Source organism: Alkalibacterium sp. 20, from assembly GCF_001885615.1.
GTDB lineage: Bacteria > Bacillota > Bacilli > Lactobacillales > Carnobacteriaceae_A > Alkalibacterium.
This window is the reverse complement of sequence record NZ_LSRN01000023.1, coordinates 1-115,343: the sequence shown is the minus strand read 5'-3', so window position 1 is coordinate 115,343 and position 115,343 is coordinate 1. Positions and strand designations below refer to the sequence as shown.

Sequence of the window (115,343 nt, the reverse complement as noted above, 5' to 3'; positions counted from 1 at the left end):
TAAAATTATAATACGAGGAGACATACACATGAAAGTAGTCGTCATAGGTGGCAGTGGACATATCGGGACGTACTTAGTTCCCAAACTAGTAAGAGAAAATCATCAGGTCGTCATGGTCAGTCGGGGGAAGAGTGAGCCTTATATCAAGGACTGGGCTTGGGAAAAGGCGGAACATGTTGCACTGGACCGCAGTAATGACCCGGACTTTACAGCGAAAATTGCAAAGATGAACGCTGATGTTGTGATTGATCTGATCTGTTTTAAACTGGAAGAGGTCAAGCAGATGGTGGGTGCGTTAAAAGAGACTGATCTTTCACATTACCTTTATTGTTCAACGATTTGGACACATGGACGGGCGGAAACAGTTCCTGCAGATCCAAACGGGGTAAAACACCCACTGGATGAGTACGGCAGCCAAAAATATGAAAGTGAAAAATACTTGAAGCATGAGTATCACGTAAATGGCTTTCCGGCAACGATGATCAGCCCGGGACAAATCTGTGGTCCTGGCTGGTCGATCATCAGTCCGCTGGGATACGGGGATGATGGTGTTTTCCAGATAATCGCAGATGGGGAAGAGCTTTGTCTGCCTAACTTTGGCATGGAAACCCTGCATCCAGTACACGCTGAAGATGTGGCGCAGTTGTTTGTGGATGCGATGAACCACCGGACGCAAGCTTTGGGAGAAAACTTTCATGCTGTCTCAGAAGATTCGCTGACACTTTACGGATACGCCATGGCTATGTACCGCTTTTTCAACCAGGAGCCAAAGATCGAATTCTTACCCTGGGATAAGTGGTGCGATTATGTACAGAGTGAACGGCAAACGAGCATTTCAAATCATCACCTCGCTCGCAGCGGGCACTATAGCATCGAGAATGCTAAAAAACTCATTGAATACAAACCGAGGTATTCGGCTACGCAAGTGGTAGAGGCAAGCATTCAAAGTTATATTGATCGCGGAGTGATTACACTTAAATAAGCTATTTACTGTAGTACTCGTTCAATCGGATTGATTCGATTGGGCGAGTTTTTTGTGCAGAAATTTTAAAGTCATCGAAACACTAACTGAACCGTTATTTATTAAGGTGAAAAGAGTTATTGTATAAGGTGAATTGTCCTTTCGTCTGTTTTTAAAGATTTGGTAAACAGCAAGATATTAGCTTTCTGAAAACGACTAATAAAAAATAAGCAGATTCGTGATATAATAGAAATCGGGCATTTTAAATGCATCTGTAAAAAAGGAAAATATTAAGGAGATAAAAAATAAATGACTTACGCACTTGAGATAAAAGATTTGAAAAAAGTATATGCAGGTGGCGTTGAGGCACTCCGTGGCATCGATTTGACGGTTGAAGAAGGAGACTTCTATGCGCTGTTGGGTCCCAATGGTGCCGGTAAATCAACAATCATCGGTATTATCACGTCATTAGTCAACAAGACATCAGGAAACGTAAAAGTGTTTGGCTATGATCTGGATACCGATCTGGTGCGTGCTAAACAGCAGATCGGCCTGGTTCCCCAGGAATTCAACTTCAACCCGTTTGAAAAAGTCCAGCAGATCGTTGTCAATCAGGCTGGATATTACGGCGTTCCACGTAAAGAGGCATTAGAGCGCAGTGAAAAGTACCTGAAACAATCTGATTTATGGGAAAAAAGAGAAGTACGCGCCCGTATGCTTTCAGGTGGAATGAAACGCAGATTGATGATCGCCCGTGCATTGATGCATGAACCCCGTCTACTTATCCTAGATGAACCAACAGCCGGGGTGGATATTGAGCTGAGACGCGAAATGTGGCGTTTCCTGAAAGAGTTGAATGCGAATGGGACAACAATTATTCTAACGACTCATAATCTGGAAGAAGCAGAAATGCTTTGCCGGAATATCGGCATTATTCAAACTGGGGAACTGATCGAAGATACTAGCATGAAAGCCTTACTGGCAAAACTTATGTTTGAGACGTTTATCTTTGATTTAGAGCCTTCTGATATAAAACCAACAATCACAGGTTATCCAAGTCAGCTTGAAGATGAAACGACTCTTTCTGTAGAAGTCGAGCGTAATCAGGGAGTCAACGACGTGTTTGAGCAGCTCAATCAACAGGGGATCAAAGTCCTTTCTATGCGCAATAAATCCAACAGACTGGAAGAATTATTCCTGAAAATCACCGAAAAAACAGACCAAGTGGAGGACTCAAATGTTTAACCTATATTACACAGCTTTAAAAAGTCTGGCAGTCAAAGAAACGAATCGCTATCTGCGTATATGGGTACAAACCCTGGTTCCGCCAGTGATCACGACATCGTTATACTTTGTCATCTTCGGAAATCTGATCGGTGAAAGAATCGGACAGATGGAGGGATTCTCCTATATGGAATTCATCGTACCTGGACTGATCATGATGTCAGTCATCACAAGTTCCTATTCTAATGTCTCTTCATCCTTTTTTTCACAGAAATTTCAGAAAAATATTGAAGAATTGCTGATTGCACCCGTCCCGACACACATCATCATGTGGGGATTTGTCATCGGCGGGATTGGCAGAAGCATTCTCGTGGGGACCCTTGTTACGATTATTTCTCTCTTTTTCGTTCCACTCCAGGCGTATTCATGGTTCATTATCATAGTTACCCTACTTATGACGTCTATTGTGTTCTCATTAGCAGGCTTATTGAACGGTATCTTCGCCCAATCTTTTGATGATGTGTCGATCGTGCCGACCTTTGTCCTGCAGCCGCTGACTTATCTTGGGGGGGTATTTTATGCCATCTCGATGCTGCCTCCATTCTGGCAGGGCGTTTCACGAGTCAATCCAATCGTCTATATGATTTCAGGATTCCGGTATGGTTTCCTTGGTATTATAGATGTGCCGATTTTGCTTTCTATGGGCATACTGATTCTATTTATCGGCGTTCTGTACGCGATCGACTGGTATTTAATTGAAACAGGCCGCGGATTGAGAAGTTAGTGACTGTAAGTTCTCAAAATATAGTATGATTCTGATTTATTTATATCAAAAAAGTTAAACCAGATGTCCTCGACTAATTATGTTGAGGATGTCTGGTTTTTGCTTAATCAGGATGTAATTATAAACCTTATTAGTACCTCTTCTAAGATGGTTAATGTCTACCAGACACCTTAAGGATATTAGTGTTAATGATAAAATCAAATATAAAAAATCATTGTAGATTAACTCACATATGCAAGATGTTATTGATTATACTATATAAATAGTATAATCAATAAGACAAGAGATTTCATTCGAACGATAGAGTGAAAAAGGATAAAATGAAGAGAGGCAATTGTTTCTCAATTACTAAAAATCAGTGTCAAGCGAAAAGAAAAGAGGCTATATAATGTTGAAAAATAACGATTTTTCAGATATAACTTTAGGACGTAGATCCATTCGAGTTTATGATGAAACCGTCAAGATTTCTCGCGAAGAAATGCTTGAAATGATTCAAAAAGCAACAAGAGCCCCGTCATCAGTAAATTTGCAGCCTTGGCGCTTTGTCGCGGTGGATAGCGATGAAGGGAAAGCAAAATTAAGGCCACTGGTTCGATGGAATACAAAACAAAACGATACATCATCAGCAATGCTTCTGATTTTCGGAGATTTGCAGTGTTATGAATACGCAGATGAGATCTACGATAAAGCAGTGGCAGAAGGAAAAATGTCAGAGAAAGAGAAAAATGAGCAGCTGGCTGGTATCATTCCTCTCTATGAAAGCTTCAATAAAGAAAAAATGAAGAAAGCAGTAAGACTCGATTCCGCTTTAGCAGCTATGCAGTTTATGCTTGTTGCACGTAGCCACGGTTATGATACAAATCCTATCGCCGGATTCGAGCATGGCCAATTAGCAGAAGCGGTTGGATTAGACAAAGAACGCTACGTTCCGGTTCTGATTTTATCTGTGGGTAAAGCATTGGAAACAGGCGAAGAAACTGTTCGGCTAGATGCAGTAAAAATCACAACTTTTCTATAATAGGTCATAGTTTGAGCGTATCTTTGTGTGAAAAATGGCTTGATTGTTAATCAACGCAAAATACAAGATGCATATTTTTTAGTAAACGAAAACTTCAAGAGGAGATATACATGGCATTCGACTATGACTTGGATTTTGATAACATTAACTTTCGCGAACAGCCGGAACTTTACAGAGTGGGCAGAGGAGAACAGGGCGTGCTGATGGTAGAGCCCTACAAGAGCGAGATACTCCAGCACGGGCGATTCAAAACGCCTGAGATTGCAAAGGAGTCATCCGAAATGATCTATCAGATGTACCTGGATTATAAAAAGGATGGGGATTTTGTCGGGATGGACATGGCGAGGAAATATCTCCAGATGGGATATACCAGGTCCCGCCGTTATGCGAACTATAAAGGTGGCAGGAAATACGACGAAGACGGTGACGTGAAGGATAGAGATATCGACCCGGAAAAAGCGGAATCAGCCGCTATATTTGAAGAGAAATGGATCATTGTAAGAGAAGACGAAGACTATCTCAAACTAAAAAAAGAACACCAAAAAAAATATGGTTAAGCCAATTAGGAGGAAGCATATGAATTCTAAATTATTGGTTGTGTCTCTATCTTTTATCGTTCTTTTTTCACTAACGGGCTGTTTCGGCACAAGTGAAACGGACGACGAAGGCGATAATAATGGCGAAACTGGGCAAGTCAGCAATGACGACGATACGGAAGATTCTTTTGAAGAAAATTTTCCAGAGCCACCAGGTTTAACTCTTTATGCTGGAGAAGAAACCCTTGATCCTGTTCTTGGTACGTATAGCTGGAGTGTTGGAAATGAGGACGGGACAGTAACTGCAACAGAAGTAGATGCTGCTGCTCCGCCAGAATTAGTCAGGATTATTGATCCGATGGAAGTCACGGCTGACACAACTATCGATCTTGATTTCAAAGAACAACCAAATCGTTACACTGTGAGGATATGGGATGAAGACAACAACGTTCTTAGCGAATCAGATGAAGTTGATCTATCAGGTGAAGGTATAGTTATTTATGAAGTGCTGGCACACTGGGAACAAGGTACAGCAACTTATGCTTTTTATTTAAATATTAAATAGGTTTTTATGTAGTTACTCATTATTTAAAATACACTCCTCTTACTGGACATAACCGTTCGTTAGAAGGCGTGAATTTTTTGCTTTTCATATTGCTTGAGAGACTGATAAGCCACGTAGTATGATACTATATAATTGAAGAAATTATTTTACTATAAATTTATATATAAGGAGCTTACCCATGAAAATTAACTTCACGAAGAAACAGTATCGCTCACTCATAGATTTGATTCATTTAGGAGATATGGTTGTTAACGGTATTCGCACTGATGATACAGTAGAGGAATATGAGGAGCTTCGAGAGTATATCTATTCGTTTGCAAAACAAATGGGACAAGAGGATAACATTAAATATGATAAAGAATACGATATGCACTTTGAAACAAGGGAATATGAGTCAGGAAAAGTTCAGGAGTATATTGAGGATTACGACGATGAAATCTTCTGGACAGAATTAGCCTCACGGTTAGCCACACGAGATACGCAGAAACTGATAATGTTGACTGGAGAGATCTCTGACAAGGATGAAGATTTGAAAAAGTACTGGTCTAGAGAGGATATATACCAGAAGGAATTTGAAGAAAATGGGCTTAGAAACGTAGTAGTGGATTTTAAAAAAGTAAAAAAAAGCTAAGTTGCAGCTGCCTCAGGAACAGAAAAACATCACGAAACCTCCGTCATTTTAAGGGTTCGTGATGTTTTTTCTAGTGTTAAGACAGAAAATTGCTTGCGGTGCTGTTAGATTTCCACGGTATATCAAATCGATCAATGACCATATTATAACTCTACGACAGATAACTTTGCAGGTAAATCTCCAGCTAGTAGTCGATCAGGCGTCCATTATCATTCCACTGACCATAAAGTTTATTGTCTCGAGTATTTGAGATGAACTTATCCAGTCTTCTATTAAACAGATCAGGTTGATTTTCGTTGCCTTGGATATTATCTAAGCGAATTCGTCTGTACAGTTCAGGTAAGGCGAGAAAGTTCTGATACAGCTCTTCATCTGCTTTCAAACGTTCCTCGATCTCAGGGTCTATTTTAAACGAACCAGGGGACATATCTGGCAGGACCTGTCTGCCACTTTCTCTCATCAAGCCCATTTTTTCCAATCGTCGGACCCGTTCTTTATTTAACTCTGTCCAGTTGCTGTTCTTTCGTCTGGGAGAGAATCTCTGAGCGAGCTCTCCGCTAGGTAATTTCTTCTGGATTCCGTCTATCCATCCAAAGCACATGGCCTCTTCAACTGCATCTAAATAGTGAATCCCATCTATTTGTTTAGCCGAACTGATAACTATCCAACAGAAGGTCTCCGTAGCTGCATTCTCTTCAAGCCAGTCACGCAACTCCTGTCTTGTTTTTACTTCGATCAAGTTTGTGATATCCATCTAGCATCAGTCCTTTACAAGTTGCTAATAAATACTTACCAGTAATTTAATGCAAGGCAGTGTTTCAATGATTGTTTATATTTATTATATTCCCTTTACAGACAATTAGTACACTAAATTTCAATACCTATTTCAAGAGTCAGAGTGATCAAGTTGATTAGGGGTTTCCGCTCCGATAGAGCATACTAAAAAGCGGTGTGCGAGGAATAGATAATTCATTCCTCGCACACCGCTTCGTATACTTCATCTATTAAAGAGTCTTTACAAGTAATTAGGCTAAATTATTATTTAGACCAAGGGAAAAGCATTGGTACTCTTTGTGTGTATTCTTCCCATTCATCATATTTCTCCATGTTTTTCTCTAGTAATGGAGTGGATATTTTGATCAATACGGTACTCATTAAAATAGGTGAGATAGCTAACAAGATATAATAAATTGGGTTTACGGAACCAGTAAAGAACAACGTAATACCACTGGCATATAATCCGATCCAAATTAATATCTCTCCAAAATAGTTTGGATGACGTGTGACCGACCATAGTCCTGATTGTAGCAGTTTACCTGTTTTTTTACTGATGTGCTGTCTTAATTGTTCGTCACCAACCACTTCAAAGAGTAGTCCGATCAGCGCAATAAGCAATCCAGCGTAAACGAAATACTGATGAGCTGCATCAAAACTGAATTCGTTGTATTTGATCACTGTATAACTGGCAGATCCAACGATAAAGTTGATAATGCCTTGAACCATAAATACTCTGAAAAAGGCAATGAGGACGACGTTATCTCCCCACTCTTCACGCCACTGTGCGTATCTGAAATCCTCGGGTTTTCCATAATTTCTTTTCAATAAACGTAATGATAACCTGAGACCCCATACAGTGATAAATCCAACAATCACATATGATAAAATGGTGGGATCTTCAGTCACCAATAGCGTAAGCCAACTACCAACAACAAACCCCATTCCCCAACCAATGTCGACAATGGAATTGTTTTTGATCACGGTTGCTATAATAAAGATTATGGTGAAATAAGCAAAGGTGAAAAGTAATGGCACCAGTAGTCCATCCAAACCTATATTAGTAAATCCTTGTGTAGCGATTGCCAGCGTTGCTAAAAACAATATAGGGTAAATAATAAGTCTTTTCTTATCCATAACGCACCTCTTTCAGTTTTATAAATAACAATATACCATAAAAAAAGTATATAAATCTAGTTAGCCCTATAATAAGGTATGCTACTTTTATTATAAATAACTACAGCAGAAACAGACGCAAGTTTTTAATCGGAACTCACCCTACTTGAAAGCGTGAATCCAATAAAGTAAATGGCTACGCCCAATATAGCTGAAATATATATAATTAGATTGTTCAGACTCATGTCACCAAAGAAAAATAACAGAAGAACAGTCGCACTATACAACATTTGACTTGCTAAGAGTCTGGATCTGTTTACTCTCTTACCTCTATCATCTGTGGTTTCAACTTTTGATAAAAACCAAAACAACATAAACGATAGACACAATGTGGCAATTACAAATAGGGTTATAGGATCTAAATAATCTATATTATTGAAGGATAAATAGTTCATGAAAAAACTTTCTACTATAAAAAATGCCAACCCGATCCCACTAGCTATTAATACCACTTTTGCTTTTTCTCTCGTTTTTGTGATAAACGTCATAGCTAAAAGAAATATAAGTAAGTAGACACTGTTTTCATCGTTAAAAGATAGGTAAACAGTGAATCCCAGTACTGAATATATGTCGAAAACGGTTAGTTCTTTTCCCGTGATGCCATTTACCATTCTCATAAGTAGAAGTATCCAGAAAATAATTATGAGCTGAACATTTTCATAATGGAGTAAATTTAAAAGTGAAAAGGCAGCGGCTATAAATGCTGAATACTGATGTTTTGAATCAAGTTCTCTGGAAAGTGCCCAGGTCAAAAAGACGCCAATACCTATATATAGCCCTGCTGAAATTTCTCCTATTAACGCCCACCCGAAAGCGGCGGCTAATGCTGCCAATAGTGCTATTAGCTGATTTGTTTTATAGCTAAAATTCATATTTCTTCCCAATGTAAAGATAAAACCACTCCTTCATGAACAAAGTATGCCCTGATTTTTTTCTGATTAATAAACTGTTCTTCCGTATGTCTTTTCAATTCTTTCTAATTCAATATTCGATAAAGTGCTTCTGCTATAATTTGATAACCTGCACTGTTTGGATGGAATTCATCTAGAGAGAGATAGTCGTTTAAATGATATTGAAACAATTCATACGTTGGTATATAGGCAAAGTTAATATCCGAAGCTACAATTAAACGCGTTTCGTAATTCCATTTTAAAACTAATCTGGTATTTTGTAGTTCTTCTTGGCTATAAGGATTGTATAAACCTATTAAGGCTAATTGTGCATCTGGATTGATGGATCGAATCTCTCTTACTGTAAAGTCTAGATTTTCTTTGTAGGTGTTGAGTGCTTCTTCAAATGCGAGCGTTAAAGTTAAATTATCTTCGTACTCCAGACGATTTAAATCATTTCCCCCAATTGAAATAATTATCAACTGTGCACTTTTGATACTGGAATTATGTTCTCCGCTCTCAATTAAAGCTGCAAGTTGATTGCTGTCATAGCCGGGTACTGAGATGTTTGTAAGGGTCTTTTCGTCTGCATCTTCGTCAGTCATTAAATTTAGGTATCTTTCGCCTATACCTAAATTTTCTTCGTCTCCGAATCCAAATCCTATAGAGTCTCCAAGAATGAGTATATCAGAAGGATCTGCTGGAATCAGGTCTTCTTCGGGCGTAGTTATTGAGTCTTGCATCGGGTCTTCTGTATAAACGTTTTCTTCACTCCTGCTTATAACGATAGAGGCAACGAAACCTGATACAAATAGGATCGATAGGGCTAATGCACCCACAAATAATAGGGGCCATATCACTTTTTTATACATAGTTATCCTCCTTGAACATCGACTTAAACCAAGACATCTTTGCGATTAAATACGATAAAACTTATCAGCAATGACACTACAGCCCAACCACTTAGTATTAGAATAGAAAAGTTCAAACTCATTCCTTCGACAGGTTGATAGGAGCCGGTCAAATAGCGCGTCAGATCTAAATTGGTCACGAAAAAGTATTTGACGAGTTCCCATTCAGATAAGAAAAACTGTAAAAATTGACCGCCGATCAGAGACGCCATCAATATGCCTATAGCTGATGAACTATTATCAACGATAACGGAAATCAACAGCGTTATAGAGGCTACTATGATAGAGACAAACCACAATAGAGAATAAATCAGTAAAGTATATTGAAAGCGGGAGATCAATATAGTTGAATCTGAATCTAATGTACCCTCAAACAAACTAAAACCTGTCACTACGGGTTCACTGAATCCCCATTCTTGGAAGAACAAATAAGCTACCAAAGTCGATATGATACCGATAATAAAAACTAAAACCGTGGTCATGATCAAAAGGGCAATATACTTGCTCAATAATACTTTCCACCGGGGGACAGCGCGTGTGAGCAAGATTTTGATTGTTTTTTTGGAGAATTCATTTGAAACTAAATCCGCAGCTAATATGACAATGAGAAGAGGGATAAACAAGGTGATACCTTGTTCTACAAATGCAACATTAAATTTAGAGGCGGTAGGAGTGATAGGATTGATGTCGTTCTCAATAAAATAAGTCAGCTGCTGAATTTCTCTATCGATAGACGCTCTTACTTCCTCAGGTATGAATTCATCGCTACTGCGTTCTTCAAGATCACTGAGTCTTTGAGCAGTAAGGGATTCCCAATCATAGGCTATCCCACCAGATTCTGCTTCAAATTGTTGTATGTTTCGGTCATAAGAATATTTTTGTCCATACGAGAACAGACCTACAAAAATCAAAAGTAAAACGATGATCAGCAGCATTTTTTTCTTTAATAAAATCTTCATCACTTCATTTTGCGTCAACGAAAGCATAGTATCACACCCTTACTAGATTTTATTTTTCCCTGTGAGTGCTAAAAATAAATCTTCCAATGTTCTTTTCTTATTTTCAACATACTTGATCTCAAAACCTAAATTGAATAATGTTTTATTTATTTCTGCAAGCATTTCTACATCCACTAAGGCGTTTAGATTTTGTGCCTCAATAGATGAAGCTATATTAAATTTATTTTTGAGGATCTCTTGTGCCTTTTTTGGATCATCCAGCGTCCAAATGACTTCTCCAGTTGATAGCAGGTCATCTATTGAGGCATTTCTGATGATGCTGCCATTATTTATAATACTGACGCGATCACACATCAATTGAACTTCACTAATTAGATGCGAAGAAATCAAGACTGAGATGTCTTTATCTCTAGCCAAATTTTTTACGATTTCTCTAAATTCGTGGATGCCTTGAGGATCAAGCCCATTTGTCGGTTCGTCTAAAATCAATAGTTTGGGTTTGTGAATCAGGGCCTGAGCTAAACCGATCCGTTGCTTCATTCCCATGGAATAAACTTCAACTTTATCATGGATACGATTACCCATACCGACTAATTCTACAGCGTCATCTATATCTTTTTTAGTCACACCTTTTGACATGCTACCGAGCATTTCAAGGTTTTTATATCCACTCATATAATCATAAAGATCTGGACCTTCTATGATACAGCCGACATTAGACATTGCTTTTACATACTCTTTTTTAATCGAATACCCACAGATTTTTATATCTCCGGAAGTAGGCTTTGATAAACCTACGAGCATCCGTAAAGTCGTCGTTTTCCCAGAACCATTTGGTCCTAAAAAACCTAATATTTCACCCTGTTTGATATCAAAATTGACCTCTTTTATGATCTGCTTTTTCTTGATCTGCTTTGTTATGTTTGAAACCTTTAACACTGATGTATCCATAATAAGCCTCTTTTCAAGGGTAGTTTGATTTCTGAGTATTCAATACTGGCTGATGGATTTAAATTTCTTTTTTTAGGTAAAAGAACAAGCAAAAGATATGTTAATACTATTGTAGCACTATACACACTTGTAGAATAGTAAAACAATAATAAAGGACCAGCAATAATTTTACTGGTCCTTTATCTGATTTAACTTTTCATCATAGTATGGGTTTGAAGGGCAAAAGACTCGATAGCTCAACTTTTTCTAACTACAACTAACACAGATTCAACCGTTATTTTTTTAGTATCCTAAAGTCCAATTTTTAACTATCTTAAGATGAATTATCCCAGAACAGAAAGTGAAAAAGACTGCCTTTTTAATATCTCTAATTTGATTTTAGGAACGCATGTAAACTATCTCCCCAGTCACAAATGGCTGTTACGACTGGCTCTAGACTCAGTCCGATTTCGGTTAGTTTATAGTCCACTTTGGGAGGGACCACCGGGTAAACGGTTCGCTGGATGATATGATCTTCCTCTAATTCTCTTAGTTGTCGGATCAACATCCGCTGGTTGATATCTGGGAAAATCCTTTGAAGTTCGCTTAGTCGTAAGGGAGATTCTTGGAGTAGTGCCCAGACGATTGCAATTTTCCAACGTCCGCCAATAACAGATAAGGCCAAGTCTTTGTTCGTATGGAATTCTTTTCCTTTATGTAGCATGGACTGATTCAAATCCTTTCTCGAAACATGAGTATACCCTATGGTGACAAATATGTCAGTATTAACTTTCTGATCATTATCCAATACAATGGGTTATTGGGAAGAACGACACTCTGATACTATAAGAGGTCTTTCCTTTAAAGGCAATCAAATGAATGAGGTTTAACAAGTTTAGGATGTATAATGAGTTAATGAAGAGGTACGAAGAAAAGAAAGTAGGAAAAACATGAAAAGCAGAGCCGCAGTAGCATTTGGTCCAAATGAACCCCTTGAAATTGTCGAGATCGATGTTGAAGAACCAAAAGAAAATGAAGTAAGGGTAAAAATATTGTATACGTCTGTTTGTCATACAGATGCCTTTACGTTATCTGGAGAGGACCCAGAAGGCGTTTTTCCGGCAGTTTTAGGACATGAAGGTGGAGGAATCGTTGAATCGGTCGGGAAGGGTGTCACATCCTTCAAACCGGGCGATCACGTCATCCCCCTATATACAGCAGAATGTGGGAAGTGTAAGTTCTGTCTTTCCGGGAAAACAAATTTATGCAGTTCAGTCCGTGAGACTCAAGGTAAAGGGCTGATGAAGGATGGGACGACTCGTTTTTCATATAATGGCGAGCCGATTTATCATTATATGGGGACCAGCACCTTTAGTGAATACACAGTCGTAAATGATGTCAACCTGGTTAAAGTCGACGAAAATGCACCATTAGAAAAGGTTTGCTTACTTGGTTGCGGTGTAACGACGGGCATGGGTGCCGTTAAAAACACGGCGAAAGTTGAAGAAGGCGCAGTCACTGCCGTATTTGGCCTGGGGGCAATCGGCTTGGCTGCCATTCAAGGCTTGAAAAAAGCAAATGCAAAACGGATCATTGCCATTGATATAAACCCGAAAAAATGGGAATTAGCTAAAAAGATGGGTGCGACGGACTTTGTTGATCCAAAAGAACACGACCGTCCGATCCAGGAAGTCATTGTCGAAATGACAGATGGCGGTGTGGATTACAGTTTTGAATGTATCGGGAACGTGGATGTCATGAGATCAGCGCTTGAATGCTGCCACAAAGGTTGGGGCGAAAGCATCATCCTTGGTGTCGCAGGTGCTGGCAAAGAAATCAGTACACGCCCATTCCAACTCGTTACCGGTCGAGTCTGGCGCGGGTCGGCATTTGGTGGCGTAAAAGGAAGAACGGAACTGCCTGGAATGGTTTTGGATTATATGGACGGCGAGATCGATTTGGATTCGTTTATTACGCACAACTTGAAATTTGAAGAGATCAACGAAGCATTTGACCTATTACACAAAGGTGAATCCATCCGTACAGTTTTAGCCTACTAAGCGTTGAATTTAATTTAACTTTAGTTCATCAGAAATTGAGGAGGAAATGATGTGTCAGAAGTAGAACTTTTAGAAGAACATCGTATTTTCGACGGGGTACAATACAAGTATCGTCACAAGTCTGAAATTCTGGACTGTCCGATGACGTTCAGCTTGTTTTTACCGAATAAAGACAGATTTCCTGAGCCGTCTTTGTTATGGTGGCTGTCAGGTTTGACGTGCACCGATGATAATTTCACCCATAAAGCGGGCGCACAACGAGCAGCAGCGCGTTTGGGGATCGCTATGATCATGCCGGACACGAGTCCCAGAGGCGAAGAGATAGCTGACTCGGAAGATTATGACTTAGGACAGGGAGCCGGGTTTTACCTTAATGCGACTGAAGAACCATGGGCAGCGCACTATAAAATGTACGACTATATAATAGAAGAATTAACCAGTCTAGTTCGGGAAGAATTTAGTTTGAATGGGCCAGAATTTATTTCGGGACATTCAATGGGTGGTCACGGAGCATTGGTTTTAGGACTGAAAAATCCAGAACGATTCCAGTCGATCACAGCATTCGCGCCGATCGTTAACCCGAGCCAAGTACCCTGGGGTATGAAAGCCTTTGAGAACTATCTTGGAGAAGATAAAAGTAGGTGGGCTGAGTGGGATGCATTGGCGTTGATGAAGCAACATTCAGGTAAGATAGTACCTATCCTGATCGACCAGGGCGATGCCGATCCTTTTTATAAGAAAGAACTGGAACCGGCTAAGCTAGCCGAAGCTGCAGAAGAGAAGGCTTACCCTTTGACGGTTCGCATGCAAAAAGGGCGTGACCACAGTTTTTATACGATTTCAACATTCATAGAAGAGCATCTCGAGTTTCATATGAATGAATTGAAAAAAGATAGAGGTATTCAGAAGTAGAAGAATACGCTGATTGAACACCGGAATATATCATCGCTGATATTTGAAAAAGTTTGAGTGCTGCGGCAAGATCGTTATTCGACAACTTGGCTCTTGAAAATCAGTTTTGGCGTCGCAATCGGGTCTGAAATGCCTGTGAATAAAACGACAATAGAATTATCCAAGGAATAACTGGTTAGTCAAGCTTCTCTAAAACTGGTTCATTCTGGAGCAGCCTCTAGAACGTGCTGCAAATTCAGTATTCAGTATTGAGAATAGTTCAGTGCAGGTCTATCGGTGAAACGAGTCGCAAAACTATTATAGCAACGGGTTAAATGAAGGATAAGCTTCAGAACTGGTCGCAAACCAATCATTTCAATCATCCGAGTGCTGTTTTTCACTACAACAGACTTCGAAAGACTAAAAAGAGGCAGGGACGTTTGTGAGCTGCTGAAAAAGTTCTAAAAAAGTTGATATCTTACCGTACTTATCGGTAAGATATCAACTTTTTTGGTATAATAATAGAAACAATACCACGGGGAAATGGGCACGCTTAAAACGCATTGTGACTGCCCATACAAGCACGCCCAAACAACTGGGGTCGCACTAACACAGAAATTAACTGGGTTGACTGAGTGGATAGCTAAAGGATAAGACTTTCTGGTACAAACAGAGCGTGACTTAGATGTGACCCTCGATGAATACGAAGACATCCTCACACACATGGTCACTTGCCCAACATGTCACGGGTCGATCGATACGGCGGTCGTCAAGCACGTCGTCGCCAGTCACCGCGTGAACGACCGCAGTCAACTGCCTGTTGCTTAACAGGCGTATGGTCACATATGGATAAGGAGAGAAGACACATGTTTGAATTGGAAGGAAAATACAACAAAGCAAAAGTATTTGCAGATAAGCTCGAAGAGGGGGCGATCGAACAGATCATCACCTTCTGTAACCAACCACACAGCAAAGGGTCGCAGATTCGCATCATGCCTGTCGCGCACCAGGGAGCAGGCTCGACGATCGGCACAACGATGACTGTGATAGACACCGTCGTTCCGAACCTTGTTGGCGTAGATATTGGGTGTGGGTTAAGCGTCGCAATCGTTAAAATCAACCCTGCAGACCTTTCGTTTGATCGAGTGGATGACGTTATCCGCCGTTACATCCCAAGTGGCTTTTCCAGACAATCGCCGAACCGCTTCCACCGCTTCGGTAAATTAGTCAAGTACCGCGATATTAAAGCACCGATCAATTTGAAACGCGCCAAAGCCTCGATCGGGACATTGGATGGCGGGAATCACTTCATCGAGATCAACGCATATAACGAGGAGCACATTGCGGTCGTTGTGCACAGTGGGTCGCGGAACTTAGGGAAGCGGATTGCAGAATTCCACCAAGACCGTGCGTACGATGAGCTGATTGTTCAAAGAGACACACACGCTGCAATAGTGGCGCAAAGGAAGAAAGACGGGAATCAAAAAGACATTCAAAGCACCCTTCAAGCCATACCCAAACAAGCGATTCCTAAAGAACTGGCTTATTTGAAAGGGGAGTCTTTTGCAGATTACCTGAAAGACATGACGATCGCTCAGCACTATGCCGAACTGAACAGACAAGCCATGCTGGAAACGCTCCTCGCCCAGATGAACTGGACAGCCGTGGATGCCTTCTCAACGATTCACAACTACATTGATATGGATAATATGATCTTACGCAAAGGCGCCATCTCTGCTCAAAAAGACGAGCGGGTCATCATCCCACTGAACATGCGTGACGGCAGCATTATCGCCTACGGCAAGGGCAATGAAGACTGGAACTATTCCGCTCCTCTCGGGGCTGGGCGCTTGATGTCACGTACCAAAGCAAAAAACTGGTGGCACTGGCCTACTTCAAAGAGACCATGAAAGAGGTCTGGAGCAGTTCGGTAAAGCTGTCGACCCTGGATGAAAGCCCTATGGCTTATAAACCAATGGACGAGATTATCGAACAGGTCAAAGAGACCGTGACGATAGACCGCATCATCAAACCGCTCTATAATTTCAAAGCAAACTAAGTCGCCTAACGGGAGGCTGCTGAAAAACAAGAGAGATTTTAGCAGATCATATTGCTCACAATGAGATACAGGATAAAAAAATAGGAATACTGACCATTCACGTTGTGAATGAGGCAGTAATTCCTATTTTTTTCATTAATTAATGTCACTATCCTCATTATATTTACCACAAATATTGTTGTGGCAGCTTGAATGTCCCTGCCTCTTTTTAGTCTGTCTTTCATCACTATATATGTCTTGTTTTTCCAACCACCTGAAGGCACGTTTGAGTTCCGCTGTCCCGTTTTTATCATACCAGCGCCCATGTGCGAGGATGATTTTTTCGGGCTGCCAGTTGAGCATATGAGTATAGCACTGCCGATCTTTTTCCTTTTGTCCAATAAAGGTCAGGCGCAAATCGATCGGAGCCTTACCGTTTGGATCTGCGATACCGGCTAGTTTATAGACTGTTTTCCAGAAATAATTCGACGTGCGTGCTGTTTCAAAATTTTCGATCAGGTCAGTTAGAATCAACGTTTTGCTGCGCTTATGGAAAAACACCACTTCCTCCAGTGCGCTACTGCCTTTAAAAATCAGCTGGTTTATGTCATCTGACCAGTCTGCAGGCGCCTCGTTTTCCAAGGGACGATCGAAATCGACCTTTATGTTTTGCGACTGTGCGCGTCCTTCAACGCCAGGGCTCGACTAGGCAGTCGCCTTTGGGTAATGGGTCTTCCATGCTGTTATATAGGCATAATGAATTCTGTTCGGAGAAATTAAGTGCGTCACTTCACCAAGTTTATCGATTTCTTTCAATAGTTTTTCGTCTGGTTTGATCGGTGAATGGACCCATAATGACTGATCTTTTAATTTAACGATCGTCATTCGTGTTGAAAAGGGAACACCAAAGGCCAGAACGTTCATCTTGATTATCCTGCCATCTACGATCCAGATATCTGTATCGATTTTTTTCAAGGTATTGAGAGGTTCATAAAGTGGAATCGTCATAAAATCATCTCCTTTGCGGATAGAAAATCGGATATCACATTTTCACACAAGAGAAAATGCACCTCTTGATTTGACGTGACCCTATTAAGCGGTCGTCACTACTGGTCCGTCACTTGTGATTATGATGGTATGTTCATATTGCGCCACATAACTTTCATCAGTCAGGAAGGTCCAGCCATCATCAGACTGGAAGACTTCTTCCTCAAGTGTGGAGATAAACGGTTCAAAAGCGATGACTAGGCCTTCTTCCAAGATGACATCATCCCATTTTGAGAAGAAGTTGAAAATGTGATCGGGTTTCTCATGGATCGAGCGTCCGATACCGTGTCCAGTAAGGTTTTTGATAACGGATAAACCATTCTTCTTCGCTACGTCGTGAACCGCTTTTCCGAGTGTACTTGTTTTTGCGTCAGGCATTGCTTTCTCAAGTCCAGCTTCGAAGGCTTCTTTAGCCACGTCACAGATCATTTTCAAAGCGGCATTGCCAAGTCCAACAACGAAGGAGAGACCGGTGTCTGCAAAATACCCGTTCTTGGATCCTGAGACATCGATATTGACAAGATCGCCTTCTGCTATGACCCGGTCACTCGGTATGCCGTGTGCGACTTCTTCATTCACACTGATACAGGTAAAACCTGGGAAATCATAGATTTGTTTAGGCGCTGACTGAGCACCCGCTTGTTCAAATAGTTTCCCCGCCAGGTCGTCGAGTTCTTTTGTGGTTATTCCCGGTTGAGTCTTTTGAACCAACTCATCTCGAATGGCGCCACAGATTTTACCGATTTCTTTCAATCCATTAAAATCTTCTTCAGTTTTTGCAATCATTTAATATCCTCACTTTTCAATGCATAGTCTAGTATCCTTACCTCTAAATTCTAGCACAATTTGTATGCTTATCGGGTTTAATTTCAAAAAATGTACAAAGAGTCTGGACGACGAATGATACAAGTTGGAATAAGATTGTTAAGCGTTTGAGATCGGAAATGTTACAATATTAATGAGATCATTAACTTAATGAATGGAGTGATTCTATGAGTAAATATGAGACGCCCGATTATGATGTAGTGCTGAAAGAAGAGGACTTTGAAATAAGAAAATATGTCGATTTTTATATTGTCGAGTACGAAAATTTAAATAATGAAGATAGTAACAGTTCATTTGGTACTTTGTTCAAGTATATATCCAGCGACAATAAAGCGAATGAAAAAATCTCAATGACAGTACCTGTTATTCAAGAAGAAACTGAAGAAAAAAAGAAAATGGCATTTGTTGTTCCAGAAAAGTATAGGGAATAAATACCAGAACCAAATAATCCGAATCTAAAGGTGAAAAAATTCGACGAAGGCTTGTTCGGTGCAATACATTATTCAGGTTTTTCTAACAAGTCAAAAGAATCAAAAATGAAGAAAAAACTGGAAGAGTGGATACAGGAGAAGGGCTATCAAAAGCAATCAAACTATATGTTGCCTTCTTACAACGGACCGTTTACCCCACCTATGTTCAGAAAAAATGAAATTTGGGTTAGAATCATTAAAGCGTAAGCAAAAGAACAATTTTCAATAATCGATCGAGTAAAAGGCTATGACTGCTCGATTTGTTAAGGGATTAGGATTCTAATAGGGAAGTCCATGGCATGAAATGTTGCTGAGATAAAAATTCTTTCAAAAACCACACGCCCCTTAACGATTAAGTTCGTTAAGGGGCGTATATTTTTTTGAAGTTGAATTATCATTATTGAATGCGGGACTGTCCTAACAAATTGGTGTCCCAACTTCGACGGTCCAGGTTATTACTGACTTGCGAGGCTATACTTTTTTAATCACTCGTCAGCAGTTATCGTCGAAGCAAAAACGCAACAAAAGAATCACAAGATACAGGTAGTCAAAACGAAAAAAGTCTGTTATAATCGTAATTGTGTAACCGCTTTATTTGTTGCTATAGCAAGTTCTGGCCTAGTTTTATCAGGGGTGAAAGCCATGATATAACTAGGCATAAAATCGAGTCGATAAATAGAGCTGTTAAAAAAATTATCTAAAAGGGGAATGCAAACATGAGCGACTATAATGTAGTATCAGCAAGAAATACGGAAAATGCGCCAAAAAATATCGGTCCTTATTCACAGACAGTAGCTTACTCTCATTACAATAATCTTTCAGCTCAATTACCTATCGATCCAAAATCTGGCGAATTGGTAGCGGGCGGGGTTAAAGAGCAGGCTGAACAGTGCTTTAGAAACATCAAGGCGATCGTAGACAGCATCGACCATGTCATGAGCGACGTTGTTAAGATCACTGTATTCGTTAAGAATATCAAAGATGTTGACGCTATTGACGAAGTTTATAAAACATTCTTTTCAACCTATGTTCCTACACGGACGGTAGTCGCAGTTTCAGCTTTGCCTATGGATGCTTTGGTGCAGATCGATGCACTGGTTTCACACGGTGAAGGGACGATTCCAAATGCACCACAATCAGGCGACCTCATAAAACTTACAAATAATACGACTAACGCACCCATGAGTGCTCTATCTACGCAAGCTGTCGCTTTTTCTCATTACAACAATCTTTCAGCTCAATTACCTATCGATCCAAAATCGGGCAGACTGGTAGTCGGTGGTGTAAAAGAGCAGACGGGACAATGCTTGAAGAACATCAAGGCGATTTTAGAAAGCGTCGACGTTCCTTTTGACGATATTGTTAAAATCAATGTCTACCTTAAAAACTTCTCGGATGTTGAAGCCGTAAATGAAGTGTACACGACCTTCTTCCCAGACTCAGCTATCGCCAGAGCCGTAGCCTATTTCCCAGCACGGACAACAGTTGCAGTTTCGGCTTTACCGATGGATGCTTTGGTACAAGTTGAAGCAGTGGTGTCACACGGAGACGGTACACCGCCACAAGCTGTTGAAGACAGGCACGGACTTATCCTGGAAGCAAACAATACGGAAAATGCACCGAAAAATGCTCTAGCTACACAAACTGTCGCTTTTTCTCATTACAATCATCTTTCTGCTCAATTACCTCTAGATCCAAAAACGGGTGAAATGGTAGCGGGTGGTGTAAAAGAACAGGCTGGACAGTGCTTGGAAAACATCAAGGCAATTATAGAAAGTGTCGACCACGTTATGGAGGATGTGGTTAAAGTGAATATATTCCTTAAAAACATTGCGGATATCGATGCTGTCGACGAAGTTTATAAAACCTTCTTCCCAGACGGTGTTCCTGCTCGAAGCATAGTTGGCGTATCAGCTTTACCTGAAGGTGCTATGATCCAAATCGATGCCGTTGTATCAAACGCCGAGGGAACACCTCCAATAGCTTAGTAATAAGTATTTTTTTTTGAAGGCAGGAACGGTCAACGTTACTTTTTAATGCCGATTCTTAAAAGCACAGCTGAAAAAGCATCAAGATTTCTGCCGATTATGGCCGAAATCTTGATGCTTTTTTTAGTTTACTATTATCGTTTTACTGAAAGGTACTGTTTTACTTGTTCTTTCGCAGCTTCCACTGACGATTCTTCGATCGATGTGACCAAGTTTTCCGCACAAGCGGTCGAATGATTGTACCTCGGGTCATAATAATGCGTCAAAAGGTTCTCTACTACGACTGGATAATCTTTTTCTGCAAGTGCCTGTGCTATCGCATTCGCCACAGGTGTGTGAATGCGATTTTTGATCACTTGAAAGGCTTCGATAAATTGATCGTGATAGTCATCAGGTGAATAGTCTGCTAAAATATTTTTTACGCGCTCGTTTAAGGGAAGCTCGATAAACAATTGAGGACTCGTTTCTTTATGTTGGTAGAAGCGCTCAGGTATCGTTATCTTGCCGACCCGTGAGCTTTCCCCCTCAATGAGTATGAAGGCTTCGTCTTGATAGCGTAATAAAGCTTCACCTAACAACAGATTGAACGTTCTTTGATTACTCGGTTCCAGTCCGATATGACCGAAGATCGAACCGCGATGACTGGCCATACCTTCCAAATCAATAACGGGATAACCCTCTTTCTTCAGTTGAAGAAGAATGTGCGTTTTTCCGTTTCCGGTATGCCCGTTCAAGACATATAGTGGTGGGATGCGTACTGTGCCGAGCTGTTCTTTATTCCAGCTGTGATAAGCTCTGATCCCTCCAGTTAACCGATTTATTGGGATATTCATTAAACCCACGACCGTCGCGGCAGTTTCACTGCGCATGCCCCCGCGCCAGCAGAATACGGTTACTGGTGTCTTCAGTTCCTTGAATTGCTGGATAAAGACAGGTAATTTCTTTGAGAAAATTTCCAAACCGAGGTCTTTTGCAGCGTCCTGTCCTTTTTGTTTATAGGTTGTTCCGACCTCTGCCCTCTCGTCGTTCGAAAAAAGTGGTATGTTGATCGCGCCTGGAATCGTTGCTTCCGCATATTCTTTTGGTGAACGCACATCGACAATGGTACTTCGCTGTTCTTTTAATCGATAGAGCTCAAGTGGTGTGACATCTTTAAACATAATCGTATCCTTTCTTATTTGACGTAGATATGACCGGCATCGCCGTCTGTTACTTCCCCAATCAGTTTTGCATCGATGCCTTTAAGTTTAAGAGATTCAAGCAATGCTGAAACGTCTTCTTCGCTTACGGCCATCAGTAAGCCGCCGGAGGTGACTGCATCTGCTAAAATCAGCTGATCGATCTCATCGTGATGGTCTTCGAAATGGACAACAGCTTTTACATGTTTCAAATTATTTCGTGATCCACCAGGAATGGCACCTTGTTCTGCAAGGTGACGCACGCGAGGGAGAACAGGGACGTCATCTTTTCGGATGGTCAACGCTTGATGACTTTCTGTGGCCATTTCAGTGAGGTGGCCTAACAGTCCAAAACCAGTGACGTCGGTACAGGCATGGACGTCGTGCTGATTCATGACTGCTGCCGCCGATTTATTTAGTGTTGCCATCACGCGCGTAACGTTTCTAGTTTCTTCTTCTGTCAATAAGTTGTTTTTAATGGCTGTGGTCGAGATCCCCACGCCGATCGGTTTTGTGAGAATAAGTTTGTCGCCTATTTTCGCTCCGGCATTTGTATGAATGTGATCCGGATGAATCGTACCGGTGACTGAAAGGCCAAACTTGGGTTCCTGATCATCGATTGAGTGTCCCCCGACAAGGTTACAGTCTGCTTCTTTTAATTTATCACTTGCCCCGCGTAAGATGTCAGTGAGGATCGCTTTATCTAGGTCGAATATGGGAAAAGCCACGATGTTCAGTGCAGTGATCGGCGTTCCGCCCATCGCATACACATCACTCAGGGCATTAGCCGCTGCAATCTGACCGAAATCATACGGATCATCAACGATGGGAGTGAAGAAATCAAGTGTCTGGACGATGGCCAGGTCATCCGTTAATTTATAGACACCCGCGTCGTCTCCGGTATCTAAGCCGACAAGCAGATTTGGGTCGTTCTTTTGTGCTGGAAGATTAAGAAGTACTTCGCGTAATTCGGTAGGACCGATCTTACAGCCGCAGCCGCCTTTTTTTGTAAGTGTGGTTAATTTAACTTGAGTCATTCTTTCTGCCTTCTTTCATTTGGTGGATATCGATACTTACAGTTTAACATTCATTTCACCGTTCTGTTATAAATGAATGGTTTTTTTTTAAGATTATCAAGAATTATATGATATCTTATATTGATAAACTTCGCAGTATGTTAATATAATACTAAAGAGGCAATTTATTGAAGTTCAATCAAAATACGGTAACTTTCGTTAATCCACTCAAACAGTAGCGGAACGAATTATGCGAACAACTATATGCTGTTTTTGATGTTCGTGTAATATGATGTGATTTAGTATGAAACAGGCTGAAATTAAACGTTTTTATCATTATAAAGGGGTGACTACCAAATGGGCTTTTTTAATAAAATGACAGAACCGATCTTTCTTAAAGAGAATGGGAATGCTGAAGAACAGTTGGAAATGCTGAAAGACTTGGAACCGACCCTGAATGCGGAAGGGTTAAATATCTTGAAGCGAGATATAAAATTCCTGGAGTATGGCATAGCTGGTGAGAAGAATATAAAATTCGAACTAAAAAACAGTCATATACCTATGTATGTCCTGCATGATATTTATCTGGAAGATGGGGACTTAAGTGCACAAATAGACTACTTGGTTTTTACAAAGAAATTATGTTTTATTATTGAATGCAAAAATCTTTATGGAAATATCGACATCAATAATGCGGGCGATTTTATACGCACGACAGAATTTAAAGGGCGTAAGAAGAAGGAAGGAATCTATTCTCCGATCACTCAGAATCAACGTCATATGGACTTAATGAAAAAGATAAGGGTTGAGAGTAGAAGTAATATTTTGACTAAGTCTATTTCTAAAAGATATTTTGATGAGTTAAACAAGCCGGTCGTTGTGCTGGCTAATCCAAAGACGGTACTTAATGCAAGGTATGCAAAAAAAGAAGTGAAAGAAAAAGTAATAAGGGCAGATCAATTGGTGAAATACATAAAAGTAGCATATCAACAGTCAAATAGAGAAGCTCTTTCTGACAAAGATATGTTGGCTTGGGCAAAATCTTATTTGGATGTACACATAGATAGTTTGAAAGATTATACCCAAAAGTATGAACCTTATAAATTGAAAACTGATAAACAGGGTATGGATGAACTGGTCAGTCTGACTTCAGAAGAAAAACCAGCAGTACATAAAGCATTACCAGAAAAGATATCAGACATATTTAAAGAATTGAAGGATTTCCGATTAACTAAGAGTCGGGAAGAAGAAATCAGAGCTTATTACATCTTCAGCGACAAGCAGTTAACAGCCTTGATTGAAGAGATGCCTAAGAGTAAAGAAGACCTTCAGTTAGTCGATGGATTTGGTAAGGCCAAGGTAGAAAAATACGGCGATGACATTTTGAGTATCATACAGAAATACTAGTTTGGTCATAGCCGTGATAGCTAAATGGATTACCCTTTTTGTTTTGCTGTAAAAAATTTCAGCTGGATTAAATTAAGTAGCGTTACAGACTAAAAATAACACTTGATCAGTTTCTCAAGCGAAGTAACTGATTAAGTGTAGATATACCAATATTTCATTATATAATCATAATTATATTATACAGTACAAATAGAAATGAATTTTTGAGCTTAACTTACTTTATAAAAGAGGTGTTATATGAGATGAAAAAACTGGTTGAACGACTCAACGCTGCTTTTAATTTAACGGAAGACCTTGTCAATGGCTTAAGTGTTCAAGAATTAGAATTAACGCTAGGTGACTTGCCGTCGAATACGATAGGCGAACAAATCTGGTGCATCGTCGGTGCAAGAGAAAGCTACCTTCAAGCTGTTATTCATAATGAATGGATCGGTTTTTCATGTTCACTTAAGGATTTAACTTCACATTCGAGTGTAATGGACAGTCTCAAAAGTAGTTCCAAAGCCTGCATAGATCAAATTGATTCTACAGATTTGAATGACACACAGATCGACTATCTTTTTACACTTCTGGAGCATGAAATCCAGCATCACGGACAGCTGATTCGATATATTTACGGAAACAAACTTCACTTTCCCAAGAGCTGGAATGAGCGATATACCGTTTAACTATACCGATACAAGTACCCCATGATTTCATAGTCGATGTCATGGGGCATTTGTATGTTTGAAGTGCTTTTTGACATGGAATGGTATACCGAAAACTTTTCTCGGAAGGGGTTATTTCATAATTTCTCAGTGCTGCTGATTTAGTGTCTTTGCAAAACTGTGGATCACATCTTCTCGAATAGCCGATACATCCTTGTCGATTTTCGCCACCTTTTTTGTGATCATTTTTTCCACAAAATTCATGTCACTGAAGTCAAAGGCTCCTCCAAAACACTCTCTTATTACCGCTTTGTCCTGTAATTCGGTTGTGTAATTGACTTCCAGTTCGTTTCTCAGTGTATGTTCTTCCTGCATGCCACAAATAAACAGACCGATTGTTTTTTGTTCCAGTTCATTTAAATTTGTTTTTGCGAATGTATCCACTTCTTTTAATATCTTCCCGACGTATACTGGACTGCCAAGGACAACCGTATCGTATTTTGAAAAATCAACTTCAGTCTGGTCTCTCAAGTTGACTCTCTCTGTTTCTCCGTCCAGGTGTTCTTCCAGCAATTTCGCACATTTTTCAGTACAGCCATGTTTGCTCGCATAGGCTATCAAGGTCTTCATCTCGTTTCCTCCTTTTAGGGATCCAAAGCATTTTCAATAGCTTTTAAATAGGCGCGGGAGGTGACCGTCGAACCGGTGACCACATCCGTATCAGTCTGTTGATTTTCCAGAACATTTTCAATGATTTCCTGACTGAATGCAGCCGTTCTAAATAGCATATCCTCGATTATAATGATATCGGTAATTTCTCCATTTTCAACAACCACTTCCACTTTGTTGGACCATCTACCTCCTTCATACTCACCTTGGTAACGACCGTCTTCCAGCTCAGCAGCACTTCCACCTTCCAGTGGGATATCTCTATCAAGACCACGTGCCGCATAGATAAAAAACCCAGCAGCAACGATCGGCAGTATGCCAATCAGCACCGCAAAACCTTTCAAAAACTTTTTCATGCCAGCCAACTCCTTTTAACGGTACGACGAAAATCGGAGACGATCACAACAGATAATGGGAATAATGGGAAGATTAACAGTAGAGGATTTACAGGAGTTAATTCAGTCTAATTATAACTCTTTGAGAGTTGATCAGGCAAATAAAAGCCTGTCAATTCAACATATTCTATTCCACTTTAGTTGATTCATAAAGAGGTGTTACGTACTGAAAATGACACTTGATCAGTTTTTCAAAGCTAGCTAACTGTTATCTGCTTTGTGAATCCTTTGCGATTTAGAAAAAGAGGAAGAACGATAAGAGCTAAGGGAACACGATTTATGTGTATAGTCATATTTGGACTTAGGAGCATGCTTAAATACACCTTTCAAGAACAAAGTGACATACGTATGACGCATAAGTAAACGTAGAGAACGATATTCAAATCAGCTGTTTGATGGGGTGGCTGGTCATGTTATAATAAGGAGCTTAGGATATCTACGCTTTAACTTTGAACGGATGCTAAAAAAGCCTCCGCCTATCGAAAAAATATGGAGGTGTAAGAAAATGAATAAACGATGGACCATTGGTAAGATAAAAGAATATGTTGAGAACAATTCGGAAAGCAAGTTGCTGTCGACTGAATACCTCGGTTTTTCTCAGAAGCTACAATTTGAATGTGCGTGTGGAAATACTTTTGAAAAAACATTTACGAAATTTAAAGATAAGAAACAACGCAAGTGTGACGTTTGTCAGCCGCCGAAAGAGGCACGCTGAAGAAATAGCTTATAAATAATGTGCCGATTTCTCTTTAAGAGAAATCGGCATTTTTTTATTCACTATGAATCACTCGCCGAACAAGGTGTCGCGTTGTTCCATCTAATGATTACTAGTTGGAAAATATCAATATCGATAGTCTTTCTTTAAGTAAAAAATCATAAAGTGATATAATTAAAGACTACATACGAAGAAGAACATCAAGCGATGTGAGCATCAACTGATATATTAAAGAGGAGGGATTTTCATGCAGAATAAAGAGCTTTTAAAAGAACTGGACGAGATCTTAAATTATATCAGTGTGGAGATCGGCGAACGGTTAACGGGATCAGAAAACAATAAAAAAGTCGAAGCGTATGCAGAGAATTACTTCAAGGATCAAGGTTTCGAAGTAGAATTACAGCGATTCTCCTGCCTGGATTTCAAAACGGCGGATGCCGAGTTGACTTTTAAAGGTGAAACCATTCCAGTGAAGCCTTCCTATTACACGACCGGGTGCAGCGTCACCGGCGAATATGTAAAAATCGAAACAGTGGCTGAACTGAAAGGAAGCAGTTTGACGGACAAAATCGCGGTCTTACACAGTGAGTTGACAGAAGAACAGATCATGCCAAAGAGTTTTCCTTTTTACAATCCAAAAGGACATCAGGAAATCGTTCGATTACTGGAAGAAAAAAATCCGGTAGCCATCGTTACTGTCGTTGAGAAGGATGAATCCATTTTCGAGGACGGCGACTTCACCATCCCCAGTGTGTATGTGACTAAGAATGAAGGTGAGAAATTACTTGAAAATAACGGAGAAATAAAACTGGTGGTCAACGCAGCGAGAGAAGACTCTCATGGAGCTAACGTTATCGCTAGACTCAATCCTGAAAAGAGACATAAAGTGGTCTTAACGGCTCATATGGATACGAAATCAGGGACTCCGGGAGCTTTGGATAACGCCACCGGCATCGCCATCCTATTGCTGCTGAGTCAGTTGATCAAATCAGAGGACATCGATTTCTGTCTGGAACTGTTATTACTGAACGGGGAAGACTATTATTCTATCCCTGGACAACGAAAGTATATGGACACCTACCTTAAAGCACCCCGAGACATTTTATTAGCCATCAACTGCGATGGTGTCGGCCTTAAAAACAGTCCGACGACAGTCACGTTTATCGAGGGTGAAAGGGAACTGAAAAATCAGCTGAAAGACAGATTACTTGATAATCGCGATCTAGAGTTCATAGATCCCTGGGTTCAAGGCGATCACATGATATTCGCCATGGAAAACATCCCTGTCATTGCCTTTACCTCGAAAGGTATCTTTCAGCTGCTGGAGACAGTTATTCACACCGAAAAAGATACGATAGAACTGATCGATCATGAAAAAATAATAAAAGTTGTTCGAATACTCGAAGAAACTGTAAAAAAATTAACTTAGGGGAGCTTGTCTAGTTTAAATTAATTGATAAAAAAGGAAAAAATTAGGAATGAAGTGAAAGAAAAGCTTGCATCATTATCAGTTAACGTGTAAACTGATAATGCAGAGAGGAATGATACCGGTGAAAAAGAATACATTAGCGTCACTGATCTGGGTCCGTATCACACGGTTCACTCACCAGAGTGCGTTACTGTCTAATGATTTTTTAAAGCAGTACGATATAACTGTTGCCCAATTTGATGTACTTAATCAGATCGGCACGTACCAGCCCCTTTCGCAAAGTGAATTAGCTGATAAAATCACTGTTTCGGCCGGTGGCATTTCTCGGATGTTGAGCAGGCTTGAACGCGAAGGCCATATCAAACGTACTATCGAATGGAAAACAAAATGGATCAGCCTGACTGAAAAAGGCGAAGCGAAATTGGATGAAGTGTTTGAGCATCAGTTAGCGTTTCAAACATCTCTCATAGAAGACTGTTTGACCATATCTGAACAAAAAACGCTGTACACCTTGATGACTAAAGTTCAAAGACACACGGAAAAAGAATTAAATAAATAAAAAAGTACATTCAATTTTTTTTATATCATCACTTGACTAATCAATCAATAAACAAGGAGGAATCTCAATGTCGACTATTTTAGGTCACCATCACATATCGATGTTGGTGAAGAATGCCAAAGGAACGAATCGGTTTTACAAAGATGTTTTGGGATTACGTCGTGTGAAAGTAACCGTCAACCAAGATGACCCGTCGATGTACCATTTGTTTTATGGAGACAAGACGGGCAGCCCCGGAACGGGTTTGACCTTCTTCGAGATGCCCAGTATCGGCAGGACCCATCGTGGGACCAATGCCATCACCCGGATCGGTCTGATGGTCCCGTCTGACGAGAGTCTCAACTACTGGAAAGTACGGTTCGAACAGCTGGACGTATACCACGGCAGTATAACGACGTATGCCAAACGAAAAGCATTGAATTTTGAAGATCCGGATGGACTCCAGTTGGTTTTGCTGGTGGCTGACGGAGAAGAGATGGATACTTGGGAAAGTTACGAGCAATCGGAAGTGCCTGTGGAGCATCAGATACGCGGGATGGGCACAATCGAGATTTCGGTGCGGGACAGTGACCGCTTCACCAAGACATTGACTGACGTCTTGAAGTACAAAGAGGTTTACCGAGACACGACTGAAGTGCTTTTTCAAACGGCGAAGGAAGACAGTTACGGAGAAATCCTGGTGAAACACTTGGATGGACCAGATGAAAAACCCGGACGAGGCAGTATCCATCACTTAGCCATCCGAGTAAGTGAGGAGTCAGAACTGGCACACTGGGACGAAACGGCTCGTCAGAACAGGTTCAGTTCTTCCGTTTTGGTTGACCGCTATTACTTCAAGAGTTTATACTTCCGCGAACCCAGTGGTATCCTGTTCGAAGTTGCGACAGACGGACCCGGATTCACCGTCGATCAAACGAGTGATCATCTAGGTGAAAAGCTCGTCTTGCCGACTTTTTTGGAAGATAGACGAGAAGAAATCGAAAGCAGATTGGAACCTATCGATTAAGTTTGATAGATAAAAAAATGAACAACATACTAAATAACAGAAGAGAAAAGGAGAATTTTATAATGACTAACAAAATGAATATAGGTATTATTTTAGGAAGTACAAGAGATGGACGTGTCAGTCCTCAAGTAGGCGAATGGGTCAAGGAAGTCGCAGACGAACGTGGCGATGCAAATTACGAAGTCGTAGATCTCCTTGAGTATCAGTTGCCGTTCTTGGGAACAACAGATGGTACGGAGCCGGGAATAGCTGCCTGGAACGAAAAAATAGACAGCTTAGATGGCTTTGTCTTTATTGTTCAGGAATACAACCACAGTTACACAGGTGTTTTGAAGAATGCGATCGACCACTTGAGAGATGCATGGCACGACAAAGCAGCTGGCATAGTGAGTTATGGCTCTACAGGCGGCGCACGCGCAGCTGAACATCTTCGCGGTGTTCTAGGCGAACTGAAAATTGCAGACGTCCGTGTCCATCCGACACTGTCATTGTTTACCGACTTTGAAAACTTCACGACATTCAAACCGGCCGAACTGCATTTAACCAATGTGAATGAAATGCTGGACCAAGTGAATGCCTGGAGTAATGCGTTGAAACCATTACGAATTAAAGAAGAAACAGTAGTGGAATTATAATCTAAATAAGATAATAAAAGTTCAATAAATCGGCCAGTAATCTTTACGCTGATTTATTGGACTTTTTTTACATCGTTATTGTTGCAATTACAACAATAGCGATGTAACCTGTTTATATACAATAGATAATTATTAGCAAGACAGAGTAAAAGTTTAGTACTTATTTAAAATAGAGAGGTGAATCATGGTAGACATTCTGAGAGATATTGGCGTGATAGCCCGATCACTTGATTCAATCGCCAATATCGAGTTCAAGGATCTAGATCTTACAAGGGGACAGTATTTGTACGTAGTCCGGATAGATGAAAATCCGGGGATCATACCTGATCGACTGGCTGATATGATAAAAGTGGATAGGACGACCGCATCGCGGGCAATCAACAAGCTAGAAAAACAGAGATTCATTGAAAAGCGGGAAGATCCTGAAAACAAGAAGATCAAGAGATTGTTTGCTACAGAAAAAGGGGCTGAGGCCGCAGAATACATCCGCCGAGAAAATACCCTTTCTAGTGAAGTGGCTCTGGATGGTTTGACACAGGAAGAAGCGAGAAACCTTTCCGTGCTATTGAAAAAAGTAAAAAGAAATGTTGAGTCGGATTGGAATACTGTAAAAAAAGGAAAGAAACGAGCGTATTGAATAGCGAACAACCATGTTTGCCATAGCGTTTAATCGTCTACGCAGTGCGCACACTATCTTTATTGGAGATGACGAACAGAGCGAATTGATCATGACCAAACAATTAATAAAATGAGAGTGGAGGATATTTTTATGAATAAATTTATTGTTGAGGAAGAATTTTGGGATCTGTTCCCTGATACCCAGGTGAATGTCCTGATTATCAAGGGAATCGATAACCATGTGGATGAGTCGAACAGGAACTATTTTGTCGAGTTGCTGGAAAAAGGAAAACAAGAAGCAGAGACATTTTTGACAGGAGAAGTCTTCAGTCAAAATCCAGTTGTTGATGAATGGCGGAGTGCTTTCCAACACTTTAAAACTAAAAAGGGAGCGCGTTCCTCAATAGAGGCGCTGCTAAAACGAGTGAGTCAGGAACGGGATTTCTCTCCCATCAATCCTTTAGTCGATATCTATAACAGTGTTTCCCCTGAAGTATGCCGTTCCTTGTGGTGGAGAAGATATGGATGTGATTGCGGGTGATTTACGTCTTGGCAAAGCTAAAGGAGGCGAACACTTTTTTCCATTGGGAGCAAATAGTGATTCACCTGCATTACCCAGTGAGATCATTTATTATGATGATGAAGGAGCTGTTTGTCGGTGTCTTAACTGGTGGGAAGCAAAGCGGACCATGCTGCAGGAGAAAACCAAGAATGCAGTATTGGTGATTGAGTCAGTTAACGCTGAACAAGCGAAACGGGTAAATGAAGCGGCGGAAGAACTGAAAATTCTCGTGGATGCATATTTCAAAATGGATAGTACAGCAACCATATTAACAAAAGACGATCCTTCGTTGAATGTTGTGTGAATGCGAAGAAGCTGACAGAAAAAAGTTGTGACTGTTTACGTAAGTGGTCGTTATGGCGGCAAGATAATTCAAAAGTTAAAGCAGGTTAGATTTGACGCTATCTGAAAAATTGTGAAATAAGTATCTTGCAAATATAAGAAGCACTCTAAAAGTTTGCTTGATTTTTGATTGAATAGTGAATACTATGACATCTTCTTAAGGGGTTCTTTTTTTGAATTTGCTAATATGAGAAAGGTTCTACGTAGACATATGTCTGTGACAATAGTATTACAATTATTATTATATTGTGTAATAATTCACTTGTGAATGGTATAGTTAACAAATACTAGTGATAGGATGAGTATGATGGATAATACAATAAGTTTTTACACACTCTATTTTTTTTACGGATTGACTTTCTATACATTTGGTTTGAGTGCTATACTTCAGAATAACCAAACTTCTGTCGACTCAATTGATGTTTTTTCAAAAAATATTTACTTAGGTTACTTTGGTTTATTTCATGGAACAACGGAATGGTTTATCATGATACGCTCGCTTGATATTTTTAGCAATTATTCTTTTTATCTTTATACTTTTCAAATAGTAGCCAACGCGGCATCGTTTAGTTTCTTACTTTACTACGGCTTAAACTTTCATTCTTCTAGTTCAAAAACAAGGATAAAAAAAATTATACCCTTAGCTCTGTTTTCGGTTTGGATCACAGGTTTATATATATCCTTTAATGTAAGCGGTTATGCGCAGACGTTTCCTCTTTTTAGTGCATTGAGCAGGTATTTTATTGGACTCCCGGCAACTATATATACGAGCTACAGGTTTTTCAAACTTTCCAGACAATCGAAGAGAAAGCATTTGCTTACTTTGTCTAATCATTTAATCATAATCAGCCTCTGTTTTTTATTTTATGGAATATTTTCAGGGATATTGATCACAGATAAAGGCTTTTTTCCTAATACCATAATAAATAGCTCGTTACTTCAAGAAACTATTGGTGTCTCATCTGAATTTTTAAGGATGATAATGGCTATTATAATTACGGTGTATTATTTAAGAAGTATAAAAGAATATAGGGCTGAGGAAGAAAGGAAACTGTACCACTTAATTGAAACTAAAATGCAGTATAAGGAAAGAAAAAAAATAGCAAGAGAGTTGCACGATAATATTATTCAAGAGTTATTTGCGAGTGGAATGCTAATAGAAAATATTTTAGATTCAGAAAAAGAGCAGACCATTAGGAATGATTTAACTATCGTCAAAAGTAATTTAAATAAATCTATTGATAATATTCGGTCATTAATGGGGGATATCCTTTCTAAAAAATTCAATATAGAGCAGTTCCAAGAGGAAATAGACCAGTTGATTTATAAGCATTCAATGTATTCTAATATTTCCTTTGTCACAAATTTTGAAGACTCTCAAAATCATCTCAGGGATTCATCTGAGAAGAGCTTAACTAATCTATACTATATTATCCAGGAAGCACTCATTAATATAATTAAGCACGCTGAAGCAACGGAAGCATCGATCATCACAGAGGGAACACATGAATGTTTTGAAGTAAGGATAACAGACAATGGGAGAGGCATTGATAAGGCTAATCTAGACCAATCAAGAGAGACTGAACATCTTGGATTAGCTATTATAAAAGAGCGTGCGCAGATTATTGATGCACAATTGACGATAAACAGCACCCTAAAGGGAACAACAATAATCATCAAAGTACCTTGGAGGTCTGAAAATGATGAATAAAATCAAAGTAGTAATTATTGATGATCACAACATTGTAAGAATGGGAATTAAATCATTGATAGAGAAGGATGATCGTTTTTATGTGAGTGGTGAGAGCGATACATTAACTGAAGGCTTATCAATTATACTCAGTCAAAAACCAGATGTCGTCTTACTTGATTTTCGCCTCCCTGACGGCGATGCAGTAATAGGAACTAAAAGAATTAAAACGGCTTGTCCAGATGTTAAGGTACTGATATTGACGGCTTATCAAAGTGAAGAAGTTTTATCTGAAGTCCTTCGGGTAGGTGCGGATGGTTTTTTATTGAAAACCATTGAGAGTGTCAAAATAACTGAGGCATTGTATAAAGTTTACAAAGGAGAAGGTTATCTTGATGAGAGTATATCCGGATTGATTTTCGACAAATTGAAATCTACTTACAAAAAAACTTCACTCAATCCCTTTTCACTTACCTTGAGAGAAAAAAATATATTAGATTTGTTAGTCAATGGGAATTCCAACAAAGAAATTGCGTATGATTTAGAAATAGCAGAAAAGACTGTTAGAAATAATTTGACTAGAATAATGGAAAAGCTAAATGTGACTAATCGGACTGAAGCTGCGTTAGTTTGGAAACGTTATATTAATTAAAGTTAATAACCCAAAAAAAGTAGGGCTTAGAAGAGATCTTTCTAAAGACTGCTTTTTAGTTTTCGCTTGATTGTAATCTCACTTTGTAAAGGTATTGCCTTCATCTGAATTACCTGTATGTTTAAGTGTTCTGATTTGAACTTGCTTCTCTTGAAATTCTGATTGTTGTACCAGAAATGGTATCGTATGAGTTTTGAAAATGAATTAGTTGCTCATGTCAGTACATCCATCTCCAGTGAATACGGGAATGATGCGTTCCGTTGAAGAAGGACTGAACCCGGGCAAGTCAGAAGATGCCAAGACAGCCATCACTGAACAAATTTCGATTGGTCGTTTTGGAGGAGCAGTTGAAATTGCTAAGTTAGTGCTATTCCTCACTCCTGATGAGAGCGAACTTATATCCGGAAGTTAGTACCGAATCGACGGCGGGATGGCAGTCAAATAATTCAAAGATTGAAGAAATATAGATCTGAAGTTGTCAAAATAATGTTGGAATAAGCATTTTGTGAATACAAGAAGCACTGTAAAAATTTCGATCGATTATTATTGAATAATGATTACAAATAAATGAGGACCTCTTATTTTGTGGTTCTTTTTTTGTCCACAAGAATGCGCTCATTGAATTGGGATGATTCGATATAACTGTAGGTACAACGTAACGTAAGGAAAGAGCCTGCGAAGAGAGCGCTGGCGACCGTAGAAATCATGATCTTTATTTGTGATAAAAGATGACCACAGGAGTTGCGTTCATCCTATAAAACAGATCGAATCGGTGCGTATTTTCGCCAAAAAATCAGAGGTGAAAAAACTTAATTTCTTCACATTATATTCAATGAATTTAAAGGAAAAAATGAGAACAAAAAACCCGTACATTAAATTTTTGACCTGAATATGAGCATAAAAATTGTGAAAAACATTTGTAATTCTAACAATAAATAGGGTATAGTATTAATTAGAAATAAATGAGAGATATATTAAGGGGAAAAAATGGAGAATTTTACAGCAATTAATACGACGATCAATGAGTTAGTATGGGGATGGCCGCTTCTGGTTCTTATTTTAGGGTCAGGTATTTACTTGACGATACGGACGGATTTCATATCCTTCACTAAATTTGGCTACGCTATGAAGCAGACACTTTTCAAAATGTTTAAGAAAGATCAAGTGGGTGAAGGGGAAGTCACGGCCTTTCAAGCTGTGTCGACTGCTTTAGCAGCCGCAGTCGGTACGGGGAATATTGCCGGCGTCGGTACGGCTATAGCGATAGGCGGACCAGGTGCAATTTTCTGGATGTGGCTCGCTGCCGTATTTGGAATGGCGACGAAATTCGGCGAGGTCGTCCTGTCTATCGAATACAGAGAAAAGACTGATAAGGGTCACTTTGTCGGTGGACCGATGTACTACCTTGATAAAGGAGCAAACAAGAAGTGGCTCGGCGTACTGTTTGCCATTTTTGGTACAGTAGCCACCTTTGGGATTGGTAACATGGTGCAGTCCAATTCTGTTGCGGCTTCACTTAAAAGCACGTTTGATATCGATCCTATAGTAACCGGGATTGTGTTAATGATCGGTGTTGGCCTAGTCACATTAGGCGGCATTAAAAAAATCGGAAAAGTCACATCGGTATTGGTTCCATTAATGGCAGCCGTTTATATTGTTGGTGGCATGATCATTATTATCCTTAATATCGAACTTGTCCCAGGGGCATTTGGAATTATATTCCGGGATGCCTTCACCGGAACGGCAGCCACTGGTGGTTTTGTCGGTTCCACAATGGCAATGACGATCCGATTCGGTATTGCCAGAGGAGTCTTTACAAATGAAGCCGGACTGGGAAGTGCACCTATTGCCCATGCGGCAGCGACAACAGATCATCCTGTCAGACAGGGACTTTGGGGCATTTTTGAAGTCTTCGTCGACACACTCGTTCTGTGTACCATTACTGCTCTTGTCATTGTCATGACGGGCGTATGGGAAACTGGTCTGGACGGCGCCGCTTTAACAACGGTGGCGTTTGATGAAGGGATGCCGTTTGGCGGACACATCGTGACATTCGGTTTAGTCTTCTTTGCATTTTCAACATTGTTGGGCTGGTCTTACTACGGCGAACGTTGTATGGAGTATTTATTTGGACCCAAATCGATTATCATCTACCGACTTATTTTTCTTCCACTGATCGTGGTTGGATCAGTTGGTGGACTGCGTGTCATCTGGGCTATCGCGGATACACTGAACGGCCTGATGGCATTACCGAACTTGATCGGTTTGTTACTGCTGAGTCCGGTGATCGCACGCTTGACCAAGGAATACTTCGGTAAAGACGGTATTTATGAAAGTGAACAAACAGAAAGTTAAATAAGTATGATCAGTGTAGTGAAATGAAAATTAATAATATGGTATAAAAAAGAACCTCTTTTCGAAGAGGTTCTTTTTTATACCATATTATTTGTCACTGGTTCAAAACTATACTACATCAATAGACTGTCTTTTTGTGAAAAACAGATTAAATGGTATAATGGACGACTAAAAACGAAGGAGAACTTCGAGCAATCTGCTGATTAGCTAACACGTCAAAAAAGGTGGAAGCATAATGCAGAATGAAGAGCTATTTAAGAAACTGGATGACATCTTAAACTATATTAGTATAGAGACGGGTGAACGTTTAAAGCGTTTAGAAAAAAAGTCGAAGCGTATGCAGGAAATCATTTCAATACGGAAAGAGCCTAGTTGGCTTTTAAAGATAAAAACATTCCGGTTAGGCCCTCCTACTATACGAACGGGTGTAACGTCAGCGATGAATATGTAAAAATCAGAACGGTGGATGAACTGAAAAGAAGCGATTTAACGGACGAGAGATCAGTTTTACATGGTGTGTTGACAAAAGAAGAGATCATGCCGAACAGTTTCTTTTTTTATAATCCTGAATGACATCAGAAAATCATTCAGTTACTTGAAGAAAAAAGTCGGTGGCCATCGTCACAGTCGTTGAAAAGGATGAATCAGTTTTTGAAGATGGCGACTTCGTGATACCTAGCGTGTATATGACAAAGAATGAAGGAGAGACCTTACTTGAAAATGACGGGGAAATAAAAGCAGTGATCAATGCTGTGAGAGAAGAATCTTATCTGGATAACGTTATGGCCAGACTGAACCCGGAGATGAGTCAGAAACTGGTCGTTACGGCTCATAGGGATACTAAAACAGGTGCTCCGGGAGCTTTGGATAAGGCAACTGGTATCACCATTCTATTATTGTTGAGTCATTCGATCAAGTAAGAGGATATTGATTTCTGTCTCGAACTGTTATTACTGAACGAGGAAGACTACTATTCGATCCCGGGACATTTGGCATATGTGGAGACGTACCTTCAGAATACAAAGTACATCCTATTAGCGATCAACTGCGATGGGGTGGGGCTGAAAAATAGTCTAATGGCTGTCTCGCTAATTGAATGTGACAGCGAAACAGAAAATCGGTTAAACAAAATAATGCTTAAAAGAACGGGGATAGAATTTATAGATCCCTGGGCTCAAGGCGACCAGATGTTGTTTGTCTTGAAACATATACCGACCGTCATCTTTACCTCTAGTGGTGTCTTTTAGATCTTGGATACTATTATCCACACAGAAAAGAATACATTAGACATAGTTGATGATGAGAAAGTTGTTAGTGTGGTCCGAGTGATCGAAGAAGTTTTTTTGTGCCTTAAAATAAGTTGCACAAATAATTGAATGAATTTGTAAGTTTATTACTTTCTCATTATCTTATATAGTAGGTGTAGGAAAAGATTAACGTCACAACATAAGGAGTGAAAATATGTTAAGTGAATTTTTGAGAGGGAATACAAACTTTATAGATAAAGTATCATCCTGGGAAGAATCTATAGAAATTGCTTCTCAACCATTAATTGAAAAGGCTTACATCGAATCGAAGTATATACAGGCTATGATAGAAAATGTAAGAGTAAATGGATCATATATTGTGATTGTACCTGAAATTGCTATGCCTCATGCAACGACGGATAAAGGTGTTAATAAAACAAGTATGTCGTTTTTAAAGTTGAACGAACCGGTTATTTTCCCTGGGAATCACGAAGTGAAACTTCTTTTTGTATTAGCTACTGAAGATACTACGACCCACTTGGAACTTCTTTCGGACCTCTCATCGATTCTGATTGAGGAAGAAATCAAGGAGATGCTGAAATCTGCTAAAAATGAAGAAGAAGTTATTGAGTTAATTAAGAGGGTGGAAGAATGAAATTAAATGTGAATGGTTTCGATATAGAAGCAAATTATACTGAGCAGGAAATAGAATCAGTTTTTTTACCCCTTTTAAAAGAAATTAATGAAAAACGGGAAAAGAAAGGAAAAAGGTTGATCGTTTTTCTCGCGGCACCGCCGGGAACTGGAAAAACTACACTGAGTCTCTTTTTAAACAAATTCTATGACGACCATTTTTCTGCTTTTACTTTTCAGTCTATTTCCATAGACGGCTTTCATCATAAAAGAAAATATTTATTATCAAATTACATTGTAGCTGATAATCACAAGGTTCTATTGAATGATATAAAAGGTAGTCCAGAGACGTTTGATATTGAATCCCTGAAAACCGCTTTAAGTCAACTGGAAGATGAAACAGTATTATGGCCAGTATATGATCGTAATACACACGATATCAGTGAAGACAAAATCAAGATTGACTCAGATATCATTTTGATCGAAGGAAATTGGCTGCTTCTGAATGAAGAAAAATGGAAAGAGCTGGTAAATTTTTGTGATCTCAGCATATTTATCCAGGCAGAAGAAACGATACTAAGAACGAGATTAATTGAAAGGAAAATGAGAGGGGGGATCAGTTTAAAAGATGCTAGAACTTTTTATGAACAGAGTGATAATAAAAACATAAAAAGAGTGCTTGAGCGGCATCACACTCCGGATATTACATTAACATTAAATAATAAAAAAGAAATTGTGAAAGGATGATAAAAATGATGGATACAGGAACTGAAAACCCAAAGACAAGTAATCGGGCCAGAGTTCAAGCTTTCGGTGGTTTTCTAACCAACATGGTTCTTCCTAACATTGGTGCATTTATCGCTTGGGGGATTTTAACGGCCTTATTTATTCCCACTGGTTGGTTTCCTAATGAAGACCTCGCAGCTATAGTTGGTCCGGCTATAACCTATTTATTACCATTACTTTTGGCCCATACTGGAGGTAGAATGGTCGGTGGACAGCGTGGAGCAGTCATGGGAACTATCGGTGCAATTGGATTAATTGTAGGATCTGACATTCCAATGTTCTTGGGAGCAATGGCTATCGGTCCTTTAGGTGGCTGGCTAATTAAGAAAGTTGATAAAGTAATTGAAGATAAAATACCTGCTGGCTTCGAGATGGTAGTTAATAATTTCTCTATCGGGATATTAGGATTTTTATTAATGCTTTTCTCATTCTTTGTTATTGGCCCTATCATTGTAGTAGCCAATAACTTTGTAACCGCAGCGATTGAAGCATTGGTTTCTACTGGATTTTTACCTCTTCTTTCAATTATAAATGAACCGGCTAAAGTTCTATTTTTGAATAACGTTATTGACCAGGGAATCTATTATCCGTTAGGTATGCAAGAAACACTGGAAGTAGGAAAATCCATTTACTTTACAGTTGCATCCAATCCGGGACCTGGACTAGGCTTGCTATTAGCTTTTACTTTCTTTGGTAAAAAAGTGGCAAGAAGAACTGCTCCGGGAGCAATTATTATTCACTTCTTCGGTGGAATTCATGAATTGTATTTCCCTTATGTTTTAATGAAACCGATAACAATATTGGGTATGATTGCTGGTGGGATGTCAGGTATATTAACCTTCCAAGTCTTTGGTGCAGGTTTAGTTGCTGGTCCAAGTCCTGGTTCCATCTTTGCGTATCTAGCGCTGACACCACGAGGTAACTTTATAGGAGTCATAGCTGGGGTACTAGTTGGGACAATTGTTTCATTTTTAGTTACTTCAGCCATTCTAAAAGCGGATAAAAGTACGGAAGATGAATTTGAAGAATCTCTAGAAAAATCAAAAAGAATGAAGTCTGAAGGGAAAAAATTATATACTTCAGGAACTGCAACAGTTGCTCAACCGGTTAATAAAATTGCGTTTGCCTGTGATGCTGGATTAGGAAGCAGTGCACTAGGCGCTACGACCTTCAAGAAGAGACTGAAAAAAGTGGATTTAGATGAAATCGATGTTAAAAATTATCGCATTGAGGATGTTCCTGAAGAGTCGGATATCATCGTCGTACACAAAAACTTACTTGAAAGAACACGCATGAAACACCCGGATACAAGAATTGTCACTATAGAAAACTATATTGAGGATTCGAATCTACAGGACTTATTAAACGAATTGAAAGAGAGATGATTAGATGAGAACCAAAGCTGTTGCGTTATACGGAAAAAAAGATTTAAGAGTGAGAGAGTTTGACCTTCCTGAAATCGGAGAAGAAGAATTGCTGGTAAAGGTTATTAGTGATACGGCTTGTTTATCAACTTATAAAGCAACCATTCTTGGCGAGGATCATAAACGGGTTCCGGAAAATTTGGAGGAACATCCAATCATCGTAGGCCATGAATTTGGAGGGTTTATTGTAGAAGTCGGAGATAAAATAAGAGAACAATTTAACGAAGGAGACAAATTTGTTCTTCAACCGGCCATGGGGTTAGATAGCGGCTATTCTGCCGGCTACAGCTATGAGTTTTTTGGAGGCGATGCAACATATTGTATTATTCCAAAAGTTGCTATCGACTTAGGCAGTGTTCTTCCTTATAACGGGACCTATTTTGCTAATGGCTCACTTGCAGAACCGATGTCCTGTATCATTGGTGCATTCAACGCGAATTACCACACAACACCTTATGTGTATAAACATGAGATGGGAGTCAAAAAGGGAGGACAACTTGCTTTACTTGGTTGTGGCGGTCCGATGGGGATAGGTGCTCTCGATTATGCAGTAAATGGCGACTTGGGTATAAAGAAAATTGTGGCTACAGAAATAGATGAAAAGAGAATCAATCGTCTGAAGAAACTTATACCGCCAAGCGCTGCGAAAGAAAAAGGAATTGAGCTAGTATACGTGAATGTAGGAGAAGTTGAAAATCAGAAGGATTATTTAATGGAATTGTCGGATAATCAAGGGTTTGATGATGTATTTGTATTTGCCGCGGTGGAGCCTCTGCTGATTTTAGCTGATGGTATTTTGGGGAACGATGGTTGCTTGAATTTCTTTGCAGGTCCGACGGATAAAAATTTCACTGTGCCAATTAATTTATACAATGTTCATTATGCCTCTACTCATATTGTGGGAACTTCCGGAGGATCCACGGATGATATGAAACACTCTTTGAAACTGACTGAAGAAGGAAAAATCAATCCTTCCATGATGATCACACACATAGGAGGCATAGAAGCGACGCCGGAAATGATATTAGGAATGAAAAATGCCAGTGCCGGGAAAAATGCCATCTATCCACATATCTCATTGGAGTTGACCGGTCTGGAAGAGTTCGAAGAAAAAGGAAAGACTGACCCTGTCTTCATGGAAGTTCACAAATTAATAGAAAAACACGACGGGATATGGAATGAAGAAGCAGAAAAATACTTGCTGGAAAATCTCAGTAATTAATGATAATGATGATTTAATGTTTAGTACTATTTTTGTACCAAAACTGTTAAAATAGTATAAACAACAAACTGATGTCGCTGCAGTATCCGAGATGATCATCCCGGATACTGCAGCGACCAGTTTATCAATCGATAACAGCCAGTATTATTGATCTATCGGGAAAGGAGGAAGATATGCTTACTTTCAGAGAAATCAACATCATTAGGGAGTTACTGAAAAACCCGGTCAGGACAATTGATTCTTTGTCTAAACAATTTAATATCAGCAAACGAACGGTAAGATATGATATGGATAATATTGGAGATGTTCTGTATGAGAACGGCCTACTGTCATCTACCTTTGATCTCTTTGATCAGGTAGATAAATCAAATAAAGAAAAAATCAAAGAATTTATAGAAAATCTGAAAATCAATGAACTTATTTTACAACAGAATGAGCGGTATTTGATTTTAAAGTATTCTTATATACTTTTGGGCAAGCTTAATTTAACACACCTAAGCAGAGAACTGCTGGTCAGCAGAGTTACGATAAAGAACGATTACAATCAGTTCTTAAAGGAATTAAAACAGTTAAAGTTAGAGTCGAAATTAAAGCATAAAGATGGATTCATTCTGATTGGTAAGGAGAAAGACATTCGTGATGCCCAGTGGAAAGTATTGAATAGTATTTCTAAAGAGACGATGCATAATAAACTTCTATTCTCCAAACTTCTAGATCAATATATGGGGGATTTGAATTTAAAGGGGATCAATCAGTTCTTGTCTGCAATGCAGAAAAAACTTAGTTGTGTTTTTTCTGATAAAACCTATAAAGATATTCGTAATTACTTGATAGTTGTCTTACAGAGAAATAAAAAGGGTGAGGTGAATAATTTTTTTTACAAATCGGATACACATCTTCGTACTTATGAACTGGAAGTGTTGAAATCAGAGAAAGGGATATTGGAAGAATTTTATGGAGTAAGAGTAAAAGAAATAGATTTAATAGAAATATCTAAAATGTTGATCAATGGTAAGTACATCAAATTAACAGACATTTCTTATAATTACTGGATTGAAATGGACAGTCTAGTGTTTAAGCTGATTCGTATTTTCAGTGAATACCATGGTGTTGATTTGACTAAAGATAAAGAACTGTTTGAAGGACTGTCCAATCATCTGAAACCGATCCTGTTCAATATTAAAAATAATATAGAATCCAATCAGCCTATCTCTTATGATGTAAAGTCGGAGTATCCAGATGTATATGAGTGTACACTGAATTCTTTAAAGGAATCCGGCTTGCTTCCTACCAAAAGAAAGATTGATGAAGAAGTTTCTCTGATAACGATTCACTTTGCAGCCGCGCTTCATAGAGGAGTTTTGCTTGAAAAGAAACCGAAAAACATTTTACTCGTTTGCAGTCAAGGTATTGGTGTATCCAAATTTTTAGAGCAACGTTTGGAAAGGGAGTTTAATGTCAAAGTTGTCGATACCATTCCATTGCATTATTTATCAGATTATCCCCAAAAGCATTTAGTGGATATGATCATTACCGCGGTGGATCTTGAAGAGGTTATGACGAATCTTTCTTTTATAAAAGTTAATACAATACTTACAGAAGAGGATTTATTAAATTTGGAAAAAGTAGGTATAATGAAAACAACCAAGAAAATTGAACTTTCTCAACTGGTGAATACGATTTATTCAAATGTTGAAGTGGGAAATAATAAGGAACTGGTTAAGGCATTAAAAGATAATTTCGGCAGTTTCATATTAGATGATTTGATTTCTGCTGACAACGAAAAAGAAGCAAAGGTACCTAAGTCTCATATACAAATAGTGGAATCGGTAGATTCCTGGAAAGAAGCCATCGTTATAGCGACCAGGCCTTTAGTTGATAATTCATACGTAGCCGAGAGTTATATTGAAAATGTAACTGAATCTTTCGAAAAGTACGGCTATTATATGTTCATAGGAGATGAAGTGGCTATTCCTCATGCGCGCTCCGACAAAGATGTATTTAAAACGGGATTTAGTATTTTGATCCTCAAGAATAAGGTACAGTATTCTGAGGACAGTGCCATAAAAGTATTGATTTGTTTTGCCTCAATGGATAATCTGGAACATCTAGATACATTAGTCAATTTGATAGAGGTAGTAAAATCAGACGAATTTAAGCAAATATTGAATCAGAACATAACCGAGGAAGCAGTTTTCCAGCTGATTTCTTCAAATATTTAAAGGAAAGACAGCGATTTTCCGCCTGTCTTTTCTTTATTTTTATATAGACGCATAAGTATTGTCGGCTTGATCTTTTCGATTAGATAAATCATCAGACTGCATTATTATGCTTTTGTAATTATTTGAAAATCTACTTACATTAATCTGGCAGTAATAGAAATTAGAATATAAGCTGTAAAGATGAAAAAAATGATGTACATTCTCCAAAAAATTGTGTATATTAATATTAAAATATAATGAGTGTTTAATTAAAAGGAGAAAAATATGGATAGATTAATGGAGATAAATGAGTTTGTAAATGATTTGGTTTGGGGATGGCCGTTCTTGGTACTGATTGTGGGGACCGGGGTCTTCCTGACCATATATACACGATTTATATCGTTTGCGAAATTCGGTTATGTTATGAAACAGACGTTCTTTAAAATGTTTAAGAAAGATCAAGTTGGCGAAGGTGAAATCACTGCTTTCCAGGCTGTGTCTACTGCTTTGGCAGCAACGGTCGGGACCGGGAACATTGCCGGTGTCGGGACAGCCATTGCGATCGGTGGTCCAGGTGCCGTCTTTTGGATGTGGGTGGCTGCCTTGTTTGGAATGGCGACGAAATACGGGGAAGTCGTTCTGGCTATCGAGTACAGAGAGAAGACGGAAGACGGCCGGTTTATCGGCGGTCCGATGTACTACCTTTCAAAAGGCGCCAACATGAAGTGGCTGGGTATAATGTTTGCGGTCTTTGGAGCAACAGCGACGTTCGGCATCGGGAACATGGTACAGTCTAATTCTGTGGCAGCTTCTTTAAATACAACGTTTAATATCGATCCCTGGGTGACGGGAATCGTCTTAGCTATTTTGGTTGCATTAGTGACTGTCGGTGGCATCAAAAAAATCGGTAAAGTCACCGAAGTTATCGTGCCGTTTATGGCCGCTATCTATATCTTGGGTGGCCTGATCATTATTGTGGCAAATATTGAACTCGTACCAAGTGCATTAGGGACCATTTTCAGTGATGCCTTCACAGGCACTGCCGCAACAGGCGGTTTTGTCGGATCGACATTAGCCATGTCGATCCGATACGGTGTGGCCAGGGGCGTCTTCACCAATGAAGCGGGACTGGGAAGCGCACCGATCGCACACGCGGCGGCAACGACGGATCATCCTGTCCGTCAAGGCCTATGGGGTATCTTTGAAGTATTTGCGGACACTCTCGTCATTTGTACGATCACAGCGTTAGTCATCGTCATGACTGGGGCAGTGGATACAGGACTGGATGGCGCCGCTTTGACCACCTCGGCTTTTGATGAAGGCATCATGTTTGGTGGTTACATCGTGACGTTTGGTCTGGTCTTCTTTGCCTTTTCGACACTGATCGGCTGGTCTTACTACGGCGAGCGTTGTATCGAATTTCTATTCGGACCAAAAGCCATTATCTTTTACCGCATGGTCTTTATCCCATTGATCGTTGTAGGCGCAGTTGGTGGCCTCCGTGCGATTTGGGCCTTGGCTGACACGTTGAATGGTCTGATGGCACTACCTAACCTGATTGGCCTGTTGATATTGAGCCCGGTCATCATCAAATCGACCAAAGATTATTTTGGTAAAGACGGAATCTATCAGCAGGAAGAAAAAAGCTGATAATTTAATAAAACTATCGCAGGAGAATCTCTTAATAGAGGTTCTCCTGTTTTAGTTACAGGGATCGCGGTTTGGTTGGCCTAGATTATAAGAAAGTTGAAGGCTGTCATTATGATATTCCTGACTCCCGATTGCACAAGTGGCGAGTTTTCTGTAAACATTACTCCAGTGCGCAAAATGAATAAGATCAGGAGAGTCTTTTTATGGCATAAAAAGCATAGGCAAATCGTTTCTGAAATTTTTCGGTTGACTTTCAAAAATAGACTCGCTATAATGAGAAAAAATTAATAAAACTATTAAAAAGAAAGGAGGGTCACTCAATTATGACTAACGATTCATTCATCAAATTGACTGTGCAATATTCTTGGCAAAGCTGGGGCGTCGACAAACGCGCTGGTTATTGGCGTTGCGCAAAAATTGAATGAGCGAATCGTAAATGAGTGATTCTTCGATAAATACATGTGTATATCTGTAGCTAAGTCTAAGTTGCCTGCTTTGTTTGAACAAGGTGCGTGTACCAATTTAGAATCTATGGATAGCTGTATTCTGCTTAGGCAGAAACTCATTTTAAATGGGTTTCTGTCTTTTTTTTTAATAAACAATCAACAAGTAAGAGTAGTATATTCAACTGCCCCATTACAGAGAACTTGCGAGACTGAGAAGCAAGTATGGGAATTGAATGGAATGGACTTACGAGAATCTATCTGAAAGAGAGTAGGATAGGTCGAGTCATCCCCGTTAACGGATGAGAGTGTAGGAGTCAATTTTCCTAAATTGTGGTGGTACCGCGGTAATTTTTATCGTCCCTCAGTAGTGTAATAGCTATCGAGGGCTTTTTTTTATGAAAAAAATGTGGTTTTGGACAAAGAAGAGGGTGTTTTTTAGAGAAAGCGATCAATTTTTACAGCTGATGCGTACCGAATAAACTGAATGATCAGTCAAGATTTACTTACTAAATTCAAAGGGGATAAGACAATGAGTATTCAATACAAAACGAAACAAATCAACGGAGATATGCTGACACCCATTTCGGTGTTTCAACGATTGAACGGCAAGAAGAAATTTATATTAGAGAGTTCAAGTGGGCACGGGGAAAAAGGGCGGTATTCGTTTATCGGAATGGATCCGTATAAGGAGATCGTCGGGAACGAGCAGATCGTCACCGTGAAAGAAGACAGCCAGGAAGAAACGTTCCATGAAAAGCCATTAGAGGTTGTAAAAGCGCATATTCCACAGGTGTCACTGGATTTGCCCTTCCCCTTTTATGGCGGAGCAGTGGGTTACATTGGATACGACGCGATCCGTGAATATGAAAAAATCGGGGAGCGACTGAAGGACGAAATCGACATGCCGGATATTCATTTAATGTTTTATCAGGAACTGGTGGTGTTCGATCATAAGAAACAGGAAGTCACCATCGTAGCGCTGGCAATTGATGGGATCGAGAACTTGGATCAGCGGATCAGAACCATTGAAGAAATGATCCAGCAGCCGGCAGAAGAAAAGATGAACGAGCTGACGCCTCTGGAGTTCTCGACTTCTCATGATAGGGAAAGCTTTATGAAGCTGGTCAAGAAGGCAAAAGAGCATATCGTTGAGGGGGATATCTTCCAGGTCGTGCTGTCCCAACGAATGAAAGCAACGTTTGAAGTGGATCCCTTTACGTTTTACCGGAAATTAAGAGTAGCGAATCCTTCTCCTTATATGTTTTTCGTGGATTTCCAAGAGTATATAGTGCTTGGAGCCTCACCGGAAAGTTTGATCAAGGTCACGGGCGATAAAGTCATCACCAATCCGATTGCCGGAACGAGACCAAGAGGCGAAACGGTCGAAGCAGACGATGCGTATGCAGAAGAATTACTTTCAGATGAAAAAGAGTGTGCCGAACATAAAATGCTCGTGGATCTAAGTCGAAACGATTTGGGGCGCGTTTCACAGATTGGATCGATCTCAATAGATAAGTATATGACGATTGAACGGTTCCAGCATGTGATGCATATTGTCTCGGAAGTGAGTGGCACCTTGGCAGACGGACTGACCGGTTTGGATGCACTGACCACCACCTTGCCAGCAGGAACAGTGTCAGGGGCACCTAAAATTCGAGCGATGCAGATCGTGAATGAGTTGGAAGACAACTTACGCGGTGTTTATTCTGGTTCGATCGGCTACATCAATTTGAATGGAGATTTGGATCTGGCCTTAGCTATCCGAACAATGGTAATAAAAGACAACCTGGCGTATGTTCAGGCAGGAGCAGGGATCGTGTATGATTCTGATCCTGCAACGGAATACCAGGAAACATTAAATAAAGCAAAATCCTTACTGGAGGTCGGACAAAAATGATTTTACTAATCGATAATTATGATTCATTTACGTATAACTTGTACCAATATTTAGGTGAATGTGGAGAAGAAGTAAAAGTCGTGCGAAATGATGCACTGACGATCGCAGAGGTGCGGGCATTAAATCCTAAAGCCATCGTACTTTCTCCTGGACCAGGTACCCCAAGTCAAGCAGGGATTTGTGTCGATCTCGTTAAAGAATTGCATGAGGAAGTGCCTATTTTAGGGATTTGCTTAGGGCATCAGGCCATCGGTGAAGCATTCGGTGGAACTGTCGGTCATGCCGACGAAGTCAAACATGGTAAAACAGCGCGAGTCCTGCATCATCAGGCGGACCTGTTTAAAGGACTGAAAGTGGAAATCGAAGTGATGCGTTACCACTCGTTAGTCATCTTAAAAAACACTTTGCCAGCATGTCTGACAATTACAGCGACGTCGATCACAGACGGCGAAATTATGGCAGTGAAGCATGACGCTTACCCCATTTATGGCTTACAGTTTCATCCGGAATCAATTGGAACGAGTGATGGCAAGCAAATGATAGAAAACTTTTTAGACACGATCAGCAAAGAAGTGGTGAGCGTGAGATGAAGGCATTTATTGAAAAAGTATTGCGGCGTGAGGATCTGACGATTGGAGAGATGGAAACGGCAAGCCACTTGCTGTTTAGTGGAGAAACAGATGAACGACAAAAAGCTGCTTTCTTGACCGCTCTGCGTGCCAAAGGTGAGGCAGTGAGTGAACTGACCGGGCTGGCAAAAGTGATGCGGGAGGTCGCCGTGAAGCTGCCTAAAGAACTGCCCGATGTGATGGATAACTGCGGGACAGGTGGCGATGGTTCTCAAAGTTTCAATATCAGCACCACCAGTGCTTTTGTTTTGGCCGGAGCGGGCGTGACCGTGGCTAAACATGGAAATCGAAGCATCTCAAGTCAAACCGGGAGTGCGGATGTGCTGGAAGAATTAGGCGTGCATTTAAGTGCTACTCCAGAGGAAATGACGGAATTACTAGAGAAAAACAAGATTGCCTTTTTATTCGCACCCAATGTGCACCCAGCTATGAAACATGTGATGCCCGTTCGAAAAGCGTTGGGTATCCCGACTATTTTCAATCTGATCGGTCCACTCACAAACCCGGCAGCCTTGACCACTCAGTTAGTAGGCGTTTACCGCAAAGATGTTCTGATGGATATCGGAAACGTTCTGCACAAATTAGGGAGAAAACGGGCAGTCGTTGTGCACGGAAAAGGTGGGTTGGATGAGGCTTCCTTAGCAGGGATAAATCACTGCATCTTGGTCACTGAGAAAGGACTGACCGCTTTTGATGTCTCTCCGGAAGAAGTTGGTTTGCAAAAAATTGCAAACAGCGCGCTTAAAGGCGGAAATGCCAAAGAAAATGCAGTCATCCTGCGTTCGGTTTTGGAAGGCGTAAAAGGGGCACATCGAGAAGTCGTCCTGTTGAATGCTGGATTAGGCTTGCTCGCGAGTGGCAAAGCTCAGACCCCAAAAGAAGGGGTCACGCTGGCAAAAGAAAGCATTGATTCAGGGGCGGCCTTGAAGAAACTTGACTTTTTAGTCGCCTACGGGAAGGAGAGCGCATGAATGGAAACTATTTTAAAAACGATTTTAAAAGAAAAGCAAAAAGAAGTCTTTAGATTGAAAGAGTCTTTTTCAAAAGAAACACTCAAAAGAACGGTCCCGGTACGCTCTTTTTATAATAGGTGCAAAGAAGCCAAAGACATGCAGGTGATTGCGGAATTTAAACGGTCCTCTCCATCCAAAGGGGAGATCAATCATAGCATTGAACCGGGAAAACAGGCGAAAATCTATGCAGAAGCCGGCGCATCGATGATTTCCGTATTGACAGATAAGCCGTTTTTCCAAGGGGAAATGGCTGATCTGGTAGCCGTTCGAGAAGCAGTAAGCCTGCCGATCTTAAATAAAGATTTTATCATCGACCCCGTTCAAATCGATCGCGCTTATGTTTATGGTGCGGATGTGATTTTGCTGATCGTGGCGGCTTTGTCCGATGAACAGTTAAAAAATTTGAATGAGTATGCAGAGGGTTTAGGACTAGAAGTATTGGTGGAAGTACACAACGAAGAAGAATTGCAGCGCGCGCAAGTCATACAGCCTAAACTCATCGGCATCAATAATCGGAACTTGAAAACCTTTGAAGTGACGTTAGAAACAACGGAGCGATTAGCTGAAAAAGTGGATACAGCCGAGCAGGTGCTTATTAGTGAGAGCGGCATGTCAAGCGTTGAAGAGGTAAAACGAGCGTGGCATGCAGGAGCAAGAGCCATTTTAGTGGGTGAGACGTTGATGAAAGCCAAGAATGTAAAAGAAACGATCCATTCTTTCCAGCAAGGAGCAGACAATGATGCTTGTTAAGATTTGTGGGATTCAAACGCCAGAAACGGCGCAAATGGCAGTAGAAGCAGGGGCTGACCTTATTGGGCTAGTCTTTGCAGCAAGCAAACGGCAAGTAACGATTGACGAGGCAAGAGAAATCAAAAACAGCCTTTCAAATACGAGCGTCAAAGTAGTAGGCGTCTTTCGAAATCAGCCCATACAGGAAGTGAATAGAATCAGTCGCGAACTGGGTCTTGATTATGTGCAGTTACATGGGAAAGAGAGTGTGACAGAGTGCCAGCAAATAAATACCCCACTCATCAAGGCTCTCTCTTTTGAAGAAATCAGCGAAGCCAAGCACTATCAGCAGGTAGCGGATTATATTTTGATCGATAGCCCAAAACCGGGTAGTGGCGAAACCTTTGACTGGACAACGTTAAAAAATAAAAACGAGGACTTTCCACACTTTTTAGCAGGCGGGTTGTCACCTGAAAATATAGCAGAAGCGATTCAACACTTGCAGCCTATTGGAGTGGATGTATCCAGTGGGGTAGAAACGAATGGAAGTAAAGATGCTGAGAAGATTCGAAGGTTTACTCATCAAGTAAAACAGGTAGAGTAAGCGATAAGCGAGAGGAGAAACTATGAAAACTATGGAAACTATCAGAGAGACTTTACCAGATAAAAAAGGGCACTTTGGCCAATTCGGTGGACGATTTGTACCCGAAACATTGATGCCCGCTATTTTAGAACTTGAAGAAGCCTATGAAGAGGCGAAGAAGGACCCGGCATTTACGCAGGAAATTGAGCGTTACTTAAAAGACTATGTTGGACGAGAAACCCCATTGACCTTTGCAAAGCGTCTGACTGAAGAATTTGGGGGTCCACAGATTTATCTGAAGCGAGAAGACTTGAATCATACGGGTGCACATAAGATCAACAATGCTTTAGGACAAGCCCTGCTCACCCAGAGGATGGGTAAGAAAAAGGTGGTTGCTGAAACAGGTGCGGGTCAACATGGCGTAGCGACAGCAACCGTTTGTGCCTTACTTGATTTAGAGTGCATTGTATTTATGGGAAAAGAAGACGTGAGACGTCAGAAGTTAAATGTTTTTCGTATGGAATTATTAGGCGCACAAGTAATCAGTGTCGATCAAGGAAAAGGAACGTTGAAAGATGCAGTTAATGAAGCGCTGCGTTATTGGGTAGCGAACGTGGAAGACACCCATTATATTATCGGATCGGTTGTAGGGCCACATCCCTTCCCGAAAATAGTTCGAGATTTTCAGAGTGTGATTGGAAAGGAAACCAAAGAGCAATTTGAAGCGCTGAAGCACAAATTACCAGATGCTATTGTTGCGTGTGTAGGCGGAGGAAGCAATGCGATGGGTATATTTGCGCCATTTGTGAATGAGGCATCCGTTAAATTATATGGAGCCGAAGCTGCTGGAAAAGGAATCGATACGGGAGAACATGCAGCGACCCTGACTGCTGGAAAAGTGGGCGTGCTGCATGGTATGATGTCATATTTACTCCAGGATGAAGCCGGGCAAATTACTGAACCTTACTCCATTTCAGCAGGTATGGACTATCCAGGGATCGGTCCAGAGCACAGCTACTTGAAAGATATGAAGCGTGTGACCTATGAAGGGATCACGGACCAGGAAGCACTTGAAGGGTTGCAGTTGCTGTCTCGCAAAGAAGGGATCATTCCTGCTCTTGAAACAGCCCATGCGATCGCCTATGCACAAAAAATCGCTAAACGGATGAAGCCAGATGAAAGCTTGATCATTTGTCTTTCTGGAAGAGGAGACAAGGATGTCGAAACAGTGAGAGAAAGAATAGGAGGTCAGGCAGATGAGTAAAACAACATTGGAGCAGGCCTTTCAGAAGACCCTGGACCAGGGAGACAAGATATTCGTCCCTTACATTATGGCGGGCGATGGCGGGCTGGATGTTTTGCCTGAGCGCATTCAGTTTCTGGAAGAAGCGGGTGCTACAGCTTTAGAATTAGGAATTCCGTTTTCTGATCCGGTAGCTGATGGACCGACTATTCAAGAAGCCGGGTTACGAGCGTTGGAAGAAAAAGTCACGTTAAGAAAAGTCCTTCGTAAATTAAAAGAAACCAAGCACGATCGAACGATTCCAATCATCCTGATGACATATATGAATCCGATCTATGCCTATAAAATAGAGGACTTCATCAATGAGAGTGTTGATTCCGGAGTGGATGGATTAATAATCCCAGACTTACCGATGGAAGAGGAAGACCGTATCACAAGATATCTGTCAGATAAAGAAATCGCTCTGATTAGATTAGCTGCGTTAACCAGTCCGATCGAACGTTTAAAGAAGATTGCTGAAAAAACGGAAGGCTTTTTATATGCAGTGACGGTAAAGGGAACAACAGGAGCCCAAGTGGAGTTTGCAGAAACAGTTGGAGAATACATTAAAGAATTAAAAGCGATGAGTTCAAAACCTGTCCTCGCTGGATTCGGGGTGTCAACGCCTGAACAGGTCAGACAACTCAGTCAGTATGGAGATGGCGTAGTGGTAGGAAGCAAAATCGTTTCCAGCTTCTATGAAGAAAAGAGAGGGGAAATTGTAGATCTTATTAACGCCTCTAAAAAGTAGTCAAACGATATGACATGACTTTTTAGGGGAGTCGCTGACCTGTATAATAAAGTGGCTGTGCTGCAGTTATAAGTGATTGAAAGCATATCTTTTTGGTCAATTGAAGGGCTGTTTACCTGGGGGGGAAATGAAAATAGAGATGATTCTCGAATGAGAATCATCTCTGTTTTATGTTAATCACTTTAAATTAATTAGAACGTAGACAGTCCGCTCCATTCCTGGGAATGGTACAGCAAGTTTTCCGATCATATTTCTGAGGGTGAATAGTAATCAAGTCAGGGGGAGGTTTAATGCAGTAAGACAAATCGTTCTTTATAAGAAACTAAAATGTCTACGATATCATTGGGATCAATAGTCTTGTTCAATATCTTTGGACCATGCGTCAACTTCTTCTTTAGTTGAGAGTTTTTTTACAGGGAAGTTTTCCGTTGCTTTAGAAAATTTCAAAGAAACTTTTTTCTTTTCTGTCAGCACTAGTTCAAAGGGTAATCCGGCATCAGCTACAACTCTTTTGTATAAGGCATTTATGACGAATGTCTGATTTAAACCTAATTCTTTGAAAATAAGATTAGCCTCATCTGCAAGTTTTTTATCGATTTGAACTCGTACAAATATTTTTTTCCGTATACTCACAAGAACCCCCCCTTAAAATAATTTTCTTGTATCACAATTTTACACCTATATAATACTGCTAAGCGAGTGCGATTGCAATGCCTTTGAGACTAGTTCATGTGTACAAATTATGACTTATGGCTCTAGTTATTAGCTTTTAAAATACACTTAAAATAGGTGGTGATTTCATGAAACGCCTGGAAAAAATCGGACTGTTTTTGATGCTGATAGCTATCGGTCTCGTAGTAGGCACGGGTGGGGATTCGAAACAAGTCGAGGAACCGGAAAATATTAAAGATTAAGGTATTTCAAAATTTTGTAGAGTATCTGAAAATTGATCGGGTATAAAAAAAGCACGTTGGAATACGAATAAACTTATTCCAATGTGCTTTTAATAGATATTAAAAGTATCTCCCTACGTTATATAAGAAACGTTCATTTTCTTATATAACGTAGATAATCCGCTCCACTCCTAGGAATGGTACAGCAAGTTTTCCAATCAATTCTAGTTGTGCTATACTGTTGTAAAATTAATATATACAAATATATCGTGGTGAGTAGTTCTATTGTCTCAGTGTAAAGGATTTGAATGCATAGAAACAGGAGGAAAAAAGATGAATGAAGAAGTTGACGTAAGCGAAAACGAGAAATTCCCGTGGGGCTGATATTCAGTTATGCACCAGCCAATGCAGCAAGTAAAAAAGAAATTATAGATATTTTGTAAAGTGATTTTTAATAAAGGGTCATGCTGAAAAGTTCAAAGAGTGTAAGTAAATAGTTCAGGGTTTCAATAGTATAAAGTCAAAAGCAGTCTAGAAGGTGGTTGTACAAATGACTCTAAAACGAGTGTTACTGATACTCCAATGTGTGATGCCACTGCTGCTGCTTATTTTTTTCTTATGGCAAATGATCTATTCAAATTACGAGAGCACGAAATTCATTTTCCGCATGCTGTTGTTTTTGAATTTAGTCGGGATATCTGCAACGATAATCACGACTAGAAAAGAAAGAACACAGTCATCTCCTCAAACAATCATTATGATAACCGGTTTAACAGTCATTTTCACCATCGTTGCGATGGTAAGCGTATTGATCAATTCACTGAGAAAGGCACTTTAAGATGCATCAGCTACAGATATGCATTGACTACACAGGAGGGGAAAGTTATCAAACAAAATAATAATGAGGTGCAAATATTTGCGAAAATAGTCACACTTATCTTGTTGTCTTTTCAATTTACATACTAACGAGTGCTGATATCATCAGATATGCAAGCTGGGTCAAAGCGTTAGCCACTATTTCTTTAATTCTTCAGTTCTTGATTATATTAGGAATGATCATAGGCTAGTTGGCGTGGATGTTCAGTTAAACTTTTACTACTATAATGAACATGGGAAGTTATAATCACTATCAGATAACTAAGTTGAGTTAACAGTGAAATATAAGGAGTCGCAGGGAGTGAAATATGAAACTATTATTAGTAGGTGCAGTGTTATTAGTTATAGGAGTGGTTATTTTTCTTGAAATTAAAAAAAGTACTGTGCCGGATAAAAGTCGTTCAAAAACTATTTCTGATAATGGAATGGGAGATCATCTATTTGATGAGCACCTTATTTTAGATGCGAGTATAGATGAATACAGATCTTTATCTGATGTTGAAGAAGAGTCTGAGGCCATTGTTATTGCAGGAAAAGTATCAGAGCATGCTCCTACGCTAATAAAAAATGAACAAGGAAGTATTCAGAAAGCCTATACGCTGTCTGATTTCAAAATCAAAAAAGTAGTGGCTGGTCATCTCCTAAATGCTGGAGAAACATTTACGCTACTGGAAAATGAAGCGTACGATGCGGTAAAAAGATTGAAGTATCATATATTAGGATATGAAAAAATGATCACGGGTAGAGATTACTTGCTCCTTCTACATCGATCTGAAAATAATCCATATCTATCAGTCGTTGGTATAAATTATGGCAAAATTCCTTTAGTGAAAGAAACGAGTGAAGTATCTTTAAGTCTTCATAGTGCCAACACAGATTACGCGGCTGAATTTTTAGATAAATACAATCATATCGATACTATAAGAAAACAGGCCCGCTGTAAATTCGCCGATTATATTTCTGAGTACAAATAGATTTGGCTTAGAAATTAAAAGCACCCTAGAATGGAGAGAATACAAAATACCTATTTAGAAGAGGTTTCAAATTTTGTGTCTCATAGATGTTCTATTGATTGGAACATACGCTTTGTACGTAGTTCTGCCGGAGAAAAATTGATTAGGCTATTATCCAATAGGAATTGTGCAGATTATTCTCTTAACAGGGCTTTGATTTCTTTAACCTTGTATGTTGGACGTGTTACTTAGGGCAGTTTTTATCATCTCTATTATGGTATGCATTTATGCAGTAATCAAAGCTGACGCTACATTTAGCTTCATTTTTTTACAGAAATTTAAACTGAAGGAGTTGAGATAGAAATGCAAATATTTATTAATGTCTTACTGGGGTTATCTATATTTGTCGGCTATGGATTAATGATTGCTGGACAAATATGGGGATTGATATTTATCCTAATAACGCTATTCGGATCATTGTATATTCAGTACAAACGTAGCAAAGAAAAGACAGGGAATTAGAGTTTAGTCAATCGCTGCATGCTTTCATTTTCAATATTGCGCTCGTTGTATATTCTTTATTCTGATTTTAGGATGGTTAAAAATATTTATACTTAATATGTGATAGTGAAGCAAATGGATGGCTTTTTCTGAGTTACATAAGCGCTTTATTGAATGGGTGAGTTTTGCTACAATAGAAGTGATAAACATATACATATATATCCAAATTCAAATCGATTTTATATAAGGGACTGAAGGAACGATGAATAAGATAGGAAACTGGATCAGTCTTGGACTGATAAGTATAGTATTTCTTTATATACCGACGCTATTTCTGCTTATAATTCTTTACCAGATTGTCTTTGGAACGTCAATAAACTTTCACTGGTCTTTTACCTTATTTTATTTGGGTTTATTAGTGCAATGGATGCATGAGAAATTTAAACACCAGTCACTTGAGGAAGAGATAGACGGTCAAAGTCACTTGGAACGAACACTATCAGAGAATGGTTGGGAAATACTTGATCGCAGAAGAGACACGTTGACTGTCAGACCTACATTCGATGTTCCTTTCAACTTAGTGATCAATGACAAAGTAGAGATTCACTATACGGATCAGACAGCTAAAATAGAAGGACCGCTGCACTATGTGATGGCACTGTCTAAAGCTATCAAGGGAGAACCGGTTAAAAAGAAATGGACAGCATTCCGGGCGTTAAAAGCCACAGTCGCCACAGGTTTTATCCTGCTACCTTTTATAACGCAAAGTGGTTTGCTTTGGGAAATTAAAGTGATGCGTCATAATGTCGAAGCTGCTTCGACTGAAACTGATATTAAAGTGGAAAGTGAGGCAGACATTTCTGTCGAAAACATCAACAATAACGGCCTTGGAGTTGAGAACGCTGAACACATTTTCTATAGTCATGGAAACAATACACTCATCAAAACGGATAATGAATTGAATTATGAAAAGTTACTGATGAAAGATGAACCGTATTACAGGTTTGAAAACTTGAACCTTGCGGGTGACTGGCTCTATTACACCAGGGATGAATCACTTTACACAATGAAAACGGACGGAACGAATGAACAGGTCCTTTACGATTTAGGCTATATTGAAGATGTCCACGTGACTGAAAAAGGCATTTATTTTGTTAATACTATGGATAACTCTAACGTTTACCGCATGGATCTGAATGGTGAAAATCTCGAACGGCTACTTGATGTCGAGGCAAGAGACATTGCCATATACGGTGACGAGTTGCTCGTCAGTCACGAAGAGGTCGTGGAACACTTAAGTCTTGATGGTAGTGAGAGAGAAGTCGTACTAAATGAATCAGCGGCGGATATAGTTAAACACGACAGCTATTACTATTACATTGGCTCGGACGATAAACTGTATAAGAGTACAGTAGATGGAACGTCCGGTTCAGTAATTCTCGTCGACCGGCCCGTTGGGACTTACACACTCACAGACGACAAAATCATTTACACGCTTAGATCTGACGATGATTTCCACCCAAGTCACGGCGTTCATCTGACAGATCATACCGGCTCAAAGAATGAACGTGTTTACGCGTCAAACTATGTCGAGAGTTTGATAAAGGTAGGTGATTCGATACTATTCAATGCATCGGGCACTTATAATACACTGGAAATGATGCGATATGATTTAATGGATGGTCAGGTTGGGGAAATCTTTATTGATTGAAATAAATGAATTTTAGACCACAGTGAAAATTTTGATACCGCCAACAGTTCCCTGATTAATAGAAGTGCTTTCTTAACGCTGTCAGGTTTGTTAAAAAAATATTTAAGACAGAGGTTTTTGATGAAGGAGTTGACCTGAAAAGATGCTGAATGAGTCGGACTCAATCGTGTTGAAGAAAATCTTATATCCATTGTTCTTTGGCCTGACTTGGGGGATGCTGATCTATACGCTCGACATATACAATGCAGACTTTTTACTGATATTATATTCGATCATAGCAGTAGGAACATTTCTGTATTCGATATGGAACCTATGGCATATGCTGGAAAAGAAAGTTAAGTTAAAGGTACTAACCTATATATCACTTTTTACAGTTATTTTCCATGGAAGTACCGCGGTTATCAATTTTTACTTTCAAGGTATAATTGCGACAGTTTATGGAATATATCTGCTGGTTCTTTTTTGGAAGATGCTCACAAAAAAGAACTCAAAAGTGTGACTAATCAAGCTTTAAGTGACCATGTAGTGATTGGACTAAAAGGAGGAGTTGCAAGTGTTGAGAAAAAAATGGGTTCTTTGTTTATCCTTATTACTAAGCGCGTATGTTTCAGGTTGTTCCAACAGCAACCTCGATACATATACTGGAGACGTATTAAGAATAAGTGTGATTGGGGATACTCCAGATGTTTCAGAAGAAAATATTTCGTATTCTAATGCAGAGTTTAGTGATTTAGAAGACGAAGACGGTTCTCTGAATGTACAGGGAGATGCACTATTCATAATGCCGGAAAACTTAGTCGAAGCATCTGATGATAAGTATATTGACCATTATAATAAGTTGAAAATCCCTATCTTTTTTATTGGCACTACAAAAACTCATGCTCCCTTTGTGTTTGATAATATTAATTACGAGGATGCCAGGGAGGTTTCTCCGAAGAGTTATGCAGCTGGATACTTGTATCATTCAGAAAATGAATTAGGTGAACACTGGATATTTAGTGGAGAAGACGAAGAAGAACTAACTGAAAATGAAATAAAAAATATCTATAGTGATGTATTTCGTACAATTAATAATATAAATGAAAATTATTAGTACAGTAAAGGAATATCAATCATGACAATGAAACTGAGAATACCTATATTATTTGCAATATTATCAGTCACAACAGCCTTTTATGAAAGCATACCGGCTTTTTTTTTTCCACTGATAATTACTTCTCGTACAGTCTTCAATTCATATTGACGATTATCGTGTTATTTTATTCCTTTGAGAAAATGAATGTTAACGAGAAAGACGTTCATATTGCAATCGGCTTACTTATCGTAGCAGTGACCGCTATGTTCGAGCTTTATACATATATCATCTAGGGGGTAATTTTATGAAACGACTGAAAAAAGTCGGGCTATTTTTGATGCTCTTAGTTATCGGTTTGGCAGGTGGCATGGGTGGGTCTTTGAAACAGGCCGAGGAACAGGAAAGCGTTGACGATTAAAGACAAACTATAGATCTCGCAAGTCATTCAGGAAACTTAAATGAATGCCTTGCGTTGTTTTTTACTCGGCTTATTATTCTTTGTGATAGTAAATAAAAGGCGAAGGAGAAATTAAAATGATGAAGAATTTAGGATTATGGTTTTAGTTGAATGTCATTATAGGCATTGTTCTATTCAACCCGATCTCTGTAATATCTAATACTATTTTTACAAATATAATTTCTGAGTTTGAAATACTACTGAATCTGTTAGGCTTTTCCGCCATAATTTCCACACTAATTGTGTGCACAAAACTAATATTGAATAAGATAGATACTCTTGAAAAATAAACAGACTCAAACGGGCATCTATTTTTAGCTACATACAAACAGTTCTTTAAGGTAATTATGATGAAGAAAAGATACAATAGATTAAAGTATCAAATAATTGAATTCACGACTGAACATAGATAATGAGGGACTGACAAAATGAAACAAGTATTTGTACTATTAAATATTTTTATAACGTTCTTGGGGTTAGGCTTTTTAGGATATGAAGTGGGAATGCTTTCCGCAATCCATGACTGGACCTGGATTCATATTCCCGTTCTTATGAGCTATTTCGTTGTTAGTTTCTTTTTACACATTGTTATACATGAAGCCGGTCATTTAGTAGCAGGACTGTTATCAGGCTATTCGTTTTCTATGTTTAAATTCTTAAGTTTTATTTGGGTAAAAGAGTCAGGAAAAATCACTCTAAAAAAACAGCGTGTTCCCGGTATGCTGGGACAGTGCTTAATGATGCCACCTGAGAAAATCACAACTCCACCATACGCTTTATATCATTTGGGTGGTATCATAGCCAATTTGATTGCAGCGGCAGGGGGTTATCTAATGTGGATGATGGCATACCCCCCTTTGTTGAAAATAGGCTTCCTCACTTTTACCGTTGTTGGAATTATTCTTGCGATGATGAACCTTATCCCTGTGGAGCCAAACGATGGCATGCATTTGTGGAAGGCTTCAAAAAGCATAGAATATCAGATCCAATTCAATCAGTTGCTTCAGATACATGCAGGGATGATCAAAGGTAAAACTGGGCAAGAACTGCAGGAATTACTTTATTTTGTTGGAAAAGAACCGTTAACAGATGGAAATAACGTGACGATGCTATCGCTTAAGGCATTAAAACATACCGAAAAATTTGAATTTGATCAAGCGGAGATGATATTGCGACCGCTATGGGACCAGTTTGATCAATTACTGGATCTACACAAATTTGAAGTTTTAAAAGAATATCTATTTGTATTGCTGTTAAGTCATCCTGATGATGATGCCGTAGCGGAAATTGTAAATAACAAGTGGTATAAAAAACGAGATAAGATTAAGCAGGCAGATACCAAACGTGTATTAGCAACCTATGCTTTTATAAAAGAAAATGATTTTGAAAAAGCGATAAGACTCTTGGATGAGGCAGAAAGTTATATCAAAAAAGCACCCACGTTAACTGATCAAAAAATCGAGAGGGAATTGAATAACTATCTACGGAAGAAAATTAAAGAAGAAAGCTCTGACTCAGTAACTGATTGAATATAAGACTGAGAATATCGAGATTGAAAGCTTACGCTTATCAGATCATTCTAAATGAGACAGGACTCAAGCTTCCCATACATTAGTATAAGGAAGATTGAGTCCTATTTTTGATAAGGAGTATTATTTAAAACAGTCAATGAACAGCGGACTTGAAAGTATAAGTTATAATTATTTTGAAAAGGTTGTAAGATTTCGTCCGTTGGCGCGTCTTATATATAAGGGGGTGAGAAGGTGGTAGAACTTGAAGAGATTTATTCATTGTATTTCAAAGATGTCTATTTGTTCGCGTACAGCTTAACGAGGGACAAACACCTGGCTGAAGATATTACGTCTGAAACATTTTTAAAAGCACTAAAATCCTTGGATAGTTTCAAAGGGGAGAGTGATATTCGCGTCTGGCTTTTTCAAATTGCAAAAAACACCTATTACTCCTATTTAAGAAAGCATAAAAAAGAAATAGCACTCGATTCCATCGGAGAGATAGAAGATGAAACAGATATAGAAAAGATCATCTTTTTAAAAGAAGAATCGATGAATGTACATAAAGTTCTGCATCAGCTTTCTGAACCTTACAAGGAGGTATTTACGTTAAGATTATTTGGAGAACTGAGTTTTAAACAGATAGGTGAACTATTCGGTAAAACAGACAATTGGGCTTGCGTGACCTTCTATAGAGCGAAAAGAAAAATAAGAGAAGAAATGAGGAAAAACGAATGAATGTATCCTGCAATGTCATAAAAGATCTCATCCCCTTATATACGGAAGATATGCTCAGTGATGATTCAGTACACTTGGTAGAAAAGCATCTTGAGCATTGTGACGACTGTCGAAAGTTGCTGAATGAACTGAACCAGCCGTATCATGCGCCTGTAGAAACTGACGTCAGGCCGTTAATGAAGATGAAATCGGCTCTTAGAAAGAAGAAAGCAACATCGATAGCTCTGACGTTTGTTTTTACATTATTGTTTTCTGCACTCCTCTTTGCTTTTGTGACTGCACCAAAGTATCTACCCTATAGTGAAGAGCTTATTCAAGTTAGTGAGCAAGCAGGTGAGTCTATCGTCGTTGAATTCAGTGAACACGTCTCAGGCTATGATATGAAACGCTATTCGTCAGAAGGAGAACCTGACATGGCTTATCATCTCACCACTTGGACAACTATCTGGGAGGAATATATACAGCCAAACGACATCGGGACAGTGGTGTTGAATGCAGAAGATGAAACCGTGTCGTCAGTTTACTACTATCAGACTGACGGAGCACCGGACCGATTGATTTACGGTATTGATGATAATCCAAATGGAGGGATAGTGACCTTGCCGAGACTGAATCTGTCGTATTATCTACTGATAGCTATACTGTTGGGCGGGTTATGTCTGGTTATTGCAGCAGTGTTTCGTCAGAACAAGCAAATTGCAAAATTTTCTATTAAGACACTATTACTCCTGGTTTCTTATATAATTGCTCATTTAATCGTTAGAGGATCAACTTCTGCATCATATAACTCCACAAGGGATCTGCTGGCCATTATTTTGATTGTGATTCCGTTATATGCTCTGATTTTATTGGGAATAAACGTTTATTCTATCAGAAGAGAACGAAAACAAATCGAGAAGTTAAACTGACAAAAGAGTCCCTTGTTTACTGCAATAGTAAACAAGGGACTCTTTATATATATATTTAAGCTTTTATTGATTAGAACAACATTTAATTTCTAACCGGCTACTTCTAGAACGTCGACAGTCCGCTCCACTCCTGGATATGATACAGCCAGTCTTTCCATACTGTTGCTTCCGCATGCTCGGAGTAGTCAACGGTATACGTACCGCCTTCGTTCTCCCAAATGCGGTCAAAGTACTGGAGCATGTCCTCTATTCCCGGTTGACCTTTTGCGCCTGAGATCCTGACGTTTGTTTCCAAGTTGTAGTCCTGCAGATTTCGCCGCGTAAAATTGGTGGATCCGCCGATCATGGTCACCTCTTCTTTTGTTTCATACAGCAGGAACTTCGTATGGAACTGTTCCCCGTGAGACTGATACCATCTTATATCGATCGAACTGTTGCCCTTGATCAATTCATCCGCAACCGGACGATTAGGGATGCCGATTTTTTTAACGCCGAAAGCATCCTCGTTGATGTCCAGAATGAGTTGGATGTTTACCTCTCGACGTTCAGCCTCGAGTAAGGCCGCAATGATGTCGCGATCCGAGATATAAAACATGCCTATTTTGATCATGTCAGTCGACTGTGCCAGATTGATGGACTCAAGGAGAGACGTTTTGATTTTCTGTTCAGTCAATAATTGAACAGTGTACGCTTCATTTGTCTCAGCACTTTTACTCTTTATTTGAAAAGAATCAAACAGAGCCGTATCGAAACCGGACATTTCAGCGACTGCTCTTTCAGAGGCAAGCAAATCGTTCAGAAAAGGTCCTTGCATGACATAGGCGACATTGGAATGATAGGCACTGGCATCATGAGGATTGGCAGATGTAATCAGACCTTCACGTTCAGTCATGATCGTTTTTCGATGGTTGGCTTTAAAGTGCAGCAAATTGAGATAGGAAAGGACATTGACCTTTGGACCTTGAGCACGAAAAGCATTCGGCAGATAGCTGGATTCGGATGTGTCGAACCAGTTCAAATAAGCCCTTGAAAAACCGGAGTAAATAGGATTGGAATCTCTTAACGGCTCTAGATCGGTAATGATGACTTCGATCCCCGCGTCTTTCATCTGATCGATGGTCTCTGGCATATATGTGCCATAGAAGGTATTGATGGGATCGGTGATGAAAACAATATCCACTTCAGGGGATTTCCGTTTCTTTTGGATGAGCAGTTCTGCCAGATCGTTCGCCAGCGTAGGGAAGTCCAAATCGGGATTGGTATGGTCGTAGTCATCGTTGAACAAGAACATATCCGCAACGATGAAGTCTTCTGCCTCGGCGATCATGTGATAGATATAGTCGGAGATTTCCTGTTCATATTCGACTTCACCCTTTGCATTTTCATAGGTCAAGTCATAGAGGAACTGGAAGTCACTCGTCTCGTGCCGTTCGCCTTTTACGGAGATCCCCTGGGGAACCGGTTTCAAATAATGATACAGTGAAACCATCAGTGGAATCAGGATCAAGCTGAAAATAATCACGCTCAGCAGTGTTTTTTTCTCAAGTAAAGACGCAACTTTCTTTTTGGATGAGGCATGTTTTCTTAAAGGCATAATCGACCTGCTTTCTTTATTTGGTATGCGTACGTTTGCGTGATTTGTTTTTCATAAGTCTACCATGAAAACAAAGTGATGTCTCTGTTGATCAGCAACGATAAAATATAATAACAACTATTTTCAAAAATAAAATATAGTTTTTAAAGAAAAGCGCTATCAATAGAGGGCGCTTTTTTGCTAAACTGAAGGTAATAGAATCGTCGATAAAGAAAGGACACAGCTGAGAATAAGGTTTGTTGATCATAGTATGGAGGGAGAAAATGAAAACACTAAAAAATTGGCTCTATATTGCCTTGAGAGGGACCGTGTTTGTCTACTTACCGGTGGCCCTGCTACTTTATGGCAGTTACAGGGCTGTCTTCAACATAAATCCAGGCGTTCAGTGGGTATTTATCGTATTCTATCTCTTGTTCTTTCTCCGGTGGTTGATCGCTAAATACAGACACCAATCCATCGAGGAAGAAGTCCAGAGCTTTGACGGTTTAGACAAGCTGATCGAACAGGGCAGATGGAAAGTCACCGATAAGAGTGAAAACGAAATGACGGTAAGACCGACGTTCGATGTACCGTTCAACCGGGTCGTCAATGACCGGATCGTTCTGCATTATGTAACCGATAAAGTAACGATCGAAGGACCGAAGCATTACATCACGATACTGGATAAAAATATCCGAGGGGAAGAGAGTCTCTGGACCAGAAAAAGCGTCTCGTCTCTCAAATTCATCCTTATTGCAATCATAGGACTTATGCCACTAATGGTGGAATCTAATCTGGTATGGAGCATGAATGTTCTGCGCCACAACACACTCTCAAGTGTCAGTGATGAAGTGGAAATCGACTCGGAAGAATACAGTGGCAATTCGCTGGAAAACACATTGAATTACGGACGTGCAGTCGAAAACGAAGAATACGTATTTTATGTTGAGAATCATTTGAATCTTGTCAAGATAGACAAACAGTTTGAAAACAAAGAGTACCTGATACAACGCGAGGGAGGCACCGGCGTCAGTCAACTGAATGTGGTCGGAGATTGGCTATACTTCACCAGAGGAGAAAGCCTGGAAAGGATGAGGACGGATGGCAGCGCTCATTCAACGCTTTACTCCCTGGGTTATCTTGTGGAATTGCAGATCCAGGGGAACTGGATCTATTTTTTAAGCTGGGAAGATGATTTTAGCGTCTATAAAATGGACCTGAATGGACAAAATCTTGCGCAGCTGATAGACGTTAAAGCCTCCAGTTTCTCCATCTATGACAGTCGACTACTGATCAGCCATGAAAAAGAAGGACGGTCGGTCGTAGAAAGCTATAGCCTCGATGGTAAAGATGGGCAGATTGTGATAAACGATCCCGCACAAAATCTGACGATATGGAACGATGACTACTATTATATAGGTGGTAACCATAAACTCTACCGGAGTAAAGTAGGGGGAGAAAGCGAACCGGAAGTGGTCGTGCACGGGCCTGTTTCTTCTTATTTGCCTACCGAGCAAGGCATCATCTATTCGCTGCATTCCAGTGAGGGGGCATACCCTGGAGCGGGCGTCTACAGGATGACCTTTGATGGCAGCGAGAGTTCCAACCTTTCCGACCTGGACAGAGTGGAAGGTTTTGCGAAAGTCGGTGACTCGGTCCTCTTCACTGCAGGCGTGGGTTTTGAAGAACCCGACGTGAATAGAATCGATTTGGAAAGTGAATCAATCGATGTGCTGGACTGAATGAGGTAGTGCAGCATCAATCGTTTTGAAAAGAATAATCAAGATAGAAGAAAGTGGGGAAATAGATGAAATTTGGCATGCGCAAGCCAAGCATCAAGCGGTCGATAAAAGCACGGACGACTGGGAGAGTTAAACGAGCAGTGAAACGAAGCGTGGTACCTGGTTACGGTAAAAAGGGAATGGGCTGGCTTAAGGATCCGAAAAAAGCCGCATACAATAAAGTATACAAAAAGACATCCTTTTCTTTCTGGGATGTATTCAAATAATATCTAAGTGCTAAAGCTAAGCGTACATATAAGGGGAGGAAAGCAATGATCGATGAGTTAAAGTGCCCATATTGTGGCAATCAAACAGTTGAAGAAAGTGAAAGACAGCAACCAGAAGTGTCGGATAAGTACAAATGTGGGACATGCGGTAAAACGTTTGGACTAGGAGCCAATGAATCGATCCGCCAATGTCACACATTCTGTTTTACTTATGGCGGCTTTCACGGAGGATTCAAGACCATTCTCATCGAAGAACGGGACGGGTATGCAGACATACAAATAACGGCACCATACAGTTTAGGTGATGATATCCTAAAAGTGCGGATCACAGTGGATGAATGGCAGACAATCAAAACGTACCTCTTCCGAGAGTTGTTTGTCCTGTCATGGGATGAAGACTATTATGACTCAAATATCATGGACGGCACCCAGTGGGAACTGAAACTCAAATTTGATAACAGAAAGAAATTCAAAGTAGCCGGTTCGAACCTTTTTCCAGCATTATTTGATGAACTCTTGGAATATCTCGATCCTTATTTTAAGCAGGTTGGAGCGTGAGAGAGTAAGTGTAATGAATATTTACATACTTTTGATAGAGAAATTAGGGAATTATTAAGTAAGGATGATGATTTATGTCGATGTACTTTAAAGACTTACCCGCTAAAAGTACTCAGTTTATAAATACAAAAAATCGAAATATGGAATTTTTTGAAGATTTTAGAGCATACGCAAGGGAGTTAACAATACTGGCTGGGAATTCAAAAAGTGCTAAAAGTGGTAAAGCAGATTCTTATGCACGTTACCTCGTCAGACTAGTTTATAATTATGAAATGATTTTCAATGATTATATAATTGATTTTGAAGTATTTGAGTCCTTTGAAAAGCTAAACAAATTAACTCAAATGAATGATTTTTCCTCCTACAATAAGCATGAAAACCACTATCCGAGTGCTACTTTAAAATGTTATTTGTCCTATTTGACATTCCTTAATGATGAAGTGGAAGAATATAACGATTATGAGATGAATACTAAAATAAATATATCTTCAAATAAAGATTCTATTGAAAGTTTACATGAAAGATCGATTTCAGGAAAACAATATAGAGGGAATAAAACGCAGTTTAATGGGAGATATAGTTACAATCGTAAAATTGTAGAAAGTGAAAAAGCGAAGATAAATAGTGGATGGAAATGCGAATATAATAATAATCATAAGACATTCACTAATATAAGAAATAAAGAGACTTATATTGAAGCTCATCACTTAATACCTATGGCAGCACAAGATTATTTTGTCTACAACATTGATTTTTCAGACAATATAGTATGTTTATGTCCAACCTGTCACAGTAAAATACATCATTCTATATACCCTGAACGGAAGAAAACAATTGAGATATTGTTCAATAAAAGAGAGTTTAAATATGAAAAGTATGGAATAGAAATTGATAGGGAAAAATTACTTACGTTCTATGGTGTTTTATGATTATTATTACTGTTATTAGTCTTTAAGTTCTCATTCAAGATTTACGCAGTACTTTTTATAAAAACTGCCCTATAAGAGATGTACATCAAGCTTTTTTATCGAATTATAAAGTTAACTAGTTGAATCAAATTGTTGTGAAAATCAACAAAAACTAGAAGTTAATATCTATTAATCTATAAAACACGAACATTGATGATGTAAATACTAAATACATGCGACATTTCATTGACCTGAGTTAATGGCTTTGATACCATTGTTCTGTGATTGAATTATAGATAAACTCAATTCCATAAATGGATAAAAGTGAAGGCTCTTAAATGGAGTTCTTTACTAAGGAGGATTTTCAATGTCAACATTTGTAGTATTAGGTGCGCAATGGGGAGACGAAGGAAAAGGTAAAATGACCGATTTCCTGGCCGAGAGTGTCGATTTAGTCGTTAGGTTTCAAGGAGGAAACAATGCCGGTCATACGGTAATCGTTGGTGAGAGTAAGTATATGCTCCACTTGATTCCTTCAGGTATTTTATATGATGATAAACTAAATATCCTGGGCAACGGCACTGTGATCGATCCGGAAGCACTTTTCAAGGAGATGGGTTATTTAGAAGATCTAGGCGTAAAAGTTACCCCTGAAAAATTGCTGATCAGTGATAGAGCACATGTGATCATGCCATACCACAGACTGCTGGATAATTTGAGCGAAAAATCCAGAACGAACAGTATCGGTACGACAGGCAAAGGCATCGGACCTTCATATGCAGACAAAGCCGAAAGATCCGGTATAAGAATGTGTGACTTGATAAAGCCAGCTGTTTTTAAAAAGAAACTGGCAGAAAATATTAAAATCAAGAATGAACTATTGGTCAAAATATACGATGAAGAACCTTTGGATTTTGATGAAATCTACAAGGAATACAGTGCATTCGCTGAGAAACTGATTCCGTTTGTGCAGGATACCTCGGTAAGACTGTATGATGAGATCAAAGCTGGAAAGAAAGTATTGTTTGAAGGGGCGCAGGGGATGCTTTTGGATATCGATTACGGGACCTATCCTTTCGTGACATCTTCCAATACGATTGCCGGAGGAGTCTGTACGGGAACAGGTATCGGACCAACCATGCTCAAAGGAGCTGTGGGTGTTGCCAAAGCCTATACTACACGTGTAGGTGAAGGTCCTTTCCCAACAGAACTGACGGATGCGACAGGCGACTGGATCAGAGTAAAAGGCGGCGAAGTGGGTGTAACGACAGGTAGAGACCGACGTTGTGGCTGGTTGGATCTGGTTATCCTGAAAACTTCTGCACGTGTTTCGGGGCTGACAAATCTGGTCGTGACCAAAATAGATACACTCGCTGGCTTAGACGAGATAAAAGTCTGCGTGGGCTATACATTCAATAACGAAGTGATCGATTACTTCCCAGCCAGTCTCGAAGACCTGGCTAAATGTGAACCCGTCTACGAAACATTCGACGGATGGGGCGAAGAAGCGGCCATCGCCAAAACGTACGAAGAACTGCCGGAAAACGCTCGGATATATTTGGAACGCATCGCAGAATTCACCGGCGTAGAAGTCTCGATCGTTTCTGTTGGACCCAAAAGAGATCAGACCATTGTCGTCAATGAGATTTAAAAAATGACGAATTAATACCCACTCAATGAGTATTTGTCTTGAGTAGTCAGTATGGACGCGCTAAGTGCCATCCCACTGATTAGCAGCAGCAGAGAGAGCAGTACTGGAAGCAGTTAGTGACCACTCATTGCTCAGTTTTTCGCGAGCAAGGATTAATTAGCCTCGTTAATGACCAGTCAGCAGACGAAATATTTGGAGTGGTCACTAGAGGCCCCTTCGAGTGCCTACTGGCTAAAAAAAATTTTCAGTGGTCAGTAAACGTTGGTGCAAGTGACAACTCGGCATCTATTGGATCCTGACTGGTCACTTACAGTCAACCTAAGTGCCAGCTCTGACACCTGACTTTGTCGAGTGGTCACTAACTTTTTCTCAAGGGGTCACTCAAACTGTAAAAGCCAGTCAGTGGTCAGTTTAATTCAAAAATATCTTTCAAAAAGGAAAGCCTTCGACTCCCCGGGTCAAAGGCTTTCCATTTTGTTTGAAAAAGTGGTCTTCATATTAAAAGGCTTACAAGATAAAAATTCCCTCATAGAGGTTAATTTCTCTAAGTTACTTCCGATAATAGATTAGTACGACTCTTTTTATCAAAGTGAAGAGTCACAGTTGGTATTACTATTGGGGGAAGAAAAATTGAAAATCACAATGAAATTACTCGTTTCATACTTGGTCATAGCTTTACTCGTTATTATACTCGGAGTTATGTCGGTTTTTGGACTTCGGACTGTTTATGAGAACTCAGAAGAGTTGTATACAGATCGTCTGCAGCCGACGATCATCTTATCTGAAGTTTCACAGTTGATGGAGAATACGCGTGTGCATATCTTTTCTGGAGTAGTTAATAATACGCCTATAAGAGGAGAAAGTGCGCTCGAAAATCTTGAACAAGTCGATAGTTTACTGGCCGAGTATGGGTCTAGAGCATTACAAGAGGAAGAAGAAGTTATCTATAATGATTTATTAAACAGCTGGGATGACTTTTCTCTGTCGATTAAAGAAACCGCAGAAAGTCTGTCTGAAGGAGACTATCCAGCCACAATGGACGGGGTCCGCAGTGGAGGGGCATACTACGGCGCAGCCAATATGTATCTGACGAACCTTCTGGAATTGACTGATACTTTGTCTAATGAGACACAGAATCAAAGTGTACAAACCTTTACTACTTTGAGAAACGTGATCATAATAATCAGTCTTCTGGCCACTGCACTGGCTGTATTTATCGGAATCATGATGGGACGAATGATCGGGAAACCATTGAAAGAAATCGCCCACAACTTAAATGAAATCGCCAAGGGGAATCTGACGGTGAAGACCCAGCCGACCAAGCGTAAAGATGAAATCGGGACATTAATCAAGGCAAGCAACGCGATGCAGACTGAATTGAGACACATCATCACAGCCGTCTCTCAAGCCACTAACCAGGTATTGAGTTCAAGTGAAGAACTGACTCAGTCAACGCATGAAGTCGGTCAGGGAGCTGAACAGATCGCCATTACGATGCAGGAGCTGGCTTCCGGTTCGGAGTCGCAGGCCAATTATACCAGTGACTTGTCCGAAAACATGAACCATTTTGTCCAGACCATCGAAGCATCCGCGGACCAAAGTGACCGTATTTACAAAACGTCGAATGATGTAAAGGACCTGACTGAAAAAGGTAGGGGACTGATGGATGACTCGGTATCCCAGATGCAGATGATCGATAAGCTCGTCAAACATTCTGTTGAAGGTGTCAAAGAGCTGGACAATAAATCAGCTAAAGTTTCTAAATTGGTTTCTGTGATTGAAGGAATTGCTGAGCAGACAAATCTGCTTGCCCTGAATGCAGCAATCGAAGCCGCACGTGCTGGTGAACAGGGTAAAGGCTTCGCAGTCGTAGCGGAAGAAGTAAGGAAGCTATCTGAACAAGTGTCTCACTCGGTCGTTGATATCACCAATATCGTCAACAGTATCCAGAAAGAGTCGTCCACTGTAGCTATGAACCTTGAAAATGGGTATGAACAGGTTGCCAAAGGAACAACCCAGATTGAAAATACGGGCGAGACCTTCAACAAGATCTCGTCATCCGTTCAGTCGATGGGACTTGCAATCAAAGAAATCTCTGATAAGTTGAAAGTGAACAAAACACAGACGATTGAAATGAATACCAGTGTGGAAGAAATTGCCAGTGTTTCTGAAGAATCTGCAGCCGGAATCGAACAAACATCGGCCTCTGCTCAACAAACAACGAGTACGATGCAGGAAGTTTCAGCCAGCTCAGAAGAACTTGCTAAAATTGCCGAAGAACTGAACCAGCTGGTGGAGCGATTTAAATTGTAAGCCAGCTTCAAAAAGTCATGTATCAAAACGTCACATCCTGCTGTATAAGACAGCCAGTGTGACGTTTTTTTTATGAAAAAAAGACTGTTTGCGACCGGGATAACAACCTTTCAAGCGGGGTGGGAAATATCCCGTCAAATGGGAAAAGTTCCTTTGTATGCGCTTTCTTTCCTGAAAGGTCTCAAAGTATTGTTAGGAGAGGGAATCAATGTTTAAATGAAACTACAAACAAAAAAGAAAGTGGGAAAAACACATGAAGGAAAAATTACAGCGATTCGGTGGCGCGATGTTTACGCCTGTTTTACTCTTTGCTTTTTCAGGAATAATGGTAGCCTTTGCATTGATGTTCAACAACACTGCCATCGTCGGAAGTATTGCGGCGGAAGGCACATTATGGCATGCATTCTGGACGATTATTGAGAACGGAGCATGGACAGTATTTAGACAGATGGAAATATTGTTTGTCATCGGGATAGCTTTAGGACTGGCTAAGAAAGCTAACGCACGGGCTGTGATGGAATCAGTCGTCATTTACCTGACATTCAATTATTTCCTTTCAAGCATATTGGAGTTATTTGGATCTACATTCGGTGTCGATTTTGCTCAGGAAGTAGGCGGCACGAGTGGCCTGAAGATGATTGCAGGTATCAAGACGCTCGATACGGGGATACTCGGTGCAATAGCGATCGCAAGTGTTGTCGTCTTTTTACACAATCGTTATTTTGATAAGAAACTGCCAGAGTGGCTAGGTATTTTTCAAGGGTCATCCTTTGTTGTTATTGTTGGATTCTTTGCGATGATACCGCTCAGTTTGCTGACAGCCAGCGTATGGCCAGCAGTTCAGACTGGCATCGAGTCAACTCAAGTTCTGATGATAAATTCCGGAACATTTGGCGTCTGGCTTTATACGTTTTTAGAACGTATTCTGATCCCGACCGGCCTGCACCATTTTATTTACACACCGTTTTTATTCGGACCGGCCATTGTTGAAGGTGGTATCGTCACTTCCTTTATAGAAAACATACCTCTTCTGGCGAGTACCGAAGCTTCATTGATCGACGTGTTCCCTCAAGGTGGTTTCGCTTTACATGGGAATTCAAAACTCTTTGCGGCACCGGGGATCGCACTGGCATTTTACTTTACAGCTAAAAAGGAAAACCGTAAGAAAGTGGCTGCTTTAGTTATACCTGCAACATTGACAGCTGTTTTAGCCGGGATCACGGAACCACTGGAATTCACCTTCTTATTCGTGGCACCTGTTCTGTTCCTGGTACATGCGTTACTGGCCGCAACAATGTCAACGGTCATGTATTCATTTGGCGTCGTCGGTGACATGGGCGGCGGACTAATTGAAATAGCATCCAAGAACTGGATCCCGTTATTCAGTAATCATGCCGGGACGTATATTACACAAATCATCATAGGGATTATTTTTACAGGGATTTATTTTATAGTGTTCCGCTATCTGATAGTGAAGTTCGACTATATGACACCTGGGCGTTCAGAGGTTGATGGTGCTAAATTATACGGTAAAGCGGACTATCGCGAGAAACAGGCTAACGGCAAGAAAAAAACAGCCACAGACAGGTATGCAGATCAAGCACTCGCCTTCATCGATGCTTTAGGCGGAGCAGATAATATTGATACTGTTAATAATTGCGCTACGCGTCTGCGGGTCAAAGTGATAGATGCGGCCAAAGTAAAAGATGATTCGGCTTTCAATGCCGGAGGCGCGATGGGCATAGTCAGAAGTAAAAATGCCTTCCAAGTCATCGTGGGTCTTTCTGTACCACAAGTGAGAGAAGCTGTAGAAATTCAAATTGGAAAATAAAGTAATTCAATAGAGATTAAGGAGATGGAATTGATGAAAAAACATTCAATCGTTATAGCAGGTGGAGGCAGCACGTTTACACCAGGAATCGTACTGATGCTCCTTGAAAATTTGGATCGGTTACCGATTAGACAAATCAAATTTTACGACAATGACAAAGAAAGACAGGACATTGTCGCAGATGCGTGTGAGATCATCATGAAAGAAAAAGCACCGGAGATCGCATTTGTTAAAACAACGGATCCAGAAGAGGCGTTCACAGATGTCGATTTTGTCATGGCTCACATTCGTGTAGGAAAATACAAGATGCGCGAAATGGATGAGAAAATCCCTTTGAAATATAATGTCGTCGGTCAAGAGACCTGTGGACCGGGGGGGATATCTTACGGCATGAGATCGATAGGAGGGGTGCTGGAAATAGTCGATTATATGGAGAAATATTCTCCGGATGCATGGATGCTGAATTACTCTAATCCAGCTGCCATCGTCGCAGAAGCCACACGTAAACTGCGTCCGACAGCAAAAGTTTTAAATATTTGTGATATGCCTATTTCAATTGAAAATCTGATGGTGAAAATTTTAGGCTTGAAAAGTCGTAAAGAATTAACAGTAAGGTATTATGGTCTGAATCATTTCGGCTGGTGGACATCTATCCTTGATAAGGAAGGCAATGATTTGATGCCTGAACTGAAGGCGCATGTAAAAGAACATGGCTATTCAGTGAATTTCGATGAAGCAGGTCAGCACGTGGACGACAGCTGGCGCGATACGTTCAAAAAGGTGAAAGATGTCTATGCGCTGGATCCGGATACTTTACCTAACACATATTTGAAATATTATTTCTACCCTCAAGACGAAGTGAAAAAGGCTGATCCTGAGTACACCCGTGCAAATGAAGTAATGGACGGCAGGGAAAAGCATGTGTTTGGGGAATGCAAGAAAATAGCTGCCAATCAGTCTACGGAAGGTTCGACGCTTGAGATAGATGAACATGCTTCTTATATCGTTGATTTAGCGAGGGCGATTGCCTATAATACCGGCGAACGTATGCTGCTGATCGTTGAAAATAAAGGAGCAATCGCTAACTTTGATGAAACGGCGATGGTAGAGGTGCCGTGTATTGTTGGCTCTAATGGTCCTGAACCGATCACTCAAGGAGAAATCCCACGTTTCCAAAAAGGTCTGATGGAACAGCAAGTAGCTGTTGAGAAACTTGTGGTTGAAGCTTGGGAAGAAGGTTCACGCCAGAAATTATGGCAGGCACTCACCTTGTCACGCACGGTGCCTAACGGGCGCGTAGCCAAAGAATTGATGGAGGATTTGATTGAAGCGAACAAAACATACTGGCCTGAAATGGAATAAAGCATTAAACTAATAAAAAACTGTCCATTCATTATTGAATGGACAGTTTTTTTCACGTGAGGACGAGCGACTAATATGATAAGATAAATGGAAGAAGAGAGTAGGGATATTGTGCTGCATGAATTGATCAACAAACATGGGGATAAATTATCTGAAAATGATTATTATATTTTGAATTATATACAAAAGCATACAGATGAAGTTACAGATATGACAATTATTGCCCTGAGCAAGGTCTGCAATATGTCCAAGTCGTCTATTCTGCGTCTGACCAAGAAGTTGGGTTTTTCCGGGTATAGTGAATTCAAATACTATCTAAAGGAAGAATCAGGCCAGCAGATCGTGAGTAGTGACGTGTTTGAATTGAGTATGTCCGATATTCAGACAACGATGAATTTGTTCAAGAAAATTGACAAAAAGTCTATTTATGCGCTTATTGATAAAGCAGACACCATTTATGCTTACGGGACAGGTTGGGGACAGCAGAATGCTCTTCAAGAATTGAAAAGATATCTGATATCAATGAACAAACGCGTCTTTCTCATCCCATCCAAAAAAGAACTTCAGGTTTCGATCAGTCATATGCAACCAGCTGATTTAGTAATTTTCACCTCCCTGAGTGGAGATATCGAAGAGATCATAACAGATTTAAAAGCCATTCACTACAATGGGACATCGACCATATCCATAACCAGCTTTAAAAATAATCATTTGGCAAAACTAACGACACAGCAATTATATTTTCAATCTACTGATTTTGGGTATGCATTTAATGTTGAGCAAAAATCATTCATCGGACTGCAGCTCATTGTTGATCACCTGGTCCGAGGCTATCTGACGTATCAAAATGACAAAGAAAAAGTAGGATAAGTATATTACAAGATTAAGCTGTTAGCTATTTTTTTAACTTCAAAAAAATATGGTTTTTCTGATAGGCGAATTATCATGACAGACAGGCATAGAAATCCTGATTTCAATGACTAAGCTCAATGACAGAGACTTTTTGACGCTGATGTGTTAGAAAGTCTTTTTCTTATTGGCGAGTTCCAATTAGCTAATGTATATCGCTTTCATATATAATAGTAGTAACAGAATAGACATAAGCTAAAGGTGGGAGTGAAAAGTGATGATAAAAAGAGGCATTGGTTTTTTAGTTCTTTTCTTTTTAGTGTTAACAGGTTGTTCAAGTGGCGATGACATGTCTGAATCGACCGAATCGGATTCCGGGGCGGGATATATCGAAGAATTCGTGGTTGAAGAAGATTTTGGAGACGGAGAAGTCACCGTGGGTCAGGGGCAACAACTGATCGGTGAAAAAGTGATCCGCCGAGTTCAACTCGAGTATGAGACACTGGATTTCCAGACAACGACTTCGTTTGTTCTGGATACAGTGAGCTCTTATGATGGCTACATTGAATATTCAAATGAGTCGAGTTATTCACAGACGGGCATTTCACCTCAGGATCAGTCTCGTCAGTATCGACGTGTAGACTATCTTTTTAGGATCCCTACGTCTTCACTGGATGATTTTCTCGATGATTTAGACGGCATGGATGTCTATAAATTAAGTGAAAACGTTGGTTCAGAAGATGTCACGCAATCCTACCGGGATACGGAGTCCCGCATCCGGGTACTGGAGAACAAGGAAGCCCGCTTGATTGAATTGCTCGAACAGGCTGACACGATCGAGGCTATCCTGCAGATCGAAAACAGCTTGAGTGATACTATTGCGGAACGCGAATCCCTTCAATCACAACTGGAAACATTCGATGATTTGATCGATTATACGGAAGTGCATTTGAGCGTCACTGAACGTCCACGCATAGCCAACACACGAGGAGAAGGCTTATCTTTCCTTGAACGTATTCGAGAAGCCCTGGTTGATTCCTTCTATGCCTTTTATTATTTCATACAAGACGCATTTATTTGGTTTATCTATGCTGTACCGTTTATCTTGATTATAGGAGCGATCATCGGACTTGTTTTCTATATCAGGAAAAAAACAGTGGAAAAAAGAAAGTAGTGAATAAGCGTGAAAATCGAACACATTGGTTTATGGACCATTGATCTGGAAAGAATGAGAGAGTTTTACGAGACCTATTTTTCTGCCAAGAGCGGTGCGCTTTACCACAACCCGAAGAAAGGCTTTCATTCATACTTTCTGACCTTTGATTCAGGCAGTCGGCTGGAACTTATGCACAGAGAAGATATAAACAAACCGAATATAGAAAGTTACGGTTATGCACACCTGGCTGTGGGTGTTGGGGATAAGGAAGATGTGGATAACCTTGTGGATAAGTTGAAAGAAGACGGGTATGCTTTAATAAACGGACCGCGTAAGACCGGAGACGGTTATTATGAAGCGGTGATCAAAGATCCTGAAGGCAATTTGATTGAACTGACAACGGATTAAGAAAAAATAAATAAAACTAGGAGACAGCTATGGGATTATTAGTAGACGGTAAATGGTATGACCAATGGTATGACACGGAAAAAAATGACGGACGGTTTATCCGAGAAGAATCGCAGTTCAGAAATTGGGTAACCAAGGATGGGAGTGCCGGTCCGACAGGTGAAGGCGGATTTAAAGCTGAACCGGGACGCTATCACCTATATATTTCGAATGCGTGTCCATGGGCTAACCGTACGATGATCATGCGCGAGTTAAAAGGTTTGGCAGACATGATTTCTGTTTCGGTGGTGAATCCTTTGATGGCGCAACACGGGTGGACTTTTGAAAAGGATGAGGGCGTTGTCCCGGATTCGGTGAGCAATGTGGATTACTTGTATGAAGTGTATACACGTGTGGACCCCGCCTACAGCGGCCGTGTCACAGTTCCGGTTTTATATGATTTAAAACAGCATAAAATCGTCAACAATGAATCGTCTGAGATCATGCGCATGTTAAATAGTGCATTCGATGATGTTGGGGCCATAAAAGGTGACTATTATCCGGAAGAATTTAGAGCGGATATCGATGAGATCAACGACTTAGTCTACAATGCCATTAATAATGGCGTCTACAAAGCCGGCTTTGCGACCAAGCAAGCAGTTTACGAAGAAGAAGTGAAAAAACTCTTTGAAGCCCTGGATGAAGTGGAAGAGCGTTTAGGAAAACACCCTTATCTCGTTGGACACACTATTACCGAAGCCGACTGGCGCCTGTTTACAACCTTGATCCGCTTTGACAGCGTCTATCACGGACATTTCAAATGCAATATCAAGCGCATCAGCGATTATCCAAATCTGTGGCGTTACACGAAAGAATTATACAGTTGGCCTGGTGTTTCTGACACCATCAACTTCCGCCACATCAAAGAACATTACTACCGCAGTCACAAAACCATCAACCCGACCGGTATCGTACCTGTGGGACCAAAATTGGATTTCAACATCTAAATAAGATAGCCTTCCAGTATATGGAAGGCTATTTCTGTTGAACTACCTGATAAATACTATTAAGACACTGTCTCATTAGAAAAAAATGTCCGGATAATTGATTTAAATATATTGTGAGAAAAACAACAACTAAATAAATGTCAGTTTGTATATTGAGAGGGATGACGACTGCTGATTAAGAGGTATATTATCCTCTATCCTTAAAGGATTAAGGATTCAAAAGATGACTGCTTTCTGTTTTTGCAATTTCATACAAGGGACAAATGTCCTTTATTGAGGACGAAAGACCCATTCCTTTTTTGTGAAAAATATAATAAACTAAACAAGTATTGAGTTATTATTTCATTTTAAGTTAGATAAGCAACATGAAAAGTACTATGAAAAATCGATGTGAGGGAGAGGAAATAAATAATGAAAAAACGTATAATAATGCTGGCTTTTGCTCAGTTATTAACGATATCTTTGTTAGGCGGTTGTAACGAGACGGACGATTCTCAAAATGATGAGAGTGAAGATGCATTAAGTTCCGAAGAAACTGATACAAATGACGTGAATGACGAAAACGACACAGAACAATCATACACGGGGACTTTTGTTGGACGTTATTGGAGTGGGGAAACAGATGGTGTGCCATATGAAGAAGCAGATCAATATATTGAGACCATTCTGGAACTTGATGAAGATGGAACAATCGTTGATGCGAAAATGAACTTCTTTAAAACTGTTGATGATTTCTGGACGCTGCGTCAAAGCGGTAATGCCTATGTTGATATCAATTACGATATCGATCCAACTAGTGCTGTTCCAGGAGAAGACTACGAAGCGGGAGATTCCATGTTTACTATTTACACTGCGGACATGATGAGTTTTTATGCTGTTGGTGTAAGCGAAGATAACACTGTTGCTCATGCAATCGTCGATCCGATCACCAGATATCAGTTTGAATCCAAGCTGCCGGCTGACTTCGATTACGAAACGCCAATGAGTGAATTGACAGTCAATTCTGAATTTAATAAACCGACTACCCGTACTTCAGGGTCAGGTCCGAACGAATGGGAGAGACTTGAATTAAGAACGATCTTCAACACAGAAGATCCATGGTCTCATGTTGTCAATAGTACGGGCGTGCTGGAAGGTGTAGATAACGATTCAACGGTCAAAGAATATATGGAAGCATTAGGTGTAGAATTTGATGGCGAAACACCTCAACCTATGGGAGCTGTATATAGTTACTTTGGCAAGGGTGGATGGAACGGAAACTACCGTGCGATTGAAGAAAACTTGATCGGGCAAAACGCGACAGAGCTAACGTCTCTTATTGACTGGTCTGATTATGAAGAGTCTGTCAATGATGAAAACCAGTTTGGCGTAGATGTAGAGACTGGAGCAACAACTACAGTCCAAAATTCTGTTGATACAATATCTGGTGCAACGGTCAGGATGTCCAGAGAAGCAACTTCTTATCAAAGAGCCTTAATAGATGCGGGTATTTTAGATGAAGATGACATTATTCTTGGAAGATTTTAATTAAAAGTAAAAAATGTGATTAAATAAAAGAATAGAGCTCCCTGAGTTGGTCGGTCTGGCTAACTCAGGGGCTCTTTTTTTGATTACATGTGTTAAGAGAATGAGAGCCGTTGCTTACTCCCGCAGTATGATTTAACTACCGTCTGGTATAATTATTCTGATTCGGGCATTGGTGAATTAGAAATACTACTCAAAGAAAAAAAGCCTCCCGATTTTTATTTTTCTCAAAATAGTGTAAACTGTAGAGACGTAAAATTTAAAGGATTGATATTTAAAGTGAGTACAGATAGAGAAAAAGTGAAAGTGTTGAACAAACTCGTTGCCCATTACGGGATCCAGAATTGGTGGTCGGATGAGAACCGCATCAAAGATTGGGTATCGATGATCCTGATCCAGCAAACGACACAAGAGAATGTCGAAAAAGTGTTGAAGAACCTTGATCCCTATTTAACAGTGGACCAGTTGCATAAGATGGAAGACGAAAAGCTGCAGTTGCTGATCCGACCGGCGGGATTCTACAAGCAGAAAAGTGCCTATATCAAAGTACTCATGACGTGGTTTGTCAGCCATGGAGAAGAGTTTGAAAAGTTTGAGTCGTATTCTGATGAGACGTTGCGCAAAGAATTGCTGAGTATCAAAGGTGTCGGTCCGGAAACGGCGGATGCGATGCTGCTCTACATTTTTAACCGTAATGTGTTTATTGGGGACCAGTACGCGATCCGGCTGTTCAAGCGTCTTGGCTTTGGTGAGTTCAAAAACTTAGGTCACATGCGCCGAGAGTTCAACCACTTGACTGAACTCGTCCCGGTCGAGTTATGTAAAGAATGGCATGCGGCCATTGATGAACATGGAAAAGTGTTTCGTAAAAATAAAAACGTGGATGAAACCTGGCTACTCCCCTGATTCGCAGGTAAGGATAACTTAATTGAATATAGAATGAAAAACTTCCATGAAATCATGGAAGTTTTTTATCTTTCTATCTATGTAAAGAAAGATGCTCGTCTCGAGACGAGCATCTACTCATGTAGCTTGTTTCAGTCAACCTGGTCGAAATGCAGGGCGCCTTCCTCTCTTTCGATGCCGAAAAGAGTCAGCAATTCCAGCAGGTTACTGATGCTGAAGGTACTCTCAATCGTTTCGGGTTCGACTGGTTTTTCTGAAAAGTTGTACCACACACTGTCGATCCCGGCATTGTTGGCTCCCTGGATATCAGAGGTGAGGCTGTCGCCGACCATAAGGAATTCAGCCTTATTGTCCGTCTTTAAAGTATCGAAAATGTGGGTGAAGAATTGCGGATCGGGTTTTTCTACTCCTATTTCTTCAGAAATAAAGACCTCTTCAAAAAAGTGGGTCAGATCAGCGCCTGCGAGCCTCTGCCATTGTGTCTTTGCCACACCATTTGTTCCGGCGTATATATGATACCCGTTTTTTTTCAAGGCCGTCAACAGTTCATGTGCATGGTCCATCTTTTTGTACCCTTGCCCAAGATTTTGACGGTAAAGCTCTTCGACCGTTTGTCCGTCTACACTTAATCCGAACCCTTCCAGGAAGAGTGCAAAGCGACTGGAAAAAAGTGTTTCCCGGGAAATGATGCCCTGTTCCAACTTTTGCCATAAACCGTGGTTGATTTCCTTATACAGTGCTATTGTTTTTTCAGTATAAGGAAGGTTGTAGGCATCAATGACCTTTTTCAGGGCTTTTTCTTCTGTATCACGGAAGTCCAGTACCGTGTTATCCAAATCGAAAATTATTTTCTTATATCTCATGCTCGATTCCTTCCTCTTTTGCTGAATTGTTTGTTTTCATGTATCTTTCTTTTTTACCCAATAAATCTATTTTATCCATGTACCGGCTTAATTACAAATACTTTCGTCTTTCTTTGAATAGATATCGCTTAAACAAATGCTTGTTTTGTGTGAATTTTCATTTGAAAAGGGATGCTCTTTACCATCGTATTTCTGTCCAATAAACTACTTTTGTCTTATACTGTAAGTGGTTTCAAGTGAAGAGAAGGATGTATGAAAAAAATAAAGCCGTAAGAGAGGAGACGGTCATGCGCTATACGATTACTGGAGCGACGGGACAACTAGGTACTGAAGTGATGCAGGTCGCCATAAAAAAACTACCTATTGAAGAACTGCGAATATCTATTCGCGATATCAAGAAAGCCGTGAAGTATAAAGAGATGGGAGTAGAAGTGAAAAAAGCCGATTACCGAAACAAGGCAGAACTTGTTCAAGCCTGGCAGGATACGGATGTGCTGGTATACATCCCCAGCATCGTCCATCCGAGCTATGAACGGCTGCCGGAGATTGAAAACGTCGTTCTGGCCGCCGAGGAAGCCAAGGTGAAACACCTCATATTTGTGAGTTTCTATGCAGACCAGGAAAATAATCCATTCCAAATGAGTCCTTTTTACGGCTATGCGAGCAGACGCTTGGCCTGTTCGTCTCTTTCTTATACGATCATGAAAAATGCGATGTATGTAGATCCGTTGATCAGTTATCTTCCGGAACTCATTGAAGGTGGCAATGTCGTCTACCCAGTGCCGCATGAGAAGATCAGTTTCATCTCCCGAGCGGATAGTGCCAAAGCAATCTTGGCTGTGGCAGCTGACGCTTCCCTTCAGGATCAGACGTATACACTGACGCAGAAACGTTCTTACACGATGACGGAACTGGCAGACACACTCAGCGACGTTTCTGGCGAAAAAATCGGCTTTTCCCCGATGTCTCTAGAGGCATTTGCTCTGACTTACGATGAACCGAAGGGGTTTGGCGCTCTATTAGCTTCCATGTACGAAGCAGCCAACCGGGGCCTGCTGGCTATCGTTACGGAGGATTTCCGTAAGATCACGGGACGGGAAGCAGAATCACTTTCCAGTTATCTTAAACGTCACTATCCAACGGACTAAAGTAACCATTGGAATCGAACAAACAGGATGGAATGAGAATTCCATCCTGTTTGTTTGTAAATACGATACTTGGATTCTATTGATCACTCAAAAAAAACTTCCCAATTATATCTGAATTGGGAAGTTAAGGAATACGTGTTTATCCTGAGATCGGAACTGAAATGAAGGGCATAAAAAACTGAAATCAATAAAACAAAAAAGAAAGAAGCCCGAGGCTTCTTTCTTTAGCTTTGATTGTGTTAGTCACTATTTCGGTCGCGGATAAGTCCATGTAAATCATCTGAATGGGACGGTGGATTTTTTAAAACTTCTTTGACTTTGCCTAACCTTGGATTGATATTCCAAAGCAAGATACCGACAGGTTTGTCTTCTTTCAGATAATAAACAACTGTTCCATCATCTACATGATCTATGAGGAGTTGGAGTCTTGAATCAAGTGCGCCGTATGCCATCCAGGATATATCAAAAACGTCTGAATAGAAGTAAGGGGTATAGTCATACGGTTTATCGGAACCGGCCATGATTTTCCCGACAGCTGTCCCGGATTTTCGTGCATGGTCAACGTGTTCAATGCGTTTTCGTCCAAAGATCGGATCAGGATATGATGAAATATCTCCAGCGGCATAGATGTCTGGATCGGACGTACGGAAATAGTCATCGACAATAACCCCGTTGTCCACTTCAAGTCCGGCATCTTTGGCAAGCGTAAGTCGCGGTTTGGCACCTAAACCGAGAACCAGTGTATCTCCTTCAACGGTTTCGCCATTTTCCAGCTTGAGAACGAGTTTATCGCCATTTTTACTGTAAGACGCAGCGCGTGAAGTATTCTTTAAAGTGACGCCAGCTTGTCGGTAGCGTTCCTCATACTCTTTAGCCAGCTCAAGCGGGAAGCGATTATCGTTTAAGACCTTTTGCGGATAGATAAGCGTCACCTGGGTGTTGTTCAGTTTCAGATTCGCGGCGAGTTCTGTTCCGATATAACCTCCGCCGACGACGATGACATGCTGGTCTTTTCCGGAGAATTCTCTCAATTTACGGTAGTCTTCGAATGTGCGAAAGGCTATCACGTGATCGTCTTCCGGGCCTTTCAAGGTCCGCGGTTCGCTGCCAGTCGCTAGAAGCAGTTTGCCGTAAGAAAGTGTTGTTCCGTCGTGTGTCGTGACCGTTTTGTTTTGTCTGTCGATCGAAGTCACGACTGTTTCAAGCATGATGTCTGAATCTGTTTCTTCAGCTGTGTTGAAAGGAACGTCTTCAACGGAATAGTCATCATCTGTCCACAGTCTCTTCGATAAGGCCGGACGGGCGTAGGGTCCATCCTGATCCGAAGAAAGAATGCCGATGGAACCTTTGTTGTCTGACTTGCGTATACTTTTTGCAGCATAAGCGGCAGCAATTCCGCCACCGATAAACAAGTAATCATAATATGTTTCATTGGATTTATGCATGAATGAATCTCTCCTTTATCATAATGAATAAGTCGGTTGAAGGGTTGCACCTTTGTCTTTGAAACCTTGATCCATCGAATCTCTCCTTCCGATTAACGTATGGATTTTAACACTCTGCCTTTAAAGTCTTGTTGCTTAAAAGGGTACTATTCTAATAGGAAAAACTCAATTATAAGCTATTGGGCAGGCAGTAGTGTAAATAAAAAAATTAAAGCAGTATGTGAGCGGGAGTGCCGGAAGAATATAAAAGTACCAAAAGATTATTCTGATTGAAATACAGGGAAATTCTCTTTCTGGCATATCCATATGGTCAATAACGGAAGCAACTGTATTCGGATTCACTTCATCTATTTCGGTCTGAATCATTCCTCACGAATCTTTTGAGTTAAGGTTCAGTGGGATAAGTTTCTGAACGAGATATAGCGTATTGTATTATGTTATTCTATAATTAAGAAAATCCTGCAAAAATTAAGGTTTTTGTATTTCAAGTGATGTTGACGATTAATAAAGAAGCTTTTATTTAATAAGTATAAAAAAATAATGAAATATGTGAAGAAGGGGATGTCATGGCTGAAACTAAATGGTTTCATTTAAGCAGTGAAGAGACAGAAAAAGAAACAGAGACAGATACACAAACAGGATTAAATGATCAGGAAGTAAAAAAAAGACAAGAGGAATACGGATTAAATAAATTACCTAAAAAAAAGAAGACGCCTGTGTGGGTGAAATTCTTCAGACAATTTAATGATGTTCTGATTTATATCTTGCTCTTTGCGGCTGTCGTTACTTTTATTTTGGGTCATTATGCCGATACCGTTGTTATCCTGCTTGTTGCCATTATAAATGCCGTTATTGGTTATGTTCAAGAAAGAAAAGCAGAAAAAGCACTTGAAGGTATCAAAAAAATGTTATCTTTAGAGGCAGTCGTTCTCAGAAATGAACAAAAGAGAGAAGTGGATGCAACGGAGCTCGTCCCGGGAGATATCGTGATACTCAATCCTGGAGACAAGGTACCTGCAGACATCCGGTTGTTTGATACGGATAAGCTAAAAGTTGAAGAGTCACCCTTAACAGGGGAATCCACCTCTGTTGAAAAACAGACTCATGTGTTGGAAGAAGATACACCGCTTGGCGACCGAATCAATATGGTGTTTTCAGGAACCTCTGTCTCTTCAGGAACGGCAAAAGGAATCGTCGTTGAAACGGGAGAAACGACAGAAATAGGTGAAATCAACCGTTCCATGGGTGAAGTTGAAGAAATAAAAACACCCTTGCTCCAGCAGACGGATAGATTTGGGAAAACGATCTCAGTCGTTATTCTTGTTTTTGCCGTCATATTATTTGCAGTGGGCTTAATTGTCCATGATTATGAATGGGGCGAACTCCTGCTGTCCGTGATCAGTCTGACTGTTGCCGCTATTCCTGAAGGACTTCCCGCTATCTTGACCATTATTCTGGCTTTAGGTGTGCAGTCCATGGCAGATAAAAATGCAATCATGCGCACACTGCCTTCAGTAGAAACATTGGGAGCCGTAACGGTTATTTGTTCAGATAAGACAGGGACACTTACAAAAAATGAAATGACGGTGCAGTCGGTCATCACCAGAGAGCATAGCTATTCTGTAACGGGATTAGGCTACGCACCGGAAGGCAAGATAGTGAACGAACAGGAAGAAGAAATCGATGTCGATGAAGAGATGGACCTGAGAGAGTTACTGACTGCAGCTAAAACAGTAAATGAGTCGGATATTTATGAGAAAGAAGACGGATGGGTCATCAGAGGAGATCCGACTGAAGGCTGCTTGATTACCCTGGCCGAAAAAGCGAATGTCTCTATCGGTGCCCTTGAAATGAAATCCAAGATCCCTTTTGATTCAGAGTACAAATATATGGCAGGATTAGTCGAAGAAAATAAATTGAAGAAAATTTATATTAAAGGCGCCCCGGACCGTTTGTTTGAAATGGCCGGTTTGGAGTCAGAGGATCTTCTATATTGGGAAAAACAGATGAACAAACGGTCTAAAAAAGGTGAACGTGTGCTCGCGATGGCGATCAAAGAGGTCTCTGAGACCAAAGAACACATCGACCATGAGGATATCCAATCAGGCATAACGATACTTGGACTCACAGGTATTATCGATCCGCCTCGAGAGAATGTCATTGAAGCCATCAAAGTCTGTAAAGAAGCGGGTATCCAGGTTAAAATGATTACCGGAGATCACAAGGAAACAGCTCTGGCGATTGCCAAGCAACTTGGGATCACAGACGGAGATAAAGTCTTCGAAGGGCGCGAGTTGGAAGAGATGTCCGATGCAGAATTGCAGGAGATCGTGGAAGAGGTCGATGTCTTTGCGCGAACGAGCCCTCATAACAAACTGAAACTGGTCGAAGCACTGCAAAGCAACGGCCATATCAGCGCCATGACGGGTGATGGTGTAAATGATGCACCCGCCCTGAAACGAGCAGACGTCGGAGTGGCTATGGGTATCAAAGGAACAGAGGTGGCCAAAGAAGCCTCTGAAATTGTTTTAGCAGATGACGATTTTTCTACCATTGTCAATGCGATAAAAGAAGGTCGACGGGTCTATGATAACTTAAAGAAAACCATCCTCTTCATTTTACCGACCAACGGGGCAGAAGCTTTGCTGATTATGACAGCGTTGATAATAGGAGTAGAAATGCCATTAACACCTGTGCAGATCCTATATGTCAACATGATCACCGCGGTAACTATCGCTTTGGCTTTGGCTTTTGAACCCTTGGAGAAAGGCACGATGTCAAAACCGCCGCGTGATTCTAATCAAAGGCTGTTGAGTCCTTACTATGTCTTTCGTATTATATTTGTTTCCGTGCTTATTAGTGGATCCATCATGTTGATCAACCTGCTTCTGTTGGTGGATTATGACGTTGAAATTATAAATACGGTGACGCTTCATTCCCTCGTCTTTGCTCAATTATTCCATTTGTTCAATGTAAGAAACGAGCGTCATTTTAGTCTGAATCGCCAATTTTTTGATAATAAAGCCGCTTTTATAGTATCCGGTTTATTAATCGTTTTCCAACTTTTGGTCACGTATGTTCCGTTCTTGAATAACGCCTTGGGACTTTATCCAATCGATTTGAACTATTGGATTTACCCTGTTATCATAGGGTTCGGTGTGTTTGTAGTAGTAGAAATCGAAAAGTTCATCACACACAAAATTTTAAAAAGAAATATTAGATAATGGACCACAGGTAAGGAAGTGAGGAGAAAATTAATGATGAATACTAAAATGTCAGATTACGATGTCATTGTCGTTGGGGCAGGTTTGGCAGGATTAACTGCCGCGAAGGCTTTACATGAAGAAGGAAAGAACTACTTAATTTTAGAAGCAACAGACCGAGCTGGTGGAAAAGTATGCTCCAAAGTTTCCGAAGATTCATCACGCTATTTTGAACTGGGTGCGCAGTTTGTTAATAAAGATATGACTGAAATCGTGAAACTCATTGAAGAATCCGGAATGACTCTGGAGGAAACACGCATACCGGAAGACTTGGTGATCATAAGCGAAAAAAGTAGGGAGCCTATTCGTTTTGATTTCAAAGATATCCCAGCACTGTTGAGGGATGTTGCTGAAATAGATTCAACTTCTCAAACACTGGCTAGTTTACTGGATAAGCATGTCGGAAATAAACGAAAACGCCAAATCATTAAGAGCTTTGTAGCCGCCGAAACGACGGTAAACAGTGATTATATCAATGCAGAAGTTTTAGAAGATTTGGTCAGTCGCATCACAACGACGAACAACGAATTGAATTATCAAGCTTCTGGTCCGCTGTCCCGAGTCGTTCGTTATTTGGAGACTATTAATGAAGAGGCGATCCGTTACCTTGAGCCTGTGGTGAAAGTGAAAGCAACCGAAAATGGCTTTATTTTAAAAACTAAAAACAAGACGAAATATCACGCAAAAGCACTGATCATGGCAGTGCCACCAACCACTGCAGCCCGAATCGAGTTCAGTTCATCTTTAGCTGAACATTACGACCGGTACTTGAAGAGTTATATCGATGGTGCAGTGATCAAGATGACCTTCGTATATGATGATCCCTTCTGGCGTGAACAAGCCATTAAAGGAAAGAGAAAGACAGTCTACGGTGTCATCTATGCAGCCAATGAAGGTGTCAATGTAATGGATTCTTCTAAAGCCGGGGGTGAAAACCGACTCACCCTGTTTATCGGTGGAGATAAGGCTAAAGAGCTTGCCAATGTCCCGATAGAAGTGAAAGAATTCTTCGCAAAAGAGCGCTTGATCGAAGTCTTTGGAGATGAAGCAGAAATGTACAAGGATTATGAAATCAGCGAGTGGCAGGGATCACCATACTACGGTGGGGGATATGGCGCAATGGTGCATTATAAAGGTGAACCGAAAGCCCACGAATATTTAAAAGAACCTTTTAATAATCTAATCTTTGCAAGCACAGAGCTTGGTCCGCAGTTCCCTCAATTTATGGAAGGGGCCATCCGCTCCGGACAATACGCTGCCAAACGTTTAATCGAGGAAATGCAGTGAAAATCGGAATAAAAAAAAGAAGGAGCAGAGTATCTGCTCCTTCTTTTTTTTGATAGACTAGTTGATGATGTTAGTTGTTGACTCGGCTGTATGCGTTACCTTCAACAGGGACAGCTTTTTTCAATATATGTTTCTCATAGAATTTATCGATCACAACCGCAATGGCGTTGTCACCAGAAACGTTTGCTGCGGTACCAAAACTGTCTTGAGTAATGTAGAGAGAAACAAGCAGAGTGCCTAATGTTCCAGTTGGATCGATGCCTACCATATAAACAAACGGAAGAGCACTCATGATAGCTCCGCCTGGTGCACCTGGTGCAGCAACTAGCGCGACTCCTAAAGTAGCGATAAAGGCAGCCATCATGCCAAAGCTATGTGGCATATCGAACATCAGCAGCACGGCTGTCACACAAGAAGTGATAGTGACGACACTTCCCATGAGGTGAATAGTCGCACTCAATGGAATAACGAATTCCCTGATTTCTTTTGAAACGCCATTCTTGCGGGCACATTCCATATTTACAGGAATAGTAGCGGCAGAAGATTGTGTTCCTAAAGCAGTGAAGTAACCGGGGACTTGATTTTTCATTAAAGTGACCGGGTTCTTACCTGAATAAAGTCCTGCGAGTATAAATAATATCGTAATAAGCAATAGCTGCAGAGCAATTACGACGACGAACACTCTCCAAAAGACGGAAAGCAGTGAAAAGACTGCGCCGCTGTAACTTAAGTTCAAGAAGTTACCGAAGATGTAAAAAGGCAAGCCTGGAATGATAATTACTGATAAAATTTGAGTAATAATGGCACCGAATTCAGCGAAAAAGTGATACATGACTTCGCCTTTCTCTTCCTTGCGTAACCAGGAAATAAAGACGCCGAACAAAAAGGCAAAGACGATCGCTGACGTGACACCGAATAATGGCTCCAAAGGTAGAGTGAACAGAGGTGCTAGTTCAGTGCCTTCCGTTTGAACAGTTTCTCTAACTGATGCATCGATAAACAAAGGAAAAAGACTTGAGGCCAGCAAATAAGCGATAAAGCCGCCAATCAGAGTGTTGGAATAGGCCATCAGTGCATTCAGCCCAAGTAATTTTCCAGCTCCATCGGTAAGGTCCGAAATACCTTTCACAACAAATCCGACAATCATTAAAGGAATGATAAAGCCTAACAATCGGCTAAACAAGGCCGAAAAAGTGATAGGGATCTGAAGTATGAAGTCTGGTATAAAGGTTAATTGTCCAACCAGGACGCCTAAACCAATGGCAATCAATAATTTCGGTACAAGACCAAGCTTAAATTTCTTTCGATTTTCCATAATATCTCCTCCATTTTCAATCCACTTATCTAGCAATAATTAGATTGTTTAAATTATCTATTAGTATACTACATTAAAATGGAATTATATATAACAAAATGTATTTTAATTTAAAAAGCGACTTTTTTATGAACGGAATTTATGTTAACGCCTCCAATTGTTGGTGTGTTTATAATTAAAAAATTAAAAGTTAATGTGACTATATTATAGATGTGCTTGCGAAACATTTTGAATAAGAGGGAGTTGATATGAGATACTTTCCCATATTGAAAATGAAACGTTGGCTGAGTTCGATGAACATCTTTATAAGTCTATCAGTGTATGACTTGAATCATAAAAAGGTAGTAAATGACTCAACAAGAGTCCTTTATAAATAACGATTTATTTAATAGGATGCCAGGGGATCTGAATGGTATAGTAAGAACGAAACAATGAAAGAAAGGACGAATGAATAATGAGATTAAGTGTACTCGATCAGGCACCCATCACGAGTGGAAATACGGGGCAAGTGGCTCTGGAAAAAGCCGTGGAACTGGCCCAATATACAGAAGGATTAGGGTACTACCGCATGTGGCTGGCAGAACACCACGGCAGTTCAAGCTTTGCCAGTTCTGCTCCAGAAGTAGTGGTGGCGTACATTGCCGCTAAAACAAAACACATCCGGTTGGGGACCGGTGGCACTATGATGATGCATTATTCACCGCTTAAGATGGCGGAAGTGTTCAAGACGTTAAGTGCCTTGGCTCCGGGACGGATCGATTACGGTGTGGGACGCGCACCGGGTGGCGATCAGAATGCCATCTATGCTCTGGCACAAGGGAATGATCCGGACTTTGACCACTTATATGAAAAGTTGGATGTTGCGTTGGCTTTGATAAAGGACGATGTCCCCGATGAAACCCTTTATAGTAAAACACCAGCAACACCGCAGAATGTGACATTGCCGGAAGCTTGGCTGTTAGGGTCAAGTGGGAACAGTGCCATCGAGGCAGGTCAAAGAGGACTGGGATATTCTTTTGCTCAATTTTTCATGCTCAATGCGATGCGCAAAGAGATATTTGATTTGTATAGAGACCGGTTTGTGCCTTCAGCATTCATGGAGAAACCGGAAATAAGTGTGGCTTATCTGGTGACTGTGGCGGAAACGAAAGAGGAAGCCGAATTTCAGGCGAAACCTCAAGACATTGCCCGCATTCGTCTGGGTCAGGGACGTATGTCACCGCTCATGTCGCCTGAAGAGGCACAAAAGCATAAGCTGACCGATGATGAACGTGAAGCGATTCAGACGAACCGACAGATTCATTTGGTCGGGACGGCGAAAGAAGTCGCTGAGCTCTTATATAAAGATCAGAAAACTTACGGTTTCCAGGAAGCCATGATCTGCAGCATCGCGTATTCACAAGAACAGCGCTTGAATACCTATAAATTATTAGCTGAAGAAATGCTTTAACAGAAAGCGATTGAAAGGAAGATGAAGATGAGAGTAGTTTTACTTGAACCGTTAAGAGTACCAGAAGAGATGATTGAAACGCTGGCTCAACCGATAAAAGAGCTGGGACACGACTTCGTTTATTTTGATGAAAAAACAACCGATCCTGATGAACTGTTAAAACGCAGCCAGGATGCGGATATCGTTATGATTGCCAATACCCCTTATCCTAAAGAAGTCGTCGAACAGCTGAACCAGACAAAATTGATCAACGTCGCGTTCACCGGGGTGGACCATGTAGCGCGCGAAACAGCCAAGGAAAAAGAAATGAAAATAGCCAATGCGGCCGGGTATTCCGATCAATCTGTGGCCGAACTCGTTATTGGTTTGACGCTGGATCTATACCGCTCGCTTTCGCAGGGAGATAAAGATATCAGAAGAGAAACATTCCCGGGAGTGATTCAAGGCAGTGAAATCAGAGGGAAAACGGTAGGCATAATTGGGACAGGAAACATTGGCATAAGGACCGCCCAGTTATTCAAAGCGTTCGGTGCGAATTTGACCGGGTACAACCGGACGGAAAAAGATGAAGCGAAAAATTTGGGACTAACGTATTTGCCACTCGAAGAGCTTCTTGAAAAAAGCGATATTGTGTCTGTTCATTTACCTATGAATGATGAAACGAGAAATTTTTTATCCAGAGAGAAGCTGGCTAAAATGAAACCGTCGGCCGTACTGATAAATTGTGCGCGGGGACCGATCATTGATAATCAGGCCTTGGCAGAGTTACTTAACGAAGAGAAACTTGCTGGGGCAGGCATCGACGTCTTTGATATGGAGCCGCCACTTCCAAATGACTATCCGTTACTTCATGCTAAGAATACAGTGTTGACGCCGCATGTCGCTTATCTAACGGACGAAGCCATGGTCAAGCGGGCAGAAATTGCATTCGATAATACCTTGGCATTTTTAAAAGGACAACCACAAAATATCGTTGAATAATAAAGAAGACACCTCTAGAAATCTAGAGGTGTCTTTTACAGTTTCGAAGTATTTTCTGGCAGGAAATTCTTAACGCTTCTCTAATTCACTCTTTAAATATTTCGCCAGTTCCAGCATGGCATACTGCCCGGATACTTTTTCAGCATCGTCATTGTAGTTCGTATTGGTGTTGACGTCGTAAGTGTATACTTCGCCACTTTCATCAATGATAAATTCCAGTGCCGCCACATCGATACGTTGGTTATTCAAGAATGTCTCATAACGTTTAATTTGAGCTTCAGGTAGTCTGTCGATGATCTTGAATTTGTTTTCAGCTGGCAGTTCTTCGCCATCAGGGCCGATCTGGCAGACATCGGCCGGGCACAACTCAAAGCCATCACGCGAATCGACCTTCACTGCATAGAAATACTTTCTGCCTATGAATTCAGAACGGATAATGTGGCCGTCCACAGATTTAATATATTGTTGAACAAGGCTGATGCCGTCGATGGAGTCCTCAAAATCGGGACCATTTACATAATCTTTCAATTCTTCAAGCGAATAGAGTAACCGTACACCCAGCCCTTTGCCTGCGCGGTTATGTTTGATGATAAAAGGAAACTCATTCAGCTTTTCAGCAGCTTTCAAAATGTTTTCCTTACCCACAGTGCCGATAGTTTTAGGCGTTTTTATCCCGGCGGATTGCAAGGCGAGATACTGTTTGAGCTTACTGACTTCAAGGTTGATCGCACCCGTTCCGTTAATGACGCATGCCCCTTTTTCTTCCAGCCACGAGAGTACTTGATCGGTCAGTTCTGGTGCATAGCGATTCCCTCTTGTGTGGGAAGAAGCGCTCATTCGGTTGTAATAGACGCCGTCAGAAGGCAAATCCTGAATATCAAGGAGCCCTTCTGACAAGTCCCAGTCTTCATAAGGGACACCAAGTTCTTCCAGTCGTTTAATCAAATGTTTCGTCCAGTCCATATTTTCATGTATGATATATATTTTTTTCATGTTTAAAAATCTCCTTCAAAGTACATTATGGAAAATTAGCGTTGTGAGCAATTTAGTTGTCTGCAATAGTTCAAGTGTATAATAAATGGATGCTTTTTGAAAGAGGGAAGGGTGGAATATACTTAGTTAATAAAAAAACGCACTGTGCCATCATCTGACACAATACGCTTTGGACTATTGATTCAGTTCGATGGTGATTGGCTCACCATAAGAAGTGAAATCAAGCGTACCCACATCTTCTGGAAACTCGGCAGAATAAAACTGAAGGTGAAGTTCTGCTGATTCCAGCATCTGCTCACTGGTAATGTCAGAATCTTCTTCAGACAAGTTAAGCCGTCCAGTATAATGATTCTCATCTCCAATATACGTGTAGCTGTGTTGAGTAAATATTAGCTCATTACCCCGGTTATCTTCTCCACGTATTTCAATCACTTCAAACGGTATGTCAGTCCAGTTGTCTGAAGTTATTTCAATGAAACTGAAGAGTGGGTGTGTGTTTAAGTTGTTAATGGAATAATCATAGAGATCAGTACTTAACTCCTGATCAATGGAATATCTATTTGTGTGTTTCTGTAGTTCGTCCCTTGCCGTATCGACAGAAAATGTGGCTTTCCCTTCAACGGGTGGCACACGTTCGTCTCTTTTGGTATTGTCTTTCATATCAATAATAAAAAGATCTTCTAAAGTGAGTTCTATAGTGTAATTGTCGGTCATTGAAAAATCTTCATTTAGGTCTATAACTAATATTCGGTTATGAACAGCATCGTCTTCGCTGACTGTTGTTCCGTAACTTGACATCGAATCAGTGACTTTTTTTCCATTTATAGAAAGGATTTTATTCTCTATCCCTCCCAAATGATAGTCTTCTAGAGACTCTCTCAAATCAACGAGTACGTTAATAAGTAATAAATCATCGAAAATAAGCATATCTTCAACTTTTATTTCAGCATCTCCGATCGTCTGAACCTGATTGACGGATATGCTTGTATCGTCGGTTGTTCGTTCTTCTATACCTAACGCTTCAGTGATCGTATACCGAAAGTTCTCTAAGAAAGAGGAGGCAGCAGCTTGAACACGTTGCCCGACGGGTGTCTGCAGACCTAAGAATGTAAGGAAAAGCGTAGCTGCAATTAACAGAACAGGTTTTTTCCAAATTGATGCTTTCGTTGGATTACTAAATTCATTGTTTAATTGACTTTTAACCGACTGAAACAGGACATCTTTTTCCTGGTCAGACAGAGAAGTCTCTTCATAGTCATCTGTATTTATTTTCAACTGATTTAGTAATTTGTAAAGTTTTTTGTCGTTATTCATTCCTTGACTCTCCTTTCTTTTCGAAGTGTCGTCTGATTTTTGATTTTCCTCGTGAGAAACGGCTGTATAAAGCACCTGTGGTCAAATCATGTTTTTCAGCAATGACTTCAGTCGAATCCTTTGACTCAAATATGTCTTTAAACATAATGCGATCTTTCCCATTAAGTGGTGCAAGTAATTCTTCCAACTGAATTTCCCATAATTCTTCTGATAAAGGCTTGTCGTTATGTACATGTTGCGTTTCTAGGTGTTCTTCCCATCCAACAGTATTTAATTCGTTCCTATATTTTTTCAGTGTATTGATAGACCGGTACTTTGCGATGACCGCTACCCAGTTTTTGAAACTCGCTTTTGATGGATCGTACTGGTCAATATTATTCCAGACAGCGAGAAAAACGTCATTCAAACATTCATCCTGATGACCGGGAAGTGCATATAGGTGCTTTTGAATGATGGCTTTTAATAGTCGGCCATATTTACTGATCAATTCCTCAAGTCCCTGCTCGTTTCGGTTTTTAATCGTTTTGATTATCCATTTATCGTCCGCCAAAATGTTACCCTCCTTTGTTCCTTCGCTTATGTATACAAGAAAAAATGATCGAATCTGTCAAGATTGCAAAATAAATGAGTGATCAAGATATTTTATGGTTTCTTTTTAATTAAATTTGAGCATATAGTGTCACTTCGACACTTTGGAATGAGAATGTAGTCAGAACTTACCGAATTGCTCAGACTTCGGTAAGTTCTGCAATCAGATAGGCAGCTAAGTGTCGAAGATACAGCCTATTCGACAGTTTGAAAAAAAAGGTGTCTTTCTAATTACCGAATGAAGCCCGGTTCGGTAATTACAGACAGTCTAGTTTTCTCAAAGTGTCGAACCTAGTCAAAGTTCAACACTTAGGAGGAAATTGTCGTCTTCAAAGTGTCGAACCTGGGAGCATTCGGTAAGTACGCTAAAGAGAAACTTTTCAAATCGCCGAATGCGTAAATTCACCGCTCATTTGGGTGTTTTTTTGACATTAAATCCGGTAATCACTTTTATAAATAACTCGTGATAATTTAATCTATCAAAATCCCTTGTAAATCATCCCTTAGTTAAGATAGCTTGTTGGCAGCAACAAGCTTCCAATATGAAAAAAACTGTAATCAGGTTCGAAAAATCATCCTGTTATACTGCAGTCACTATTCAGTATACCAAATCACAACTAGACAATGATTAACATGAAGGAGAAGTTGGGAGATGTAAGCCCTCTCGCTTGTAACGTAAAAATAGACCTGCTAAATTAAGGGCAGAAGTAAAATACTATATAGGAGTGTGTTAAACGGGTCGTTTAGATAGAAAAGTTGCAGTCATTACCGATGGCGCAGGTGGCGTCGATAATCTAGCCTATATAACATCTAAATTTGCGGAATTTAATATCCGCGTCAATGCTGTTCATCCAGGTACGATCCGTACACCAATGACCGAACATGAGAGCGTCAGAGATTTGGTTAAAGAAATGGAAAAAGATATTCCGATGAAACATATTGCGGAGCCAAAAGAAATATCCAATCTCTTGCTTTATTTGTCATCTGATGAATCCATTTACTCAACCGGTATTGAATTTGTCGTTGATGGTGGCTTGATTCAAGTCATGTATAAGGCAGGCGAAAAATCAATATTTGGATTTGTTCAGAAAAGCTCTCAGACAATTTGTTTGAGAGCTTTTTTGCTACAATGAGGTTACACTTTCTAGACAATAAGAGACTCGACAACATAGAGTGGATAAGTTGGTGAAATTAAAGATAATAGGATACGATATTCATTTATAGTATAATAGTTATAGATGACCAATCGTTTATTCAATTTATTGACTGATGAAATTGGAGGAATGGAAATGGATACGGTTAAGCTATATAATGGAAAGAAAATGCCAGTGATGGGCTTTAAAATCTGTAAAAATTCGGATGAAGAAAAAGCTGTTCAGTCCATTGTTAAAGCTATTGAAGTAGGATTTCGCCATATCGACAGTGCAGCTGGATATGAAAATGAGGAATTAGTGAGTAAGGGACTTAAAAAAAGTGGGTTCCCAAGAGAAGAGTTATTTCTAACCAGTAATTTAATGGTTGATAAACATGTTTATAGCAATGTAAGAGACAAAGTGGAAGGAATATTAGAGAAATTAGGAACGAGCTACCTGGATCTTTATTTGATCCATTGGCCACTTGATGTAGGAACCGGAGAAGATTGGGATAAAGAGAATCTAGAAACTTGGAGAGCGATGGAAGAACTTTACGAAGAAGGTAAACTTAAAGCCATTGGAGTCAGTAATTTCTCAGTCAACCACTTAGAAAATATAGTCGAGCATGCTAAAATCAAACCGATGGTAAATCAGCTGATGATCTATCCGGGTGTTACTCAAAATGATGTGCGTGAATACTGTAAAAAGTATGATATTATCGTTCAAGCGTGTTCACCACTGAATCCACTGAATGTTTTAAGGAAAGAGGATCGTATAAGAGAGATGCTTCAAAAATATAATAAGTCTTTGGCTCAAGTCTTGCTTCGTTTTGGGTTAGATTTAGATGTCCTGCCTCTAACCAGATCAGCACATGCTTACCGTATCGAAGAAAATTTTGATGTTTTTGATTTTAAATTGGATCAAGCAGATTTTGATTACCTGTTTCATTGGCGTCATGCTGATTTTACTGAATCAGATGATCAAAATGGAGAACCACCACAAATCAGTTAGGCGAAGAAAGGAAGAGTTGATTGAAGGTATTAGGTAATATTGTATGGTTTATTTTGGGAGGATTTATTGGATTCTTTACCTGGTTGATATTAGGTGTTCTTTGGTCCATCACTATCATAGGGATTCCTATCGGGATGCAATGTTTCAAATTCTCTACCATGGCCGCAGCACCATTTGGTAAAGATATTGAGTTTGGACACGGGGGAGCATCTTTTATGTTTAATGTGTTATGGCTGGTACTGGGCGGGTTTGCCTTAGTTATTGAATCAGTCACGATGGGGGTCATTTTCTGTTTAACTATTGTAGGGATCCCATTTGGGCTTCAGCATTTTAAACAAGCGAAACTTGCATTGCTGCCATTCGGGGCACGGATCGTTAAGATGGAAATATAATAACAAAGAAAAAATCGCCTATTGATTTAGGCGATTTTTGTTTGCTTTATACCATGTCGCTGCAGCGTCAACTTCTGTTCCGCTGAGCTGATGGCCGTGGTTTTCCCAGTGTAGGGTCACGTCAGCGCCGGCATCGCTGAGTAAATGTTCAAGTTCTTCTGACTCTTCGGAAGCACAGATTGGGTCATTGGTCCCTGCGCCAATAAAAATGGGTGTGTCTGATAAATCTGGAAGCTCCAACCCTCTCAGCGGGACCATCGGGTGATGCAGGATAGCTCCTTTTAGGACATTACTGTAATGAAAGAGCAGACTGCCGGCAATGTTTGCCCCATTTGAATAGCCGATGGCGATGATTTTGTTTCGATCAAAGCCGTATTCTTTGGCAGCATCGTTTAAAAAGTCATTTAATTCGTGTGTTCTGAATTTCAGGTCTGCCTCATCGAAAACACCGGGGCTCAAACGTTTAAAGTAGCGAAACATGCCGTTCTCATTGATGTTTCCTCTGACGCTGAGGACATTCGCTTGGGAATCTACGCGTTCGGCTAAAGGGAGCAAATCCTGTTCCGTGCCGCCTGTGCCGTGAAGTAAGAGTAAAGTGGTGCTTGTTAGATCAGTTCCTTCTTTAAATATATGTTTCAATGTCTATTACTCCTTGTCTGTTTTTATTTTCAACGGTATTCAATATTTTTCAGGAGCTTCGTTTCCATTGACGCAGCTCCCGCTACCGCGATATAGATTTTATTACGAATTCGAGATAGTATGCAACAAGTATACGAGCTTACTTACTTTATGTCAATAAATCAAATCCTTCTTAGAATCATGGAAGCGAGTGATTAGATAAAAATTACTATGAGTAAGACTGGCAACCATCATTCGTTATGACGGCTAATTTACGAAGCCTGCTTCACTTAAGAGAACGGATATTTATAATATTCCATTATTGCATGTTGACAAGCATTAAAGAATCGATTACTATAAGTGTAAGCGATTCACTAAAACGTTTTCGGTAAATGCTAAAACGTTTTAGTGTAAATAGAAAAGGATGATGTTTATGATGAAATATGATTATGGAAATGGAGAAAACGAAAACTGGATCGTAGCAGAGGAGGTATTTTCTACCAAGCACCTAGGTAAAGCTGAATCCATACTATCATTAGGAAACGGTTATATGGGATTGCGTTCGGTGACTGAAGAGTCTTATCTGAATGAACAGAGAAATTTATTAGTTAATGGAACGTTTAATAATTTTAGCGAAGAAGAAGTCCCAGAGCTTCCCAATATAGCCGATATAACAAATATAGATTTTAAAATTGATGGAGAACGTTTTTCACTAGAGTTTGGGGAAACAAAAAAATACATCAGATATTTGAATTTGAAAGAAGCTGAGCTGGTAAGAGAAATTGACTGGGTGTCACCTGACCAGAAACAATTAAGCTTTAAATTCAGACGTTTTGTCTCATTAGAGGATCTACATTTAATCGGGCTGCAAATTGAAGTGACCAACAAAGGAGAGCAAGTGGATATAAGTTTTGAGTCTGGTATCGATGCTCAATTGACGAATACTGGTTCTCAACATTTTCATGAAGGTGAAAAAAGAATATATGACAAAAAATTCCTAGAAAGCATTCAAACGACAACTGAATCAAATATAGATATCGTCGTATTGACTGCTCACGATTTGAAGGTGAATAATGAATCGTTATTCATAGAACCCAAGATGGAAATCGCTAGAAGAAAAATGACTGTTAACTATGACCTGACATTAAATCAGGGAGATTCATTGGTTATCGATAAGACCAGTATGGTTTATACAAGCCGAGATAACGAATGGGAAGGCGAATCGTATTCATTAAGCGAAATGAGAAAATTAGCTTTATCAAATTTAAAGGCTAATAGTGAAAAAGGATACGATGCAAATTTCAATGAGCATAAAAAAGCATGGGAAACTAAAGTGTGGAATGCTTATAATTTCAGGTTGAAAACGGATCAGTCATTTGACTTGCTGGCTTCAAGGTTTGCGATTTATCACTTAACGGTAATGGTTCCGGCGCACAGCGATAAAATGGGTATAGGAGCAAAAGCGTTAAGTGGAGAAGGATATAGAGGGCATTCATTTTGGGATACCGAAATTTTCATCCTGCCATTCTTTACTTTCTTTAACCCTGAAATAGCCAAGTCATTACTTAAATATAGATACCATGGGTTGATCGGTGCCAAGCAAAAAGCCTTAGATAATGATTACCAAGGAGCTATGTATCCTTGGGAAGCAGCTTATCCTTCTGATGGAGAAGTCACACCCGTATGGGGAGCTGTGGACATCGTAACGGGTGAACAGACCAAGATATGGAGCGGATTTATTGAGCAGCACATCACTGCCGATATAGCCTTTGCTGTCTATCAGTACTATTCGGCCACTGGTGATGAAGCCTTCATGAATCAATATGGCTATGAAATCATTTTCGAAACAGCAAAATTCTGGTCCAGCCGATTAGAATGGAATGATGAGAAAAAGCTATATGAAATTAACGGAGTAATAGGGCCGGACGAATACAAAGAGCATATAAATAATAATGCGTTTACCAACTACATGGCCCATTTCAATCTATCGTTAGCAATCGAGTATCATGATTCATTGCAAGCTAATAATGAAGATTTGCTTAGTGAGCTTAACGAACGCACATCTATTACAGCAGCTATGGATGATTTGAAGACAGCAAAAGAGAAGTTATATTTGCCTAAACCAGATAAAGAGTCGCTCGTTATTCCACAGGATGATACGTATCTGTTGAAAAAAGAAATAGATCTATCTAAATATAAAAATGCCGATACTGTAGGCAAACTGTTCGATGACTATAACCTTGACCAGGTGAACCAGATGCAGATAAGCAAACAGGCAGATGTTCTGGTACTACTCTATTTGATGGACCAGACTCATCATGAAATGAGCAAAGAACTTAAACAGGCAAACTTCGATTATTATGAACCACGAACCACTCATGATTCATCCTTGAGCTTATCGACTCATGCTATAATAGCATCTGATATTAAGAATAAAACATTGGCGTATGATTTATATTCAAAAGCGATTCAAATAGATTTGGGTCCTAATATGCTTTCTTCTGATCCGGGTGTTCATGCTGCGTCAATAGGTGGCATATGGCAGATCATATTATTTGGGTTTGCAGGAGTAAGAGTCAAGAATACCAAGCTAACTGTCAATCCAAGCTTACCTGAAGAATGGAATGAACTGGGATTCGTATTCCAATGGAAAAACAAAGCTGTACAGATAGATATTACAAAGAGTGAATTCACAGTTACACCACTAGATAATCAGCAGATCACTTTTGAGTGTGAAGGGAAAACATACACGTCCAATGAAGCTATAACCATTTAAAAATATAACCTAGGAGGGTTACACATGAATAAATTCATTAAATCTTTAGGACTGGTTTCAACTATTGCTTTATTAGCTGCATGCAACAACGACGACGGGGCAACTGACAACGATACGGGTGACAACGAAGAGGGTGTCACAAACGAGAACGGTGGGAACGTTAATTTAGCAGTCTGGGGATCTTCTCCGGCTGAAACAAATGCAATGGAAGAAACGATAAGCAGTTTTGAAGAAGAAACAGGAATTGAAGTTGAACTGGAAATTATTCAAGACAATTTCCAAGATGCTATGACCGCAAGATTTGCTGCAAATAATGCACCCGATGTTTTCTATCTGGAAGCATTTGCTGCTCCAATGTTTATGGAAAGTGGCGTGCTTGAAAATCTTTCAGGTGAAATAGATGATGTGGATGACTTTTTTGATCCTTTAATTGATGTTTTCCGAAGTGGTGAAGATGAACTGTATGCAGTTCCGAAAGATTATTCTACATTAGCATTATATGTTAATGAAGACATATTAGAAGCAGCGGGATATAGTGTCGAAGATATCCCTCGCGACTGGGATGATTTATTGGCTTTTGCGGATGAGTTGCAAGACAATTTAGAAGATGATCAGGCAGCAATGCTTTTCGACCAATCACTTGCGAGACACTATAGTGCATTCATCAATAATGGGCTAGATCCCGCAGGAGAAGAAGGACGCGCTGATTTCACGTCGAATCCTGAAGTCATTGACTATTTCCAGTCGATCATAGACGGTAAAGAAGCTGGATATATGCAAAATCCTCAAATCGATATGGGCATCGACTCAGCTGGTGCGGCCTTTGGTGCAAACAAAGCGGCTATGATGATGGAAGGTAACTGGGTAATCAGTGCGTTGAATCAAGAATACTCAGATTTGAATTATGCTGTTGTTGAGTCTCCAACTATTAATGGAGAAGAACAATCAATGACCTTCAGTGTCGGGTATGCTGTTTCAAAAGATTCAGAGAATAGAGATGAAGCAATTTCGTTCATCAACTACATGACCAATGCTGGTCTCAAGCAATGGAGTGAGTTATCAGGTACTCTACCTCCAAGAGGATCAATTGCTGATGAAATGAATCTGCTTGATAATCCTGTGTTAGCACCTCATGTAGCGGCTGCAGATTATGGAACTGTTTGGAGTTCAGGTGAAAGTCTGCCCATAGTTTCGGCTGCTTTTGACAACTATTTCCAAGCGGCAATCAATGGGGATATGACCGTTGAAGAAGCACTGCAAGCTGCAGAAGATGAAGCAAACGCAGAATTAGATAGAAGATAAAAAAGTCAACTCCAGATGCTGCAATAGTCTGGAGTTGAGTTCTATATATGGGGAGTAATCAAAATGAGAAAAAAAAGAAAAAATAATATCCAAGGGTTGATATTCATGGCTCCGGCTGCGTTAGCCGCTATTGTATTTATTGTCGTACCGATTGCTTACGCCTTTTTCATGATGTTTTTCAATATCAATCTTTTATCTGGAACGCGTACCTTTATAGGGTTTGATAATTTCGGAAAAATCATTAGTGATCCAAGATTTTGGGCAGCGCTAAGAAACACAACCACTTACGTCGTCGTCGTTGTACCAATACAGACAGCGATCGCCTTGATCATGGCAGCCTTATTGAATAGTAAAATTAAATTTAACCGGGTCTTTTTAACCGTTATGTTTATTCCGACGTTGACCTCTTCATCCGCGATGACGCTTATCTTTATGTGGTTGTTCAATAATAACGGATTGATTGTTAATCAGATCGAACAATTGACGGGAATCAGAACGCAGTTTCTCACCAACCCTGATCTAGCGTTGAGTGTTATCATGATAATGAATATCTTCTCAACCGTTCCACATTTCATGGTCGTCTTTTTATCCGGACTGCAAGACATCCCGACCAACTTGTATGAAGCTTCTTCCATCGACGGAGCCTCTAAAATCAGGCAATTCTTCCATGTGACCATTCCTCAGTTAATGCCGATCTTATTTTATGTGGTCACAATGGGTGTTGTAGGAACATTCCAAATCTTTGATCAGGCCTTTATATTATCTGGAGGGACTGGCGGACCACAAAATGCCACACTGACCTTTACACTGTATATTTATCAGCTTGCATTTACAAGCAATGATATGGGAAGAGCCTCGGCGATGTCCTTCATATTAGGAGTGATCATCTTTACCTTTACGGCGATAATCAACAAAGTGATGAAAGCAGATGAGATGAATGGGTGATAGAAAATGAAAAAAGAAAATAAAACACTGAAAATTATCGTTTACACAATATTGATACTGTACAGTTTACTGACCCTTTTCCCTTTTGGCTGGAGTATTTTGACATCTTTCAAGTCTACAGCTGAAATAGCCTCAGGCGGCACATTTTTTCCGGAAAGTTGGAGTATATCTGGATGGACAACGTTGTTTGAATCTCAATATACAACATGGGTTAGAAACTCCCTGGTCGTTGCATTGATTACCACAGTATTAAACGTCATGTTTAATACAATGGCAGGTTATGCATTTGCCAGAATAGACTTTTTTGGACGAAAATTTTTATTCAGCCTAATGCTGCTATTGATCATGATACCCGGTCAAGTTACAATGATTCCATTGTATATAGTGGTATCCAATCTTGGTCTGATCAATACGCACAGTTCCATTGTTTTAACCTCGATGATCAATATCGCTTATATCTTCATGATGAGACAATTTTTCATCAATTTCCCTAGAGAAGTTGAAGAAGCTGCCTCCATGGATGGGTTGAGCACTCTAGGTATATTTTTCAAAATCGTTTTACCTAATGCGAAACCAGCCATTGCCACTCAAGCTATTTTTATATTTATGGGTGTATGGAACGAATTTATGAGACCGTTATTATTCCTTACGAGTCCTGATAAATACATGCTGACACAAGGATTGAATGCGTTATCCAATCAGTACAGAAATATAACCGCCTGGGATATCATTATGGCTGGGGCTATATTCTCTGTGATTCCAATATTCATTATGTTTATCTTCCTGAATAAATACTTTATTTCTACAAATGACAGAAGTGTAGGGAGTAAATAATAGATTGAATAACTGAAATAACTATCAAAATCATTATGCTATAATAAGTATCTGATCAACAACTGGCCTAGAAATATAGAATCTCAAGCAAAGGTGGAAAGGCGCATGACTACCATTAAAGATGTGGCAAAAGCGGCAGGTGTATCAGTCGCAATGGTTTCCAAAGCTTTGAATAATTATCCTGATGTAAGTCCGACAACGAGAGAAAAAGTGAAAATTATGGCAGAGCAGATGGATTATTCCCCTAATGTCGTAGCTAAAAATCTTTCCTCTAAAAATCAAAAAACGATCGCCATGATCTCGTCAGGTTTCCTGGGTTCAGAAAGTTTGGATAATAGTAACTCCTTTGATATTTTTAAAGGTGTTTACGAAGCGACCGAAGAAGCCAGTTACGAATTGGCGATGTATTTTATTGAAACTCAAAAGCAGGAAACAAAAGATTATGCGAAATTCTGCAGAGATCGAAATATTAGAGGCGTCGTTTTATCAGGGATTAGATTAGATGATCCTTATTTTGAATCGCTATTGAAAACTAACATTCCCTGTGTATTAATAGATGTCAAAGTACCTAATGACAATCAATTAATTGGCAGTGTGAGTATTGACAATGTCCGTGCAACGTATGAAATCGGAGATTATTTGATTTCAAATAATCACCATAATATTGCAATTGTGAGTGGGGCAAAAAAAGCAGATGTTAATACGCAAAGAATGAAAGGCATATCTATGGTAGTTGATGAGCAGGGTATCTCGATAAAAGGAAAGATAATCGATGGTGAATTTAAAGAACAGACTGCCTATGAAAATGTTAAACACTATTTGGCTTCCAACAAAGCCGATCTTCCAACAGCGTTAGTTTGTTTTAGTGACATCATGGCACTAGGCGCATTGAAAGCCATTAATGAAATGGGACTAAAGGTACCGGAAGACATCTCTTTGACTGGTTTTGACGGATTGAAAATCATTGATTATACAAACCCGTCAATTACAACAATAAAACAACCGTTTAGAGAAATGGGTTATGAAGCGGCTAAATTAGTCATGCGGATCATGGAAGGTAAGGCAGATACCAATGAAATAATTGTTCCCCATCAAATGATTATGAATAATAGTGTGAAGAAATTAAACTAATATCGAGATGCACCAAAACACATATTTATTTTAGACTTCAAGTTAAAATAGATATGTGTTTTTTGATGCATATAAAGTATGAAGCGGCGAAGATCGATCTACTTGAATTGTAAAATCATGCTTTGAACGGTTATAATATTAAAAGTGAGAGCGCATCATAAAGGGAGCTCTTATAGCATGGAAAAGGTTAGGCTTACTATCGACCGATCCAATGACCTTTGAATTAGCTGTTAATTCTTTTAGTCTCATGGATGTGCTGGAAGGTAAATCGAATGAGGTTCTTGGACACGGAATTGAATAATGAGATAGGGACTATAAAGGATATTGGTCATTAAAAGCTCCAGGAGAAAAGTCAAGAAAGGAAATCGATATGAAAGCATGGACTATTGAAAAGCCCGGTAATAGAGAGGTCTTGAAATTACAAGAATACATAACACCCGTTCCAAATGAGGGCGAACTTCTAGTCGAAGTCAAAGCGGCGGGTATCAACCGAACAGATATATTGACGAGAGGAAATGAATCGCTGGAAACACCGTATCCTATTTTAGGAGTCGAAGTGAGCGGGGTCGTAATTGAAAATCGGTCAACGAATCCGGAGCTGAATGCAGGAACCCGGGTATGTGGTTTGGTCAATCACGGTGGATACAGCGAATATGTCACGATGTCAGCGGACCGTGCCATAATCTTGCCCGATATTTTGTCATTCGAAGAAGGCGCTGCGATCCCAGAAGTATTCCTGACAGCTTATCAAACGGTTTATTGGTTAGGCGAATTGAAAGAAAAAGAAAAAATCCTGATTCACGCTGCGGGGAGCGGGGTCGGAACCGCGGCTATTCAACTCGCAAGTCAACTGAGCCAGGCCGCTATTTTTGCGACTGCTGGACGCAGTGACAAACTAGAAAAAGCCAGAGAGCTGGGGGCTCATGTCTTGGTCAATTATAAAAAGGAAGCTTTTGATAAAAAAGTAAGTGAACTGACAGAAAACTCCGGAGTGGACGTCATACTGGACTTTGTCGGGGCATCTTACTGGGAGATGAATCTGGCGAGTTGTGCAGTGGATGCGCGGTGGATACTGATCGGGACTCTGGGAGGGGCATTTGTTGAAAACGTCTCGTTAAGTGAATTAATGAAAAAGCGTGTCACACTCAGAGGAACGTTGCTCACACCAAGAAGTGATGCCTATAAAGCTCAGCTGACTCAAGAATTTTCTCAGATAGCTATGCCGCTTTTTGAAGAAAAGAAAATCAGTCCGGTCATTTATTCAGTTGTCCCCTTCGATGAGTTACCAGAAGCGCATCGAATGATGGAAGATAATGAAAATATCGGTAAAATTATTTTAAAGGTAAAAAATTGATGATCAATCAGGTGCGGTATCTTGTGAAACGATGACTGTTGGTGGAATCTTTTTGAAAAGATATGTATCATTGATAGTAAGAAGAAAATTTATTTTAAGGATGAAAAGATAAATGAAAAAACGCATGATGGGTAATACAGGTATTGAATTGTCAGAAGTTGGTTTTGGTGCATGGCAGTTAGGTAACGAAACTGATTGGGGAAGAATGGCTGATGAGGATGCGATTGGTTTAGTTCATGAAGCATTGGACGCCGATTGTAATTTCTTTGACACAGCACCTAACTACGGAGTTGGAAAAAGTGAAGAGATCCTTGGCAAAGCATTGAAAGGAAAAAGAAATCAGGTCGTTATCAGTAGTAAATGCGGTCATCACACGGATGACGTACAGAGTTTTGAACCTGAAAAACTGTTGGAATCCGTTGAAGGAAGTCTCAAGCGATTGAATACGGACTACCTTGACAGTCTACTACTCCATAATCCACCATTTTCTGCACTTGATCAAAATTCACCGCAATTCAAAATGCTCGAAAAACTGAAAAAACAGGGGAAAATCAGAGCCTACGGGGCTTCAGTGGATACAGCCAAAGAGATCAATGCACTATTGGATAAAACAGACAGTCAGATCATAGAAGTCATGTTTAATGTCTTTTATCAGGAACCACTGCCTGCAATGAAACGTGCATATGAAGAAGGCGTCGGTCTGATCGTGAAAGTACCTTTAGACTCCGGATGGCTCACAGGTAAATATGATGCTGACAGTACCTTCACGGGTATCAGAAGCAGATGGAGCAAAGAAGATATTAAAAAACGCGCGGAACTAGTGGATAAAGTTCGTGGCATAATAGGTGAAGACCAGTCGATGGTTAGAATTGCCTTGCAGTATATCCTGTCATTTAAAGAAATATCGACTGTCATACCGGGTGCTAGAAACAGTCAGCAATTACAGCAGAATCTTTCTGCCTCGAAAGATCTCTTGTCAGAAGATATGCTGCAGGCACTCAAAGGGTTGTGGATAGAAGAAATAAAAGGTCAACCGCTGCCCTGGTAAGAATTTTAGAAAAGTAAGAGTAACTGAGAATAAGAAACAAGCTGAATAGCCTCATAATTGAGAGTACTCTATGAGAAAATCCCTGAGTAATACCAATGCGGCTTTTGAAAAAAACAGAATCAAATAAAAGAAAAAGTGGTTTTTTATATAACATTCTAAAAAAAATAGCGGGAAAGCTCATTTAATATCGAGCTTTCCCGCTATTTCTATATTATATTCAGTAATACAACTGCGATTCCTGTAACTGTTTTACTAAGGTCACTTTACGGTCCTGCAGTTGCTTTTGAATACGATCGACTTCGATATAGAGGGTATCAAGATCAGCTTTATTCCGTTGGATGGTATCTTTAGTACTCCAGTCTGAAAAGATATTATCGAAGAAGACATCAAATACGCGTCTCATTTGACTAAGATTCTCATAGTCCAGAACATTTTGCAGATCAACATCTTTCAGTTCTTTCTTGTAGCGTTCAATTAACCCTTCCAGATAAAAGAGCTCTTCTTCAGCCTGATCGATTTTATCATACTTGAACATATCGATCAGGAAACTGTCAGTGAACATATCCCAGGTGGCTAAAGAGTCAGCGGAATCCAGCTTTTTTAATGTCAAATTTAAGCCGGTTAAAACACTTTGTCCGGCATTCAAGGCTTCACTGATTTCTTGAATTTCTGATTCCAGTTGGAGTTGCTTTTCTTCTTTCCGGGTAATGTCTTCATGAAAATCCTGATCAGTAATTATTAATTTTTCTTTCAAGTCGTCCAGTTCGATTTTAAGTTGATCGATTTCAGCGACTATGCGTGAGAGCTCTTCACGAGAATCCAAGTACAAAGAAGACGTTTTATCTAAATTCAATTTTGCTTTGATTTGTTCTTGTTTTTCTTCGTAAAGTTTCTTGTCCTGTGTGCCAATAACTGTTCTCAAAAAAGTAGTTAGAGACTGAGATTCCAGTTTTTTAACGTCTTCTTTTTCTTTCTGGAAAACTGCTTTTGCCTCAGTGTATCTAGTTTCATTTAATTGAAACCGTTCTTCAGCTGATTTCTTTTTCTTCAGCAAGCGTTCTAACTTTAATCGTAAGGTCTCATATGTGTGATTCATGATTTTCCTCCTTAAGTCTTTCCATAAGTATAGCATAGCGCTTTCTTAAAAAAAGGGGTATCTGGATGTATTTATGTATAAAAAAAGGCTCAGGAATTGATCCTGAGCCCTTTAAACATTTCGTATTATTATTTAGGTTCCAGTTCTTCGATGGAATCAATGTCCATGTATTCAGGAACAACTAAACCAATGACGGTTCCTTCCATATTTGGTCCCAAGTCATCGATCTGGTCACCATATTCTTCAAGATAAGCACCCTGTGTCGTTGGTAACCATGGTGCAACGGTTGCGTCAACTTCACCCTGAGATAATGCTTGGAAAAGGATAGATGGATCGACGTTTGTTAACGTGACTTCAAAACCGTGTTCTTGCAACACTTGCGTGATGACTGCTGAGGAAGCACGTTCAGAATCCCAAGGGAAAGAACCGATTTCTATTGCCTGTCCATCCACTTCATCCACGCCTTCAGTCCAGGAATCAACGGTCTCCTGATTACCTTCGATCCAGTCCGCGGCTGCTACATCAAAATCTGTTTCCTGCGCATCTAACATGATTCCCTGCATATCATCGACTTCCCATGAGAAATTATCTAAGATAGTATAAGCTTCGGGCATATCTGCTTCCAAGCCCTCCCGCGCCATAGTATGAACAAATTCTGCATCACCAAAAACGTTTTGTGGATCTTCCAGGAATTTCAAGTCATACAATTCAAATTTATAGTGAGGGGTCCAGCCGGTTAATACGATGGGTTCTTCATTACTGATAGCTGATTCTAACTGACCCATCATCCCAGCGGTTGAACTCGTTTCCAGTTCCCAGTCTGATAAGTTTTCATATTCTTCTAAAGCTGCTTCGGCTCTTTCAGTTATACCGGCACCGGGTTCGATTCCTGTAATGGTATATTCGAGTTGCTCGCTGATTCCTGCATCTCCGTTATCCGCTGCATCATCAGTGCCACAGGCTGCAACCAGTAATGACACTGAAGCAAGTGCGACCAGTTTTAAGGGTATTGTCTTTTTCATAATAATTCCTCCTGTATTGATTTAATTTAAATTTATCTAACAGTTATCAATGTATCATAAAACTATCACGAATGATTTCACACACATATCAATCTTAGCATATAAGTAAAAGTCTATAAACTGATATGTGTTTACAAAAGAATAATGACGGTTCAATTTAATGTTTTCCGTAAAAAAATCGGGAAATTTCTTCCCGATTTTAGTTGATTCTTGTATTATTCATTAGCTGGGAGATCTTCGATGGAATCGATATCCATGTAAGCAGGGACTACAAAACCTGAAACAGCACCTGGCAGGTTAGGACCTAAGTCAACCAAGTCGTCTCCGTATTCTTCCATAAAGGCACCATGAGTGGTTGGTAACCATGGTGTAACGGTCGCATCAGCTTCACCTTGTGCCAAGGCCTGAAATAAAATAGATGGATCGACACTAGTCACGTTTACATCAAAACCGTGATTCTCAAGCACCAAGGTCATGACATGAGCGGACGCACGTTCTGTGTCCCACGGCATGGAGATAAGATCGATTGACTGTCCATCACTTTCTGGAACGCCATCGGTCCATTCATTCACTAAGTCCAAGTTTTCGTCGTACCAGTTTTGAGCTGCTTCTTCAAAAGGAAGGTCTTGAGCCTCCAGAACAATTTGCTGCATATCTTCTATTTCCCATGCGAAATTGTCTAAAATGGCGGTAGCATCAGGCATGTCATCCTCGAGCCCAATACGGGTCATTGTATGAATGTTTTCGGCGGCACCAAATGATTGTTGTGGATCTTCAAGTATTTTTAAGTCATATATTTCAAATATATGATGGGGCTGCCATCCTGTGATGATGATCGGTTCTTCTTTTTCGATCGCTTGTTGAAGTTCGACCATCATACCACCTGTTGAGCTTTCTTGAAGCTCCCAACCACTTAAATTATCATATTCATCAAACGCTCTCCGAGCACTTTCTGTAATGCCAGAACCTGGTTCAATACCGGTAATTGTATAATCCATTTCTTCAAACATACTCGTGTCTTCGCTATCCGTTGAACCATCAGTCCCACATGCTGCGATTAATAATGAAACAGAAGCTAACGATAGTAATTTCAATGGTGTTAATTTTTTCATTTTAAATCCTCCATATATTTATTTACTTGATAGTTCAGCAAATAGAACTTATTACTTTCATGAAAATTTCAGAAAGTTTTTATTCTCATGTATAAGCTTACCACATATCTTTTTCACATGCAAAACTGTCCGCTATCCTCAACTGATTTTTGGGATGTGCCTATTTCCAGGCTTCTCCTGACCAGAAACAGGTGACGACACTAAAACATAGCAGTTGCATGTGAAAAAACAAAGTCTGATCAATGGTATTCAAGAGGTTGTTATGAACAAAAAAATGAGAGAGTATTTAATGATATTAGTATTCTTTGAGAAGAACTTTTTTCCTTTTGGATGAAATATAATCGGACTATTACGAAAAAAATATATTGAAATTAGAGACTGCTTTAGTAGTAAACCATTTTTTATTTTAATGAAAGAGGCGGGTGAAATGATTTGACAAAAATGAGAGTATTTAGTCATCAGTTTGATCATTAAGACCGTGACGAGCTTTGCACGCGGGTAGTCAGGATGAACAATAATGTCCTATATAGTATCTGCCGTGGAAGTCCTCTTTTTAAATAGTCTGTCCTTATTATAAATGTGTCAAAATCAGACTGAAATAAGAGCTGAAACTAGCAATATTATCCCTTTCTGGTGTATAGTCAAAGCGATAACATAGTTAAAGGAGAGGACGATATGTACCGTTCAGATATGTTTACACCTGAGTTGGTTTTTTACTCAGGAAGTTCGCTACTCGAAGGGCCGGTTTGGGATGCAGAAAATGAGCTGATATATTGTATATCAATCACGGATGAAATTATCTATCAGGTAAACCCCAACACAACTGAGATCAAAACCTTTAAAACAGACGGACACATAGGCGCGCTTGTTCTTGATCCAGAAGGGATGCTGCTTTCTGCTGAGAAAAATGGTATCTTTCGAATCAATCCAGAATCAGGAGAGCGCACCCTAATCACTCACCCTAACAAAGATGCGCGGCTAAGGTACAATGATGGGAAGATAGATCCCAAAGGACGGTTTTTCGTTGGGACGATGGGACAAGATGAAATCATCGAAAATGCTGCGGAACTATACGTCATTGAAAACGGGGAAGCTGAAGTCGTCTTAAGCAATCTTTCTTTATCAAATGGATTAGGTTGGTCTAATGATGGCGAGACCTTTTATCATGTTGATTCGGCAACCAAAACTGTGAAAAAATATGACTACGATCGTGAAATGAAAAAGGTGTCCAATGGAAAAGTATTGATCGAGATAACAGAAGATGGCACGCCTGATGGTTTGTGTGTCGATATCTGTGACGATATCTGGGTAGCCGAATACGGCGGTGGAAGGATTTGTAAGTGGGATTCAGAAACGGGTGAAAAAATATTTGAAATTCCAATGCCTGCGACAAACGTGACATCCTGCTGTATCGGCGGGAAATATAATGAGTATCTCTACGTTACTACAGCTAAAGATCAGGAAGATGATGAAGATCTGTCAGGCGGATTATTCAGAGTGAGAATCAGATAAACAATAAGAATGCGGTAAAATGCGCAAAAGCCCGACATCCGCTTTTAACTAAGTGAAGGTCGGGCTTTATTTTACAGCCTGTTATAGAATTTTTATCGATTATACTGCAGATTTAACAGCTTTAACTAAGATTTCTTCAACATTAACGGCAGCAGCGTGTAGCGAATCATTTCCAACCATATCAATAAGCACAGTCGGTTTCAAAACACCTGCATAGACGGCATTTTCTTTTTCATAAACAACAACTTTACATGGTAAGAAGTAGCCTGCTTCAATTTGTTCGTCCAGGACTTCTTTAGCTAGTTTAGGATTACAGACCTCTAAAACAGTAAAGTTGTTAGCAAAATCAAAACCTTTGCCCTCAATCTTGTCTTTTAGGTTTACTTCATAGAGTACCCCGAAAGAGTTATCTGTGATGGCCTGTTTTAGTTTTTCTAATGTTTCTGCGTATGAGCGAGAGCTTTTTTCTTCGAATGCATAATTCATTTGATAAATTCCTCCTACTGTTAAATATCTTACATACTTTATTGTCTCTTAAATAATATGAAATAGCAATCCATATGCTTACAAAAAGTAAGAATTATAATCATGGAAATAGGTCTTAAGCCCCTTTTTTTTTAAAGGGGTTCATGGTTAAATTGAAACATATCAAACTTAAAGGAGCAAAATGATGTCAATTAATTTAATGGAATATTTACCGATTATTGTCCCGCTCGTACTTTTACAATTGATCCTGATGGTGACGGCTTTACTTCACCTGATCAAAAACGACCGATTGGACCAGAACAACAAAATCATATGGGCGCTTGTCATTATCTTTGTTAATCTGATCGGACCGATTTTATACCTCATATTCGGAAGGAAAGAAGACTAATGGCAGTTTTGGAGATCAGTCATTTAAAAAAAGCTTTCGGCAAACAACCGGTTTTAGAGGATGTCTCTTTTTCAGTTGAAAAAGGATCTATTTTTGGTTTTATTGGAAAAAATGGGACAGGAAAAACCACCACGATGAATATCGTACTGGGCTTGCTGAAAGCAGAGTCCGGTGAAGTGAAAGTGAATGGTGAAGTCGTTACTTATGGTGATACCAAGACGAATCGTTTTGTCGGTTATCTGCCAGATGTGCCGGAATTTTATCCTTTTTTAACTGCTCGAGAGTTTATGCAGTTAAGTTTAGATGTGAGTGGTTCAAAAATTAAAGACGGCCACCAGAAAATCTCGGAGTTATTAACGATGGTGGGGCTGGAAGACACAAATAAACGTATCAGCAATTACTCACGCGGTATGAAGCAGCGGCTGGGTATTGCCCAAGCCCTAATTAACGATCCGCTATTACTTATTTGTGATGAGCCAACGTCAGCGCTGGACCCGATTGGAAGGAAACAGCTGTTATCAGTGCTTGAAAAAGTAAAAGAGAAAACAACGGTCGTCTTTTCGACGCACATACTCAGTGATGTTGAAGCGGTGTGCGACGAGGTTGCCATTTTGGATCGAGGCGTGATCGTGAAACAAGGTTCCCTCAGCGAGTTGAAGGGCCTGCTGTCTACAGAGAAGTGGAGTATCAGATTGGGAACGCTCGAAGAAGCGGCCAGGGTGAAAGAAGCACTCATTGACGGTGATAAAGTTTTCAACGTTACCCAAACTGATAAAAGCGTTGAAGGTGAAACGACGGATGCTAAACAAGCCATACGTCTGATCATGGAAGTTGTCATGGGGTTAGCCATCGTACCTGAAAAAATTGAAAGAAAAGAACCAACGATGGAAGAAGTTTTTCTGGAGGCGACAAAATGAGAGGGACACTGGCTTTTTTTAAAAAGGAAATCATCGAACACATAAGAAATTATAAGCTGTTTATCTTTTTTATCGTCTTTGCCGTAATCGGGATCCTCAGTCCGCTTAGCGCTAAATTCCTGCCTGAACTGCTGGAGGGTTTGGTGGATGACAACATCACGATTATTTTGCAGGAACCCACCTATGTCGATTCATGGATGCAGTTTTTCTCAAATATCAATCAAATCGGTCTGGTCGTGATGGTGCTCGTTTTCAGCCCGATGATGGCTCGGGAATATGATAAAGGCACGCTGGTCCATATGGTTACCAAAGGTTTACCGCGGCTATCCATTTACAGCGCCAAACTAAGCATCCTTTACTTAAGTTGGACCGTTTTTTACTGGTTCAGTTTCGCGATCACATTAGGCTATACCTATTTTTATTTTCCAGACGGCTCAACAGAAGGTTTGTTTTTATCGACGTTTAGCTTATATGTCTTTGGCTTGATGCTGCTGGCTTTACTCTTGTTTTCTGCTGTTTTGTTTGAGAGCACCTTTGCTCCTTTATTATCCGTAGCAGGCTTTATCGGGTTACTGTTTATAAGCGAATTGATTCCTCTGATTCAGGAATGGAGCCCGTTGCAGCTTGGCGGCCGCAATATGGAGTGGTTGATGGGTGTGGAACTGGATCGGGAAATGATCCAAAGTTTTAGTTCAACAAGTATCCTCATCATCCTATTTATCCTAGGCGGGGGCATTGTCTTCAAGAAAAAAGCAATCAATTAAAAAAAGCACAGGTGTCTACTACATAGTGAATTACTACCTTTAAACTAGACACTTAAAAAAACGATATTATGCAGTCCATAGAAGATGGTCCCGATAAGCTACGGGGGTCATCTTCTTTAATTTTTTTTGATAACGATCATGATTATAAAATAA

At 40.1% G+C, this 115,343-nt stretch carries 107 protein-coding genes, 3 pseudogenes and 1 other annotated feature; of the genes and pseudogenes, 83 read left to right on the top strand and 27 right to left on the bottom strand.

The genetic code is table 11. The features are described 5' to 3' along the window. The first annotated feature begins 28 nt into the window (after nt 1-28). From AX762_RS04525 to AX762_RS04495, 7 genes are all read left to right on the top strand, one after another. Nucleotides 29-982, top strand: a complete 954-nt coding sequence (locus AX762_RS04525; RefSeq protein ID WP_071847963.1) for an NAD(P)-dependent oxidoreductase — start codon at nt 29-31, stop codon at nt 980-982. Nucleotides 983-1,270: 288 nt separating this feature from the next. Continuing rightward, the gene (locus AX762_RS04520; RefSeq protein ID WP_071847962.1) at nt 1,271-2,206 is read left to right on the top strand and encodes an ABC transporter ATP-binding protein; all 936 of its coding nucleotides are present in this window, start codon (nt 1,271-1,273) and stop codon (nt 2,204-2,206) included. Next, a complete protein-coding gene (locus AX762_RS04515; RefSeq protein ID WP_071847961.1) occupies nt 2,199-2,969 on the top strand; it encodes an ABC transporter permease in 771 nt (256 codons plus the stop codon). Before AX762_RS04520 ends, AX762_RS04515 begins: the two co-directional genes overlap by 8 nt. A 388-nt stretch (nt 2,970-3,357) precedes the next feature. Further along, nucleotides 3,358-3,987, top strand: a complete 630-nt coding sequence (locus AX762_RS04510) for a nitroreductase family protein (RefSeq protein ID WP_071847960.1) — start codon at nt 3,358-3,360, stop codon at nt 3,985-3,987. A gap of 110 nt (nt 3,988-4,097) precedes the next feature. Next, nucleotides 4,098-4,544, top strand: a complete 447-nt coding sequence (locus AX762_RS04505) for a DUF4385 domain-containing protein (RefSeq protein ID WP_071847959.1) — start codon at nt 4,098-4,100, stop codon at nt 4,542-4,544. Nucleotides 4,545-4,563: 19 nt separating this feature from the next. Beyond that, nucleotides 4,564-5,088, top strand: coding sequence for a hypothetical protein (locus tag AX762_RS04500; protein WP_083432791.1), 525 nt, complete (start codon nt 4,564-4,566; stop codon nt 5,086-5,088). 178 nt (nt 5,089-5,266) lie between these two features. Further along, nucleotides 5,267-5,719 (top strand): hypothetical protein, encoded by a 453-nt coding sequence (locus AX762_RS04495; RefSeq protein WP_071847958.1) that lies wholly within the window; start codon nt 5,267-5,269, stop codon nt 5,717-5,719. Nucleotides 5,720-5,903: 184 nt separating this feature from the next. On the opposite strand, the gene AX762_RS04490 is transcribed toward AX762_RS04495, so the two are convergent. From AX762_RS04490 to AX762_RS04460, 7 genes are all read right to left on the bottom strand, one after another. Beyond that, nucleotides 5,904-6,473 (bottom strand): YdeI family protein, encoded by a 570-nt coding sequence (locus AX762_RS04490; RefSeq protein WP_071847957.1) that lies wholly within the window; start codon nt 6,471-6,473, stop codon nt 5,904-5,906. A 284-nt stretch (nt 6,474-6,757) separates the two neighbouring features. Then, the gene (locus AX762_RS04485; protein WP_083432790.1) at nt 6,758-7,630 is read right to left on the bottom strand and encodes a DUF1295 domain-containing protein; all 873 of its coding nucleotides are present in this window, start codon (nt 7,628-7,630) and stop codon (nt 6,758-6,760) included. Nucleotides 7,631-7,755: 125 nt separating this feature from the next. Next, on the bottom strand, nt 7,756-8,541 hold the full coding sequence (locus AX762_RS04480) for a hypothetical protein (RefSeq protein WP_071847956.1): 786 nt from the start codon (nt 8,539-8,541) through the stop codon (nt 7,756-7,758). A 104-nt stretch (nt 8,542-8,645) separates the two neighbouring features. After that, entirely contained in the window at nt 8,646-9,431 is a 786-nt protein-coding gene (locus AX762_RS04475) for a GDSL-type esterase/lipase family protein (protein WP_071847955.1), read from the bottom strand. A gap of 23 nt (nt 9,432-9,454) precedes the next feature. Next, the gene (locus AX762_RS04470) at nt 9,455-10,456 is read right to left on the bottom strand and encodes an ABC transporter permease (protein WP_071847954.1); all 1,002 of its coding nucleotides are present in this window, start codon (nt 10,454-10,456) and stop codon (nt 9,455-9,457) included. A 15-nt stretch (nt 10,457-10,471) separates the two neighbouring features. Continuing rightward, nucleotides 10,472-11,380, bottom strand: a complete 909-nt coding sequence (locus AX762_RS04465; protein WP_071847953.1) for an ABC transporter ATP-binding protein — start codon at nt 11,378-11,380, stop codon at nt 10,472-10,474. A gap of 367 nt (nt 11,381-11,747) precedes the next feature. Further along, a complete protein-coding gene (locus tag AX762_RS04460; RefSeq protein WP_071847952.1) occupies nt 11,748-12,083 on the bottom strand; it encodes a helix-turn-helix domain-containing protein in 336 nt (111 codons plus the stop codon). A gap of 226 nt (nt 12,084-12,309) precedes the next feature. Between AX762_RS04460 and AX762_RS04455 the strand changes: the two genes are divergently transcribed. The 3 genes from AX762_RS04455 to AX762_RS04445 all read left to right on the top strand — a co-directional run bounded on the left by AX762_RS04455 (nt 12,310) and on the right by AX762_RS04445 (nt 16,220). Next, a complete protein-coding gene (locus AX762_RS04455) occupies nt 12,310-13,419 on the top strand; it encodes an S-(hydroxymethyl)glutathione dehydrogenase/class III alcohol dehydrogenase (RefSeq protein WP_071847951.1) in 1,110 nt (369 codons plus the stop codon). Between the two features lie 51 nt (nt 13,420-13,470). Continuing rightward, nucleotides 13,471-14,331 (top strand): S-formylglutathione hydrolase, encoded by an 861-nt coding sequence (gene fghA / locus AX762_RS04450; protein ID WP_071847950.1) that lies wholly within the window; start codon nt 13,471-13,473, stop codon nt 14,329-14,331. Between the two features lie 971 nt (nt 14,332-15,302). Then, nucleotides 15,303-16,220: an RtcB family protein gene (locus AX762_RS04445; protein ID WP_256244397.1), complete on the top strand. Its 918-nt coding sequence runs from the start codon at nt 15,303-15,305 to the stop codon at nt 16,218-16,220. A 395-nt stretch (nt 16,221-16,615) separates the two neighbouring features. On the opposite strand, the pseudogene AX762_RS12365 reads toward AX762_RS04445, so the two are convergent. Further along, nucleotides 16,616-17,356: pseudogene (locus tag AX762_RS12365) on the bottom strand (DUF4336 domain-containing protein); the annotation flags it as partial. A gap of 84 nt (nt 17,357-17,440) precedes the next feature. Continuing rightward, nucleotides 17,441-18,181, bottom strand: coding sequence for a type I methionyl aminopeptidase (gene map, locus AX762_RS04430; RefSeq protein ID WP_071847947.1), 741 nt, complete (start codon nt 18,179-18,181; stop codon nt 17,441-17,443). Between the two features lie 206 nt (nt 18,182-18,387). On the opposite strand from map, the pseudogene AX762_RS13105 reads away from it, so the two are divergent. Together AX762_RS13105 and AX762_RS04415 are read left to right on the top strand one after the other, a co-directional pair. Next, a pseudogene (locus AX762_RS13105) lies at nt 18,388-18,897 on the top strand (heme-binding protein). A gap of 509 nt (nt 18,898-19,406) precedes the next feature. Further along, entirely contained in the window at nt 19,407-20,678 is a 1,272-nt protein-coding gene (locus tag AX762_RS04415) for a RidA family protein (protein ID WP_071847944.1), read from the top strand. Nucleotides 20,679-20,812: 134 nt separating this feature from the next. Here the strand turns inward: AX762_RS04415 and mnmH are convergent, their stop codons facing one another. Both mnmH and selD read right to left on the bottom strand, forming a co-directional pair. Then, nucleotides 20,813-21,838, bottom strand: a complete 1,026-nt coding sequence (gene mnmH / locus AX762_RS04410; protein WP_071847943.1) for a tRNA 2-selenouridine(34) synthase MnmH — start codon at nt 21,836-21,838, stop codon at nt 20,813-20,815. 14 nt (nt 21,839-21,852) lie between these two features. Continuing rightward, nucleotides 21,853-22,893, bottom strand: coding sequence for a selenide, water dikinase SelD (gene selD / locus AX762_RS04405; RefSeq protein ID WP_071847942.1), 1,041 nt, complete (start codon nt 22,891-22,893; stop codon nt 21,853-21,855). Nucleotides 22,894-23,229: 336 nt separating this feature from the next. On the opposite strand from selD, the gene AX762_RS04400 reads away from it, so the two are divergent. Together AX762_RS04400 and AX762_RS04395 are read left to right on the top strand one after the other, a co-directional pair. Beyond that, nucleotides 23,230-24,279, top strand: a complete 1,050-nt coding sequence (locus tag AX762_RS04400; RefSeq protein WP_071847941.1) for an HRDC domain-containing protein — start codon at nt 23,230-23,232, stop codon at nt 24,277-24,279. 242 nt (nt 24,280-24,521) lie between these two features. Further along, nucleotides 24,522-24,947, top strand: a complete 426-nt coding sequence (locus tag AX762_RS04395; protein WP_071847940.1) for a hypothetical protein — start codon at nt 24,522-24,524, stop codon at nt 24,945-24,947. Nucleotides 24,948-25,073: 126 nt separating this feature from the next. Here the strand turns inward: AX762_RS04395 and AX762_RS04390 are convergent, their stop codons facing one another. Beyond that, nucleotides 25,074-25,556, bottom strand: a complete 483-nt coding sequence (locus tag AX762_RS04390; protein ID WP_071847939.1) for a flavodoxin domain-containing protein — start codon at nt 25,554-25,556, stop codon at nt 25,074-25,076. 14 nt (nt 25,557-25,570) lie between these two features. Next, nucleotides 25,571-25,951 (bottom strand): FMN-binding protein, encoded by a 381-nt coding sequence (locus AX762_RS04385; protein ID WP_071847938.1) that lies wholly within the window; start codon nt 25,949-25,951, stop codon nt 25,571-25,573. 544 nt (nt 25,952-26,495) lie between these two features. Here AX762_RS04385 and AX762_RS04380 point away from each other — a divergent pair. The 27 genes and pseudogenes from AX762_RS04380 (at nt 26,496) to trpA (ending at nt 53,046) form a co-directional block, all read left to right on the top strand. Further along, entirely contained in the window at nt 26,496-26,705 is a 210-nt protein-coding gene (locus AX762_RS04380; RefSeq protein ID WP_071847937.1) for a hypothetical protein, read from the top strand. A gap of 247 nt (nt 26,706-26,952) precedes the next feature. Next, nucleotides 26,953-28,134: a M28 family metallopeptidase gene (locus tag AX762_RS04375; RefSeq protein ID WP_071847936.1), complete on the top strand. Its 1,182-nt coding sequence runs from the start codon at nt 26,953-26,955 to the stop codon at nt 28,132-28,134. A gap of 121 nt (nt 28,135-28,255) precedes the next feature. Further along, nucleotides 28,256-28,693 (top strand): MarR family winged helix-turn-helix transcriptional regulator, encoded by a 438-nt coding sequence (locus AX762_RS04370; RefSeq protein ID WP_071847935.1) that lies wholly within the window; start codon nt 28,256-28,258, stop codon nt 28,691-28,693. A gap of 67 nt (nt 28,694-28,760) precedes the next feature. After that, on the top strand, nt 28,761-29,699 hold the full coding sequence (locus AX762_RS04365) for a ring-cleaving dioxygenase (RefSeq protein WP_071847934.1): 939 nt from the start codon (nt 28,761-28,763) through the stop codon (nt 29,697-29,699). A 74-nt stretch (nt 29,700-29,773) separates the two neighbouring features. After that, the gene (locus tag AX762_RS04360) at nt 29,774-30,334 is read left to right on the top strand and encodes an NADPH-dependent FMN reductase (RefSeq protein ID WP_218162462.1); all 561 of its coding nucleotides are present in this window, start codon (nt 29,774-29,776) and stop codon (nt 30,332-30,334) included. Between the two features lie 184 nt (nt 30,335-30,518). Then, entirely contained in the window at nt 30,519-30,971 is a 453-nt protein-coding gene (locus tag AX762_RS04355; protein WP_071847933.1) for a MarR family winged helix-turn-helix transcriptional regulator, read from the top strand. A 132-nt stretch (nt 30,972-31,103) separates the two neighbouring features. Then, a pseudogene (locus AX762_RS04350) lies at nt 31,104-31,818 on the top strand (B3/4 domain-containing protein). Nucleotides 31,819-32,163: 345 nt separating this feature from the next. Continuing rightward, nucleotides 32,164-33,567 carry a sensor histidine kinase gene (locus AX762_RS04345; protein ID WP_071847932.1) on the top strand — a complete coding sequence of 468 codons (1,404 nt, stop codon included), beginning with the start codon at nt 32,164-32,166 and terminating at the stop codon, nt 33,565-33,567. Further along, nucleotides 33,557-34,198, top strand: a complete 642-nt coding sequence (locus tag AX762_RS04340; RefSeq protein WP_083432787.1) for a response regulator transcription factor — start codon at nt 33,557-33,559, stop codon at nt 34,196-34,198. The genes AX762_RS04345 and AX762_RS04340 overlap by 11 nt, the downstream gene beginning before the upstream one ends. Nucleotides 34,199-34,412: 214 nt before the next feature. Beyond that, on the top strand, nt 34,413-34,610 hold the full coding sequence (locus tag AX762_RS04335) for an SDR family oxidoreductase (protein WP_071847931.1): 198 nt from the start codon (nt 34,413-34,415) through the stop codon (nt 34,608-34,610). Nucleotides 34,611-35,185: 575 nt separating this feature from the next. Then, on the top strand, nt 35,186-36,553 hold the full coding sequence (locus AX762_RS04330) for a sodium:alanine symporter family protein (protein ID WP_071847930.1): 1,368 nt from the start codon (nt 35,186-35,188) through the stop codon (nt 36,551-36,553). Between the two features lie 372 nt (nt 36,554-36,925). Beyond that, complete coding sequence (locus AX762_RS12555) at nt 36,926-37,126, top strand: hypothetical protein (protein ID WP_143139283.1); 201 nt, start codon at nt 36,926-36,928, stop codon at nt 37,124-37,126. Nucleotides 37,127-37,164: 38 nt separating this feature from the next. Next, entirely contained in the window at nt 37,165-37,473 is a 309-nt protein-coding gene (locus AX762_RS04320; protein WP_071847928.1) for a M28 family peptidase, read from the top strand. A gap of 78 nt (nt 37,474-37,551) precedes the next feature. After that, nucleotides 37,552-37,800: a hypothetical protein gene (locus AX762_RS04315; RefSeq protein ID WP_071847927.1), complete on the top strand. Its 249-nt coding sequence runs from the start codon at nt 37,552-37,554 to the stop codon at nt 37,798-37,800. A 214-nt stretch (nt 37,801-38,014) separates the two neighbouring features. Next, nucleotides 38,015-38,455, top strand: coding sequence for a PTS sugar transporter subunit IIA (locus AX762_RS04310; RefSeq protein ID WP_071847926.1), 441 nt, complete (start codon nt 38,015-38,017; stop codon nt 38,453-38,455). Further along, the gene (locus tag AX762_RS04305) at nt 38,452-39,180 is read left to right on the top strand and encodes a nucleoside/nucleotide kinase family protein (RefSeq protein WP_071847925.1); all 729 of its coding nucleotides are present in this window, start codon (nt 38,452-38,454) and stop codon (nt 39,178-39,180) included. Before AX762_RS04310 ends, AX762_RS04305 begins: the two co-directional genes overlap by 4 nt. Nucleotides 39,181-39,188: 8 nt before the next feature. Continuing rightward, on the top strand, nt 39,189-40,604 hold the full coding sequence (locus AX762_RS04300) for a PTS mannitol transporter subunit IICB (protein ID WP_071847985.1): 1,416 nt from the start codon (nt 39,189-39,191) through the stop codon (nt 40,602-40,604). 4 nt (nt 40,605-40,608) lie between these two features. Then, complete coding sequence (locus AX762_RS04295; protein ID WP_071847924.1) at nt 40,609-41,865, top strand: zinc-binding dehydrogenase; 1,257 nt, start codon at nt 40,609-40,611, stop codon at nt 41,863-41,865. Nucleotides 41,866-42,038: 173 nt separating this feature from the next. Then, on the top strand, nt 42,039-44,087 hold the full coding sequence (locus AX762_RS04290) for a PTS sugar transporter subunit IIA (protein ID WP_071847923.1): 2,049 nt from the start codon (nt 42,039-42,041) through the stop codon (nt 44,085-44,087). Between the two features lie 264 nt (nt 44,088-44,351). Then, on the top strand, nt 44,352-45,716 hold the full coding sequence (locus AX762_RS04285; RefSeq protein ID WP_071847922.1) for a sodium:alanine symporter family protein: 1,365 nt from the start codon (nt 44,352-44,354) through the stop codon (nt 45,714-45,716). A 596-nt stretch (nt 45,717-46,312) separates the two neighbouring features. Then, nucleotides 46,313-46,526, top strand: a binding site (T-box leader). Between the two features lie 165 nt (nt 46,527-46,691). Next, nucleotides 46,692-48,059 (top strand): anthranilate synthase component I, encoded by a 1,368-nt coding sequence (gene trpE / locus AX762_RS04280; RefSeq protein WP_177244034.1) that lies wholly within the window; start codon nt 46,692-46,694, stop codon nt 48,057-48,059. Continuing rightward, nucleotides 48,056-48,649: an aminodeoxychorismate/anthranilate synthase component II gene (locus AX762_RS04275; RefSeq protein ID WP_071847921.1), complete on the top strand. Its 594-nt coding sequence runs from the start codon at nt 48,056-48,058 to the stop codon at nt 48,647-48,649. The genes trpE and AX762_RS04275 overlap by 4 nt, the downstream gene beginning before the upstream one ends. Continuing rightward, nucleotides 48,646-49,659, top strand: coding sequence for an anthranilate phosphoribosyltransferase (gene trpD, locus AX762_RS04270; RefSeq protein ID WP_071847920.1), 1,014 nt, complete (start codon nt 48,646-48,648; stop codon nt 49,657-49,659). The genes AX762_RS04275 and trpD overlap by 4 nt, the downstream gene beginning before the upstream one ends. Continuing rightward, entirely contained in the window at nt 49,660-50,451 is a 792-nt protein-coding gene (gene trpC, locus AX762_RS04265; RefSeq protein WP_071847919.1) for an indole-3-glycerol phosphate synthase TrpC, read from the top strand. Continuing rightward, nucleotides 50,438-51,034 carry a phosphoribosylanthranilate isomerase gene (locus AX762_RS04260; RefSeq protein WP_071847918.1) on the top strand — a complete coding sequence of 199 codons (597 nt, stop codon included), beginning with the start codon at nt 50,438-50,440 and terminating at the stop codon, nt 51,032-51,034. The genes trpC and AX762_RS04260 overlap by 14 nt, the downstream gene beginning before the upstream one ends. A 31-nt stretch (nt 51,035-51,065) precedes the next feature. Next, nucleotides 51,066-52,277, top strand: a complete 1,212-nt coding sequence (gene trpB / locus AX762_RS04255) for a tryptophan synthase subunit beta (protein WP_071847983.1) — start codon at nt 51,066-51,068, stop codon at nt 52,275-52,277. Next, nucleotides 52,270-53,046 (top strand): tryptophan synthase subunit alpha, encoded by a 777-nt coding sequence (trpA, locus tag AX762_RS04250; protein WP_071847917.1) that lies wholly within the window; start codon nt 52,270-52,272, stop codon nt 53,044-53,046. Before trpB ends, trpA begins: the two co-directional genes overlap by 8 nt. 348 nt (nt 53,047-53,394) lie before the next feature. Here trpA and AX762_RS04245 read toward each other — a convergent pair whose 3' ends face one another. Then, entirely contained in the window at nt 53,395-53,679 is a 285-nt protein-coding gene (locus AX762_RS04245) for a type II toxin-antitoxin system RelB/DinJ family antitoxin (protein ID WP_071847916.1), read from the bottom strand. A gap of 810 nt (nt 53,680-54,489) precedes the next feature. Here AX762_RS04245 and AX762_RS04240 point away from each other — a divergent pair. The 8 genes from AX762_RS04240 to AX762_RS04205 all read left to right on the top strand — a co-directional run bounded on the left by AX762_RS04240 (nt 54,490) and on the right by AX762_RS04205 (nt 62,669). After that, nucleotides 54,490-54,777, top strand: coding sequence for a hypothetical protein (locus tag AX762_RS04240; RefSeq protein ID WP_071847915.1), 288 nt, complete (start codon nt 54,490-54,492; stop codon nt 54,775-54,777). Nucleotides 54,778-55,123: 346 nt separating this feature from the next. Next, a complete protein-coding gene (locus AX762_RS04235; protein ID WP_071847914.1) occupies nt 55,124-55,789 on the top strand; it encodes a hypothetical protein in 666 nt (221 codons plus the stop codon). A gap of 342 nt (nt 55,790-56,131) precedes the next feature. Beyond that, nucleotides 56,132-56,290: a hypothetical protein gene (locus AX762_RS12735; protein WP_177244033.1), complete on the top strand. Its 159-nt coding sequence runs from the start codon at nt 56,132-56,134 to the stop codon at nt 56,288-56,290. A gap of 406 nt (nt 56,291-56,696) precedes the next feature. Continuing rightward, a complete protein-coding gene (locus AX762_RS04230) occupies nt 56,697-57,980 on the top strand; it encodes a DUF5050 domain-containing protein (RefSeq protein ID WP_177244032.1) in 1,284 nt (427 codons plus the stop codon). A gap of 553 nt (nt 57,981-58,533) precedes the next feature. After that, entirely contained in the window at nt 58,534-59,073 is a 540-nt protein-coding gene (locus tag AX762_RS04220; RefSeq protein WP_071847911.1) for a hypothetical protein, read from the top strand. Between the two features lie 867 nt (nt 59,074-59,940). Beyond that, complete coding sequence (locus tag AX762_RS04215; RefSeq protein ID WP_071847910.1) at nt 59,941-61,041, top strand: M50 family metallopeptidase; 1,101 nt, start codon at nt 59,941-59,943, stop codon at nt 61,039-61,041. Between the two features lie 234 nt (nt 61,042-61,275). Further along, a complete protein-coding gene (locus AX762_RS04210) occupies nt 61,276-61,761 on the top strand; it encodes an RNA polymerase sigma factor (protein ID WP_071847909.1) in 486 nt (161 codons plus the stop codon). Further along, nucleotides 61,758-62,669, top strand: a complete 912-nt coding sequence (locus AX762_RS04205) for a zf-HC2 domain-containing protein (protein ID WP_071847908.1) — start codon at nt 61,758-61,760, stop codon at nt 62,667-62,669. Before AX762_RS04210 ends, AX762_RS04205 begins: the two co-directional genes overlap by 4 nt. A gap of 103 nt (nt 62,670-62,772) precedes the next feature. Here AX762_RS04205 and AX762_RS04200 read toward each other — a convergent pair whose 3' ends face one another. Then, nucleotides 62,773-64,263, bottom strand: coding sequence for a phospholipase D family protein (locus AX762_RS04200; protein ID WP_071847907.1), 1,491 nt, complete (start codon nt 64,261-64,263; stop codon nt 62,773-62,775). Nucleotides 64,264-64,526: 263 nt separating this feature from the next. Between AX762_RS04200 and AX762_RS04195 the strand changes: the two genes are divergently transcribed. From AX762_RS04195 to AX762_RS04125, 15 genes are all read left to right on the top strand, one after another. Further along, nucleotides 64,527-65,984, top strand: coding sequence for a DUF5050 domain-containing protein (locus tag AX762_RS04195; RefSeq protein ID WP_071847906.1), 1,458 nt, complete (start codon nt 64,527-64,529; stop codon nt 65,982-65,984). A gap of 65 nt (nt 65,985-66,049) precedes the next feature. After that, nucleotides 66,050-66,250: a hypothetical protein gene (locus AX762_RS04190; RefSeq protein WP_071847905.1), complete on the top strand. Its 201-nt coding sequence runs from the start codon at nt 66,050-66,052 to the stop codon at nt 66,248-66,250. 45 nt (nt 66,251-66,295) lie between these two features. Beyond that, nucleotides 66,296-66,808, top strand: a complete 513-nt coding sequence (locus AX762_RS04185; RefSeq protein WP_071847904.1) for a hypothetical protein — start codon at nt 66,296-66,298, stop codon at nt 66,806-66,808. 74 nt (nt 66,809-66,882) lie between these two features. Further along, the gene (locus tag AX762_RS04180; protein ID WP_083432785.1) at nt 66,883-67,737 is read left to right on the top strand and encodes an HNH endonuclease; all 855 of its coding nucleotides are present in this window, start codon (nt 66,883-66,885) and stop codon (nt 67,735-67,737) included. Between the two features lie 346 nt (nt 67,738-68,083). Continuing rightward, a complete protein-coding gene (locus tag AX762_RS04175) occupies nt 68,084-69,367 on the top strand; it encodes an adenylosuccinate synthase (RefSeq protein ID WP_071847903.1) in 1,284 nt (427 codons plus the stop codon). 630 nt (nt 69,368-69,997) lie between these two features. Then, the gene (locus AX762_RS04165) at nt 69,998-71,680 is read left to right on the top strand and encodes a methyl-accepting chemotaxis protein (RefSeq protein WP_218162460.1); all 1,683 of its coding nucleotides are present in this window, start codon (nt 69,998-70,000) and stop codon (nt 71,678-71,680) included. Nucleotides 71,681-71,752: 72 nt separating this feature from the next. Continuing rightward, nucleotides 71,753-71,896 carry a hypothetical protein gene (locus AX762_RS12725; protein WP_177244031.1) on the top strand — a complete coding sequence of 48 codons (144 nt, stop codon included), beginning with the start codon at nt 71,753-71,755 and terminating at the stop codon, nt 71,894-71,896. Between the two features lie 37 nt (nt 71,897-71,933). Next, a complete protein-coding gene (locus tag AX762_RS04160) occupies nt 71,934-73,511 on the top strand; it encodes an alpha-glucoside-specific PTS transporter subunit IIBC (protein WP_071847902.1) in 1,578 nt (525 codons plus the stop codon). A 33-nt stretch (nt 73,512-73,544) separates the two neighbouring features. Then, entirely contained in the window at nt 73,545-74,873 is a 1,329-nt protein-coding gene (locus tag AX762_RS04155; RefSeq protein ID WP_071847901.1) for a 6-phospho-alpha-glucosidase, read from the top strand. 87 nt (nt 74,874-74,960) lie between these two features. Then, entirely contained in the window at nt 74,961-75,743 is a 783-nt protein-coding gene (locus AX762_RS04150; RefSeq protein ID WP_218162459.1) for a MurR/RpiR family transcriptional regulator, read from the top strand. A gap of 256 nt (nt 75,744-75,999) precedes the next feature. After that, on the top strand, nt 76,000-76,896 hold the full coding sequence (locus AX762_RS04145; RefSeq protein WP_071847900.1) for a DUF4349 domain-containing protein: 897 nt from the start codon (nt 76,000-76,002) through the stop codon (nt 76,894-76,896). 9 nt (nt 76,897-76,905) lie between these two features. Further along, nucleotides 76,906-77,286, top strand: coding sequence for a VOC family protein (locus tag AX762_RS04140; protein WP_071847899.1), 381 nt, complete (start codon nt 76,906-76,908; stop codon nt 77,284-77,286). A gap of 29 nt (nt 77,287-77,315) precedes the next feature. Next, nucleotides 77,316-78,272, top strand: a complete 957-nt coding sequence (locus AX762_RS04135; protein ID WP_071847898.1) for a glutathione S-transferase family protein — start codon at nt 77,316-77,318, stop codon at nt 78,270-78,272. A 411-nt stretch (nt 78,273-78,683) separates the two neighbouring features. Beyond that, the gene (locus AX762_RS04130) at nt 78,684-79,799 is read left to right on the top strand and encodes a hypothetical protein (protein WP_071847897.1); all 1,116 of its coding nucleotides are present in this window, start codon (nt 78,684-78,686) and stop codon (nt 79,797-79,799) included. A gap of 276 nt (nt 79,800-80,075) precedes the next feature. After that, nucleotides 80,076-80,702: an endonuclease III domain-containing protein gene (locus AX762_RS04125; protein WP_071847896.1), complete on the top strand. Its 627-nt coding sequence runs from the start codon at nt 80,076-80,078 to the stop codon at nt 80,700-80,702. A 131-nt stretch (nt 80,703-80,833) separates the two neighbouring features. Here the strand turns inward: AX762_RS04125 and AX762_RS04120 are convergent, their stop codons facing one another. Next, the gene (locus AX762_RS04120; RefSeq protein WP_071847895.1) at nt 80,834-81,565 is read right to left on the bottom strand and encodes a YjjG family noncanonical pyrimidine nucleotidase; all 732 of its coding nucleotides are present in this window, start codon (nt 81,563-81,565) and stop codon (nt 80,834-80,836) included. Nucleotides 81,566-81,813: 248 nt separating this feature from the next. Between AX762_RS04120 and AX762_RS04115 the strand changes: the two genes are divergently transcribed. Then, nucleotides 81,814-82,713, top strand: a complete 900-nt coding sequence (locus tag AX762_RS04115) for an NmrA family NAD(P)-binding protein (RefSeq protein ID WP_256244380.1) — start codon at nt 81,814-81,816, stop codon at nt 82,711-82,713. Between the two features lie 239 nt (nt 82,714-82,952). Here AX762_RS04115 and AX762_RS04110 read toward each other — a convergent pair whose 3' ends face one another. Beyond that, nucleotides 82,953-84,158: an NAD(P)/FAD-dependent oxidoreductase gene (locus AX762_RS04110; RefSeq protein ID WP_071847894.1), complete on the bottom strand. Its 1,206-nt coding sequence runs from the start codon at nt 84,156-84,158 to the stop codon at nt 82,953-82,955. A 566-nt stretch (nt 84,159-84,724) separates the two neighbouring features. Between AX762_RS04110 and AX762_RS04105 the strand changes: the two genes are divergently transcribed. After that, entirely contained in the window at nt 84,725-87,382 is a 2,658-nt protein-coding gene (locus AX762_RS04105) for a cation-transporting P-type ATPase (RefSeq protein WP_071847893.1), read from the top strand. Between the two features lie 33 nt (nt 87,383-87,415). After that, entirely contained in the window at nt 87,416-88,708 is a 1,293-nt protein-coding gene (locus AX762_RS04100) for an FAD-dependent oxidoreductase (protein ID WP_071847892.1), read from the top strand. 70 nt (nt 88,709-88,778) lie between these two features. Here AX762_RS04100 and AX762_RS04095 read toward each other — a convergent pair whose 3' ends face one another. Next, nucleotides 88,779-90,023: a dicarboxylate/amino acid:cation symporter gene (locus AX762_RS04095; RefSeq protein ID WP_071847891.1), complete on the bottom strand. Its 1,245-nt coding sequence runs from the start codon at nt 90,021-90,023 to the stop codon at nt 88,779-88,781. Between the two features lie 454 nt (nt 90,024-90,477). Here AX762_RS04095 and AX762_RS04090 point away from each other — a divergent pair, with 454 nt between their 5' ends. Beyond that, on the top strand, nt 90,478-91,473 hold the full coding sequence (locus AX762_RS04090) for an LLM class flavin-dependent oxidoreductase (protein ID WP_071847890.1): 996 nt from the start codon (nt 90,478-90,480) through the stop codon (nt 91,471-91,473). A gap of 27 nt (nt 91,474-91,500) precedes the next feature. Further along, a complete protein-coding gene (locus tag AX762_RS04085; RefSeq protein ID WP_071847889.1) occupies nt 91,501-92,454 on the top strand; it encodes a 2-hydroxyacid dehydrogenase in 954 nt (317 codons plus the stop codon). 69 nt (nt 92,455-92,523) lie between these two features. Here the strand turns inward: AX762_RS04085 and AX762_RS04080 are convergent, their stop codons facing one another. From AX762_RS04080 to AX762_RS04070, 3 genes are all read right to left on the bottom strand, one after another. After that, a complete protein-coding gene (locus AX762_RS04080; RefSeq protein ID WP_071847888.1) occupies nt 92,524-93,447 on the bottom strand; it encodes a RimK family alpha-L-glutamate ligase in 924 nt (307 codons plus the stop codon). Between the two features lie 174 nt (nt 93,448-93,621). Next, nucleotides 93,622-94,761 (bottom strand): hypothetical protein, encoded by a 1,140-nt coding sequence (locus AX762_RS04075; RefSeq protein WP_071847887.1) that lies wholly within the window; start codon nt 94,759-94,761, stop codon nt 93,622-93,624. After that, nucleotides 94,754-95,311 (bottom strand): sigma-70 family RNA polymerase sigma factor, encoded by a 558-nt coding sequence (locus AX762_RS04070; RefSeq protein WP_071847886.1) that lies wholly within the window; start codon nt 95,309-95,311, stop codon nt 94,754-94,756. The genes AX762_RS04075 and AX762_RS04070 overlap by 8 nt, the downstream gene beginning before the upstream one ends. Before the next feature lie 802 nt (nt 95,312-96,113). Between AX762_RS04070 and AX762_RS04065 the strand changes: the two genes are divergently transcribed. The 3 genes from AX762_RS04065 to AX762_RS04055 all read left to right on the top strand — a co-directional run bounded on the left by AX762_RS04065 (nt 96,114) and on the right by AX762_RS04055 (nt 97,885). Then, nucleotides 96,114-96,482: an SDR family oxidoreductase gene (locus tag AX762_RS04065; RefSeq protein ID WP_083432783.1), complete on the top strand. Its 369-nt coding sequence runs from the start codon at nt 96,114-96,116 to the stop codon at nt 96,480-96,482. A gap of 156 nt (nt 96,483-96,638) precedes the next feature. After that, nucleotides 96,639-97,493 (top strand): aldo/keto reductase, encoded by an 855-nt coding sequence (locus AX762_RS04060; protein ID WP_071847884.1) that lies wholly within the window; start codon nt 96,639-96,641, stop codon nt 97,491-97,493. Between the two features lie 20 nt (nt 97,494-97,513). Then, nucleotides 97,514-97,885 carry a YccF domain-containing protein gene (locus tag AX762_RS04055; RefSeq protein ID WP_071847883.1) on the top strand — a complete coding sequence of 124 codons (372 nt, stop codon included), beginning with the start codon at nt 97,514-97,516 and terminating at the stop codon, nt 97,883-97,885. 18 nt (nt 97,886-97,903) lie between these two features. On the opposite strand, the gene AX762_RS04050 is transcribed toward AX762_RS04055, so the two are convergent. Further along, nucleotides 97,904-98,524: an alpha/beta hydrolase gene (locus AX762_RS04050; protein ID WP_071847882.1), complete on the bottom strand. Its 621-nt coding sequence runs from the start codon at nt 98,522-98,524 to the stop codon at nt 97,904-97,906. 412 nt (nt 98,525-98,936) lie between these two features. Here AX762_RS04050 and AX762_RS04045 point away from each other — a divergent pair, with 412 nt between their 5' ends. From AX762_RS04045 to AX762_RS04015, 7 genes are all read left to right on the top strand, one after another. Further along, nucleotides 98,937-101,279 carry a glycoside hydrolase family 65 protein gene (locus AX762_RS04045; RefSeq protein ID WP_071847881.1) on the top strand — a complete coding sequence of 781 codons (2,343 nt, stop codon included), beginning with the start codon at nt 98,937-98,939 and terminating at the stop codon, nt 101,277-101,279. Nucleotides 101,280-101,303: 24 nt separating this feature from the next. Then, on the top strand, nt 101,304-102,581 hold the full coding sequence (locus tag AX762_RS04040) for an extracellular solute-binding protein (RefSeq protein WP_071847880.1): 1,278 nt from the start codon (nt 101,304-101,306) through the stop codon (nt 102,579-102,581). Nucleotides 102,582-102,644: 63 nt separating this feature from the next. Beyond that, entirely contained in the window at nt 102,645-103,526 is an 882-nt protein-coding gene (locus tag AX762_RS04035; protein ID WP_071847879.1) for a carbohydrate ABC transporter permease, read from the top strand. A 6-nt stretch (nt 103,527-103,532) separates the two neighbouring features. Further along, nucleotides 103,533-104,360: a carbohydrate ABC transporter permease gene (locus AX762_RS04030; protein WP_071847878.1), complete on the top strand. Its 828-nt coding sequence runs from the start codon at nt 103,533-103,535 to the stop codon at nt 104,358-104,360. Between the two features lie 105 nt (nt 104,361-104,465). Next, nucleotides 104,466-105,491, top strand: coding sequence for a LacI family DNA-binding transcriptional regulator (locus tag AX762_RS04025; RefSeq protein ID WP_071847877.1), 1,026 nt, complete (start codon nt 104,466-104,468; stop codon nt 105,489-105,491). A 370-nt stretch (nt 105,492-105,861) separates the two neighbouring features. After that, the gene (locus tag AX762_RS04020; RefSeq protein ID WP_071847876.1) at nt 105,862-106,845 is read left to right on the top strand and encodes an NAD(P)H-quinone oxidoreductase; all 984 of its coding nucleotides are present in this window, start codon (nt 105,862-105,864) and stop codon (nt 106,843-106,845) included. A gap of 112 nt (nt 106,846-106,957) precedes the next feature. Next, nucleotides 106,958-107,893: an aldo/keto reductase gene (locus AX762_RS04015; protein ID WP_071847875.1), complete on the top strand. Its 936-nt coding sequence runs from the start codon at nt 106,958-106,960 to the stop codon at nt 107,891-107,893. 217 nt (nt 107,894-108,110) lie between these two features. Here AX762_RS04015 and AX762_RS04010 read toward each other — a convergent pair whose 3' ends face one another. The 3 genes from AX762_RS04010 to AX762_RS04000 all read right to left on the bottom strand — a co-directional run bounded on the left by AX762_RS04010 (nt 108,111) and on the right by AX762_RS04000 (nt 111,123). After that, nucleotides 108,111-108,989, bottom strand: coding sequence for a hypothetical protein (locus AX762_RS04010; RefSeq protein ID WP_083432781.1), 879 nt, complete (start codon nt 108,987-108,989; stop codon nt 108,111-108,113). A 128-nt stretch (nt 108,990-109,117) separates the two neighbouring features. Continuing rightward, a complete protein-coding gene (locus AX762_RS04005; RefSeq protein ID WP_071847873.1) occupies nt 109,118-110,011 on the bottom strand; it encodes a glycine betaine ABC transporter substrate-binding protein in 894 nt (297 codons plus the stop codon). Nucleotides 110,012-110,226: 215 nt separating this feature from the next. Beyond that, a complete protein-coding gene (locus AX762_RS04000) occupies nt 110,227-111,123 on the bottom strand; it encodes a glycine betaine ABC transporter substrate-binding protein (RefSeq protein ID WP_071847872.1) in 897 nt (298 codons plus the stop codon). A gap of 675 nt (nt 111,124-111,798) precedes the next feature. Between AX762_RS04000 and AX762_RS03995 the strand changes: the two genes are divergently transcribed. Further along, complete coding sequence (locus AX762_RS03995; RefSeq protein WP_071847871.1) at nt 111,799-112,635, top strand: SMP-30/gluconolactonase/LRE family protein; 837 nt, start codon at nt 111,799-111,801, stop codon at nt 112,633-112,635. A gap of 99 nt (nt 112,636-112,734) precedes the next feature. On the opposite strand, the gene AX762_RS03990 is transcribed toward AX762_RS03995, so the two are convergent. Beyond that, the gene (locus AX762_RS03990) at nt 112,735-113,121 is read right to left on the bottom strand and encodes a DUF302 domain-containing protein (RefSeq protein WP_071847870.1); all 387 of its coding nucleotides are present in this window, start codon (nt 113,119-113,121) and stop codon (nt 112,735-112,737) included. Between the two features lie 184 nt (nt 113,122-113,305). On the opposite strand from AX762_RS03990, the gene AX762_RS03985 reads away from it, so the two are divergent. Genes AX762_RS03985 through AX762_RS03975 form a run of 3 tightly spaced genes read left to right on the top strand, consistent with a single transcriptional unit; the run spans nt 113,306 to nt 115,190 of the window. Beyond that, nucleotides 113,306-113,509 (top strand): PLD nuclease N-terminal domain-containing protein, encoded by a 204-nt coding sequence (locus tag AX762_RS03985; RefSeq protein ID WP_071847869.1) that lies wholly within the window; start codon nt 113,306-113,308, stop codon nt 113,507-113,509. Beyond that, complete coding sequence (locus tag AX762_RS03980; RefSeq protein WP_071847868.1) at nt 113,509-114,426, top strand: ABC transporter ATP-binding protein; 918 nt, start codon at nt 113,509-113,511, stop codon at nt 114,424-114,426. The genes AX762_RS03985 and AX762_RS03980 overlap by 1 nt, the downstream gene beginning before the upstream one ends. Then, nucleotides 114,423-115,190 carry an ABC transporter permease subunit gene (locus AX762_RS03975; protein WP_071847867.1) on the top strand — a complete coding sequence of 256 codons (768 nt, stop codon included), beginning with the start codon at nt 114,423-114,425 and terminating at the stop codon, nt 115,188-115,190. The genes AX762_RS03980 and AX762_RS03975 overlap by 4 nt, the downstream gene beginning before the upstream one ends. 66 nt (nt 115,191-115,256) lie before the next feature. Here AX762_RS03975 and AX762_RS13290 read toward each other — a convergent pair. Continuing rightward, a partial coding sequence (locus tag AX762_RS13290) for an IS3 family transposase (protein WP_143139287.1) occupies nt 115,257-115,343 on the bottom strand: 87 nt, incomplete at its 5' end.

Excerpts from the sequence above, each read along its gene's own strand:
- AX762_RS04525 (WP_071847963.1), top strand. The coding sequence starts at position 29 with ATGAAAGTAGTCGTCATAGGTGGCAGTGGACATATCGGGACGTACTTA.
- AX762_RS04520 (WP_071847962.1), top strand. The coding sequence starts at position 1,271 with ATGACTTACGCACTTGAGATAAAAGATTTGAAAAAAGTATATGCAGGT.
- AX762_RS04515 (WP_071847961.1), top strand. The coding sequence starts at position 2,199 with ATGTTTAACCTATATTACACAGCTTTAAAAAGTCTGGCAGTCAAAGAA.
- AX762_RS04510 (WP_071847960.1), top strand. The coding sequence starts at position 3,358 with ATGTTGAAAAATAACGATTTTTCAGATATAACTTTAGGACGTAGATCC.
- AX762_RS04505 (WP_071847959.1), top strand. The coding sequence starts at position 4,098 with ATGGCATTCGACTATGACTTGGATTTTGATAACATTAACTTTCGCGAA.
- AX762_RS04500 (WP_083432791.1), top strand. The coding sequence starts at position 4,564 with ATGAATTCTAAATTATTGGTTGTGTCTCTATCTTTTATCGTTCTTTTT.
- AX762_RS04495 (WP_071847958.1), top strand. The coding sequence starts at position 5,267 with ATGAAAATTAACTTCACGAAGAAACAGTATCGCTCACTCATAGATTTG.
- AX762_RS04490 (WP_071847957.1), bottom strand. The coding sequence starts at position 6,473 with ATGGATATCACAAACTTGATCGAAGTAAAAACAAGACAGGAGTTGCGT.
- AX762_RS04485 (WP_083432790.1), bottom strand. The coding sequence starts at position 7,630 with ATGGATAAGAAAAGACTTATTATTTACCCTATATTGTTTTTAGCAACG.
- AX762_RS04480 (WP_071847956.1), bottom strand. The coding sequence starts at position 8,541 with ATGAATTTTAGCTATAAAACAAATCAGCTAATAGCACTATTGGCAGCA.
- AX762_RS04475 (WP_071847955.1), bottom strand. The coding sequence starts at position 9,431 with ATGTATAAAAAAGTGATATGGCCCCTATTATTTGTGGGTGCATTAGCC.
- AX762_RS04470 (WP_071847954.1), bottom strand. The coding sequence starts at position 10,456 with ATGCTTTCGTTGACGCAAAATGAAGTGATGAAGATTTTATTAAAGAAA.
- AX762_RS04465 (WP_071847953.1), bottom strand. The coding sequence starts at position 11,380 with ATGGATACATCAGTGTTAAAGGTTTCAAACATAACAAAGCAGATCAAG.
- AX762_RS04460 (WP_071847952.1), bottom strand. The coding sequence starts at position 12,083 with ATGCTACATAAAGGAAAAGAATTCCATACGAACAAAGACTTGGCCTTA.
- AX762_RS04455 (WP_071847951.1), top strand. The coding sequence starts at position 12,310 with ATGAAAAGCAGAGCCGCAGTAGCATTTGGTCCAAATGAACCCCTTGAA.
- AX762_RS04445 (WP_256244397.1), top strand. The coding sequence starts at position 15,303 with ATGCCTGTCGCGCACCAGGGAGCAGGCTCGACGATCGGCACAACGATG.
- map (WP_071847947.1), bottom strand. The coding sequence starts at position 18,181 with ATGATTGCAAAAACTGAAGAAGATTTTAATGGATTGAAAGAAATCGGT.
- AX762_RS04415 (WP_071847944.1), top strand. The coding sequence starts at position 19,407 with ATGAGCGACTATAATGTAGTATCAGCAAGAAATACGGAAAATGCGCCA.
- mnmH (WP_071847943.1), bottom strand. The coding sequence starts at position 21,838 with ATGTTTAAAGATGTCACACCACTTGAGCTCTATCGATTAAAAGAACAG.
- selD (WP_071847942.1), bottom strand. The coding sequence starts at position 22,893 with ATGACTCAAGTTAAATTAACCACACTTACAAAAAAAGGCGGCTGCGGC.
- AX762_RS04400 (WP_071847941.1), top strand. The coding sequence starts at position 23,230 with ATGGGCTTTTTTAATAAAATGACAGAACCGATCTTTCTTAAAGAGAAT.
- AX762_RS04395 (WP_071847940.1), top strand. The coding sequence starts at position 24,522 with ATGAAAAAACTGGTTGAACGACTCAACGCTGCTTTTAATTTAACGGAA.
- AX762_RS04390 (WP_071847939.1), bottom strand. The coding sequence starts at position 25,556 with ATGAAGACCTTGATAGCCTATGCGAGCAAACATGGCTGTACTGAAAAA.
- AX762_RS04385 (WP_071847938.1), bottom strand. The coding sequence starts at position 25,951 with ATGAAAAAGTTTTTGAAAGGTTTTGCGGTGCTGATTGGCATACTGCCG.
- AX762_RS04380 (WP_071847937.1), top strand. The coding sequence starts at position 26,496 with ATGAATAAACGATGGACCATTGGTAAGATAAAAGAATATGTTGAGAAC.
- AX762_RS04375 (WP_071847936.1), top strand. The coding sequence starts at position 26,953 with ATGCAGAATAAAGAGCTTTTAAAAGAACTGGACGAGATCTTAAATTAT.
- AX762_RS04365 (WP_071847934.1), top strand. The coding sequence starts at position 28,761 with ATGTCGACTATTTTAGGTCACCATCACATATCGATGTTGGTGAAGAAT.
- AX762_RS04360 (WP_218162462.1), top strand. The coding sequence starts at position 29,774 with ATGAATATAGGTATTATTTTAGGAAGTACAAGAGATGGACGTGTCAGT.
- AX762_RS04355 (WP_071847933.1), top strand. The coding sequence starts at position 30,519 with ATGGTAGACATTCTGAGAGATATTGGCGTGATAGCCCGATCACTTGAT.
- AX762_RS04345 (WP_071847932.1), top strand. The coding sequence starts at position 32,164 with ATGGATAATACAATAAGTTTTTACACACTCTATTTTTTTTACGGATTG.
- AX762_RS04340 (WP_083432787.1), top strand. The coding sequence starts at position 33,557 with ATGATGAATAAAATCAAAGTAGTAATTATTGATGATCACAACATTGTA.
- AX762_RS04335 (WP_071847931.1), top strand. The coding sequence starts at position 34,413 with ATGTCAGTACATCCATCTCCAGTGAATACGGGAATGATGCGTTCCGTT.
- AX762_RS04330 (WP_071847930.1), top strand. The coding sequence starts at position 35,186 with ATGGAGAATTTTACAGCAATTAATACGACGATCAATGAGTTAGTATGG.
- AX762_RS04310 (WP_071847926.1), top strand. The coding sequence starts at position 38,015 with ATGTTAAGTGAATTTTTGAGAGGGAATACAAACTTTATAGATAAAGTA.
- AX762_RS04305 (WP_071847925.1), top strand. The coding sequence starts at position 38,452 with ATGAAATTAAATGTGAATGGTTTCGATATAGAAGCAAATTATACTGAG.
- AX762_RS04300 (WP_071847985.1), top strand. The coding sequence starts at position 39,189 with ATGGATACAGGAACTGAAAACCCAAAGACAAGTAATCGGGCCAGAGTT.
- AX762_RS04295 (WP_071847924.1), top strand. The coding sequence starts at position 40,609 with ATGAGAACCAAAGCTGTTGCGTTATACGGAAAAAAAGATTTAAGAGTG.
- AX762_RS04290 (WP_071847923.1), top strand. The coding sequence starts at position 42,039 with ATGCTTACTTTCAGAGAAATCAACATCATTAGGGAGTTACTGAAAAAC.
- AX762_RS04285 (WP_071847922.1), top strand. The coding sequence starts at position 44,352 with ATGGATAGATTAATGGAGATAAATGAGTTTGTAAATGATTTGGTTTGG.
- trpE (WP_177244034.1), top strand. The coding sequence starts at position 46,692 with ATGAGTATTCAATACAAAACGAAACAAATCAACGGAGATATGCTGACA.
- AX762_RS04275 (WP_071847921.1), top strand. The coding sequence starts at position 48,056 with ATGATTTTACTAATCGATAATTATGATTCATTTACGTATAACTTGTAC.
- trpD (WP_071847920.1), top strand. The coding sequence starts at position 48,646 with ATGAAGGCATTTATTGAAAAAGTATTGCGGCGTGAGGATCTGACGATT.
- trpC (WP_071847919.1), top strand. The coding sequence starts at position 49,660 with ATGGAAACTATTTTAAAAACGATTTTAAAAGAAAAGCAAAAAGAAGTC.
- AX762_RS04260 (WP_071847918.1), top strand. The coding sequence starts at position 50,438 with ATGATGCTTGTTAAGATTTGTGGGATTCAAACGCCAGAAACGGCGCAA.
- trpB (WP_071847983.1), top strand. The coding sequence starts at position 51,066 with ATGGAAACTATCAGAGAGACTTTACCAGATAAAAAAGGGCACTTTGGC.
- trpA (WP_071847917.1), top strand. The coding sequence starts at position 52,270 with ATGAGTAAAACAACATTGGAGCAGGCCTTTCAGAAGACCCTGGACCAG.
- AX762_RS04240 (WP_071847915.1), top strand. The coding sequence starts at position 54,490 with ATGACTCTAAAACGAGTGTTACTGATACTCCAATGTGTGATGCCACTG.
- AX762_RS04235 (WP_071847914.1), top strand. The coding sequence starts at position 55,124 with ATGAAACTATTATTAGTAGGTGCAGTGTTATTAGTTATAGGAGTGGTT.
- AX762_RS12735 (WP_177244033.1), top strand. The coding sequence starts at position 56,132 with ATGCAAATATTTATTAATGTCTTACTGGGGTTATCTATATTTGTCGGC.
- AX762_RS04230 (WP_177244032.1), top strand. The coding sequence starts at position 56,697 with ATGCATGAGAAATTTAAACACCAGTCACTTGAGGAAGAGATAGACGGT.
- AX762_RS04215 (WP_071847910.1), top strand. The coding sequence starts at position 59,941 with ATGAAACAAGTATTTGTACTATTAAATATTTTTATAACGTTCTTGGGG.
- AX762_RS04205 (WP_071847908.1), top strand. The coding sequence starts at position 61,758 with ATGAATGTATCCTGCAATGTCATAAAAGATCTCATCCCCTTATATACG.
- AX762_RS04200 (WP_071847907.1), bottom strand. The coding sequence starts at position 64,263 with ATGCCTTTAAGAAAACATGCCTCATCCAAAAAGAAAGTTGCGTCTTTA.
- AX762_RS04195 (WP_071847906.1), top strand. The coding sequence starts at position 64,527 with ATGAAAACACTAAAAAATTGGCTCTATATTGCCTTGAGAGGGACCGTG.
- AX762_RS04190 (WP_071847905.1), top strand. The coding sequence starts at position 66,050 with ATGAAATTTGGCATGCGCAAGCCAAGCATCAAGCGGTCGATAAAAGCA.
- AX762_RS04185 (WP_071847904.1), top strand. The coding sequence starts at position 66,296 with ATGATCGATGAGTTAAAGTGCCCATATTGTGGCAATCAAACAGTTGAA.
- AX762_RS04180 (WP_083432785.1), top strand. The coding sequence starts at position 66,883 with ATGTCGATGTACTTTAAAGACTTACCCGCTAAAAGTACTCAGTTTATA.
- AX762_RS04175 (WP_071847903.1), top strand. The coding sequence starts at position 68,084 with ATGTCAACATTTGTAGTATTAGGTGCGCAATGGGGAGACGAAGGAAAA.
- AX762_RS12725 (WP_177244031.1), top strand. The coding sequence starts at position 71,753 with ATGAAAAAAAGACTGTTTGCGACCGGGATAACAACCTTTCAAGCGGGG.
- AX762_RS04160 (WP_071847902.1), top strand. The coding sequence starts at position 71,934 with ATGAAGGAAAAATTACAGCGATTCGGTGGCGCGATGTTTACGCCTGTT.
- AX762_RS04155 (WP_071847901.1), top strand. The coding sequence starts at position 73,545 with ATGAAAAAACATTCAATCGTTATAGCAGGTGGAGGCAGCACGTTTACA.
- AX762_RS04150 (WP_218162459.1), top strand. The coding sequence starts at position 74,961 with ATGGAAGAAGAGAGTAGGGATATTGTGCTGCATGAATTGATCAACAAA.
- AX762_RS04145 (WP_071847900.1), top strand. The coding sequence starts at position 76,000 with ATGATAAAAAGAGGCATTGGTTTTTTAGTTCTTTTCTTTTTAGTGTTA.
- AX762_RS04135 (WP_071847898.1), top strand. The coding sequence starts at position 77,316 with ATGGGATTATTAGTAGACGGTAAATGGTATGACCAATGGTATGACACG.
- AX762_RS04130 (WP_071847897.1), top strand. The coding sequence starts at position 78,684 with ATGAAAAAACGTATAATAATGCTGGCTTTTGCTCAGTTATTAACGATA.
- AX762_RS04120 (WP_071847895.1), bottom strand. The coding sequence starts at position 81,565 with ATGAGATATAAGAAAATAATTTTCGATTTGGATAACACGGTACTGGAC.
- AX762_RS04115 (WP_256244380.1), top strand. The coding sequence starts at position 81,814 with ATGTATGAAAAAAATAAAGCCGTAAGAGAGGAGACGGTCATGCGCTAT.
- AX762_RS04110 (WP_071847894.1), bottom strand. The coding sequence starts at position 84,158 with ATGCATAAATCCAATGAAACATATTATGATTACTTGTTTATCGGTGGC.
- AX762_RS04105 (WP_071847893.1), top strand. The coding sequence starts at position 84,725 with ATGGCTGAAACTAAATGGTTTCATTTAAGCAGTGAAGAGACAGAAAAA.
- AX762_RS04100 (WP_071847892.1), top strand. The coding sequence starts at position 87,416 with ATGATGAATACTAAAATGTCAGATTACGATGTCATTGTCGTTGGGGCA.
- AX762_RS04095 (WP_071847891.1), bottom strand. The coding sequence starts at position 90,023 with ATGGAAAATCGAAAGAAATTTAAGCTTGGTCTTGTACCGAAATTATTG.
- AX762_RS04090 (WP_071847890.1), top strand. The coding sequence starts at position 90,478 with ATGAGATTAAGTGTACTCGATCAGGCACCCATCACGAGTGGAAATACG.
- AX762_RS04085 (WP_071847889.1), top strand. The coding sequence starts at position 91,501 with ATGAGAGTAGTTTTACTTGAACCGTTAAGAGTACCAGAAGAGATGATT.
- AX762_RS04080 (WP_071847888.1), bottom strand. The coding sequence starts at position 93,447 with ATGAAAAAAATATATATCATACATGAAAATATGGACTGGACGAAACAT.
- AX762_RS04075 (WP_071847887.1), bottom strand. The coding sequence starts at position 94,761 with ATGAATAACGACAAAAAACTTTACAAATTACTAAATCAGTTGAAAATA.
- AX762_RS04060 (WP_071847884.1), top strand. The coding sequence starts at position 96,639 with ATGGATACGGTTAAGCTATATAATGGAAAGAAAATGCCAGTGATGGGC.
- AX762_RS04045 (WP_071847881.1), top strand. The coding sequence starts at position 98,937 with ATGATGAAATATGATTATGGAAATGGAGAAAACGAAAACTGGATCGTA.
- AX762_RS04040 (WP_071847880.1), top strand. The coding sequence starts at position 101,304 with ATGAATAAATTCATTAAATCTTTAGGACTGGTTTCAACTATTGCTTTA.
- AX762_RS04035 (WP_071847879.1), top strand. The coding sequence starts at position 102,645 with ATGAGAAAAAAAAGAAAAAATAATATCCAAGGGTTGATATTCATGGCT.
- AX762_RS04030 (WP_071847878.1), top strand. The coding sequence starts at position 103,533 with ATGAAAAAAGAAAATAAAACACTGAAAATTATCGTTTACACAATATTG.
- AX762_RS04025 (WP_071847877.1), top strand. The coding sequence starts at position 104,466 with ATGACTACCATTAAAGATGTGGCAAAAGCGGCAGGTGTATCAGTCGCA.
- AX762_RS04020 (WP_071847876.1), top strand. The coding sequence starts at position 105,862 with ATGAAAGCATGGACTATTGAAAAGCCCGGTAATAGAGAGGTCTTGAAA.
- AX762_RS04015 (WP_071847875.1), top strand. The coding sequence starts at position 106,958 with ATGAAAAAACGCATGATGGGTAATACAGGTATTGAATTGTCAGAAGTT.
- AX762_RS04010 (WP_083432781.1), bottom strand. The coding sequence starts at position 108,989 with ATGAATCACACATATGAGACCTTACGATTAAAGTTAGAACGCTTGCTG.
- AX762_RS04005 (WP_071847873.1), bottom strand. The coding sequence starts at position 110,011 with ATGAAAAAGACAATACCCTTAAAACTGGTCGCACTTGCTTCAGTGTCA.
- AX762_RS04000 (WP_071847872.1), bottom strand. The coding sequence starts at position 111,123 with ATGAAAAAATTAACACCATTGAAATTACTATCGTTAGCTTCTGTTTCA.
- AX762_RS03995 (WP_071847871.1), top strand. The coding sequence starts at position 111,799 with ATGTACCGTTCAGATATGTTTACACCTGAGTTGGTTTTTTACTCAGGA.
- AX762_RS03990 (WP_071847870.1), bottom strand. The coding sequence starts at position 113,121 with ATGAATTATGCATTCGAAGAAAAAAGCTCTCGCTCATACGCAGAAACA.
- AX762_RS03985 (WP_071847869.1), top strand. The coding sequence starts at position 113,306 with ATGTCAATTAATTTAATGGAATATTTACCGATTATTGTCCCGCTCGTA.
- AX762_RS03980 (WP_071847868.1), top strand. The coding sequence starts at position 113,509 with ATGGCAGTTTTGGAGATCAGTCATTTAAAAAAAGCTTTCGGCAAACAA.
- AX762_RS03975 (WP_071847867.1), top strand. The coding sequence starts at position 114,423 with ATGAGAGGGACACTGGCTTTTTTTAAAAAGGAAATCATCGAACACATA.